Below are 115,343 nucleotides of genomic sequence, written 5' to 3' on the forward strand. Positions count from 1 at the left end.
GTATTGTCGGCGTAATTGGCCGTAGTATCATTGGTGCTGTAGGGTAAACTTGGAACCGCGATGGCCGAGTTACAGGTAAGACCTGGCGTAGCCGTCGTAAAGTTAAACGGACCTACCCAAGCACTATTGCTCTGTGCACAAACGGCGCGAACAAAGTAAACATAAGCGGTAGAAGGTGTTAAGCCTGTGGCTGTATAATTATTTCCGGTAACCAATACGCCAGAACCTGTGGGAGTACCTGTAGCAGGTACAACTTCCACTTCATATTGAGGAGCGGTACCGTTCCAACCTAAAAGCGCAGAAGTTTGCGTGATATTATTAATCGTTAAATTCGTAGGAACTACACAACGTTCAACCAAACTCACCGCATCAATCAACCAACGGTCTCCACCCAAAGCAGTAGAAGGCTGGGTAAAACGCATCATGAAAGCAATGTAGACTTGCTGTCCTGCAAACGCCGATAAATCAATTACCTTCTCTTCATACACGTTAAACGTAGCGGACAAGGTTGCTTCTGTATAGGAAGCCGCTGTTTGGGTATAGCCTGCGATATTGGTTTGCGCTCCGGGTGCATTCGGGGTTGGATTTACCAATACAAAATACTCGGTACCTTGGGCACCCAATAGTGTTGAGCGTGTCCAAAAACGTAATTCTCCATTGGCGGGAACCGTTATTCTTGGCGTTGCTAAATAGTCTTCAGAAGTGTTACCTTGACCAATGTTTTCATTATTCATGAAAGCCACATTGGTACCTGCATACACATTGGCCGCTGAGGTATTGATGGTCCAACGACGGGTAGTACCCACACCGTTATCAAAAACAGCCCACTGGTTACCCGTGGCTCCCGTTCCCAAAGTCCAAGGCGATGGATTTGTAGCTACGTCCGGACCGGTCGTATTCTCAAATCCCTCAACTCCTGGAGTCGGAAATTGGGCAAACCCAAAAAAAGTACACAGTAAAGCAAGAACGAAAGTAATTTTCTTCATTTACAATGGAGATTAAGTTAATTAAAGTATAGTGTTCGAATGATTTAATCTCCAAATTTAAAAAAAAATCTGAATCTCAGCGGAAAAACTCAATTTTAAGACGTATTCGATGGGTTTGATTGGGTATTTGAAAAAAAAAGTAAACATTATTGCCTATTTTTGTAGTCTGTTTTTGAAGTTATGCTGGAAAAGGAAAAAATAAATTTTGAAAGAACGGTACTCGTCGGTATTGTTACACAATTTCAAAATGAAGATAAATTAAAAGAATATTTAGACGAATTAGCATTTCTAACGTTTACAGCGGGTGGAGAAGTGGTTAAACGGTTTTGGCAAAAATTAGACCGGCCCAACCCCAAGACCTTTTTGGGTACAGGAAAAATGGATGAAATTCACTTGTTTGTCAAAGAGCATGGAATATCAACCGTTATTTTTGACGACGAACTTTCTCCTTCCCAACAAAAAAACATTTCCAAAATACTTGATTGCAAGGTTTTAGACCGAACCAACCTTATCCTCGATATTTTTGCACAACGGGCCGAAACATCGTATGCGCGAACCCAAGTTGAATTAGCCCAATGCCAGTATTTGTTACCGCGTCTTTCTGGGATGTGGACGCACTTGGAACGTCAAAAGGGAGGAATTGGTTTACGCGGTCCGGGGGAGACCGAAATTGAAACCGACCGCCGAATTGTAAGGGATCGAATCGCTTTATTGAAAGATAAAATTCGTACCATTGACAAACAAATGGCTGTGCAACGAAGCAACCGTGGCGCAATGGTTCGTGTTGCCTTGGTCGGGTACACCAATGTAGGGAAATCCACCTTAATGAATGCTGTTGGGAAAAGTGATGTTTTTGTTGAAAATAAACTTTTTGCGACGCTTGACACGACTGTTCGAAAAGTTGTCGTGAAAAATCTACCTTTCTTGCTTTCTGATACCGTAGGATTTATCCGAAAACTCCCTACACAGCTGATCGAATCTTTCAAAAGTACCTTGGATGAAGTTAGAGAAGCCGATTTGCTCCTTCATGTGGTCGATATTTCGCACCCTGATTTTGAAGAACATATTGAGTCGGTAAATCAAATTTTAACCGACATTAAAAGTAGTGACAAACCTACTTTGATGATTTTTAATAAAATTGATGCGTACCAACACGATAGCATTGCTGAAGATGATTTAACCACCGAACGAACCCGAAAACACTATACGTTGGAGGAATGGAAGCAAACCTGGATGAGTCATTTGGGAGAAGATCACACTATTTTTATCTCTGCCACGGAGAAAGCTAATTTTGAAGAGTTTAGAGAAAAAGTATATGAAGCGGTTCGGAAAATCCACATCACCCGTTTTCCTTATAATAAATTCTTATTTCCCGACTACAAAGACGCGGTTGAGAATGCGTAACTTCTCGAGAGCTTTTGAAAAATTAACTGAAGAATTAAAAATTGTAGTTCACCCCTAAACCGATGATTTGGCGCGTTTGAAAGCCTGCAAAAGCATTATCGTCATAAATGGTTTGAAAAGCAAAAGTGGTGGTTAAATACTTGTTTACCTTCATATTAACATTTAAAGTATAATCCACATCGACATTTTGAGCGTCTTCGTTGTAATTGGAGTAAAGGTTCAAAATATTCTCCATAGTTACATTTTCCATCAATAAACATTTGTAATACCCACTCACAGCGGCACCAAACTCATACCGCATGGTTTCGCCTTGCAAGACACCAAAAGAACCACTTGTACGTGTAAAATCGGCATCAACCAGCACTACTTTGGAAGTCGCAGGCGCCACGTTTATTTTAAAACTATCACTTCGTTTCCAAAGCACCCCGGGACCAAACTGTAGGAAAACGGGAGAAAGCAATTTGGAGGTTTTTATTCCTTTTTCAAATCCCGCATCAAATTGTGAGCGAAAATTGAAAAACATCGAATAATACCAAACCTCGGTAAATTTTTTCCCTAATAACGAATTGAATTGAACCCGGTCGTCGGTTTTTTGAAGTTCTTGTTTTTTAATCTTCGTGATACCATAGCCCGCGGTCAATTTGTTATCCCAGTTCCAGGTATCGCTTTTGTAATTAAAATCATAACTCAACGAAATGTTTCCCGAAAAACTGGTTTGTCCCCCTGCCAACCAGTTATTGAAAATTGCCTGGTTAGCAATAAATGTCGCCAAGCCCTTGCGCGACCATCCATTGGGTTTTTCTTGCGTGATATTTTTGACCACTTCTTCAGTTTTATTCAAAAGATCACGCTCGCTCAATTGGGCTTGAACAAGACTCACACTGCACAAGGCAAGGAAAATTATATGTTTTTTCACGGAATTTCGGGTTATAAATTCGGCGCAAAAATAGCGATACTTCTGTGATTTCCAAACTGAAAATGACGAGAGTCTTCTACAATTTTGTAGTGCTTTTTTTAAATAGGGGTACAGCTGAACAGGCTTCCCCGTACATGATACTTTTGGCTACTTTTTGCAATTTTTGAATTGCGGCCACATAAGCACTATCCGGTACGGGCTTTTTGGAACACCCTTTTAAAATCACCGGCTTATCGGTGTAGGATGAATAATCCAAATGCTCTAAAATATTTTGATAATACTGGGTATCCAAAGTTTCAGGTGAACCCAAAACAACCCAGTAGGCCTCGGAAGCGAGGTAGGAACTCACTAAAATAGGTGCCCATGCGGGTAAAATAGCGTCTGTACTACAATACACTGCGCAAAGGTGGTCGTGGTATTGTGTCCAATCGTGGTTCTTTAGCGCCTCTCGAAAGTCTTTTTCTTTCAATAAAAACCCTTCTTCAAGCCATTGCGCGATATCTACACCCGACTTGACTTGTTTTGGATAGTAATCCTCCAAATCAAAAACCATCAAAGCCGACTGGGCAACGCGATTTACAATTTCGTCCATAGCGTCGTTACAGCATTCCTAGTTCTAACTTGGCTTCTTCACTCATCAAATCCTTGCTCCAAGGCGGATCAAAAGTAATCTCGACCTCACAGGATTTCACATGCTCAATTTTTCTGATTTTTTCTTCCACTTCCGCGGGTAAAGTTTCCGCTACGGGACAATTGGGCGATGTCAAGGTCATCAACACTTTAACCTCATGATCTTCATTAATCATAACGTCATAAATTAATCCTAATTCATAAATATCCACAGGAATCTCGGGGTCGTAAATGCCTTTGAGCACTTTCACAACATTCTCTCCTAAATTGATGGTATCGTTAAATTCTTCCATAAAACTATCGTTAGTTTGTATTTTTTGATTCAAATGCCAACGCGTACATCTTAATTTGTTTGATCATCGACACCAAACCGTTGGCCCGTGTAGGGGACAGATGTTCTTTTAGTCCAATTTCATCTACAAAAGTGGTATCGGTTTCCAAAATCACCTTGGGTTCTTGCCCTGAAAACACCCGAATTAATAACGCGATAATTCCTTTGGTCAAAATGGCGTCACTGTCGGCTGTAAACCAAATTTTTCCGCCTTCTTCCTCCGCATGAACCCACACTTTCGATTGACAGCCTTTAATGATATTAGCATCGGTTTTATATTGGTCAGCGATAATCGGCAACGATTTCCCCAATTCTATAATGTATTCATAGCGCTGCATCCAGTCGTCAAACATTGAAAACTCATCTACAATCGCTTCTTGTATTGCTTGCGTTGTCATAGTCATTTATTCTTTGATTAAGGCCAACAAAGAGGTAATCAACGGTTGTATCTCTACAGGAGGTGTTCCGTGATCAAAATCTTTAGTACGGTAGGTGTTGCCTTTGTATTCTATAGTCAAATTGGCAATAGCTGCCCCATCGTAAAAGCGTGCTTGCGTTGGGTCGGCATAGGTATTCAATTGTTCCAAAGAAATGGTTTTGAACTGTCCTACCAAAGCCTCCCATTCCGAATCAGATAGCGTTGAAGCCGTTAAGGTTGCGTCTTTTCCGCGGCCATTTTCATAAGTCAACTCTTTATTTTCTAGCACAATCACTTTGTGTATGCCGCGACTGTGTGCCGTGTAGGTGAGTTTGGCCGAAGCTAAATCAGCATTGCTTTGGGAACAACCTTTTCCCATCAATAGGGTAAATAAAACGAGAACTAGTGCTTTCATAAACGAAACTTTTAAGATAACATCATCACGGCTTTGTGCAGTGCTTCTACAAAAGTATCAATTTCTTCTTTGGTATTGTAAAAAGCAAAACTAGCGCGAACCGTTCCGGGAATTCCGAAGAAATCCATGACGGGTTGAGCACAGTGGTGTCCCGTGCGCACTGCTATTCCTAACTTATCTACAATCGTGCCAATGTCGTAGGGGTGAATGGTTCCAATGTTAAAAGAGATAACGGAAGTCTTTTGGGCGGCAGTACCGTATATGCGCAACCCTTCTATTTGTAGCAACTTTTGGGTGGCGTACTCCAACAACTCGTGTTCATAGGCTGCGATAGCGTCAAAACCGATTTCGTTCAAATAATCAATCGCCGTTCCCAACACAATCCCGCCTGCAATATGGGGCGTACCGGCTTCAAATTTATGCGGTAAATCGGCATAGGTTGTTTTTTCAAAACTCACCGTGGCAATCATTTCGCCCCCGCCTTGATAGGGTGGCAACTTGTTCAACCACGCTTCTTTTCCATACAAGATTCCGGTTCCCGTTGGGCCACATACTTTATGTCCTGAAAACACATAAAAATCACAGTCCATGGCTTGCACATCGGGTTTTAAATGTGGCGTTGCTTGTGCTCCATCAATTAAAACTGCTGCGCCAACCTCGTGCGCTTTTTGAATAATATATTCTACCGGATTGATCGTACCCAACGCATTGGAAATATGATTCACCGTCACGATTTTTGTTTTCTCCGATACTAACACTTCGTATTCCGATAGAATTAATTCCCCTTTTTCATTCATAGGGATAACTTTCAACACGGCTCCTGTACGTTCGCACAACATTTGCCAAGGAACTATATTGCTGTGGTGCTCCATCGCCGAGACCAATATTTCGTCACCCGCTCGTAATAAAGAGGCAAAACCGTTAGCTACCGCATTAATCCCATGAGTGGTACCGGAGGTAAATATAATTTCATGCGCGTGTTTGGCATTCAAATGACGCTGAATCTTACCGCGGGATACTTCGTAAGCATCGGTGGCAAGCTGACTCAAGGTATGCACCCCGCGATGAATATTGGCGTTGATTTCGCTATAATACTTCGTGATGGCATCGAGCACTACTTGGGGTTTTTGGGCTGTAGCGCCGTTATCAAAATAGACCAGCGGCTTACCATTCACTTGCTGTGTTAAAATGGGAAAATCCGCGCGTATTTTATGTAGGTCTAGCATTTTATTTAGAATTTTTCTAAATACAAAGATATTAAAACTTTCGCCTTTCTACGGGCATTTTGGTCAATTAACTTTTCCTTATCACTTGTCCATTTTGCGCTGTTTTTTGAATCTAATTTTTCTGTACTTTAGAACATCCAAAACCAAACTTTTTCCATGAAAAAAATCCTGAAATACCTTGCGATATTCCTTGCACTGCTTATCGTTGTTTTTTACCTCACCGTGTACCCAAAACTGGATTTAATCTCAGGGTTTTCAGCCAAAAGTGTTGCCTCGGGAACATTCATCGACAACCGCTCGTTGGAGGTGATTGAATCGGGGGATAATGACATTCCGTTGGTTGATTTGGCCCGAAATTCGGTGCATAAAACGGAACAATTTGCCCTTTCCAGTGTCTATGGAATCAAAGAACGCAAAGCCATATACCGTCCCGGATTGGGTGCCACTTTAATTGATGATGAATTTGATATCTCGCAACCCTATCAAGTGCCGCGGCGAACCATAAAACCCAATACGTCGATTCCGTATCCTTTTGGAGCTGGAGCGCCCAAGGACAGCACGTTTGCCAACATCGATTATACCTTACTTCAAAAGACGGTAGCCCAAGCTTTTGATGCTAAGGGAGAAAAAAACAAACGTACTCGTGCGGTCGTGGTTTTGTATAAAGGCCATTTGGTGTATGAACAGTATGCAGACGGATTTACAAAAGATTCGCGGTTGTTGGGATGGTCGATGACGAAGAGTTTAACGGGGACTTACTTTGGCATTTTACAATACCAAGGCAAGCTTAATGTTCAACAACCTGCTCCTATCGCAGCATGGCAGAATGATGCGCGTAAAAAAATTACCCTTCACAATTTATTGCAAATGAATTCGGGGTTGGAATGGGAAGAGCAATACGATAAAATTTGTGATGCTACAAATATGCTCTTTAAAGCACGGGATATGCCAGTCGTACAACGCGATAAACCCTTGGTAGGAAAACCCAATGCACATTGGAACTACTCCTCGGGAACGACCAATTTACTGAGCGGAATTTTACGGCAACAGTTTGCATCGCACCAAGAATACCTTGATTTTTGGTACAATAGTTTGTTGGATAAAATTGGCATGCATTCGGCACTCGTAGAAATCGACATGGCGGGCAATTTCGTAGGTTCGTCCTACGGGTGGGCCACACCCAGAGATTGGGCCAGATTTGGGCAATTGTATTTACAAAAAGGGTGGTGGAATGGAACGCAAATCTTTGCCGAAGATTGGGCAAAATATGTGGCTACGCCTACCCCCACCTCAGCCAATCGGTACGGGGCTCAATTTTGGTTGAATGCAGGTGGGAAATTTCCCGATGTCCCGCGCGATATGTTTTATTGCAGTGGCTATCAAGGGCAAATGATTGCTATTTTTCCTAGCCACGATTTGGTAGTAGTACGCATGGGATTGAAAGAAGATCCTGGCTTTGACTTTAACGCGTTGTTGAGCGGGATTGTAAAGAGTATAAAAAAATAACGCAGGTTGTAAAAACCTGCGCCATCTATATCTTTTATAAAAATTACAAATCAAATCCCAGATTCACACCCAATTTATTGGCAATGATTTGAGTGATGCGCTGTTTCAATTCGGGGATTTTGATACTTTCGATTACCTCATTCGAAAAAGCATACATCAATAAGGCCTTGGCTTCTTTTTTGGGAATACCGCGTTGTTGCATATAAAACATGGCGCTTTCGTCCAATTGGCCAATCGTACAGCCGTGGGAACATTTGACATCATCGGCAAAAATTTCCAATTGAGGTTTGGCATTAATCACCGCTTTCTCACTCAATAAGATGTTGTTATTTTGCTGAAAAGCATCTGTTTTTTGCGCTTCTTTTTCTACAAAAATCTTCCCGTTGAAAACCCCAGTTGCGCTGTCATTGACAATGCATTTATAGTTTTGATGGCTTTCGCAGTTGGGTTGTGCATGGTGCACCAAAGTATAATGATCCACATGCTGTTTTCCCCCGATAATGGTAATTCCCTTTAAAGTGGAGTCAATGCGCTCGCCTTGGTGGTAGAAATTCAAATTATTACGCGTTACATTCCCTCCAAAAGAGAATGTATGCACCGAAACGTGGCTTTCTTGCTTTTGAGCGATGTAGGTGTTGTCAATCAAATTGGCAGATCCTAAATCGTTTTGAATTTTATAATAATCCACTATCGCACGTTTTTGGGCAAACACCTCCGTTACGGCATTGGTCAACACAGGATTTTCATTCAAACTTTGATGACGCTCAATGATTTGCACATGGGCATTTTCACCCACTACAATCAAATTACGCGGTTGAACCATTAAGGCATTTTCTTGACCCGTGGAAAAGTAAATGATTTCAATCGGTTTGTCTACAACTTTACTTTTGGGCACATTGATATACGCTCCTTCTGCTGCAAATGCCGTGTTTAAGGACGTTAAGGTTTCGTCTTTGTTGGCGATTTGATTGAAGTAGGTATCCATCACCATTTTGTACTTCGGCTTGGTAAATGCTGATGACATTAAACAGACATCCAACCCTTCGTGGGTGGTTTGCGATAAAAATGAACTGTATTTTCCATCGATGAATATGACTTTGTAGGTGTCAATTTCATGCAAAAAATACTTTTTGACATCTTTAAACTCAATCGCCGAATCATGCTTTGGAAACACGGTAAAATCATGTTTCAACACAGCATTCAGCGAGGTATATTTCCAGGCCTCTTCCTTTTTGGAGGGAAACCCTTTGAGCTCAAAATTCTTAATCGCCGAAGTGCGCACATCGTACAAATCGGAATTCACATCGATTTGCCCTTCAAAGGCCATGAATGAGGAAATAAGCTTTTCTTTCAATTCCATTGTATAAAGTTTCAAGTTTAAGGTTTCAAGTTTAACGTTAACGAAACTTGTTACCCTTGAATTCTTGTTTATTTAAATAGGTGATAAAACTATGAATCTTACCACTTAGACTTTCATATTGTATCTTCAGTTCAAAGAACTGTTTTTCTGAAATGTATCCATAATCCAACAACCGATAGAGTTGTGATCGTGTCTCTCCAGAAGACCCCTTTGCAATCGCTAAATATTGTTTAAATTCAGCATTGCCATCACGTTCAAAACCTTCTGCAATATTGTCCATTATGGAGCCTGAAGAAGCTTTTATTTGTTGTTGAAATCTAAAATCTGATTTCAGAGGAGTGTTAACCGTAATTTGGTGAATTTCTTTAGCTAGTTTTCTTGCTTCTTGCCAAATTTCGAGGTCTTCAAATCGTTTGATGGTTGCCATGGCTTATAAATTAAAGGGTTAAAACCACTAATTTATATCTTTTATCGGAAACCTGAAACCTGAAACCTGAAACCTGAAACCTGAAACCTGAAACTTGAAACTTGAAACTTGAAACCTAATTCAACTCACTCTTAATCCAATCATACCCTTTTTCTTCTAGAGCCAAGGCAAGATCTGCGCCACCGGTTTTTACGATTTTACCGTCCATCAAGACGTGCACATAATCGGGGATAATATAATCCAACAAACGTTGGTAGTGGGTAATCACCAACACCGCATTGTTTTCATTTTTCAACTTGTTCACACCGTTGGCTACGATTCGTAAAGCGTCGATATCCAAACCTGAATCGGTCTCATCGAGAATGGCCAATTTGGGTTCTAACATTGCCATTTGAAAAATCTCATTACGCTTTTTCTCCCCGCCTGAAAAACCTTCGTTTAACGAACGTGACAAAAACTTGCGGTCCATTTCCAACAATTCCGATTTCTCACGGATTTTCTTCAACATTTCATTGGCTGGCATTTCCTCTTCACCGTTGGCTTTACGCTTTTCGTTGATGGCAGTTTTGATGAAATTGGTCACCGAAACCCCTGGAATTTCTACCGGATATTGAAACGAAAGAAATACCCCTTTATGAGCGCGCTCTTCGGGAGCTAATTCTGAAATGTCTTCCCCATCCAAAATGATTTCTCCTTCGGAAACTTCATAATTTTCATTGCCCGCAATGATCGATGACAGAGTACTTTTTCCCGCTCCATTTGGACCCATAATTGCGTGTACTTCACCTGCTTTAATTTCTAAATTAATGCCTTTTAAGATATCTTTATCTTCAACGGAAGCGTGTAAATTTTTTATACTTAACATTTTATTTTTGTTTCAGGTTTAAAGTTTAAAGTTTCAGGTTGGCTTGTTGCGCACTTAAAACTTTTATTTAAATCGTGTAATTTTTCTATTTAGTTTACGTCAACCAGAATTCATTTAAAATTCAAAATTTAGAATTTTCAAATTACCCCACGCTGCCTTCCAATGAAATCTCCAATAATTTCTGGGCTTCAACGGCGAATTCCATCGGTAATTTGTTTAGGACTTCTTTGCTAAAACCATTTACAATTAAAGCAATTGCCTTTTCGGTGGGAATTCCGCGTTGGTTGCAATAAAATACTTGATCTTCACCAATCTTGGAGGTAGTGGCTTCGTGCTCAATACGAGCCGTGGCGTTCTTACTTTCGATATAAGGAAAGGTATGCGCCCCACATTGGTTCCCCATCAATAACGAATCGCATTGCGAGAAGTTACGCGCATTTTCGGCACGCGCTCCAATTTGAACCAACCCTCGGTAGCTGTTTTGCGATTTCCCCGCCGAGATTCCTTTGGAAATAATGGTTGAGCGGGTGTTTTTCCCTAAATGTATCATCTTCGTTCCCGTATCAGCTTGTTGGAAGTTGTTGGTAACCGCGATAGAATAAAATTCTCCAATAGAATTATCGCCTTTCAACACACAGCTTGGATACTTCCAGGTTACAGCCGAACCGGTTTCTACCTGCGTCCACGAGATTTTGGCATTGGTTTCACACAATCCGCGTTTGGTCACAAAGTTGTACACCCCGCCTTTCCCCTCTTTATTTCCAGGATACCAGTTTTGAACGGTAGAATACTTGATTTCAGCATTGTCCAACGCAATCAATTCGACCACCGCCGCATGCAATTGATTTTCATCGCGACTCGGTGCGGTACACCCTTCTAAATACGATACATAACTGCCTTCATCGGCGATGACGAGCGTACGCTCAAACTGTCCTGTTCCTCCCTGATTGATACGGAAGTAGGTTGACAATTCCATGGGGCAACGCACGCCTTTGGGAATGTAACAAAAACTACCGTCGGAGAATACGGCTGAATTCAACGCGGCATAAAAGTTATCTTTTTGGGGTACGACGGAACCGATATACTTTTGAACCAACTCGGGATGCTCTTGAATCGCTTCCGAAATCGAGCAGAAAATAATGCCTTTCTCTGCTAAAGTTTTTTTGAATGTGGTGGCCACTGAAACTGAATCCATCACAATATCAACGGCTACACCAGCCAATTTTTTTTGTTCGTCTAAAGAAATTCCCAACTTTTTGAAGGTGTCCAACAACTCGGGATCAACCTCATCAAGGGAAGCGTATTTATCTTTTTTCTTGGGTGCCGAATAATAGGAAATCGCCTGAAAATCGGGCTTTTCGTAATGCACATTGGCCCACTCGGGTTCTACCATTTCGCGCCAAGCTCGGAACGCTTCCAAACGCCACTCGGTCATCCATTCGGGCTCGTTTTTTTTCTTGGAAATGGCACGAACAATATCTTCATTTAAACCGGCTGGAAAGGTTTCGCTTTCGATATCGGTATAAAATCCATACTCGTACTCTTTATTTTCCAATTCGACTTTTAAGTCGTCTTCGGTATATTTTGCCATGGGTTTGTTGTAAAATTAAAAATTGGAATTAGAGTGAAAAACTCTCCCCACATCCACAGGTGCGACTTGCATTGGGATTATTAAATACAAAGCCTTTCCCATTCAACCCGCCTGAATATTCCAAAACAGTTCCCGCTAAATACAAAAAGGACTTTTTCTCAACAGCAATGCGAACGTTGTTGTCTTCAAAAACTTTATCGTTTTCCCCGATCGACTTATCAAATTTCAACTCATAAGACAAACCGGAACACCCACCGCTTTTCACCCCAACACGAACAAAGTCGTGAGCGGCATCAAAACCGTCGTCATGCATCATTTCGACAATTTTTTTACTGGCTGATTCGGACACTTTAATCATAGCTTATTTTAATTTTGTCTAAATTGTTGCAAAGATACACCTTAAAGCTTTTCACTCGTCGATTTAACATATTTTTTAGTCGAATTCTTATAAATAAAGTTTATCAAAAGTTCCCGTTTGGATTTTGTACCTTGTCCACCCGAAATAGTGAACGTTTACACGGATTTATATGAAGAAACTCTATGCAATTGAAGCCGGTAACTTTAAGTTGGACGGCGGCGCTATGTTTGGGGTCGTTCCCAAAACCATCTGGCACAAAACCAATCCGGCAGATGCCAACAACCTCATCGATATCGCAGCGCGTTGTCTATTGATCGAAGAGGGAAATCGCTTGATTTTAATTGACACGGGAATGGGTAATAAACAGTCGGAAAAATTCTTCAGTTATTACTCCCTCTGGGGCAATCATTCGCTCGATGCTTCGTTGGCTCAGCACGGCTTTCACCGCGATGATGTGACCGATGTGTTTATGACGCACTTGCATTTTGACCATTGTGGCGGAAGTGTGAACCGTAAAGCATCGGGGGAAGGCTATGAAGTGGCGTTTAAAAAGGCTTCGTTTTGGACCAACGAAAACCACTGGCAGTGGGCTACCCAACCGAATGCACGGGAAAAAGCGTCGTTTTTACACGAAAACATCATTCCAATGCAAGAGAGTGGTCAATTGCGTTTTATCAACCGCCCCGAAAGTGATTTTGGTTTTTCCAACGAAATGGGATTCAACATCTTTTACGCCGACGGTCATACCGAAAAGCAAATGTTACCTCACCTTTCCTACGGCGATAAAACCATTGTTTTTTGTGCCGATTTATTGGCAACCGCGGGGCATATCCCCATTCCTTATGTGATGGGTTATGATACGCGACCGCTGTTGACTTTGGATGAAAAAACAAAATTCCTGACTGCAGCTGCCGACCACGGATACTATTTATGGTTGGAACACGATGCGCACAACCCCATTGTGACCGTGAAGCACACCGAAAAAGGCATTCGACTCGATCAGGTATATCGTTTGGAAGATATCTTAATCTAATGTTAATCGCTAAGGCTTTTCATGTAAAAGCGAATATTTTTAAACCCAATTATGGCAAATTGCCTTGAAATGAAAATTATGTTGCACTTGAATTTTGAAAAATCAGTAGGGGTGGCGCTAGTTGCTGCGTCCTTACTCACCAGTTGTGGATCGTCTAATGCGCCGTTTGTAAGCACCGATCCTGCAAAAATTGACAAAACTGTTTTAAAAACTACCCCGATTAAGGAATCCGACTTAAAACGATGGAGCCATTTGGACTTGATCAAAGACACGGTTCCAGGCATGAGTGTCGATCGAGCGTATGCCGAATTGTTGAAAAAACGAAAAGGAACAAAAGTTATCGTTGGCGTTATCGATTCGGGAGTGGACATTGATCATCCGGATTTGAAAGGACGGATTTGGACCAATACGAAAGAAATTCCCAACAACAAGATCGATGACGACAAAAATGGATATGTCGATGATGTCAATGGGTGGAACTTTTTGGGAGAAGCTACGGCCATGAATTTGGAGCTTACCCGGATTGTAAAAAAAGGCGACGATGGTTCAGAAACGTACAAACGGGCTAAAGCGGAACTCGACCAAAAGTTGCAGGAAATGAAACAGCAAAAGCCACAGGTAGACATGATTGCCAAGGCCGATAAAGACATTCGGACCTTCCTGAAAAAAGAAACATACACGAAAGAAGATCTCAAAGGAATAAGCACTTCTGATGCCACGATCAACCGTAGTAAAATGATTATGATGAGTATTGCGGCACAAGCTGGAGACGAATTTCAAGAAGAAATCAAATCGTATGTGGATTATATCTATGACCAACTTAATTACAACCTCAACGTAGAATTTGACGGTCGAAAAGTAGTTGGGGATAATCCTGAAGATTTCAATGATCGCAACTACGGGAACGGAAATGTAAAAGGGCCCGATGTGGCCGATGCTTCACACGGAACACACGTAGCTGGAATCATTGCCCAGGTAAGAGGCAACGGTATCGGTGGCGATGGCGTAATGGCTAAAAATGTTGAAATCATGGCGATTCGTGCCGTGCCCAATGGCGATGAGTACGATAAAGACATTGCCTTGGCGATTCGTTATGCTGTAGATAATGGCGCCAAAGTCATCAACGGGAGCTTTGGGAAAGATTATTCTCCGCACAAAGAATGGGTGTGGGATGCCATCAAATATGCCGAAAGTAAAGATGTACTTATCGTGCACGCGGCAGGAAACGACAGCAAAGACATTGACGTTGAGCCGAATTTCCCCACCGATGAAGTCAACGGGAAGGAAATTGCCGACAATCTCATTACCATCGGAGCTTTAAATACCGCGACAGGCGCTAAAATGGTGGCTGATTTCTCCAACTATGGACAGAAAAATGTCGATGTTTTTGCTCCTGGAGTAAAAATTTACGCTACTTATCCCAACAACAAATACAAATACGAACAAGGTACTTCGATGGCCGCTCCCAATGCAGCAGGCGTTGCCGCATTAATCCGTTCGTATTACCCTTCCTTGACCGCTTCACAAGTGAAACACATTTTGATGGATTCAGGAATTGCTATTGCAACCAATGTGGGTGTTGGCGAAGAAAAAGTACAAATTCCATTTAGTGCCACCTGCGTATCGGGCAAAATTGTAAATGCTTACAATGCGTTGCTTATGGCCGATCAAATGGTACGTGCAGCAAAAAACTAAGCGCGTGTAACACTCAACCGATGCAAACACTCGGTTTTCTTTGCCCCGTTTAAAAATAAAAACACAAAACATGCCACAAGTTACCCCGTAGTTTGTGGCATTTTTGACTATAATTAACCCCTTGTTTCTTAAACTATGAAACCACTTTTGATTATTGTAACTGTATTTTGTTCCCTTTGGGGTCAAGCCCAAAACGGGTATTGGCAACAACATGTTGATTACAAAATGGACGTCACCATGGACGTCACCACCTATCGCTACACAGGAACGCAAGAACTCATCTACACCAACCATTCTCCCGATACCTTGCAAACGGTGTATTACCATTTGTACAACAACGCATTTCAACCGGGTAGTGAGATGGACATGCGCCTTCAACACGTCAAAGATCCTGACAGCCGCATGGTGAACAAAATCAAAGAAGGCGATAAAGAAATCAAACAGAGTCGCATAGCCCAACTCAAACCCGACGAAATTGGGTATTTGAACGTAAGCAATGTCCGTCAAGCGGGCGCGCTACTCGAAACCACCGTGAGTGGCACCTTACTCAAAGTGCCATTGGCCGTGTCTTTGCTTCCGGGTAAATCAACCGTACTTACCTTGAATTTTGAAGGTCAAGTTCCCATGCAAATTCGACGCTCTGGGCGAAACAATCGCGAAGGAGTTGCCCTTTCAATGAGTCAGTGGTATCCTAAAATGGCCGAATTTGATTTTGAAGGCTGGCATGTGGATCCTTACATCGCCCGTGAGTTTCAAGGTGTTTGGGGTAATTTTGATGTGAAAATTACTATTGATAAATCGTATATTCTTGGCGGTACTGGGTATTTGCAAAACGGAAATGAAATCGGCTACAACTACCAAGATCCGGGGGTAAAAGTGAGTATCCCTAAAAAGCAAAAAACACTGACTTGGCATTTTGTAGCGCCGCAGGTACACGATTTTACTTGGGCTGCCGACCCCAACTATGTACATGACGTAGTACAGGGTCCGAACGGAGTCGCGTTGCATTTTTTATACAAAAACAAACCTGAAATTGCGCTTACTTGGAAAGCGGTACAACCCAAAGTGGTCACAATCATGGATTTGTTTAATTATTGGGTGGGACCTTATCCGTACAAACAATATAGCGTGATTCAAGGCGGCGATGGCGGTATGGAATATGCAATGTGTACCTTGATTTTGGGCGAAGGCGAATTGAATGGCTTAACGGGATTGATCGCCCACGAAATGGGCCACTCTTGGTTTCAACACATTTTGGCCACCAACGAAAGTAAACACCCTTGGATGGATGAAGGATTTACCTCGTATATTGAAGACCGTGCGATGAACACGCTTTCTCCACAACCCGTGGCCAATCCGTATGCTGGAGCGTACAAAGCCTATATCAATTTGGCCAACAGCGGAAAAGAACAGCCTTTGTCGACACATGCCGACCGTTACGATGAAAACCGCAGTTATAGCATAGCTTCCTATAGCAAAGGGGAAGTATTTTTGGCGCAATTCGAATACCTTTTGGGTCGAGTGGCGGTAGACAAAATCTTACGCCGATATTACCAAGACTTCAAGTTCAAACATCCAACGCCCAACGACATTAAACGCACAGCCGAACGAGTTTCGGGCGCAGTTTTGGATTGGTATTTAATCGATTTTACCCAAACCACCAATACGATTGACTATAGCATTACCTCAGTAGAGGAAAAAGAGGGCGGCTCGGTGGTCAACTTGGAGCGCTTGGGTCGCATGCCGATGCCTATCGATTTGCAAGTAACCTACACCGACGGTTCAAAAGAGAATTTCTACATTCCACTGCGGATGATGCATTATATCAAACCCAATCCCGATCCTGAATTGCCACGTAAAGTCTTGACCGACTGGGCTTGGGGCAATCCCCGCTATCAATTCCGCATCGAGAAACCGTTGGCCAACATTAAAAGCATAGTGATTGATCCCGCTGGGTTGATGGCGGATGTGAAGGGGAATAATAATAAGTTTGAAAGGTAGGTCAATGTGCCAATGTGTCGATGTGTCAATATGCCGATGAGCCAATGTGTCGATGTGTTGATGTGTTGATGTGCCAATACATTTCGGCATATATCAGGCATTAGCTGTTTACAAAACATAGTGAAACTTCGTGAAAAACTTAGTGAGACTTTGTGCTCCAAAGGTTTTACCATTAAGGTATTTAAAGTTTCCCGAAGTGCAGAATATAGGTTAAGAATAATTAAGACGGCCTAAGGCCGTGAACTTAGTGGACTTAAACTCTTCGTAAATCTTGATGTAAAACTTCTTGGCCTTTTCGGAACCTTAGCGCCTTTGCGGTAAAATACATCGTGAAACTTCGTGAAAAACTTAGTGAGACTTTGTGCTCCAAAGGTTTTACCATTAAGGTATTTAAAGTTTCCCGAAGTGCAGAATATAGGTTAAGAATAATTAAGACGGCCTAAGGCCGTGAACTTAGTGGACTTAAACTCTTCGTAAATCTTGATGTAAAACTTCTTGGCCTTTTCGGAACCTTAGCGCCTTTGCGGTAAAATACATCGTGAGACTTCGTGAAAAACTTAGTGAGACTTTGTGCTCCAGAAGTTTTACCATTAAGGTATTTAAAGTTTCCCGAAGTGCCGAATATAGGTTAAGAAAAACAAAAACGGCCTTAGGCCGTGAACTTGTTGGACTTAAAATCTTCGTAATACTTGGTAAAACATCGCGGACTTTGCGTAACCTTTGCGCCTTTGCGGTAAAATACATCGTGAGACTTCGTGAAAAACTTAGTGAGACTTTGTGCTCCAGAAGTTTTACCATTAAGGTATTTAAAGTTTCCCGAAGTGCCGAATATAGGTTAAGAAAAACAAAAACGGCCTTAGGCCGTGAAATTGTTGGACTTAAAATCTTCGTAATACTTGGTAAAACATCGCGGACTTTGCGTAACCTTTGCGCCTTTGCGGTAAAATACATCGTGAGACTTCGTGAAAAACTTAGTGAGACTTTGTGCTCCAAAGGTTTTACCATTAAGGTATTTAAAGTTTCCCAAAGTGCCGAATATAGGTTAAGAAAAACTAAAACGGCCAAAGGCCGTGAACTTGGTGGACTTAAAATCTTTGTAATACTTGGTAAAACATCGCGGACTTTGCGTAACCTTTGCGCCTTTGCGGTAAAAAAAGCTTTTGAATTCCAGAGCCGCTAAAATGCTGAGCTACTTTGCAACAGAGTAATTCTTTATTAATCGTCACGAAACGATGTCTGTGATTGTGAATTCTTACACTTTTACACTTTTTAAACTTCTCCACATAAAAGCACTCTCTTCAACCTGAAACTTGAAACTTGAAACCTGAAACCTGAAACTTGAAACCTGAAACTTGACAAGAGGCTTCAGCCGACTGATGTAGCGTAGCGAAATAAACCTGAAACCTGAAACCTAAAACTTGAAACCTAAAACTCCGTCAAATATTTCCAAAAATTCCACGTTTGCAGGGAAGGTGTTTTTATGAATTAGAATTTGTAGTTTTACACCGTATAATTTTTTCAGGATGAAATATTTACGACTTCTCTTACTTTTAGGGGTTTTGGTGGTAGGTGCGCAACCCGTTTCAGCGCAGAAATACCGCTTTAAAGCCAGTAGTTTAAGTATTATGGATCGGGATAAAAAAGGGCAATGGTCGGATTGGTCGGAGTTTAAGCCCGCCGATGTGGTCATAACGCTCGATGGTGACAAAGACCGGATTGTAGTGCATTCGAAAGACTTGCAATTGTATCGCATCACCGCCTATTATGACAAAATTGCCAACGACAGAGAAGAAACCTTAGGATTTGAATGTTTGGATAATAACGGGGAAATGTGTGTAATTTTGTTGGTGACCCGCAAAGACGAAGGAGGTCGCATGCAATTTTACATCAATTACCGTGATTTGAAAATGGTGTATAACGTCTATAATTCGAAGTAGGTTTGGAAACCCCAAAAAAAGCTGGCTATCCCAAAACTGAAAAATTAAAGCGGCAAAAACTCATTGAACGGCTTTTTACAGAGGGACAAAGCGTGGGACAATATCCGTTGCGCTTGGTGTTTCTCTCTGTGCCCGAAAATAAAGTGCCGCTGCAAATAGCTGTTTCGGTTTCCAAAAAATATTTCAAAAAAGCCGTCGATCGCAACTATTTCAAACGGGTATTGCGCGAATGTTATCGTAAACACCAACACCAAATCAAAGAACAGCTCGCGGAACCCCAAGTGATGCTGTTTTTTTACCAAACCCGCGACCGCTTGTCGTTTGCCGAAATTGAAGCTAAAACACAACTTTTATTTGCTAAATGGGCGAAAGTCCAAAGCACCCAAAAAACTGAAGAAGATGTTTAGAAAATATAAAAAACGCTATGTACTACCCGTCCTTGCTGCCGGTATGTTGTTTGTAGGCAGCAGTTTTAAAGACGATTTTTTTGAAATTGCCAAACAGATTGAAATCTTTACCACTTTGTTTAAAACAGTCAACCAAAATTATGTGGATGAAGTCAATCCTGCCGAGTTAATGGACAAAGCGATCAAAAGCATGTTGGCCGATTTGGACCCGTATACCAATTACTTCAACGAACAAGATGTGGTGAAATTCAAAATCAACAATACCGGAGAATATACGGGTATTGGAGCAATGATTTCGCGCAAAGAAGACAAGTTAATCATCAAGGAGCCCTACAAAGGATATCCTGCCGATAAAGCGGGACTCAAAGCAGGGGATGCTATTATACAAATTGGCGATGTGCTTTTGGCCGACTTTAAAGACGATGCTTCCCAGTTGTTGAAAGGCGCCAAAAACACCAAAGTAGCTGTCAAATATTTGCGCCAGGGAAAAACCATGGAAACCACGATTGTGTTGGATGAAGTCGAAATCAACGCCGTGCCCTACTTTGGGATGGTCGATGCCAAAACGGGCTACATTGTGTTGTCGGCTTTTAACCGCAAAACCACAACAGAAACCAAAGAGGCCCTAGAGAAATTGAAATCCCAAGGCGCCGAGCGTATCATTCTAGACTTGCGTGGCAACCCTGGGGGCTTGTTAAATGAAGCGGTCAATATTTGCAGTTTGTTTGTCCCCAAAGGCGAAACCATTGTGACCACCAAATCGAAAAACGAGAAATACAACGCGACTTACAAAACCACGCGAGAACCCGTTGATCTCAACATTCCGTTGGCCATTATTGTCGATGGAAAAAGTGCCTCGGCTTCTGAAATTGTTTCGGGTGCGCTACAAGATTTAGACCGAGCAGTGGTTATTGGCAGTCGTAGTTTTGGAAAAGGATTGGTGCAACGTCCGTTGGATATGACCTATGGAACCCAAGTGAAAGTAACCATTTCGCGCTATTACACGCCTTCTGGACGCTGTATTCAAGCGTTGGATTACGGTCGTAAAGACAAAGACGGAAAAGCGCAAAAAGCGGAGAAATTCAATGCGTTTAAAACCAAAAAGGGACGCACCGTATATGATGGCGGGGGAATTCAACCCGATATTGAAATGGAGGAAACCAAAATGAGCACCATTGCCGAAGTTTTGCAAAAAAATGATGCTATTTTCAACTATGCCACGGCCTATTATTATCGTAATCCCAATGTGGGGAATGCGATTCCTACCCTCACAGATGCCGATTATGCCGACTTTAAAGCGTTTTTGAAAAAAGAGAAAATTAGCTTTGACACCGAAACCGAGTTGGCTTTAAAAGCTACTTTGGAGAAAGCTAAAAAAGAAAAAATCGACGAATCCATCAAAACACAATACGATGCCTTATTTGCTGCTTTGCAAAAAAGTGAAGAAGCCTTGCTTGATAAACACCAAAAAGAAATCAAACGGTTGATTTTAGACGAATTGATTCGCCGTTACCAATACAAAGAAGGGTTGTACCAATACTATGTGAAAAACAACAGTGAAATTGCACGCGCGACCCAATTGCTCGCAAACCCTTCGGAATACCAAAAAATTCTACAATGATGAATCGTTTTTTAGTCTTATTTCTCTTGTTTTCTTGGGGAAAAGGAATGGCTCAAGAAGAAATTGTGCATTCGGTTTATTTTGATTTTGACAAAGCCGACGTCAATGAAAAACAAGTAAAAGATATGGTCGCTTTTGTTAAAGGAACCGATTCGACACGCATTGAATCTATTCAAATCTTTGGATATACGGACGATGTGGGAAAAGAAGATTACAATTTTAAACTCTCCACCAAACGCGCGGGAACGATTCAAACCAAATTGATTGAAAACGGAATCACCAACAAGATCATTGTAACCATTGAAGGAAAAGGAAAAGTTTTAATCGATGATGATATTGTCGATAATTTACCCGAAAAACGTTCCAAAAACCGACGGGTCGACATCGTCATCAACCTGCGAGAGTTGCCCAAACTCGTATTGCCCGGATATTACAATATGTTGCAAAAAAACCATGTGGTAGGTGATCACATCATTTTGGATAATATTTTGTTTGAAAAGGGAAGCAGCCGATTGACTTCGAAAGCCAAACAAGAATTGGATAAAGTGGCTTTGTTGACGTTACGGTATAGCAATTTACAGTTTGAAATTCAAGGCCACGTATGCTGTACACCGCCCAATCAAAAAGAAGCTATTGACAAAGATACCCGCAAACGAAAACTCTCGGAAAATCGGGCCATGGCAGTATACAAATACTTGGTTTTTCGGCGCGTGCCCAAAAATCGAATGACCTTCAAAGGCTATGGAAATACCAAACCGTTGGGGAAAGACCCGCAGTATGATCGTCGGGTGGAACTCGTGATTACCAAAATTTAGTTTTTGCGCATACGCACATGGGGAATATCATCTTCGAGGTACGGCTCGCTGATGCTTTCAAATCCGTGTGATTCATAAAATTTTTCGAGATAACACTGGGCCGAAATCGTAATGGGTTGTGGCCCCATCAAATCGTATAGCCCCGCCATAGCTGCTTTCATCAAAGCATGTCCGGCTTGAATACCCCGAAAATCAGGATGCACTACAACACGACCAATTGAGATTTCGGTAAAATAGTCGCCTGCTGCAAACAACCGTGCATAAGCGACCAACGTGTCTCCTTCGTAGCCTAAAACGTGCCAAGCCTTTTGATCTTTGCTGTCAATGTCCAAATAGACGCAATTTTGCTCGACGACAAAGACAATGGAGCGGAGTTTTAGGGATTCATATAGTTCGTCTAAAGAAAGTTCGTTAAATCGCTTTATTTTAAATACTAATGCCATACTACTTTTTTACAAAACGGGTGGAACGAATGATGGCTTCGAGTTCAAACATTAAGTCGCGTTTTTTCTTGGAGGGTGCATAACAAAACCCTTCGATAAACACCACACGGTTGTTGGCTGTATCGATAAGCGCATAATTCAAAAACGGACCGCCCATAAATTCACGTGATAATTCCCAACTTCCTCGGGTTTCAATCGCTTTTACCCCAGCTACTTCGGTTTCAAATTGATAGGGGGTAAACGCTTTTTCAGTCATCATATACGTTCGCGGCACGGCACCGTGGATATAGATTCGCCCGATAGAATCGCGAATTTTAATGATACGACGGGTACTGATTTTGGACGATTTGAATTTGGATAAAGGCAATTGGTAAACAATCAAACTTAAATTGCCGCTAGTAATTTCTTTTTTTAACCAAAAAAAACGTTTGCCACTCATCACCATTTTGTAGCGCGCGGGCACATCCATGGTAAGCCCAAAGCGTTCTTGCAACGGCGTTAAATTTTGAAGTGTATCGTTTTTTAAGGCTTGTTGGTAGACGCGAACTTCGGAGGCTTTAATGCGTTGAATGATTAAGGAATCATTTTTTTGAATGGAATCCAGGAGCTCTTGCACCGTTCGGCCAGAAATATGGACCACCATTTGCGGGTTGACGTATTCATTTTCTTCAATTCGAAACTGACTTTTTGGCTCGCGTTTGATAATGATGATATTGCGGCTGTTGGAGGTAAATCCTTCCAATAGTTTGACAGGATACTGGTTCAAGGTGAGTACCGGCTCCTCTTGGGGCAATCCCAAAAATGGGGTCGCGAGTTTGTTGCGCAAGGTATCGCCCACTTCGCCATTCCAAAGTTGGTCGTCAATTAACACCGAAACTTGATTGGGCTTGGTGACCGTTGCAGCGACATTTTTGGATTGTTTTCCAGTACAGGACACGCCAAATAAGGAAATCAAAAAACCAAAAAAAAGGGCTTTATTCATAGTGTGAAATAAAGCCCCAAAGGTAGTAAGTTTTTAAATTATCCGTTGATTTTTAACTTCATTCCGGGACGTAAATTTTCGCCTTTGATGTTATTCCAACGTTTGATATCGGCAATCGTTACACCGGGGAATTTTTGAGAAATACTGAATAGTGAATCCCCTTTGCGAACGTGGTACAATTTCTCTTTTGATTTTGATTTTGAAGTCGCCACACGTGTTGAGGTTTCTTCGCCATTGATTTCTGTTTTCTGCACCACCAATTTCATTCCCGCTTGAATTCCGTTATCGGTAATTCCGTTCCAAGCTTTCAGTTGATCCACGGTCGTATGGTATTTTTTGGCGATAGCGCCCAAATTATCACCACGTGCAACAACGTATTCTTCTGTACGGTATTCTTTTTTGGGTGATTCTTCTGCAGGCACTTCGGCTACTTCTCCTGAAACAATCAATTGACTTCCCACTTTTACCGCGTTGTCTTTCAAATTATTCCAAGCCTTTAAGTTGTCGATAGAGACATTATTTTTCTTGGCAATGCTAAAAAGATTATCTCCTTTTGCTACTACATAATAGTTCACCAATTGGGTAGAATCCTTGATTCCTGTAGTGCGCATTTTCTCGATTTTGGCCGCTTTTTCTTGTGCTGCAATATCTTCTGTACGCTCTGTTACAGGCACTTTGACTTCTTTACGAACGGTAGTCACAACACGCTCGTTTTTAACAATTTTCAACTGATCGCCAATGCCAATGTTGGTCCCGCGTAGTTTATTCCACTTTTTAAGTTCGGCAACTGAAACATCGTATTTGGAAGCAATTTCTCCCAAAACATCACCACTTTTCACTTTGTGATACTTGACAACGTCTTTGTTGACGACCACTTTTTCGGTTTTGTAGGTCAGAGTGTACTTAGGCTCAGCGGTATTATTTTGAACGGCAACGGCTTTTTGGGTTGAATCTTTCACCGCCTCGTTTTTCACATTCTTCACGATAATTTCCTCTGGCATTTTGATTTTCAATCGACGTCCCAAAGGTGCACGATCACTTTTTAAATGGTTCCATCGTTTGATGTCGGTGACAGTCACGTCGTACTTGGCTGCAATTTCGGTAAGATTGTCCCCACGACGTACTTTATGGTAGCGTGTTCGGGCAATAAATTCGCGGTTCAAAGCGGCAATAGCACTGGTGTCTTTGGCACGCTGGGGTTGTACACGATCAAACGGTTTCTCGCGTCTGCTCTCTTCATATTTTACATAGGCATACACTTTTTCTTCATTGGAAGTAAAAAGCGCAATTTTATCTTTTGGCAAACGTAAGTAATGCGTTTCTCCCGTAATTGCGGGTACTTCTTTGCGTTTGTAAGAAGGATTGTAAAACGAAATTTCATTAACAGGAATATCCAACAAATCGGAGATTTGCTTAAACGTCATGTGGCGCTTAATCTGGATAGTGTCGGTAGCAAAGTGATTGGCAATGGCTTTATTGGGTGTGATGCCATGTTCTTTGTGGTATTCAAAAATATACATGGTCGCCAAAAATGCCGGAACATAGCCTTGCGTTTCTTTGGGTAAATGTTTGCGAATGTTCCAATAATTTTGCTGTCCTCCCGAGCGGCGGATGGCTTTGGCAACATTTCCAGGGCCCGAATTGTAGGACGCCAATACCAAATCCCAATCGCCAAAAATTTGATACATGTTTTTCATGTATTGCGAGGCGGCTTTACTGGCCTTCATTGAATCGCTACGTTCGTCTACATACGAGGTAATTGACAAACCGTATTGTTTTCCCGTTTGGTACATAAACTGCCACAATCCTGTAGCCCCAACACGAGAGACGGCCAAAGGATTTAACGCAGACTCAACAATGGCTAAGTACTTAATTTCAAGTGGAATATTGTTTTTGGCCAATTCTTCTTCAAAAATGGGGAAGTAAAATTGGGAAACGCCCATCAACCGTTCGAAGTGCTTTTTTCTATTTTTCAAAAAAGACTTGATGATGTTTTCAAGACCAGGATTATACTCAATGTTAAAGGGTGATTTTTCATCCAAAAGACGCAGACGCTCTTTGAGCAACTCCGTGGGCAATTCATAGTCCACCGGCTGGTCAATATCAACGTTTTTGATGTCTTCCAACATAGTGTTGTATAAATCCAATGACGTTAATTCTTTCATCCACATGCTATCGATGCAGGAAGCCATTTCGTCATGAACAAAGGTTGCTTTGATCGAATCGAGAAAGGAAACTTTAATTTCTTGTTTGACAACGCTATCTTGTTTGGCTTGAGGCGCCTGTGTTTCTTGCGCAAAAATGCTGGCAGAAGCACAAAAGAAAAGCGTTGCTATTCGGTTTTTTAAAGTCATGAAATCAATTTTAATAGTGTATTTATCAACCTCTTAAGGTTTTGCAAAACTAAACCCTATAACGTTAAAATTTACTTATTTATTGTTAAAATCAGGGAATTAGTCCAAAATCGCTTGAATTCCAGGAAGGGTTCTTCCCTCCAACATTTCCAACATAGCCCCGCCGCCAGTAGATACGTAACTCATTTTGGGCTCCAATCCAAACTGCTTCACAGCCGCTACTGAATCACCGCCTCCCACGAGTGAGAATGCGCCTTGAGCAGTCGATTCGGCAATAAATTCACCCAAAGTAATCGTTCCTTTGGCAAAACGTTCCATTTCAAAAACGCCCAAAGGTCCATTCCATAAAATCGTTTTGGATTGCATGATAATGGATTTAAAATTCTCCAACGATTGGGGTCCGGCGTCCAACCCTTGCCAGCCATCAGGAATGTGACGAACATCGACAATTTGAGTGGCCGCATCATTGGCAAAAGCATTGGCTGCTACCACATCTACAGGAAGGTGAATGTGTACATTTTTGAGTTTCGCTTGATGTAAAATTTCGAGCGCTAAATCGAGTTTATCCATTTCACAAATAGAATCCCCAACATTTCCACCAAGTGCTTTGATGAAGGTAAAGGTCATCCCGCCGCCAATGATCATGTGGTCGACTTTGTCTAAAATATTTTCAATAACGGTAATTTTTGAGGAAACTTTGGAACCTCCTAAAACAGCCGTTACGGGTTTGACCGATTGTTTTAACACGCGGTTTAAACTGTCAATTTCTTTAGCGAGCAAACTTCCGAAACATTTGGCTTCAGGAAAAAACTGTGCGATAAGGGTTGTAGACGCGTGGGCACGGTGAGCCGTTCCGAAGGCATCATTGACATAGATGTCGCCAAGGGAAGCCAATTCTTGTGCAAAAGCCACATCGCCTGCTTCTTCTTCAGGGTAAAAACGTAAATTTTCTAGGAGTAAAACTTGACCCGGTTGAAGTTGAGCGGCCGCCTCTTGTGCAACAGGTCCACGACAATCGGAAGCAAATTGAACAGGCACACCTAATACGTTTGCCGTTGTGGCTACAATGTGTTCGAGAGAATATTTTGCTTCTTTCCCTTTGGGTCGTCCCAAATGCGACATTAAAATTACACTGCCGCCATCGGCTAAAATTTTGGCAATGGTGGGCTGTGCCGCCTCGATACGATTGGTGTCGGTAACGTTGAATTGTTCGTCTAGAGGAACGTTAAAATCTACCCGAATTAAGGCTTTTTTTCCCTGAAAATTGAAGTCGTTAATTGTTTTCATTCGCTTATGCTACACTTAGAAATTTTGTGGCAAATATAACGAAATAAACGCGTTGGGGAAAGGACAAAAAGCATTGGTCGGTTTTTTAACGCTTTTCATCGGACAAAAAGAGTGGATAGGATGTACTTAAAATCGGACTTTTTCCCGCACTTTTTTGAACATTTCGGGAAACATATTGCGGCGATTTTTAATCGAAAGTACGGTGCCGAAAAGAATGAAGTTAATGATCATTGTCGGTAATGGTTTCGTTACTATTATTGACAGAAAGCACCCAGAGCTTGTCGTGGTATTGGCCATTCATTTGCGATTGTACCCAAACTTGAGCTTCTTCTTGGGTAGCTACTTTTTTGAGGTAAACGTATTGAAACTTGTTTTGAGCGTTGACCATTTTTTGCGGTTTAAATCCTTTCTTCTTCAGGACGTTCATGAAATTGTCGGTGTTCTCTGAAAGGGCAAATACATTGGCGATAATATAATAGCCTTGGTCTTCATTGGGAATCGTAGCCCACTGAATCTTTACCTTATCTTCTTCTTGCTGTGTTACTCTTGAGGTTTCCAAGCGTTTGATGTTCCAAGCGGCATCGGCATAAAGTTGGGTAATATTTTTATTCACTGCCACAATTTGGATACACTCTTTAAACGTTCCATCCATTTTGTTGAGCAACTTAATCACGGCTTGTTCTTGACTTGAGGTTTTTAAAATAGCGATATACCGGTATTGGTTGAGCGGATTAGTAAACTCGACCGGTTCAAATCCTTTGGATTTTAAAAAACGATAGTACTCGTTGGCAGCGCCTTCCGTTTTGAAAATTCCTGTAACCAAATAGTACGCAGCTTCGGCTCCCGTGATTTTCAGCATTTGAATATCCGTTGACTTCTGATTTTCTACCGCTTGATCACGGCAAAAACGATTGAACGAAGAGGTAGTTTTGGCGTTGTTTTCGGACAGCAAATCAATATTGGCGGGGATAAATTTTAAGGTTCTTTGGGTTCCCGTAAGTTTGTATTCGTTTTTATTTGGAATTTGGGTAAGTCCCTTTTTCTCCAGTACTTTGGGTTGATTGTCTGAATCGACGACCATGCCGGTGACATAGACAAAGCTTTGATCGCCCGTCGACATTAATCGCAGGGTGGCCTCACGCGCATCGTTGGACACCAATTGATTGTTGGAATTAAAAATTGAAAACAAGCACGTGTCGTATCCCAATGTATTTTTACTATCAGGAAATCGGTTCATCATGTATTGCCCGTCTTGAGTGATACTACTGTTGAAAAAATTGTTGGGTTTCCGACGGGAATCGGTAATTGGGAAAAAACTTCCTGTTTTGGCATTACCGAGCAGCACTTGGTCGCCAATTAAATTGTTATCACCTTCCAAATTGGCAAAAGCTAATTTCACCCGAACCTCCCCAGAAGTCGGGGTATGAAATCCCATGTAGGTAAAATCAACCGGTTGTTGACTCAACGAAAGAAATCCATCATTGAGAGAAATGAATTTTTCAGACATGGAAGCATCTTCATAGACGACAAACAGTGACCATCCAGCCGCTGAACCTCCCGAAAGTGTACCTAAAGTAGCCCTCACATTGGCTACGGTATACACCCCAAACGGATTGGCTAGCGATTGAACCAAACTTGTAACATCAGCAAAAACGGCATAGGGCGCCATGTCTTGGGTTGCTTTGGCGTTGATGCCGTCAAACAACAATTGCCCTTGAATGGAAGTATATTGCGATGATCCCGGAAGTTTCAACAACACAGCGGTAAAAGCCTTGCGCTGCGGATTCAAAGGGATATACTTTTCGGATCCTTTTTGCGCCCCTTCTTCATATTTGTAGGTAGCGGCCCAATACAAGCCTGCAAAAACAATTTTCTTCCCTGACGGATTTTCTACATACAATTCGGCACTACTGGACGAAAACGTTGCTTCGTCTTTGTCGATGTCAATGTAATCCATGTAAAACTCATCGTTCAACAACGCTTGATTGGTGTGGTTGTAGTACGCATCGTTGGCATGGTTATTAAAATCACTGCGGTTTACAGAGTTATTGGCAATGACTACCAAATCACCTTTCAAATGTTTTTCAAAGCGCGATTTAAACGGCACCATCAATTGTGCAAAGCCTATACTCCCGGAGCTCAAAATGCCCAGTAGGAATATTTTTTTTAAGGATGTTGACAATTGATTCATGACTACTTACTTTTGCATTGCTTTTTAAAACGTGAAAAACAACAAGACAAAATTATATACAAAAATCGATAAAGTGTACTTTTTTATCGTTAAAATTAACTTTTTGTTTTGTTTTTTAAGTTATTTCTTACGTTTTTAATGATTGTTTCTTACCATTTTCCGTATTTTTTAGACAACAAAAGGAGTAGAAAACGAGATTTGAGTTATATTTGCTTATGTTGTTTTCAGAAATTTTAGGGCACGAACACCTTAAAAATCATTTACTTAAAAGTGCCGACTCGGGTCGTATTCCCCATGCGCAACTTTTCATTGGACCCGAAGGTTGTGGCATATTACCTATGGCGATTGCGTATGCACGACACCTTATTTGTCATCCACAATCCACTTCGAATGAAACCAATCGCGCGGCTTGTCAACTAAAATTTGATCAATTAGGGCATCCTGATTTGCATTTTATCTATCCCACTGTAACCACCGATGATGTTAAATCAAAACCCAAAAGTTTAGATTTTTTACGTGAATGGCGGCAGTTTCTCACAGAAAACCCTTACGGAACTTTATTTGATTGGTATGCGGTTTTGGATGTAAAAAACAAGCAAGGAGTTATTCGTGTGGAAGACGCGCATGAAATTGTGCGTTTGTTGTCGTTAAAATCACATGAAGGAGGATACAAAGTAATGCTGATATGGTGTGCCGATAAAATGAATATTGAAGCGTCCAACAAGCTTTTAAAATTATTAGAAGAACCTACCGATAAAACCGTGTTTCTTTTGATTGCCGAACATGAAGAAGATGTATTACAAACCATTCGTTCGCGCTGTCAAGTTTTACATTTTAATGCCCTTCCCGATGCTGTGATCCAAGAAGCATTGATTTCTAAAGAATCCTGCGACGAATCAACCGCCAAAAAAATTGCCCATCAATCACAGGGAAACTATGCAAAGGCATTGAAATTAATGCGAAAAGAAGACGAAGAGCTGCCTTTTGAACAATGGTTTGTACAATGGGTTAGAGCTGCTTTTCGAGCCAAAGGAAATGCTACGGCCATACATGATTTGATTGCTTGGAGTGAGGAAATTGCAGGTTTAGGACGCGAAACCCAAAAACGGTTTTTACTGTTTTGCCTGGAAATGTTTCGTCAAGCCTTGGTACTCAATTACCAAGCCAAGGAGTTAGTATATATGGAACCCGACGTTCAAGGATTTGCTTTAGAAAAATTTGCACCCTTTGTTACGGGCAATAATATTGTTGAAATAGCACAAGAACTCGAACAAGCGACGTATTTGATCGAACGGAATGGAAATGCCAAAATCGTGCTTACCGATTTGTCGATAAAACTAACGCGTCTTATTCACAAACATTCGTAACTATGACCAATACTGCTTCATTTTTTGTTTTGTTGTTTTTGGCGATTACCTTTTTAATGTCGTCTCATGAAAAAGTTTTTCATTGGAAAACCACCCTTCAAGGGATGCAAAGTTACTTTGCCAACAGTCCTGTAAAAAATCAAGTCGCCTTGTTAACGGGGATTTTACTTCTTACAGAATTAATTGCGGGCATACTCGCTGCAATTGGTTGTTTGCAATTGTATATTAATGGCGAACGCACTTTTGGTTTTTGGGGCGCTGTATTTAGTTGCATTGCCTTATTAGAAATGCTTGTCGGACAGCGTTTGGCGAAAGATTATGACGGAGCCAGAAACATTACGCTGTATTTTATTCCCGCGGTTATAGGCGTGTACTGGCTTAGCTAATCCAAGCCGCTTTGGCCCACTTCAATTCTTCCCAGCCGATTGTTTCGCCCGCTATTTCTTTTAATTCAGATAACGTGCTATTGGGGTGTTGTCGAAATAAATCAATAATTCCTAGATAACGCTCTTTGGGTAAAACGTCCTCCACTTGAATTTCATTTTGCTCAATCAACTTCGCGATATGGCCTTGAATGGTATTGAGGGTAAGTTTTCGTTCGGCCGCTATTTGTTCCAATGACAGCGATTGTTTCCAAAGCTCAAAAGTGATCAGATAGGTTGATTTTTTTGCAACTTTAGATGATTTTTTTCGGGTGTAAATCGGTTCATCCTCTTCGAATTCGGCCGGTTGAATACCTATCGATTTGATATCCTCCAAGACACGTTTGCGCAAGGTACTTTTAAATTCTTTTTGCCGTTCGGTCACCAAGTTTTCCTTAGTTATGGGTTGGTTTTGAAGGGTTAAAGTAACGAACTGTTGCACTTTGAATGCTTTTAGTATGGTTTGAAGGGTAATCGTTTCTAAATGGAGTAATTCTTCGTAAAATTCTTTTACTTTTTTGAGGGTTTTAACTTCTTCTATTTTCATAAGAAGTCCATAAACCATGGATTCCCAGGTAGGATAAAAATAGTCAACCGCAGCATCGAGGCGCTCTTTGAGAAACGGATAATCTAATTGGCCATCGAAAATTCGCTGTAATTGGAGCTGAAACTTTTGAGCTTGCACGCTTATAGCCGACAAGGAACTTTCAAATTCGTGAGCCCACGATTTAAAAGCCGCCTTTGGGGATTTATCGGTCAACTCCAAATACGACAATTGGTGGGCTTTCACGGTACGGTGCCATTCGTCCCAATCAAAAGCGTGCAGCACATAATTTTTGAGATAGGTTTGCTTTTCTTGAGTAAATACCAATTGAAGTTGATCGGGCTCCGACTTTTGACTGGCGTAATCAATAACGTCGGGGTCATTTTGAATGCCTTGCAACTGGATGGGTGCTTTTAAAACCAAACCTTTTAAACTGCGTAATCGCGAAAAGGCTACGTAAGCTTGCCCGGGTAAAAATACATCGGAAACATCCAATACCGCTTTGTCAAAAGTTAATCCTTGGCTTTTGTGTACGGTTATGGCCCAAGCTAATTTTAGGGGATAATGGGTAAATGTTCCCAGTACTTCTTCTTCAATATCTTTGGTGCTTTCATTGAGCGTATAACGGATGTTTTGCCATTCGTATTTTTCAACTTCAATGGTTCTTTTTTCCTCAGGAAATTCAACGATAATTTCGTGCGTAGACAGGGCCTTAACCACACCCATTTTACCATTGAAAAACCGCTTTTCGAGCGACAAATCATTTTTTACAAACATCACTTGTGCGCCAACTTTTAGCGTCAAATTGGGGTCTAAAGGATAGGCTTTTTCAGGAAAATCTCCAATGATTTCAGCGGGATATACCTGCGGTTCGGTGGTTATTTTTGCCAAGGCTTGCGCATTCATACGATCAGCTTTGGCATTGTGTGTGGTTAAGGTAATGTAGCCTAAGTGGTTTTCAGGTTCAAAATTAGGTTGAATGTATGGGGCCAAAACCGAGAGATCGTTTTGGGTTATTGTGTTGTTCCTCAGTTGGTTAAGCAGGTTGATAAAAGTTGTATCCGATTGTCTGAAAATTTTAGGCAACTCTATATACAGGGGTGGAAAATGCTTTAAAACTTGGGCATGAAAAAAGTATTTTCCATTATAATACTTTTTCAAATACGTCCATTCTTCTTCTTTTACGATGGGGGGCAGCTGCATTAAATCGCCAATAAAGAGTACTTGTACACCTCCAAATGGGTTTTTATTTCGCCGAACCGATTGCAATACAAAATCAATAGCGTCTAAAATATCAGGGCGAAGCATACTAACTTCATCGATAATCAACAATTCGAGATTACGAAGGAGTGCTAATCGTGTGCCATTCCATTTAAAATGACGTTTTAAGCTTGATCGGGATTCTAATTTTAAAAAGGGCTGGGTTGATGGGGTGGAAAAGTCGGGAATAAAAGCCGAGAAAGGCAATTGAAAAAATGAATGAATAGTAACGCCTCCAGCGTTTAGCGCAGCAATTCCAGTTGGGGCAACAACGACAGTGTTTTTATAGGTTTTGGAAATGATTTCACGCAATAAAGTGGTCTTTCCGGTCCCTGCTTTGCCCGTTAAAAATACAGATCGATTGGTTTGGTTGATGAATTGGAGCACGTAGTGTGCTTCGGTAGATAATGATTCCATGGCTTATAAACTAAAAGACAAAGATAGAAATCTTCTGAGTACAAACAAAAAAAGCCCTGAAAAATAGGGCTTTATCTTTAAAGTATGCGTGCATTACTTTTTATCTGTTTTTTCGGTCGTCGTAGCTTTTTTATCTGTTTTCGCTCCCGACTTGTATTTATCATTAACAAGTTTTACGACTTCTTTGGTTATGTCATAGGCGTCTTTAGCGTATAGTACAGTAGCCGACTCGCCCGTTCCATAAATATAATCGTATCCTTTTTCTTTTCCGTAGTCTTTGATGGTTTTACGATAGTTATTGACCAAAGAATCCATTTCAATTCCCATTTCCCCTTGCAATTGACGCGTCAACATTTGCTCGGCATATTGGATTTCTTGCCCGCGTTGTTGAAGTTCGCCATATTTCTGTTGGGCCCAAGCTTGACCATTTTTTTGAGCATTCATAGAAAAGCTTTTTTGTTCGGCTTCAAGACGATCAACTTCGACTTTAATACGCGAACCTTTTTCTTTTGCTATTCCTTCATATTTAGCTTTGATATCATTGGCTTCTGTTGATTCGTCTAATAATTTACTGGTATCAATGTACGCCGTTTTAAATTCTTTCGCTTCGGTTGCTTTTTCACAAGAAATCATGGCTAACACCAAAACAACTCCTACTAACAATTTTTTCATAATCTTGGTTTTTTTATTTGGCCTCAAAAGTAAATATTTCGTTCGATATATTGTACATTATTGCCTTGAGATTAAAATATAAGTAAAACTTATAGCTAATAGCGCGCTTATAAAGTTATTTGATAAAAAACGGCTTTGTTTTAGCCGATTTAAGCGTGTTTTACAAACCACCCACCTTCTGCTATGACAACAATAATAATAGCCAAAGAGACGCTTTTATTTGGCGTTTTTACTGTTTTTAAGGACATAAATGTGCGAAGAATATTGTTTAGAACCTTTCGCTTTCCAATTTGAAAGCCAACCGACCCATAAAGCCTTCACATAATTCATTTTTCCGGTTTTGTACTTTTCAGAAAGTAAACTCACATAATAGGAATCAAATTTCATAGGAAGCACCTTCACAAGTTCCATGGCTTGCTTTGCAAATAACTTTTCGATAGCCGTTTTTGAAAAATGCCATAAATGGATCGGCACATCGAAGGCGGCCCAAAACGATTGGTAATGTTGGGCGTCATAGGATTTAAAATTAGGCACTGCAACAATCACCGTACCTTCGGGTTTGAGCAAACGCTTTAACGATTGGAGTTGTGTTTCCAAATCAGGAACGTGTTCCAACACATGCCACATTGTAATCACATCAAAGGAATGATCGGGCAAATCGTTTTGTGATGCCGACATGGTGATTCCTTTTGCTTTAGCAATCGATTGTGCTTTTGCACTGGGTTCGATTCCGGTGACCTGCCAACCGTCATTTTTACATGTCAATAAAAAATCTCCTGTGCCCGCACCAATATCCAAAATAGCTCCCTTTGAATGCAACGAATTAATCAATTGCAACTTATTCGCCAAAGCAATGCCCTTGACAAATTGATAGGCTTTTTCAAAAAGCGTTCGTTTTCCGTCGGTGTGAGAAATATAATCAGCACTTTCATAATAAGCAGGCAATTGTTCTGGTGTGGGTTGGGGATAGGTTACTAAGAGCTCCCATTGATTATCCATCCATAATTCAAATTCCTCTCCAGAAACAGAATGATCTTTAACTTTAAATATAAATTTATCTTTTGAAAAATTCATGTAAAACGAGTATTGATAGGGGTTGAGGACTTTTGTTTCACGTGAAACATTAGCGCCCCATATAAATTAATAAGATTGAAATATCGGCGGGTGATACCCCACTAATTCGCGAAGCTTGAGAAATTGTCACGGGACGAATGGCCGTTAATTTCTGTTTGGCTTCTATGGACAAGGAATGAACCTTATAAAAATCAAAATCGTCTGGGATTTTCATTTCTTCCAAACGGGTAAGTTTTTCGGCATTGTTTCGTTCTTTTTCAATATAGCCCGAATATTTCAATTGAATTTCGGCTTGTTCTACAATTTCAGGGTCCAACTGGTGGGTTTCAATATAGGTTTTCACTTTCTCAAAACGCACAATATCACTCAAATCGATTTGTGGTCGTGAGAAAACTTTAAACATTCGATCGGTTTGGGTCATCGGCGAGCTTCCTTTTTCAATCAAAATCGGATTGGCTTCCTCGGGGGTCACACTCGTTTCTTTGAAGTAATCTAACAACGCGTCGCTTTTCGAATACTTTTCTTGCATTCGCACATAACGGCTTTCATCTGCCAAACCGATGGCGTAGGCTTTGGGTGTTAGACGAAAATCGGCATTGTCTTGACGCAGCAATGTACGATACTCCGCTCTGGAGGTAAACATACGATAAGGCTCTTCCGTACCTTTGGTAATTAAATCATCAATTAGCACACCAATATACGCTTCATCGCGTTTCAAAATCATGGGGTCTTGATCATGAATTTTCAAATGCGCATTTATTCCCGCCATAATACCTTGGGAAGCCGCTTCTTCATACCCAGTTGTACCGTTGATTTGACCGGCAAAATATAAATTCTCAACCAACTTCGTTTCAAGGGTGTGTTTTAATTGAGTGGGGGGGAAATAATCGTATTCGATTGCATACCCCGGACGGAAGAATTTTACGTTTTCAAATCCCTCGACGGTTCGCAAGGCTTTAAATTGAACATCTTCGGGCAGCGATGTAGAGAAACCATTTACATACACTTCAACAGTATTCCATCCCTCGGGTTCCACAAACAATTGGTGCCGATCCTTATCGGCAAAACGGTTAATTTTATCTTCAATAGAGGGACAATAACGGGGTCCTATACTTTGAATACGCCCGTTGAACATGGGAGAACGATCAAATCCTTCACGCAAAATATTATGTACTTCAGGTGACGTGTAGGTTACATGACAGAGTTTTTGATGTGTTAAAGGACGCGTTACGGCAGCATACGAAAATTTGTCAGGATGATCGTCGCCGGGTTCTTCACGCATTTTAGAATAATCCAACGAACGGCCGTCAACTCGTGGAGGTGTTCCAGTTTTCATACGACCCGCTTCAAATCCTAGCTGAACTAACTCTTCTGTAATACCTGTAGCGGCACTCTCCCCTGCTCTGCCTCCACCGTATTGTTTTTCTCCAATATGAATTAATCCATTCAAAAAAGTTCCGTTGGTTAACACAACTGCTTTTGCATGGATTTCAATACCCAAAGCGGTTCGTACCCCTACAACTTTCCCATTCTTTACGATAAGTCCGCGAATCATTTCTTGGTAAAAGTCCAAATTGGGAGTGTTCTCCAACATTAAGCGCCACTCTTCCGAGAAACGCATTCGATCGGATTGCACACGGGGCGACCACATCGCTGGACCTTTTGACTTATTCAACATTTTGAATTGAATAGCTGTTTTATCAGAAACTATTCCTGAATACCCGCCTAGCGCGTCAATCTCACGCACAATCTGTCCTTTGGCAATACCTCCCATTGCGGGATTACAAGACATTTGTGCAATGTTTTGAAGGCTCATGGTCACAAGCAGTGTTTTTGACCCTAAGTTGGCGGCGGCAGCGGCGGCTTCACAACCGGCATGCCCTGCACCCACCACGATTACATCATACGTTGAAAACATAAGTCACAATGTTCCACGTGGAACGTTAATTGTTGTTTTATTATTTATGTGTTTCAATGTTCCACGTGGAACATTGAAATTTTTTCATCCTCTTTCTGTCGCATTAACTGCGTATCTGTATCGGATTTATCTTTATATCCGCAATAATGAAGAATGCCATGCGCCATAACACGAAGCAATTCATGCTGAAAAGAGACCTCGAAGGTTTGTGCATTTTCAGTCACTCGTTCTATAGAAATGAATATATCTCCATGTAGTTCGTTTGCTACAGAATAATCAAAGCTAATGATGTCCGTATAATAATCGTGATCAAGGTATTTTTGGTTGATCTCCAATAAATACGCGTCATCACAAAATATATAATTTATTTCCCCTTCTGATTTGTGTTCAGAACGAATAATTTGTTGAATCCAAGCCTCAAATTGTGACTCGTTCTCGAGGGTAAAGTCGGATTCATAATTAAAACTAATCATTGCTCTTTAAATATTCTTGCACCTTACGGTTATAATTAGCGCGCAAAGGTAAGGTTTGGCGATTTAAAATTTCAATACTATTCAAATATTCTTGTAAGCGCTTGGGTAGCGGCGTTGAAGGATTAGTATACTCTTTAGTATTGGTTTCAGATTGCCGTTTCTTTTCTTCGCCTTGTTGTTGAATAGCTTTTTGTAATTTAAGCATCTCGTACTTGACATTCAAAATGCGTTGCAACACCTCGTTATCAAAGCCTTTATTGAGCAACTGTTTTTCTATTGCTTTCATTTGGTTGAGGGTGTTTTGACCTTGTGAGCCGAACCCTTGTTTATTTAATTCTTTTTCTAAAGCATCTCGTAATTGCTGTTGCTCTTTGTATATTTCCATAATGGCACGCGCATTTCCTTCGCCATCTTCACCTTCCTCTCCTTCCCCTTGACCGTTCTGACCCGACCCATTTGGTTTGCCAGAAGAACCTTGTTTGCCTTGTCCCGGTTTATTGCCTTGTTGACCCGACTTGGGCTGTCCGTCTTTACCCCCTTCTTTCTCGCCTTGACCGCCTTCTTTTCCTTCGCCTGGTTTTTGCCCTTTCTTCATGCCCTGCTTCATTTTTTCACCTAAACCTTCTTGCTTTTGAATAATATCGGGCAGTTGCATTCCAGAGCCTTGCCCGGGTTTAGGTTTTCCTTTCCCAGCACCCGACATTGACATTGACATTTGCATACCGTTGAGTATACTGGCCAACATATCGGCTAATTTGTTGGAGGAAGAAACAGCAAATTGTTGGTGCGATGCCCCTTTCATCACATTGGCATCGGCGAGTGTTGCCAGTGCTTTTTCAATGTTGTATTGAACATTACCTACCTCTTTGGTGATGTCTTCTGCGATTTTCGGATTGCGCAAAGACAAGGCAAATAAACTATCATCCACGTGCTTGAATTGAAGTTTCAAATCTTGTTGCTGTTTGAGGTATTTATTATACGATGGAGAGCCACGTTTCATTCCTTTGAATTGTTTCATTACATCTTCTTGCGAAAAAGAATAGGCTACCAGATTGTCGATGATTTGACGAAGCATCGCAACATCCTCATCCATTTGCTCCATTTCACCCGATTCCATAGAAGCCCCCATATCCATGCTCATTTGCTTCATTTTTTGGGCCGCACTTTTTTGTTTGGGTTTAGCGCCCGCTTTGGAATTTTTTTCTAATTGTTCTTTGGCCTGTTGCAAATCTTTTTCAATATTTTTCTCACTGGCATCGGTATTGGGTAATTCTAAAGGAGATTTGAGCTCTTTGTTATCTTTTTGTAATTCATCTAATTCTTTTTGAAGTTCGTCAAATTCTTTGTTAATCTCCTCTTGTTTATCTGTAGTGTTTTCCTTCTCGTTTTCGGCTAACTTTTCTTGTTTTTCACTCAATTTGTCGAGTTTATCAGCAATCTGTTCCGCCTTTTTTTCCACATAATACTTCTTGGTTAATTCAACCAATTGTTGCAAATTTTTGGATTGGTTTTTGGACTGTTGTTTTAATTGGTCCATCTTTTCAAACAACTCCTCTTTTTGAATTTTTTCATTCAGGCGTTCCAATTCTTCCAATAATTTTTTATTCTTATCAAATTCCTTGTCGGCCTTTTCCAAGCGGTCTTTCAAGAGTTCTTTGGTTTCGTCTTTCTTATCGGTTTTGACTTTTTCCAAATTCTCTTTCATTTTTTCTGCAAAGGACTTCATCAACTCATCTTGCTTCTTCTGACGTTGAAGAAAATCATTTACTTTTTGCTGTTCTTTAAATTCTAGGCTTTCTTTTTCTTTACCCAGTTTTTGCAGCTTATCCATTTCGTTAAATTGCTTTTCTTGAGTTTTCAAAGACTTTTCTAACGAGTTGATGGTACTATTTTGTTCTTGCAACAACTGATCCACCTTCTCTGTTTCAGTGCTTTCACGATGACTGAAAACAGAAGATTTGGCCGATTTAAAATTATGTAACGCGTCGTTATCAAATACTTCAAAATAATACTCGTAGGGTACTCCTGCTTCAATATTTAAATTGCCGGGAAACGCGAAAATGAAACGGTCGTAAACATCCTTTTTCACAGGAAGAATTGCCTTTTTGGCCGCTTCAGGTTTGTTTTTGGGATAATACACCACCTGCAACTTAGTAAGTCCGTAATCATCACTAACTTGACCCAACAAGAAATTTTTTTCAACTTTTAAACTATCAGGAGCGTTACCTACTGAAATCGTAGGATATTGATCAGATACCACTGCAATACGATACGTTAGCTTTTCGTAATTGGGAATTTTTTCATTTGAAGTAAGTATCTGATAATCGGTATTTTGTGTTATTGATTTGGCCCAACTAAAGGAATTATTGTCCCGGGCAAAATTGGATTTTTGAGACCCATTGGTCCAAACCACTTGTTGCGTAGCCACGGTTTGCATTTGCCAAACGACAGTGGTTCCTTCGGGAACGATGGCGTTTCCTGTGCCTTTTATTATCGTTGATGGTTTTTTCAAATACGAAGGAAACTTCAAGACCATTTGGAAATTGGCAATCGTCGGAACGGTGACAACATCGAGGGTATACGTTTTAGAACGCACCGCATTGGCTTCTAGGTGAAATTCGATATTTTCTTTGGGTTTCGGAATAACAAATTGGAATTTCCCTGGAGCTGTGGCTTCCATGAAATAACTTTCATCGTCCCAAAAAATCATGACATTTTCAGGAACAACCTTTCCTTTGGTTTCAACCTGAAGGATAAAATCTTTGTTTTGTTCCGTTTGCAAGGAATTGTTGGTCACAAAAAAAGCAAAAGGAGCTGGTGGTGCGAATTGTTCTTGATAATGCACGACTCGGTTTAGGCTCTGTGTCAAAACCTCGCTTCTACCGCTTACCATGAAGAACAATACCAATAAAACAGGAATAAGCGCCAACGGAATGTACTTTTTATTGGCCGAAAAATCAATGGCTTTGGAAAAAGGAATCGGCTGAAGATTGGCTGCTTTTTGTTCGATAGAAGCCAATAGTAACTCAGAGGTTTTAGAATCGTTGGCCAATTGTAAAAAATTAGTCAACTTATCGCCTACTTCGTGAAAATGGTTTCCGATAATTTGGGAGGCTTGCGCATAATCAATTCCTTTCTGTAGTTTAAACAATTTAAACAACGGAAAAAGAATGTAGCGCGAAAGAAGAAAAATTTCAACCCCAACAAACACCCAAAATAAAACAGTTCGAGCACCGGGTTGCAACCATAAAAAGTACTCCACAAAAAGCGTGAATAAAAAATAAAGCAATCCAAGACCCGTAAATAGTAACATACCACGTACTAAAGCATTGGTGTAATACTTGCGAATAAAATCTTCCAGCTTCTGATAAATGAGTGCCGATGCGTCGGTCATAGTGAATCTAAGGTTAATAACCGCTAAAAATACAAAAAATGGGCTACATCAAAAGTTAAATAATTGCCAAGTCAAGAATTGAAAAACTGCGTTATCTTTGCCAAAAATTTTAACCATGGCTCGACCAGTACGTGTGCGCTTTGCCCCTAGTCCCACCGGACCGCTTCATATTGGCGGTGTTCGAACGGCTTTATTCAACTATTTATTTGCCAAAAAATACCAAGGTACATTCTACCTTCGTATTGAAGATACCGACCAAAATCGTTTTGTGCCTGGTGCGGAAGCCTATATTTTTGAGGCGTTGGAATGGTTGGGGATTGCCCCTGACGAAACCGTAGGAAAAAATGAAAAATTTGGACCCTACCGCCAAAGTGAGCGCAAAGCATTGTACAAACAATATGCCGACCAATTGATTCAATCGGGATGGGCTTACTATGCCTTTGACACTGCCGAATCCTTGGACCAACATCGTAAAAACCACGAAGCACAAGGGAAAACATTTATCTACAATTGGCATAATCGCGAAAAATTAGATACCTCCCTTGTCCTAACTCCAGAGGCTACTGAAAAACGGATTGCCGCGGGAGAAGCCTATGTGATTCGTTTTAAAACGCCTGTGGATCAAATTTTGGAATTGCATGACATTATTCGTGGGGATTTAAAGTTTGATACCAACCTCCTTGATGATAAAGTATTGTTTAAAAGTGATGGGATGCCTACCTATCATTTGGCCAATATTGTGGATGACCATTTGATGGAAACGTCGCATGTCATTCGCGGAGAGGAATGGCTGCCATCGCTTCCATTACATCATTTATTGTACAAAGCTTTTGGCTGGGAAGCGCCAGAATTTGCCCATTTGCCCTTGATTTTAAAACCTATTGGAAATGGTAAGTTATCAAAACGCGATGGGGATAAAATGGGCTTTCCTGTTTTTCCATTGGATTGGACTGATCCGTCAACAGGGGAAGTTTCTTCTGGCTACCGTGAAAAAGGCTTCTTTCCTGAAGCGGTTGTTAACTTTTTAGCTTTATTGGGTTGGAATGACGGCACAGAACAAGAATTGTTTTCTTTGGACGAATTATGCCAAAAATTTGATTTAAACCGCGTACATAAATCGGGAGCTAAATTTGATCCTGAAAAAAATAAATGGTTTAACCATCAGTATTTGCAGCACCAATCCAATTCGGATTTAGCAGATTTATTTGCTAAAGAGTTGGCCCACAGAAATGTTTCGTATACATTCGATTTAGAACGAATCGTCGCGCTAATCAAAGAACGCGCTCACTTTGTGTCGGAGTTTTGGGAATTGGCTGATTATTTCTTTGAAGCCCCCAAGACGTATGATGAAAAAGCATCCAAAAATTGGAAAGAAGATACACCTTCACTTTTAACTCAAGCGTTTGAAGTGATGTCACAAGTACAACCTTTTGAATCGGTTGCCATTGAAAACGAATTAAAAGCATGGATGACCGCCAATGAAATAGGTATGGGTAAAATTATGCAACCCTTGCGGTTATCTCTGGTGGGCGCCTTGAAAGGTCCTCATTTGTTTGATATTATCGAACTTTTGGGCAAAGAAGAAGTTGAAAAACGAATCCAAAAAGCGATAGCAAGTTTATAAAAAAAGCCCCGACATTTTATCGGGGCTTTCTTTTATAAATTAAATACAATTTGACCGTTGAGGGTGCCTAAATTTCCTTTGAAATTTTCATTGGAATTTAAAGCGGTTAGATCGGTATTTTTGTTGAGTTTGTTGAAAAGATTGGTAAATCCATACTGGTAAAATACTTGAGCACGCACCGTTTTACTCCCCGCCGAAAAACCCAAATAAAAAGCGCCACCTATATTGGATACATCCAGAATATCTTCGGCACGAATCGCTTGTTTGGAGGCTTCGTCGTATTTGATCACATTTGTTTTGGAGGAAGCGTTCACTGCCAATTTTCCATTGACTTGAAGAACGGGACCAAAATCGAGCGAAACATGATCTTGGACAATATTATAACTAAACAACAATCGAATTTGCACACCTTGCAAACTAAATTCGGTTTCACGTGTAGTGAGACTACTTTTCCCTAATGAAAATTGGCTGTTAAAAAACTGCATGCCATAAATCATACTCCAATCGTTGTAATAATTACCACGAACAGATAGTCCACCGGCAAAACCTATGCCTGGTTTGGCATCAAAACTTGAGGTAAAAAGCGAACAATGGGAAACACCTGCAGCAATACCAATGCGATTTCCATCGCGATACCCATACTGAGCAAAAGTGAAACAACTAAACAAAACGGCGCCTAACACTACTAATTTTTTCATGAAAAAGGGAATTATGTAACAAACATACACTATTCCCGTATAACAACTGTCTAATCCAAAAAATTTATTCATGGACCCTATTTTAATTATTGTCTTGGTCTTCGGACTATTTTTATTCTTGGCTTGTTTTTTTACGGTAAAACAACAAACCTCTGTCGTAATCGAACGTTTTGGAAAATTCCAAAGTATTCGTAATTCAGGACTTCAATTGAAGATTCCGGTGATTGATCGTATTGCAGGTCGAGTAAATCTGCGTATTCAACAATTGGATGTTATTATTGAAACACAAACCAAAGACAATGTGTTTGTGAAAATGAAAGTTTCTGTTCAATTTAAAGTGATTCAGGAAAATGTGTACGAAGCTTTTTACAAACTCGAATATCCGCACGACCAAATTACGGCCTATGTTTTTGACGTGGTTCGTGCCGAAGTACCGAAGCTTATTTTGGACGATGTATTTGTGCGAAAAGACGATATTGCCATTGCGGTAAAACGCGAATTAAACGAAGCGATGATGGCCTACGGATACGACATTATCAATACGTTGGTTACCGATATCGATCCTGATATCCAAGTGAAAAATGCGATGAACCGAATCAATGCCGCTGAACGCGAAAAAGTAGCTGCCGAATTTGAAAGTGAAGCACAACGTATTCGCATTGTTGCCAAAGCCAAAGCCGAAGCCGAAAGTAAGCGTTTACAAGGACAAGGTATTGCCGACCAACGACGTGAAATTGCCAAAGGTTTGGTAGAAAGTGTAGAAGTGTTGAACAGCGTGGGTATTAATTCGCAAGAAGCATCTTCTTTGATTGTGGTGACACAACATTACGATACTTTGCAAGCTATAGGGGCCGATTCAAATTCTAATTTAATTCTTTTACCCAATTCTCCACAAGCAGCAACCGATATGTTGAATAACATGGTAGCGAGTTTTGCTGCCAGCAACCAAATTGGAGAGCAAATGAAAAGACAAAACAAACGGTTGAAAAATAGTGATGATAAAACATCCTTGGATTACAATCCGAACGATACATCGCAACCGGAATAAAATTTTAAATGAAAAGAGGCTTTTACAGGCCTCTTTTTTTTTGACAGGGTTAATCGTAGTAAAAAAAGGGGTTTTTTGAGTGAAAACTTTAATTTAAACGTTTTACAAGACTTTCTCTTCTATCGTTAATCTATGTCATTCCCTTTTTAAAAAACAAGCGGAAATCAAATGTATTGCGCTGGTTTTTAATAACTATATTTGATTTGATTTTAAAAAAGAATAAGAATTACCAATAATAAGAAAACCCGATGTTATATCGGGTTTTGTATTGTTTTTACATATATAATTTATTCTTTGCTTTCAATTTTAGCCCAGGTGTCCCGAAGGCCGACCGTTTTGTTAAAAATTAACTTTTCAGGGGTTGAATCGGTATCGACACAAAAATACCCTAAGCGCTGAAATTGATACGACGTTCCGGGTTGCGCTTGATGAAGACTCGGTTCCAAATATCCGGTGATCACTTGCAACGAATTGGGATTGATATAGGTTTTAAAATCCACTTCCTTGTCGCCATCGGGGTTTTCATGCGTAAAAAGACGATCGTAAATGCGAACTTCTGCGGGTAAAGCGTGCTGAATAGACACCCAATGGATGGTTCCTTTTACTTTACGCATACTTGCTTCGGTTCCGCTTCCCGATTTACTATCGGCATCATACGTACAGTGAATTTCTGTTATTTCACCTTGGGCATCTTTAATCACTTTTTCACCTTTAATGATGTATGCATTTTTTAAACGTACTTCTGTTCCTAAGGTGAGTCGGAAAAACTTTTTATCGGCTTCTTCTTTAAAGTCCTCTCTTTCAATATATAACTCTTTGGTAAAAGGAACTTTTCGATAGGTCATTGGATCAGCTTCGGGATTGTTTTCGGCATCCAACCATTCTTCTTGACCTTCAGGATAGTTCGTAATTACCAACTTAACAGGATTAAGGACAGCCATTACGCGATCGGAAGTTTTATTCAATTCTTCACGCACACAAAACTCCAACAACGAAACATCAATCAAATTGGTACGTTTGGCAATTCCAATCGTTTTCGCAAAGTTTCGAATCGCCATGGGTGGATACCCGCGACGACGCATCCCAGAAATGGTACTCATACGGGGATCATCCCAGCCTGAAACATGTTTTTCTTCCACCAATTGAAGTAACTTCCGTTTAGAAACTACGGTATGCGACAAGTTTCTTCGCGCAAATTCACGTTGCTTCGGACGCACTTTGGTTTCATCATAAATTTGGTCCAAAAACCAATCGTATAATTCGCGATGCGGCAAAAATTCTAAGGTGCATAACGAATGAGAAATTTGTTCTAAATAATCGCTTTCCCCATGGGCCCAATCATACATTGGGTAAATACACCAATCGTTACCTGTACGGTGGTGATGTTCATGCATAATGCGGTAAATAATCGGATCGCGCATCAACATATTGGAGGAAGTCATATCGATTTTAGCACGAAGCACATGGGTTCCTTTTGGAAATTCACCTTGTTTCATGCGTGTAAACAAGTCCAAATTCTCTTCGATTGAACGGTTTCGAAAAGGAGAATCTGTACCGGGTTGTGTGGGAGTTCCTTTTTGTTTGGCCATTTCTTCCGAAGTTTGGCTATCAACATAGGCTTTCCCTTTTTGGATCAATGCTACCGCCCAATCATACAATTGTTGGAAATAATCAGAGGCATAACACTCGCGATCCCATTGGAATCCAAGCCATTGCACATCGCGTTTAATGGCATCAACATATTCTTGTTCCTCTTTGGAAGGATTGGTATCATCAAAACGCAAATTAACGGGCGCATTATAGTCCAAACCTAAGCCAAAATTCAAACAAATCGCACTGGCATGACCCACATGCAAATAGCCATTGGGTTCGGGTGGAAAACGAAAGCGAAGTTTATCTTTTGATAACCCGTTGTTTAAATCGTCTTCAATGATTTGCTCGATAAAATTGAGTGATTTTTCCTCGGTAGACATAGAAATTTCTTAATTTTAGCAAAGATATGTTTAATTCGTCAATTTGAAAATTGGCACCGAAATAAAATGGGAACAATTAAATTACAAAACATCCGCACATTTTCCTTTCACGGTTGTTTACCAGAAGAAGCAAAAATTGGTAGTGATTATCGGGTAGATTTGGAAGTAAAAACCGATTTACGAAAATCAGCTCAAACCGACGATTTAGCCGATACTGTTGATTATGTGTTACTTAATCGCATCGTTGTGGAAGAAATGGCGATTCGTTCAAAATTATTAGAACATGTAGCGCAACGGATTATTGAACGTATTTTTAGAGAAATTCCCTCGGTGTCTCGAATCCTTTTGGCGGTTTCCAAACTGAATCCTCCCATTGGTGGCGATGTTGAAGCGGTCACCATTATCATGGAAGAATACCGAAGTTAGGAGTAAATAAGTTTGATTTGCACTACAAATTGAAGGCGGGAATTTGGATATTGATTTTTTTTTACTTTATCTTTGCTACCCTTATTAAAAAGGCGTCGTGGCCGAGTGGCTAGGCATCGGTCTGCAAAACCGCGTACCCCGGTTCGAATCCGGGCGATGCCTCTACCTTAAAAACCTCTCAGTATTGGGAGGTTTTTTTTTATGAAAATAAATGACAAAAAAGTAGATTTAGTGTATTTAAAACGTAAGGCAAGCAATTTCTAAATAAAAAAGAATTGATTTTAGTAAACAAATTTTTACTATAAAATGGTTATTAAGACTGGAGTGAATTTACAAAAAAAACCATTTAAACTTATACCTAATCTTACTTTTAAATCAGTAATCAATAAGTCATCTCCTTTTCTAGCATATCTATTGATTTGTTCAAATGCAGCTTTTGTAATTGTATTTCCTTGAACGACAATGGCTTTTTGACCGGGTATTCTAATAGTAAATTCGAGAACAATAAACTTAAAATCAAGATTTTTATCTTCAAAAAATACACGAACTACTGCATCTTTCAAATTGTTCTTACTCATCCGTAAAATAGGGTCTTTATTAAAGTTTAATGAAGTCAGTTGGAGAGGAATATTTTTAATTTTATATACAAAAACTTCTACTTTTTTGGTTTTATTTTTTAAAACTATTTGAACAGAAACATTGAGTTCTGTACCGGCACCAGGGTTAATTTCAAATGTATTTTTTGAAGTTGATTTTAGGCCTAATCCTGAAACAGAAAATGACAACGAATTGGGTACTTCGATACTAAATTTATTAGACAATCCACGATAAACAACACGACAATCTTGGTTTACGATCCATTCCGAAGTGTGTTTAATGACCGACAAAGTATCCTTTTGTGCGAAACTAAAAAAGGATATAAAAAGAAAGAAACTATTTAGAATTCGTGGCATTTTCAAGCGTTTTACCAATTCCTAATTGTTGTTCGATCATCTTTTTTTCGTTGGGGAAAAACCCTTGAACGATTAAAAAACTACCGAATATCATTAGGATAACGCTAATTACCCGCTTAATCTTATAAATATTATTGGGAGTTAGTCTGGATTTCAATTGTTTGGCTACCATTATTTTTAAAATATCTACCGCAAAATAGGTCAGAATAATAACTGCGATAAATAAAACAATTCGATCGGTTTCCATATTCAATTTAGGGCCAAATACGATGATAATTCCCATCCAAAAAGCAAGAACCCCAATATTGATAAAATTCAAAAAGAACCCTTTAAAGAATAATCCTAAATAATTGTTTTTAGGAATATTATCTTCCTCTACTTGTTCTTCATCCCGTTTTTTTAAGAAATCTTTTTTCTCTTTGATAAAAGAAATTATACCGTACGTAAGCATGATAACTCCACCAAAAATAAACAAGGCAGGATCATCTTTTAGGCGTTCAAGAATTTGATTGGTACTAAAGTAAGCGATTAAAATAAAAACTAAATCACCAAAAACCACTCCAGCATCAAACACCATCGCCGCACGAAAACCCTTGGTAATACTCGTTTCTAGTAAAACAAAAAAAACTGGCCCAATGGTAAAGGCAAGTAAAAATCCCCAGGGTATGGCCGCTAAAATATCGTTGAGCATGGCTTAATTCACTTAAAAAGTAAAGGTATTCTTTTTCCCAGAAAAAGCAAATTCCCTTACCTATTTCGCTTGACGAATGGTCCCACCAGCGATGGTTTTCTCATTAATTTGCTTTGGATTGCCATAAACAACAATAGTCCCGCCAGCCCGAATTTTAGCATCTACCCATTCAGAAGCATAAATTTCAGCCTCTCCACCGGCATTACCTGTAATTGTGGTTTGCTCAGTACGTAAATCTTTTGCTTCATACTGTCCTCCTGAATTAACAATCACCTCCTGGGTTTTGGCAGATCCCTGTAGTTCTACGATCGATCCATTGGCGGTGCGGGCTGTTAATTTGGAAACTTCTAACTTTAATTTTACCTGTGAACCTTCTTTAGCAATGACTTCAAAAAACGTAGATTTTATAACTGTTTCACCACCAATATGCGAACCTTCATTGGCTTCTACGGCTTCTAATTGGGTATAATACACAGTCGCTGAAACCGATTCACCCGACAACATTTTGGTTAAAGGCATTCTAATTTTTAATTCCCCATTGCGATTGACAACTTCTACCGAAGAAGCTTCTTTACCGGTGAGTACCACTTTATCCTCTTTTCCGGGAATTAATAAAACATCAATTTGATCAAATGCGGTCACTTTGGTAAAATCACCGACTTTTTTTTCGATCTGTGCATTCGCAATCGATACACAAACGAAAACGAAAAGAATCCATTTTTTCATTACTGTAAACATTTATAATAAAACGAAGCTTTACAAGAATTATTCCTTTTTCCGTAAATAGGTAAAATCTAATTGTTTTTTAACTAAATCAGCGTTTTTAACTTTCACAAAAACTTCATCACCCAATTGCAGCATCCCTTTGTATTGCTCGCCGATATAAGCATATTGTTTTTCATCAAATACATAGTAATCCTCTTTGATATCGCGAATTCGAACCATACCTTCACATTTGTTTTCAATGATTTCAACGTAAATTCCCCATTCGGTTACCCCTGAAATAACACCCAAAAACTCTTGATCCATGTGGTCTTTCATGTATTTGACCTGCATATATTTCACCGAATCGCGTTCAGCATTGGCCGCTAAAATTTCCATATCGGTCGAATGCTCACATTTTTCTTCGAAAGCTTCTTCATCGGCACTTTTTCCGCCGTCTAAATAATGCTGCAATAAACGATGCGCCATCACATCAGGATAACGCCGAATGGGCGATGTAAAATGACTGTAATAATCAAACGCAAGTCCGTAATGCCCAATATTTTCGGTTGAATAACGGGCCTTACTCATCGCTCGAATGGCTAAGGTATCGACTAAATTTTGTTCTTTTCTTCCGTTGACTTCGGCCAATAAATCATTCAACGATTTAGAAATGGTTTGCTTGGTTTTGAAATTAATCGAATAGCCAAACTTTGAAATCACCGATTGAAGTCCGATTAATTTATCTTCATTAGGTTCGTCGTGAATCCTGTAAATAAAGGTTTTCTTTTGTTTGCCAATAAATTCAGCGACTTTTCGATTGGCCAATAACATGAACTCTTCAATCAAAAAGTTGGCTTCTTTGGAAACTTTGAAATACACCCCTGTCGGTTCATCATTTTCATCCAAATTAAACTTAACTTCTACTTTATCAAAGGAAATCGCCCCTGCTGCCATGCGTTTTTGACGTAAAATTTTTGCCAACTCATGCAAGGTTAAAACCGCATCAACTATAGGAGCCGGTACTTGATAATCCTTTCCTGTTAACGAAGTTTTCGCGGGAATAATATCCGATTTTGTCTCAATAATATGTTGGGCTTCTTCGTAGGCAAAGCGCTGATCAGAGTAAATCACCGTTCGACCAAACCATTGATTCACCAATTCGGCTTTGGTATTTAATTCAAACACTGCCGAAAACGTATATTTTTCCTCATGGGGACGCAACGAACAAGCAAAATTGGATAACACTTCGGGCAACATCGGAACCACACGATCGACTAAATAGACTGAAGTAGCTCGTTTATAGGCTTCTTCGTCCAAAATCGTTCCTTCTTTTACATAATGGGAAACATCGGCAATATGAATTCCAATTTCATAATTTCCATTGTCAAGTACTTGAAACGACAACGCGTCATCAAAGTCTTTAGCATCGCGCGGGTCAATGGTAAAGGTAAGTATACCGCGCATATCACGGCGTTTTGCAATTTCATCGGCGGTGATTGAAGTATCAATTTTATTCGCAAAAGCTTCTACTTCAATGGGAAAATCGTAGGGTAACCCGTATTCGGCTAAAATAGCATGAATCTCAGTATCGTGTTCCCCAGGTTTACCCAAAACTTTGATTACCGAACCAAAAGGGGAATCGGCTTTTTTGGGCCAATCTTCTAGACGAACTAACACTACGTCACCGTGTTGCGCTTCGTTTAATTTATTTTTTGGAATAAAAATATCGGTATACATTTTTGGATTGGCCGTGGTGACAAAACCAAAATTCTTTTGCACATCAACTACGCCCACAAATTCCATTTTAGCGCGTTCGAGTATTTCTACCACTTCTGCTTCAGGCTTTCGCGAAGCCCGTTTGTTGTAGACATACACTTTTACCCGATCGCCGTGCAATGCGTGATTTAAGTTGATAAACGGAATAAATACATCGTCTTCTAATTCATCGCAAATAAAATACGCTGTTTTTCGCGTGGTCATATCGATAGTCCCTTCGTAGTATTCCTGATGGTCGGAGGGAATCAGGTATTTTCCAGGTTCGACTTCAGTGATTACCTTTTGCGAAGCTAAAATTTTTAAGTCCTTTATAATTTCATTGCGACTTTTGGTGTCATCAAGCTCTAAAATAGCGGCAATTTGTTTGTAGTTAAAAGGTTTATTCGGACTTTTCGACAGGATTTTAAAGATTTTCTCGGAAAAAGTTTTATTCTTTTTCCCAAGATTTTTTCGGTTTCTTGGCATACTTCATTTTTCTTTTACGGTTGAAAATTACGAAATCCAATTCAGTTGCTGGGGAAAAAGCCAACATTTAATAGGAAAATAACATATTCAGATTGAAAAACAACTACCTTTGAGTACCCAAAATCAGTCACTTATGAAAGATTTTATTACCGTTGCCATCTTTCATTTACCGCAAGAAACCTATATTTTAAAAACCCTCTTGGACCGAGAAAACATTCCTCATTTTTTTGAAAACGAAACGATTGTTTCCGTTGATCCCTTTGCCAGTATAGCTTTAGGAGGCATTCGACTCAAAGTACATCCCAACGATACTGCACGCGTTCAAGCCCTTATCGACCATTTAAACAATCCGCTTCATATCGTTTAACGTTTTTTAAAAACAGTCAAGTTTTCAACACCTTTTAAAAACAACAAAAATCATTTTTTAAATTTTTTAAAATTTATGATGGTTATTATAGGGTGTTGATAAGGGGTAAAACTTTTTGCCTTTTTATTTTTTCAAAAAGTTATGGAAAATTATACCGCTTTATGAACAACTTTTCAAAAACCTAATCGGCTCAAAATGATGAAATTTTTAGATTTTATTAACAGCTGTCAACAATTCAATTCCTAGCTTTTTTTCGCATAACTTTTTATCCTAAAAACTGTTGAAAACCTATTTTTTGATGTCAATAATTTTCCAAAAAAAAGGCAAAACTTTCATTGGATTTCTCCTCGAAATTTTTGCTTATAAAAATTAAGTTTCCGTTTCAAAAAACTTCTGATTTTCTATTCAAAATTATCAACAACAAATGTTAATTTAAAGTTAACTGAAAATCAGGCTATTGTAAAATGATATCAACATTGTTAAAAAAATAATTTTTAAAACATTGATAATCAATGAAATACTAAAATTTCATTTTTTCATGAAAGGCTTTAATGTCTTGATTTAGAATTTGATAATCCAACTTTCCTTGTTGCTTTTTTAAATGCTCCAAAATCACAAAACTCCGCTCAATTTTTAGCTGCGAACTTTTTATTTTGTTTATTACATGAAGCAGCGAACGTTGTTTCCCAGGCGTTAACTGATGAAACCAATCACTTCCCTCCGGATCACTGGCTAAAACTTCTTGAAATTCCTCCGAAATCGGCATGCCATACGTCGAATCATCGGGCGCTAAATGGACAGTCAATACTTCCCCAATAGACCACTTTTGTTTTTTCACCAAAGGTTGGTTGAATAAGATAAAATACATACCCGATTTTTGTAACAAGGCCGAATGCAACCTTACCGTCTGATTTATAGTACAAATCACTCGTTTGTCTTTACTTATGTTGAGCATGTTTTGATATACTTCCTCTGGGATTTTAACGTGAGGGCCATAGCCAATGGCGTGATCCTTAAACGTTTCCAAAATTGTTTCGAATTCCATGTCGTAAAGTTTTTAACAAATATAACCCGTAGCGCGCATTTATTTCCTAACTTTGTTCAACGATTTATAAGACCTAAATACAACGATTCCCTCATGCGCATTTCAATAGGAAACGACCACGCCGGACCCGATTACAAAAAAGCGATTGTTCATTGGTTACAAAACCAAGGCCATGAAGTAATCAATCACGGTACCGATACCGAAGCCAGTGTAGATTATCCCGATTTTGGTCATCCCGTGGCACTCGATGTTGCTGAAGGCCGCGCCGATTTCGGAATCGTTATTTGTGGTTCGGGTAATGGGATCAACATGACGGTTAATAAGCACCAAGCCATTCGCTCAGCCTTGTGTTGGACCAAAGAAATTGCAGCCTTAGCCCGGCAACACAATGATGCCAATATCATCAGTATTCCCGCCCGATTCACCGCTGTTCCCCAAGCCGTTGAAATGGTGGCTACCTTTCTAGAAACCCCTTTTGAAGGCGGACGACATCAAAACCGCGTACAAAAAATAGCCTGTTCCTAAACCATGTTCAATTCCCTCAAAACCACTCCCGACATCATCCGAGCTACCCGATTTGTGGTGTTACTCACTTTATTGTTGGGCACGGGTTTGATGGTATGGTATTATTACAACCCTTGTGGACAGGTTATTTACCTCAGTTTGTTTTACATCATCAGCATGCTGTTTTTAAACAGTTACTTCGGCATTCGATTGTTGCAACTTTTGTTTACCGAACCTGATCACCGTCAGTCTGTAGCCGGCGCCATAGTGCTGCTACTCACTAATATTCCCGTCGGATATTTTTACATTCAATTGGGATTACAGATTTATCAAAGGTCTTCTCCTGTATAATTTTTAGGCGTTTCCCCTCAATGAATGTGGGCTTTTCGTATCCAGCTCCCTTCTTCGGGGCCGGGTGTTCGGGAGTCGCTTCCCGATATTTTTTTCGTTTTTCAAAAGCAGCGTATCTTCGGGAGAGCTCCAACAATCCCTCACCCCCTAACGCAGCCTGTCTACAATGAAACCTATTTTATCCTTTGGATTTTCGTTTTTCTCGCCCGCTTTTTTATGTACATTTAGCCCCTAAATTAGTATTCTTTTTTTCAAACGTAGAAAGGCGTTTGTTCGCATTTGTATGAACAATATTTCTTTTATTCAAACTCATTTACAGCTTCCTGAAGTCGCAGCCAAAAACATTGAAGCAGCGCTACAATTGCTCGCCGAAGATTGTACCATTCCGTTTATTGCCCGCTATCGAAAAGACAAAACCGGCAACCTGGATGAGGTCGTGCTCGAAAAAATTGCCAAATTCAAAAAGCAGTACGACGAACTTATGAAGCGCAAGGAGAGTATTTTGGCTAGTATCGCCGAACAAGGGCAGTTACATCCCGAACTGAAAGCCAAAATTGAAAACAGTTTTGACAGTAGTGAGCTTGAGGATTTGTATTTGCCCTACAAAAAAAAGAAGAAAACCAAAGCCGATATCGCTCGCGAAAACGGGTTGGAACCGCTCGCCAAAATTATCATGGCACAAAACACCGACGACATTGAGTATTTGGCTTCCAAATATTTGAATAAAAATGTGGTCAACGAAGACGAGGCCCTACAAGGTGCGCGCGACATTATTGCCGAATGGATCAACGAAAACCTGTTTGTTCGTAAACAACTGCGGCGTCAATTTCAACGGCAAGCGGTGATTACAACCAAGGTGGTAAAAGGCAAAGATACCGATGAAAACGCCCAAAAATTTACCCAGTATTTTGATTGGTCTGAACCCTTATCCAAAGCACCTTCCCATCGTTTATTGGCCATGTTACGCGCCGAAGCCGAAGGCTATATCAAGTTTTCCGTCACCCTCGACAAAGACGAAGCCCTCCAAAGGGTAGAGGAAGCCATCATCAAACGCGACAACGATACCACGCCCCATTTAAAATTAGCCATCAAAGACAGTTACAAACGGTTGTTAGAACCCGCGATTTCCAACGAAACCTTACAAGAGGCCAAACAAAAAGCCGATGCCAAAGCGATTGCCGTTTTTGCTGAAAATTTACGGCAGTTGTTACTCGCCTCGCCATTGGGTGAAAAGCGCGTTTTGGCGATCGATCCAGGCTTCCGAACCGGATGTAAAGTGGTTTGTTTGGATGAGAAAGGCGATTTGTTGTATAACGAAACGATTTATCCGCATGCGCCCCAACACGAAACAGCCATGGCGATGAAAAAAATAAAATCCATGGTCAATGCTTACAACATTGAAGCGATTTCTATTGGCAACGGAACAGCGAGTCGGGAAACGGAGTTTTTTATCAAAAAAATCGCTTTCGATAAACCCGTTCAGGTTTTTGTGGTCTCCGAAGCTGGGGCATCGGTCTACTCAGCAAGTAAAATCGCCCGAGAAGAGTTTCCCAATTACGATGTCACCGTGCGGGGTTCGGTCTCCATCGGACGCCGGTTGTGCGATCCCTTGGCCGAATTGGTCAAAATCGATCCTAAGTCGATTGGCGTGGGACAATACCAACACGATGTCGATCAAGTGAAGTTAAAGGAAGAGCTCGATAATACCGTAATTCGATGTGTGAATGCCGTGGGAATCAATATCAATACGGCGAGCAAATCGCTGCTGAGTTATGTGAGCGGTATCGGGGAAAAAATGGCCGAGAATATCGTGAAATTTCGCTCCGAAAACGGACCCTTTCAAGATCGTAATCAATTAAAAAAAGTCCCTCGTTTGGGCGATAAAGCCTTTCAACAAGCCGCGGCTTTTATTCGCATTAAAGACGGGAAAAATCCTTTGGATAATTCGGCGGTACATCCCGAGTCGTATAAAGTAGTCGAGAAAATGGCCAACGACTTAGGAATTCAAGTAGGCGAGTTGATTGCCAACAAAGCCAAGATTGCCCAAATTAAGCCCGAGCAATATGTCAACGACACGGTGGGAATTCTTGGGGTAAAAGATATTTTAAAAGAATTGGAAAAACCCGGATTGGATCCGCGAAAAGCCGCGAAGGTATTTGAATTTGACCCCAACGTAAAAACGCTGCACGATTTGCGTTCGGGAATGATTTTACCTGGGATTGTAAATAACATTACTGCCTTTGGTTGCTTTGTTGACCTGGGAATTAAAGAAAGTGGTTTGGTGCATATTTCCCAATTAAAAGACGGCTTTGTCTCCGATGTCAATGAAGTCGTCAAAATGCACCAACATGTTCAGGTAAAAGTCTTGGAGGTTGATGAGGTTCGAAAACGCATTCAACTGACCATGGTGTTATAAAAGCAATAATCCCAAATTCGAAACCGAACTTGGGATTATTTTTTTTGCAGTTCTATAGGATTAAAACTGCAATTGGGAACAAAATAGTATGTTCTTCTTCATAGCAAGCAATAATAAGATGCAAACCAAAGAAAAGGGTTGCGTGAAAAAATAAAAAAAGTGAAAAAAAAATCACTGCTGATGAAAACAGTGATTTTTTATAAAGAACAAGTCGTTGTGATGTAGCGTCAGGAGACTATTTATTTTCTTCTGTCTTGGTTTCAGCTTTTGTTTTATCTTCTCCTTTGGCAGCGTCTTTAAATTCTTTAACACCAGCGCCCAATCCTTTCATTAATTCCGGAATTTTTCGACCTCCGAATAATAACAAAACAATCACAAGGATGACAATAATTTCGGGCATTCCTAATCTTCCCATAACGTATTTAATTAGTGCTTTCGCAGTTATTCATATTTGTTTAGGTTACAAAGGTACGTAAAAAATAAAACGATGAAGGTTTTCTAACAAAGATTTCACGTTAAAGTATCCGCTTTTCACCGCTGAATTTGGTTATATTTGTTGCATCAAACGCTCCGTATGTCAGCCAAAAAATTAAAAAAAGAACGGCTCAAAAAGCACCTGTTTACCAAAAACAGGCTTGTGATCTTAAATGACGATACGTTTGAGGAGATTTTTTCACTTCGACTTACGTTGATGAATGTGTTTGTGGTCGCGGGTGTTGGTGCCATTTTGATCATTTTTGTGACTACGTTTATCATTGCCTTTACGCCGCTTCGCGAATATATTCCTGGGTATCCTTCTACCGAATTAAAACGTAACGCTACCGAATTAGCGTTAAAATCAGACTCGTTGGAATTTGCTATCAAAAAAAACGAAGCGTACTTGCAGTCAATTCAGAAAGTGCTGAACGGGAATTTAGAATATGCCAAAGTCAATAAGGATTCTATTTTAGCCATTGCAGTGGATACCCTCCCTGATTTAGAATTGACACCTTCCGAAAAAGAAATGGAACTGCGCCGTGAAGTGGAACAGGAGGAGCAAAAATCACCTGTCAAACCGTCTCAAAAAGGAAAAAAATAATGTCGTTAAAATCATTTGCCGCCCGACTTTTGGCCTACAAAGTGCATCGAGACACCCAAAAATGGGCGCAAAATCCGGTAGCAACCCAGCAAAACGTTTTCCGTCAATTGATTGCTCAAGCGCAACAGACCGCTTTTGGAAAAGACCACCATTTTGACACCATACATTCCCATGCCGACTTTGTCAAACAGGTTCCCATTCGCGACTATGAACAATTAAAACCCTATGTTGACCGCGTGGTGCAAGGGGAAGAGCACGTTCTTTGGAAAGGAAAGCCTCTTTATTTTGCTAAAACGTCGGGGACAACATCGGGGGCCAAGTACATTCCTCTAACCAAGGAATCCATGCCGTTTCATATCCAAGCGGCCCGAAATGCCATTTTGAGTTATATCCACGAAACAGGTAAAGCCGATTTTGTTGATGGAAAAATGATTTTTCTGCAAGGAAGTCCGGAGTTGGAGTCCAAAAACGGCATTCAACTGGGCCGACTTTCGGGTATAGTAGCGCATTATGTACCTAAGTATTTACAACGCAACCGCTTGCCTAGCTGGGAAACCAACTGCATTGACGATTGGGAAACCAAAGTAGATGCGATTGTTCAGGAAACGATGACCCAAAACATGACGGTAATTTCTGGGATTCCGAGTTGGGTTCAAATGTATTTTGAAAAACTCGTTCAAGTGTCAGGAAAACCTGTAGGCACGCTGTTTCCCCATTTTAATCTGTTTATTTATGGCGGTGTCAATTACGAACCGTACCGTGCGAAATTTGAACAATTGATGGGACGAGAAGTAGATTCCATTGAACTTTTTCCCGCTTCTGAAGGGTTTTTTGCCTACCAAGATTCACAAACCGAAAAAGGCATGTTGTTGCTGTTGAATTCGGGAATCTTTTATGAGTTTGTGAAGGCGGATGAATTTTTCACTCCAAATCCCATTCGCTACACCATTGGCGAGGTCGAATTGGGTGTAAATTATGTGCTTTTACTTTCTACCAATGCAGGGTTATGGGCCTACAATATTGGCGACACGGTTCAATTTACCAGTTTACAACCCTATCGTGTGATTGTCTCGGGTAGGTTGAAACATTTCATTTCGGCTTTTGGGGAACACGTTATTGGGAAAGAAGTAGAGGAGGCTTTGCGTCAAGCGGTGGAGGGAACTTCGGTTCGAATCAATGAATTTACTGTAGCCCCGCAAATTACGCCTCAGGAAGGATTGCCGTATCACGAGTGGTTGATAGAATTTGAACAACTTCCCGATAATTTGAATGAATTTGCGTTAAAAATCGACCACGCCATGCGCCAACAAAATGTGTACTATGACGATTTAATTGCTGGCAATGTATTGCGAACTGTGGTTATCACGCCAGTAGCGCCCAACGGTTTTCAAGCCTATATGAAGTCCATCGGGAAATTGGGAGGCCAAAACAAACTTCCGCGCTTAAGTAATGATCGCACGATTGCTGATCAATTGCCCTTGTTATGAAAAAAATACTATTCCTACTTGTAATTCCTGTAGTTGCCCTGGCCCAAGTTAAAGGTGTGGTCAAAGATAGCCTTTCGGGGCAGCCTATTCCGTATGTAACCCTTTGGGTAGAAGGCGAACAAATGGCTGCTACCACTGAATTTGACGGCACCTACGAATTACCTTCCCTTAGTTTGGGAAAAACCATTGTGTTTTCCTCGGTGGGTTATACCAAAAAACGAGTGACCGCCGAACACGCCCAAACGGTTCTTTTATCGCCCGAGGAATACCTTTTGGAGGAAGTAGTGATTGCGGGTCAAAAAAACACGAAGTTGCTCGAAATAGGCATTCGTAAAAAATCGATTTATCAAGCGTTTGATAATGGTCCCAAAATTGAGACCAAGTTTTTCCCGTATTTGCAAGCCTATACCAAAACAAAATACATTAAAAAAGTTCGCCTTCAAACCGATTGCCGTATCGAAGATGCGTTGGTTAAACTTCATTTTTTTGCCGTGGATGAAAAGGGAGCGCCCGGAGCGGAGCTGCTCAAGAAAGACCTTTTGGTTACGGTAAAAAAGGGAGTCATGTACACCACGGTCGATCTGTCGGATTGGAATATGGTGATGCCCAAAAACGGACTCTTTGTGGGATTTGAAAAGTTGTTAATCGAACGGAATAAAGAGGAAAAAACCATTGTCGACCCCAATTCAGGAACAACCCGTATCCAGCGAAAATATTACCCTTTTTTGTTGTATGCATACATTGAAGCCCCATTTCAATGGACATACCAAGAGGGCGAGTGGCAGAAAAAGGTTCCAAGCGATACGAACGATCCGTCGGCAACACTGATGATACTCGAACCTTCCATTTCCCTTATTCTGTCCAACTAAATCCAAAATCATTACCTTTGCGGGTTAGTAAAACCTATTGAATGAAAGAAATTAAAAACATTTCGCGCTCCAGAGCGCAAGAGTCCTCGGCAGCTATCGAGCGACTGTACATTACCATGCGTCACCTTTTCAACCGGGGTTTTTATAAACCGATGGGAGTATCGGGTGACACCTTACGAGAAGCATTGCTTCAACTTCGCCCCGAGATTTATGGCAGTATTGCCGAAGAAAAAGTAGAATTAAACGGATTATTGTATGTAATTGAGCGTTTGCCGATTGGCATTGAAGAGTGCCGGTACATCAATTTAACTTCCGATGAAGGGTATTCCAAATCGCATTTCAAAGCGATCATTCCTCCCAAACGTCGTCGCAATTGTTACCGCATTGACGCCGAACAGATGAATGTGGAAATCACCCGCGGACGTTCCGATATTTATGATATTTTAACCCATTTGACTTTTATTTTTATTGAATCGCATAAAATCAAAGATCGGGTATTGTTGGATGAGTTTGAAGTTGAGGTTACCCGCGATTGGAAGAAATTGGAACAAGCGGTACTTCAGGGAAAAAAGTTAACTCAGATTGAAAAAGAAGTTGCCATTTCTCATGCGGCGAATATATTAGGACGAAGTTTTTCAGAAGTATTGGCCATTTACGATGCCTTTGCCATTCCTGAAAAACCCGATCGTTTTTTACATGTGATTTATTGGCTGGGAAAATTGGCCATCGAAGAAGCAGTAGATAACAACAAGCGTACGATTACGTTTAGTCCCATTTTGCGGGAACGATTGGGACACCACATTCACGGAGAAATTTGGGCCAATACCATCAAACAAACCTTGGATGACAACGGTTTGATTCAGCGGCCTATCCATATTATCAGTGCCAACATGCACAGTGTCATGAATTCGATTTATGCGCAAACGGTTATCGGAAGTAAGTACAAAGAGCAATCGGAATATGCGATTTATGAAGATTTGAGTGCTTCCGAAAACAAGGAACTCCGTAAAAAAGTGGAAGAATATGCCTTGAAAAATGGTATGATTTCGCTACCCGATACCTCAGGAACCAATATTGATGTTCAAGTCTTTGATACTGCAAAAATAGATTGGAAAAAATCCAATTTCCCGAACGTAAAATTTAAAGGGGAGGCGCCTGTCATTATTGTTATGGATTATGCCTTTGGGGAGCAAGCTTTTGAAACTATTGACGAATTGTTGAAACCCTATAAATCGGGGAAAGAGAAGCTTTTCTTGAATGTAGAATCGGTTTCAATTATGGGTAAAGCTGGAATCTTGGAAGGCGGCAAAGGCGATATTATGATTCCGAATGCCCACATCAACGAGGGTACGGCAGACAACTATCCTTTTGACAATGAGTTGACCAAAGAACTGTTTGAGGGCCACGGAATACCTGTGTATGCGGGACCGATGATTACGGTTTTGGGAACTTCCTTACAGAATAAAGATTTATTGAAATTTTTCCACGAGTCGACTTGGGGCGCAATCGGTTTGGAGATGGAAGGCGCGTATTACCAAAAAGCCATTCAGTCGGCATCGCGTATACGCAAAAGCATTAATCCTAAGGTCAAAGTTCGATACGCTTACTACGCTTCCGATAATCCATTGGAGACAGGAAGCACGCTGGCTTCTGGAGGATTAGGAACCACAGGAGTGAAGCCTACGTATTTGATTACCATTAAAATTTTAGAACAACTTTTTAACCAATAACCGCATGAGTACTACGCCACAACCCGTAGAGAGTAATGAAATCGACTTAGGAATGATTTCCAAGAAAATCGGTTCCTTTTTTGAACAATTGGCCGTTTCACTGTTCAACATCCTCTTTTTTATCCGTCGAAACATTCTTGTTTTTATTGTTTTAGCGGTAGTAGGAGGGGGGTTAGGCTATTATTTGGACACCAAAATCAAGCTGTACAACCACCGCATTATTGTGAGTCCCAATTATTCTTCCACCGATTATTTGTATGCCAAAGTGGAATTATTGAACTCACGTATTTTGGAGGGCGACACGGTTTTTCTTAAAAACATTATCGGTATAAAAAAGCCGAAGTCGGTCACAAATATTGAAATTCAACCGATAACAGATGTCTATAAGTTTATTGAAAACAACACCCAGAATTTTGAATTGTTGCGCTTATTTGCCGAAGATGGTGATTTGAAAAAAATTGTGCAAGAGAACATGACAAGCAAAAACTACCCTTTTCACCAAATCATGCTTACTACTAAGGGTGCCACAACTCGTGAAGAAACGGTTGAACCTATATTAACTTTCCTTAATGATTCGGACTATTTTAAAAAGATTCAAAAAGAATACTTGCAAAATATTACGGTAAAAATGGTCGAAAACGACTCGTTAATTCATCAAATTAATGGGTTTTTAAATGGGGTTTCAAAGTCGATTAACGGGTCACAAAAAAGTGACAAATTGGTTTATTACAATGAAAACACCCAGTTGAATGATGTGATTAAAACCAAGGACGAATTGATTAATGAGCAAGGAAAACTTCGCATCGACTTGGTTACTTTAGACAAGATAGTTAAAGATAATTCCGTAGTTTTAAATATCCTTAACAAGGAAGGCATCAACGGTAAAATGAAACTTGTTTTACCCTTGTTGTTCTTTTTCCTTTTCGGATTTGGTGCATTGGTCATTCGCTCTTATAAAAAACGTAAAACCCTATTATCATGAAAGGTATCATCTTAGCTGGAGGTTCTGGAACCCGTTTACATCCTCTTACTTTAGCAGTATCAAAACAATTGATGCCCATTTACGATAAACCGATGATTTATTATCCGTTGTCGACCTTAATGTGGGCGGGAATACGCGAGATATTAATTATTTCTACCCCTCATGATTTGCCTTTATTTCAGCAACTTTTAGGCGATGGAAAACGTTTAGGTTGTCGTTTTGAATACGCGGTTCAAGAACACCCCAACGGGTTGGCTGAGGCTTTTATTATTGGAAAAGAGTTTGTGGGCAATGATAAAGTCGCTCTGATTTTGGGAGACAATATCTTCTATGGTACGGGTTTGGCCGAATTATTACAGTCCAACAACGACCCCGACGGCGGGATTATTTATGCCTATCACGTGCATGATCCTGAGCGATATGGTGTTGTTGATTTTGATAAAAACGGGAACGTGCTCTCGATAGAAGAGAAGCCTGAACACCCGAAATCCAATTATGCTGTGCCGGGGATTTATTTTTACGATAATTCAGTATTGGATATTGCGGCCAACATTCAACCGAGTCCACGAGGCGAACTTGAAATTACCGATGTAAATAAAGAATATCTTAAACGCGGCAAGCTGAAAGTAAGCATACTTGATCGTGGCACCGCTTGGTTGGATACCGGAACTTTTCCTTCCCTAATGCAAGCGGGACAATTTGTGCAGGTGATTGAAGAACGCCAAGGGTTAAAAATAGGCGCCATCGAGGAAGCTGCTTATAAAATGGGCTTTATCAATGCCGAGGAATTACGAACAATCGCACAACCGCTTTTGAAAAGCGGCTACGGAACCCATTTAATTTCTATTTTATCTCAATAATATGCAGTGTATCGAGACCGGCCTTTCCGGGTGCGTTATCCTGGAACCTAAGATTATTCGTGATGAGCGAGGGTATTTTATGGAGAGTTTTAATGAAAAAACCTTTGCTGCGGTATCGGGTCAAGAGGTTCATTTTGTACAAGATAATCAATCGCATTCTACTCAAGGCGTGTTGCGGGGTTTGCATTACCAATGTGGTGCACATGCGCAAGCCAAATTAGTACGTGTTATTCACGGGGAGGTGTTGGATGTAGCGGTTGATATTCGTCCCGAGTCGCCTACCTTCGGCAAACATGTAGCCGTGCATTTATCGGCTGAAAATCAGCGGCAATTATTTATTCCAAGAGGGTTCGCTCATGGATTTTTGGTGTTGAGTGCAACAGCCACCTTTTTTTATAAATGTGATAATTTTTACGATAAAGAAAGTGAAGGCGGGATTTTGTTTAATGATCCCGATTTAGGAATTGATTGGCAATTTCCATTAGATACGGTTTTGGTTTCTGAAAAAGACAAAAACCTTCCCACTTTTAAAAATGCGCGCAACGTATGGTAGTTTTGGTTACAGGAGCCAACGGTCAACTGGGTCAGTCTTTACGAAATATTGCTCCACACTATCCCGATATTGAGTTTGTTTTTTGTGATTCGTTGCAATTGAACATCACCCAACGCGCTCAAATCGAATCGGTATTTAACCAATATCAACCAGAGTTTTGCATCAATACAGCTGCGTATACTGCTGTTGATAAAGCAGAAAGTGAACCTGAAAAAGCGCATGCTATAAACGTCGTTGGAGCCCAAAATCTAGCCGAAGTTTGTCAAGAAAAAGGGACAGTTTTACTTCATGTTTCCACCGATTTTGTTTTTGACGGCACCCAAAAAACGCCCTACACCGAAGACGACTTACCGAATCCTACGGGGGTATATGGACAAACCAAATGGGAGGGAGAGCAGGCGATTGCTCGAGCCACCTCACGCTATTTTATTGTTAGAACCGCCTGGGTGTATTCGCAATTTGGCGCAAATTTTATGAAAACCATGTTGCGTTTGGCCGACGAACGGGATGCGCTGCGTGTGGTGAGCGATCAAGTGGGTTCGCCTACGAATGCCGTTGATTTGGCCGAAGTACTGGTAGCGATGGTTCGTTATGCCTCACAACATGATCACCCTGCCTTTGGGATCTATCATTTTAGCAACGAAGGACAGTGTAGTTGGTATGATTTTGCTACGGCTATTTTGAAATACAGTCAACGGACAACCCCCGTATTTCCTATTCCTACCACTGATTTTCCGACACCCGCAAAACGACCAGCATATAGCGTGTTACGTAAAGAAAAGATAAAGCGCCTTTTGGGTATCGAAATTCTGGATTGGGAGCAACGGCTAAGTCAATTATTATCCAGTCCATTGTAAATTACACGTTTTTTCACGAAAGAAAAATATACCCTTTTTCAACATGCAAGATCCAATTCAAATTCATTGTTTAACACCAGTCTACAACGATTGGGAGAGTTTTCATGTATTGGTGACGCATCTTGAAGAGTTACAACAATTGCATCAAGAGTACCAGTTTCATGTTGTCGTCGTGGATGATGGTTCACTAGAATCACCCGATTACACCTTTGCCTTTTCGATTCCAATTACTCGTATTCGATTGAAAATTAATGTTGGTCATCAGCGGGCGATTGCAATCGGACTTCAATATGTTTATAACGAAGTGCCTTCCAAAGATTTTGTTGTGGTTTTGGACAGCGATGGCGAAGACCGCCCTGAAGATATTATTCCTCTTTTGGCTCAAGCGCAAGCCCAACAAGGGCAAAAAATAGTTTTTGCCAAACGCAATAAAAGGCAAGAATCGTTTTGGTTTAAAACGGGTTATTTCTTTTACAAGCGACTCTTTAAATACCTAACAGGCAATGAAATCAGCTTTGGTAATTTCAGTGTAATTCCCACCGGTCTGTTGGGTCGTATTGTGAATTTAGGGGCGCTTTGGAATCATTATTCAGGAAGTATAATCCAGTCGCGATTGCCTATGACAACCGTGGCCTTAAACCGAGGAAAGCGCTACAAAGGTGTATCAAAAATGAATTTTAATAGCTTGGTTATTCACGGATTAAGTTCGATTTCCATCTATTTTGATCAAATATCAGTTAAAATTTTACGCTTATCGTTAAAAGGTATTGGTTGGTGTTCTTTGGCGGTACTCTATGTATTGGGTGAAAAATTGTTTACCAACTACGCTATTCCCGGCTGGGCAAGCAGTTTGATATTAATCATCTCAGGCATTATTTTACAATTATTTTCGATGACTTTAATTGTGTTACTCCTACAATTGAGTAGTCGTAAAAATGTTATTCCCCCAAGCGCAACGATCTATAAAGAATTTGTTGAAGAAGTGCAATTAACAAAACAATAGCCTATATGTTGAAGAAAAATTGGATTATAATTGTCATTTTACTTTTAGGGTTTATTCTTCGGATTTACAAACTCGATTTTCAAAGCGTTTGGTTGGATGAGATCCACAGTCTTAATGAGTCGAATCCGAAGTATACATGGTCACAAGTTTTCGATTCATTACTCGTCTCTGACCCTCACCCACCACTTTATTTTATTTTACTTCATCTATTGTTCAAAGTATTCGGCTACACAGTTTGGACATTACGGTTTGTATCGGTTTTGTTTGGGGTTGCAGGAATTGCGGGCACATATCTTTTAGCCAAAGAAATGTTCAACAAACGAATCGCATATTACGCGGCTCTATTAATTGCTGTAAATCATTTCCAAATTTATTATTCTCAAGAGGCCCGAATGTATGCCATGTTGTTTTTTACATCGGTAATGTCTTTTTATTTTTTGTTACGATTTATCAAAGGCCCCACCTATAGAACATCGCTACTCTATGCCGTTTTTGCCGCTTTAATGCTCTACACTCACTTTTTTGCACTATTTGCTTTAGCGGCTCAATTATTAATCCTTTTGCTCTGGACAATTAGCAATGAAACAATTAATGAGTTGAAATCTAAACTGAAATTTAGCTTGATTTCAACCGTGATGATATTTATTTTTTATTTACCGGTATTACCCTTTTTTAATGCTGCAAATAATAAAACATCGATGTGGATTCAATATCCTGAACAAGATGTATATACACAAATTATTAAAGAGTTTTTCGGAAAATCGGAGATGGTACTGTTTTTTGTGGTCCCTTTAATTCTGTTGTATTTTTTAAGGGTTTATAGCGTGAAAAATGAAAAAAGTACTCTTTTAAATGTTTTCAATGATAAAGGCACTTCGAGTTTTATTGTCCTTATGGTTTGGATATTTGTTACTTTACTGATTCCTTATGTTGCTTCATTTGTGAAGTTACCCATGATAGTTAGTAGGTATTTTATTATCATTTTACCTGCAATAATCTTAATGGTAGCGACTGGACTGTCTCTTATAAAAAATAAATCAATTCAAATCATAGTACTTGTTGCCATACTATTTTTATCGATTACAGACCTAGTTTTTGTCAAACAATATTATTCTGTTCCTAACAAAACACAGTTTCGAGAAGCAACGGAATTTGTAAAACAAAACAATCCCAAAAACGAAAAAGTTGTCTCTAGTTTAGGATGGTATTTACCTTATTTTTTTCAAAATCAAAAAGTAGAAATTGAAAACAAACCCCTCGATGATTATGTGTTAGCTATGATTAACAATCAGAGTTCAATAAAGTCATTTTGGTATTTTGACGGTCACATACGACCCTATTCGCCCAATGATCAGACCAAGCAGTTTCTTGAGCAAAACTTTATTGTAGACAAGTCAGTTGATTTGTACGATTGTTATGTAAAACATTTCACAGTTAAAAAAGACTTTAAAATTACTGTAGATTTAAAGGGTTTAAATGTTAATTCACCGTTCAGCGGTGATGCTTTGCGATTTAATATTGAATCATTTTCATCAGAGAATTTAAAAATTCAGCTAAAAGGATGGGCTGTTTTTGAAAATCAAGATATGGCCAATACTAAAATTCAAGTAGTTGCATTGAATAATGAAAATAAAGCTTTTGCCTTGCCAACCAACGCCATTCAAAGAGAAGATGTGACTAGTTATATAAACAATGGATTTAATTTGGATCAATCAGGTTTTGAGGTTAGTTATTCATTTGATGAATTGCCGCAAGGTCAATATAAATTAGCGCTGATCCTTGAAGATTTAAAAAACAAAAAGAAAGGGATGTCAATTACAGATAAAATCTTTATAAAACAATAAAAGAAATCATTGTAAATATTAATATTTTTGCCAAAAAATATACTGCATTATGAATATTATAAAACTTGTATCATCGACATTAATTGTTTTATCATTAGTTTCTTGTAAAGACGAAAAAAAAGAAACTGTAGCCCCTACTAACGAACCTAAAGAGGTAAAAGGGTTGCAAGTAACATTTGATTTAGTTGCCAAAAAAGATGATAATTTTCATTTGTATTATACTGAAGATGAATCAGTAAATTTTACGGAAGAAAAATCGATTTGGTTGCCCTATAAAGGGAAAGAAACGGTTCAAGAAGTTACCTTTGTTTTGCCTGAAGAAGCTGCGCCGACTAACTTGAGAGTTGATTTTGGACATGGTAAAAATCCTGAGCAATCGGATATTGTTTTAAAAAGTTTTCGTTTAAAATATTACGATAAAACTTTTGAAGCAAAAGATTCATTAATCTTCAATTATTTTTATCCAAATAAAGATAATACGCTTTTAGATAACAAAACAGCCACATTAAAGCGATTAAAGCAAGATCAAGAAACAGCACCTTGCTTGTATCCGCATACTCCATTGACAGATGAATTGAAAAAGTTAATACGTCAATAATTTTATTAACTTTATACACGTAAGCTACAAATGAATTATCTTTTGTAGCTTTTCTTTTTTATGCAGTTACGAATAAGTAAATTGATTTTTAGTCCAGCGGTACGAAATTTTTCCATCTACGGAGTCGGCCAAGTCTTTAATTTGGTCACCCCACTGATTGTTGTGCCTTATTTGGTTCTTGTTTGTGGGGTTGAAAATTATGGGAAAATCAGCATTGGCATGGCGGTTTCCTTTTTCTTGATGGTTTTTATCGACTATGGTACCGATATTTCTGCAGTCAAAGATATTTCGGTACAGCGCAACAATCCAAGCCAATTAAAGTCCATTATCGCCACGACCCTAGGAGCCAAAGCCATCCTTTTTTTGGTGACCACCGCTCTTTTTTCAGGCTTTATCGCTGCGGTTCCCTTTTTCCATCAAGAGTACCTCCTGTTTTATTTAGGAATTCCCATTCTTCTCGGACAGCTCGTCAATCCTACGGGGATATTGCAGGGTTTGGAGCATTTTACATCAATTACCGTGATGACAATCGTTTCCAAATTGCTTTACGTATTGCTAATTTTTACCTGTATTCAATCTACTTCCGACTATATTTATGTCAATTTGTTTTGGGGAATAGCCAATACGGTTGCCTACAGTATCCTTTTGGTATACTCCTTGAAAAAACACCAAATTGTGCGCAGCGATTTTCAAATGAGTGCAATTAAACATCTTTTGCATTCTAATTTTTCTCTTTTTTCCTCGCAGCTTTTTGTCTCCCTTCAAATGTATGCTCCAGTCGTATTTTTGGGCTATTTCGGTTCCAATTTTTGGGCGGGACAGTACCGTATCGTGGAGCAGATTTTGGTGATTTTTAAAACCTATCTCTTGCTTTTCTTCAACTTTGTATACCCGCGCATTTGCTATTTGGTAGAAACCAATCGACCAGAGGCATTTCGGTATTGGCGCAACTTTAACGGGTTAAATTTTGTATTTATCGCTGGGGCCATGGTCGTCTTGTTTACTTGTGCGTCATGGGTTGTCGGTTTTTTTACACCAACGCATCGCGATACCATAGCTGAGTTATTGCAAATCGGCATTGGAATCCCACTACTGATGGCGGTCTCGGTGCCCTTAAAACAATTGGTCTTGGGCTTTGGCCGTCAACGCGAGTACACCCGAATTACGTTGTTTGTTGTGCTCTTAACCTTGATCATTTTGGCGATTGTTATCCCGTTTTATCAAGTCAAAGGAGTGTTGTATGTTCTTTTACTAGCGGAGTTACTCACGGCAATTTTGTTTTACCTTTTCCTCAAAGAACGCCTGAAAAGGATATAGTCCAAACTATATGGTTAAAAAGTGTACCTTTGAATGTTGTAAAAAAGGTTAACACGACGAATGATTAAATCCATTTTTCAAAAATTACTCCACAAATCTGGAAAGGAATATCAAATCGATTCCCGCATCCCTTCGGGGTTGTTTTACCTTACTTTATACCAACGTTTTGTGATGTTGCTGCGTGGACTTTGGAAAACCCGACGAAAAGTTTTTATCGGGGCGGGCACTTCCTTGCACCATGTTAAAAATATTCATTTTGGACAAAGCGTAACCATCGACCGTCATTGTGTGATTGATGGCTATGCGAGTGAACCCATTCAATTGGGCGATTGTGTAAAAATCGGCGCCTTTTCCACGGTAAGTTCGACCAGTCACCTGTCTAAATTAGGCATCGGATTGAAAATGGGAAATCATTCTGCGGTGGGTATGTTTACCGAATTTGGAGCCGCCGGAGGGATAGTCATTGGCTCCAATGTAATTATGGGTTCCTACGTGAGCTTTCATTCGGAAAACCATAATTTCGCCGACCCCGATATTCCAATTCGTCTTCAAGGCGTTACTTCTAAAGGAATTACTATCGGAGACAATGTTTGGGTTGGCGCAAAAGTTACTTTTTTAGACGGTTGTCGTGTTGGAAATCATTGTGTTGTAGCTGCAGGAGCGGTAGTCAACGGCGAATACCCCGATCATTGCGTTATTGGAGGCGTACCGGCCAAAGTGCTTAAAATGTTGCAACCATGACGCTATCCCTTAAGTCCATTTCGTTGCATTCGTTTTTATTTACACTGTGTGTAATTGTACCGTATTTCAATAATTACGAATTGTCCTTTTTAATTTGGTTGGTCGTGGCTGTTATTTCGTTACGAAAACAGTATTCCCGAACCTTTCTTACCTATTGGGCGATTTTTGTTTTTCTGTTGCTTTTTGCCTTTTTGGTAGGCTGTTTTTTTGAGTATTCCCTTTACTTTATTGTCAGGGATGTCACCTATATGTTAAAACCCGTTTTAGGCTTAATGATTGGCTACCAGCTCTTTCATAAAGGAATCGAAAAACCGTTCCGTTTTCTGGTGTATTCTGGGGTGGCGATGGCGGCAATTCACTTGGTTATGGTGGCTTATGGTATTTTTTTACAAGGCGCAGCCAATGTGCGAGAGATCAGAGAATATGGGGGGTATTTCAATGATTATGAAGTATATGCGCTTTTGTTTTTGCTGTTCAACAAGCAATTTGATTTAGGACTTACCGCACGACAACGGCGTAATTTTTTAATTCTTTTAGGGGCTTCAAGTTTTTTCTATTTAGCACGCACCAACTTCTTGCAGTTTGCCATTTTGTATATGGGAATGAAAGGCTATTTGTTGTTGAACAAGCGCGCCTTAAAAATTATTTTTTCGTCTTTAGTAGCTATCGTTTTAGCCTACACCGCTATTTACTACTACAATCCCGTTCGCAACGGAGAGGGGTTGGACGAGTTTTTATATAAAATTAAAATGGCGCCTGGGGAAGCCTTTAGTACTAAAATTAACCGAGACGACTGGAAGGATTTTAACGACAACTATCGATCGTATGAAAATATCCGTACGATCCAACAACTCAACCATAATGAAACCTGGTGGTTTGGTGAGGGTATCGGCTCACAAGTTGATTTAAAACAAAAAGTGTATTTGGGGGATATGGAATTGCGCTTGATTTCGATTCTACACAACGGTTTTATGACGGTTTTACTCAAAACGGGGCTTCTCGGTTTAGGTGTTTATGTGTTGTCTATTTTATTTTTCTTTTTCAACGGACGACCTCAAAACCAGGAGTTAATGACCCTCAAACTTTTGTTTATAGGTACGGGCGTCTTTTTGGTGCTCTCCAATTGGGTGTTTATGGGGGTTTACAATTTATTGGATTCCAAATCCCTTTTGATCGGTTTTTTGTTTGCCTATAAAAATCAATTAGTACAACGCAAACCATGAAAACGCTACTGTTTATTCATCAATCGGCGGAGTTGTACGGTTCTGATAAAACCTTGCTTTGGTTGATTCAAAACTTGGATCGAAAACGCTTCAAAGCGGTAGTTTTACTTCCGTTTGAGGGCCCGCTTCAGGAAGCTTTGGAAATGGCTCACGCGGAGGTACATATTGCCCCTGTGTTGAAAGTGTATCGCAAAATGTTTACGCCTGCCAATCTTTTTCGTTTTTTTAAAGACATCCAATCGGGGTTGCAGACGGTCAAAGCATTGCATCGCAAACATCATTTTTCATTGATTTATTCCAATACGTTAGCCGTTTTATTGGGTGTTTTTGCCGCTCAAAAATTGCGTATTCCACACCTTTGGCATGTCCATGAAATCATTGAGTCGCCGGGTATTTTTAAAAAAGCCTACGGGAAATTACTGGCCTTACGGTCAACGTCATGGGTGGTCTATAATTCGGAGGCTACCGGTCATTTTTGGACTAAAACAGCTCCTGTAGGGCCAAAAAGTCAAGTCATTCCCAATGGATTGCCCTTACCTAAATCCGTTTCTGAATCCCAGCGCGATAGGGTGCGAGAAACTGCATTTAAAGCCACAGCGACTGATTTGGTTTTTGCATTGGTGGGTCGAATAAGCCGATGGAAAGGGCAGTTACTTGCCCTTGAAGCTTTTGCGGGTATTGCGCAACAGTATCCACACACGCGTTTGGTGTTTATCGGATCGGCTCCCCCAAATCAGGAGCATTTTGAAGAAAATTTACACGCTGAAATTAATCGTCTCGGGATACAACATCAAGTTGTTCATTTGCCTTTTCAAGAGGATATTCAATCGTATTGGGCTTCCATTGATGTGGCGTTGGTACCTTCTACCGAACCCGAGCCTTTTGGTTTGGTAGCTGTTGAAGCTATGCTGGCGGGCAAACCCGTTATTGGAGCCAATCATGGAGGATTGACCGAAATTGTTGACCACGAAGCAACAGGATTCTTGGTTAAACCTGGTGATGTGACCACTTTGCGCGAGGCGATGTCCTTTTTTATCACCCATCAAGAAGCCGCGGCACGTATGGGAGAAACTGGCAAAGAGCGTGCGCGTACCCATTTTTCAGTGCAAAGTTATACCCGCGCCTTTGAAACCCTCTTCGAACGTTTTTAAGGGGATAATTTTATTTTTTTCATTCCACAAAACGCCTATTTTTGCTCGGTAATTTTTTTTGCATGAAAATAGCTATACTTGGAACCCGAGGTATTCCAAACCATTACGGAGGATTTGAGCAGTTTGCCGAATTCTTTGCCGTTTATTTGGCCGAAAAAGGGCATGAGGTATACTGCTATAATTCGCACGATCATAAATTTCAAGAAAAAACATTTCACGGCGTACATATTATTCATCAATACGATCCCGAATATAAGTTGGGTACCTTCGGCCAATTTATTTACGACTACAATTGTATTCGCGATGCCCGAAAACGAAATTTTGACATCATTCTACAATTAGGGTATACCAGCAATTCTATTTGGTTTTTTCTACTTCCCAAAAAGCCCATCATCATTACCAATATGGATGGTATTGAGTGGAAAAGGTCAAAGTATAACAAAGCGGTACAGCAGTTTTTAAAATTTGCCGAACGTTTGGCAGCGATGAGTAGCGACTATTTGGTTTCAGATTCGTTAGGGATTCAAAAGTTTTTGGAGCGACGCTATGGAAAAAAATCAACCTACATTGCTTACGGGGCGTATCCTTTTTCCAATCCAGATCCTTCCATTTTAACGGAATACGGAGTAGAAGCAGGGGGCTATAATATGATTATGGCGCGTTTCGAACCCGAAAATAATTTCCAATTGGTTCTTGATGGAGTGGTAGAAAGCGGCGAAACGACACCTATTTTGGTGGTTGGCAACCATCAAACGAAGTATGGTGCGTATTTAAAAAATCGGTATGCTCAGTATCCATATATCCGATTTATGGGCGGAATTTACAATCTTTCGCACTTGAATAATTTGCGGTACCACTGCAATTTATATTTTCACGGACATTCTGTGGGAGGGACCAATCCTTCCTTGTTGGAGGCCATGGCATCGCAAGCCTTAATTGCAGCCCATGATAATGATTTCAATAAAGGAGTGCTTCAAGAGAACGCCTTTTTCTTTTCTACCCCTAAAGAAGTCGTGCACATCCTCAAAACTGCCAAAAAAAGTGATACCTTGCACTTCATAAAAAACAATTACGAGGCCATTGTAACACAGTTCAATTGGAGTAAAATTAATGGGGAATATTTACAATTATTTGAAGCTTGCATGGCAAAAGGAAAGCCATGATTTTCGTCAAAATCCACTACCGTATTTTGTTTTACTTGTCGTTTTAACGATTCCTTTACCCCATATTTTCAGTAGTATTGCTGCTATTCTTTGGGTTGTTTTGGCCTTATTTTTACGCAAAAAAGGAACACCAAAATGGAATCCCGCCTTGATATGGCCGTTGTTATTGTATGTGGGTTTGGCGCTTTCTTATTGTTGGTCCATAGCCCCGTCACTTACCCTTTCAGCACTTACAAAGCAAATCCCGTTGCTTTTGTTCCCTTTGGTGTTTTTTATCCATAGCCAATGGTCTCCCGAGGCTGAAACAAAGATTAAAAACGGTTTAGCCTACGGGTATTCAGTTTTCGCTCTTTTTTGGTTGCTCAAAGCGCTCATACGGTATTGTCTTACCGGAGATCAAAATGTGTTTTTTTATCATGATTTAGTGACCCATGATGTCAACGCAATTCATGTTTCATTGTACGTTGCCGTAGCTTTTTTTATAGTGCTTGAAAAGCAGGTTCGCACAATTTTGGAATGGATTTTTATGGGCGTTTTAGGGTTGGTTATGGTCTTGCTTTCCTCCAAAAACGTCATCATTATCTTTTTAGGATTATTTGTTATTCGATGGATACAGCAGTACCGCCATCGGGTACCCTTTCGTGTTAAAATGTTGCTTGGAGGAATTTCTATCGGTTTGTTACTTCTTTTTTCGGGTAAAATTATGGACCGATTTCGACTAGAGGTAGCTTCAAATACGGGTCATGAAACGGTTAATCGTACGATTGGAGATGCAACAAATAAGGTCTATAATGTTACAGTGCACCAAGCGTGGAATCAACCCACTTTTAAAGCCAATGATTTTTTTCCAGGGACAGCTTTACGCGTGTATCAAATTCGAATATTTCTTGAAATGATGGGCGAAGATGGACAATGGCTTACAGGCTATGGAGCGAATGCAACCGACGAAAAAATTCGGCAAAAACGTATAGAACACCAACTTTATCAAGGTTATGATGTATTCAACTTCCATAACCAGTATATTCAATTTTTTGCAGAAATTGGAATCATTGGTTTTATTATTTGCATCATAATGGTGTTTGTAAATTTGAAAATTGCCATAAATCGAAAAGATTTCGTTCATTTTTCTTTTGCAATTTTGATTATAAGTTTATTTTTGACAGAGTCATTTTTGGCACGCCAACGTGGAGTAATTTATTTTACCCTCATGTATTGTTTATTCATGTCCTTTTCACCCAAAGGGAATATTAAGAAGTTACTATGAAAAGAATTTTAATCACTGGTGCAGCAGGATTTTTGGGCTCACATTTATGCGATCGTTTCTTAGCTGAGGGATACCATGTTATTGGAATGGATAACCTAATCACTGGCGATTTAAAAAACATTGAACACTTATTCAAAGAAGAACATTTTGAGTTTTATCATCATGATGTCACCAAATTTGTTCATGTTCCAGGACATTTGGATTATATTTTACATTTTGCCTCACCGGCGAGCCCCATTGATTATTTGAAAATTCCAATTCAAACCTTAAAAGTAGGTTCATTGGGAACGCACAACTTATTGGGCTTGGCACGGGTAAAAAAAGCAAGAATTCTTATTGCTTCTACCTCAGAAGTTTATGGTGATCCTTTGGTGCATCCGCAAACTGAAGATTACTATGGCAATGTAAATACCATTGGTCCACGTGGTGTGTATGACGAAGCCAAGCGTTTTCAGGAATCGATTACGATGGCATATCATACCTTCCATGGAGTAGAAACACGTATTGTGCGTATTTTTAACACTTATGGACCCCGTATGCGACTGAATGATGGCCGCGTAATTCCTGCTTTTATCGGGCAAGCTTTACGAGGTGAAGATTTAACGGTGTTTGGAGATGGAAGTCAAACGCGATCCTTTTGTTATGTGACCGATCAAGTGGAAGGTATTTACCGTTTGTTATTATCCGATTACAATATGCCCGTAAATATTGGTAATCCTGACGAAATTACGATTCGCGATTTTGCTGAGGAAATCATTAAACTTACAGGTACCGAGCAGAAAATTATTTACCATCCTCTTCCGGTTAATGATCCGTTACAAAGACAACCAGACATCACCAAAGCAAAGGAAATTTTAGGCTGGGAACCCAAAGTAAGTCGTTCCGAAGGGATGAAGCTAACCTATGACTATTTCAAATCCTTGACCTCCGAGGAATTGTTGCGTGAGGAGCATAAAGATTTTAAAAATTATATTCACTAAACCCACCTTCAAGTGCATCATACAGGTCGGTATTCCAAATACATACGTCCCATAAGTATTCTACTAGATTTGCTAGTAGTCAATGCACTTAGTTTATATTTTTTTAGAGAGCTACGCGTTGATTTTTTGGTCTACATTCCGTACCAAATTTTAGCTTGGTCTCTGATTGCGTTATTGGTTCGGTTTTACGAAGTGTATCGGTTTACTACGCCTGTTGAAATTATTTCCAAATTATTCAAGCAATCCACTTTGTTTTTATTGTTGGTAATTGCTTTTTTCCCCTTTGTAAAAACCACAATTTTTAGTGGTAAAGCTATAGCTTGGCTGCTTTCGGTGAGTTTTGTTATTATCACAGGATTTAAATATTTTTTCTTTTATTACCTGAAGAAATACCGATTGTTAACACACAATAATTACCGTTCTGCAGTGATTATTGGGTATACTCCGGAAGCGTTGAATTTGAAAAAAGTTTTTGAAACGCGACAAGATTACGGGTATCGTTTTCATGGTTTTTTTTCCGATAAAAAGCAAGGACCTGAAATTGTTGGAAAAACCGATGAGCTAAAAGCTTTTGTTTTGGAAAAAAGAATCGATGAAATCTACTGTTCCTTGAACGAAATTTCTAATGAGAAAATCAAAGAATTGGTTCAATTTGCCGATGAATTCCGTAAGACTATCAAATTTATTCCTGATACAAAGGAGATTCTTTCCAAGAATTTGAAAATTGATTATTACGAACTCTTCCCAGTATTATCGCTTCAAAAAACACAGTTACACGATCCGCTTATAAAAGGTTTTAAGCGCGCTTTCGACATTCTCTTTTCATTAATTGTTATCGTATGTATACTCTCTTGGTTGACGCCAATTATTGGACTTTTGATTTTGCTTGAATCTCGCGGCCCTATTTTTTTCAAACAAGGGCGCCCCGGATTGGATGAGAAAGAATTCTTTTGCTACAAGTTTCGATCCATGCATCAAAATGTCAACACCGAGCAAGAAGCTTCTCGCAACGATCCACGAGTGACGCGTATGGGTCGGTTTATGCGAAAAACGAGTATTGATGAACTACCCCAATTTTTCAATGTATTCCTTGGCGATATGTCGGTAGTAGGGCCGCGACCACACCTTTGGTCTCAAAATAAAGCGTATGCCAACAAAATCAAGAAGTACATGGTTCGCCTTTATGTAAAACCAGGCATCACCGGATTGGCCCAAGTAAAAGGTTTCCGTGGAGAAATTGAAACGGATGAAGACATGATTAATCGCATCAAATACGATGTGTTTTATATAGAAAACTGGTCGTTTGTATTAGATATTAAAATTATCGTTCAAACCGTCATCAATATTTTTAAGGGCGAAGAAAAAGCATACTAGAATACTCCTTGTTCAATTAAATCTTTTACCTGTTTTTCGATATCAAAATCCGCTTGCGCCTGTTCAAAAACTTTTGTTTTTAAGGCCGCTAATTCGGATTTATCCAAGGCATTTATCTCCAGAAGTTGGTGTTGCATGGTGCTAAAATCGCCCACAGGAACCACCCAACCCAATCCGTGATTTGTCACTATATTTTCGCCCTCACCACCGCCAAAATACAAAATAGGAAACCCTAAACTTCCATACTCAAAAATTTTGGAAGGAACCGAACCGTAAATCCGTGTGGTTAAGGGCACAATGGCGATGTCAAAGGTTTTTAGCATTTCATGAAGTGCCTTGCGATCCATCATGCCATGGAAAAATATCGGTTGTTGTGGATGGTTTTGTAAATAGGCTTCGATTTCTTTCTTCTCAGCGCCATCCCCGAAAATGTGCAATTCAATTCGCGTTCCCACCAAGTCAAGTTGCCGACATAATTCATACACGCCTTGCGCAACCCCCAACAATCCTGCGTAGAATACTTTTATGGTAGGCTCCGCTGAGGTTTGCAGTTCACATTGTTTCTCTGCATGATCGGGATAATTTCGATACAAATACCCTTGCTTATTGGGGAAAATCGAATGAACATGATCCAAAATTTCTTTCGATTGTCCCAACAGTATAGAAGCCTTTTGATAGATAAAGCGTTCCATGAAAAGGGAAACGTTATGCGAAAATGACCCTTTTTTCAATGCATTAAGTTCCAAGGCTGCCAAAGGCCATAAATCGGAGACATTAAGGATAATTTTCTTTCGTTTTAGCGTTAAAATAGCCACCGAAAGAAAAGACAACAATAAAGGAGGCGATTGCACGATTACTTTTTTGGGTGTTTTTTTAAACAGTAAAAACAGTACCAAAACACTTGAAAACGAAAGGATGGACAGCAAACGTTTGGCAATATTCTTACTGTTACTCGGATAAATCCAAAGCCGTTTTATCCGAATTCCTTTTTGGAGTTCTGTCACCGAAAATTTTCCACGGTATTCTGGAAACAATTCACCTTTGGGATAATTTCCCAAGGGGCAAAGCAAAGTGACTTCATAGTTGTTTTTATGTAATTGTAGGGCCATTTGCTCAATTCGATTGGCAGCGGCCCCTTTTTCTGGCGGATAATAGTTAGAGATTATGAGTATGTCTTGCATTAGTTCCTTTTTTGCCACAAAATATCGACAATACGTTCAGAAGCTTTTCCGTCCCATAATTCAGGAATCCCCGCCTTTTTCATTCCGTTTTGAAGAAAAGAAGTATACGTTTCTACCAACTTTTCTACTTGTGTTCCTACCAAGTGATTGGTCCCTATAGTAATCGTTTCGGGACGTTCGGTATTGTTACGCAAGGTAAAACAAGGAATTCCAAGAACCGTAGTTTCTTCCGAAATTCCACCGCTATCGGTAATTACGGCAAAGCTATGTGCTACCAAATACATGAAATTTAAATACCCTTGCGGTTCGATAAAAACAATATTTTGGGTATCCAATTGCCGCTCGCCCAAAATTGCTTTAGTTCGGGGGTGAATGGGGAAGATGATTTTTTTTCCTTGTGCCAACGCATCAATACCTTGCAGTAAATGCAATAACGAATCCTCTTCATCAACGTTGGCCGGTCGGTGTAAGGTAAGTACGATATAGTTTCCTTTTTCAAGGGCGAAATCCTCCCAAAACAAAGGTCGCTGAAAGCGGTGTTGATTTTGATATAAGGTGTCAATCATTACGTTCCCCACAAAATGCACAGCATCGGGTTGCGCACCATATCGAATTAAATTTTCAGTAGCCAAGGGAGAGGTGGTAAAGAAATAATCGGTAATGCTATCGGTTACGATTCGGTTGATTTCTTCAGGCATAGTCATATCTCCCGAACGAATTCCCGCTTCGACATGCGTTACTTTTAGGTTCATTTTTTTGGCTACAAGTGCACAGGCCATGGTTGAATTGACATCGCCAACCACCAAAACCATATCGGTAGGATTTTCCAATAATTCTTGTTCAAAAGCCACCATAATATTGGCCGTTTGCACCGATTGGGAACCGCTTTTTACCTCAAGATTGGCATCGGGTTTGGGGATATTCAGCTCTTCAAAAAACGTATCACTGAGGTTTTTATCATAATGTTGACCCGTATGTACCAAACGATAGGAGAGTGGAATACCCTCCTGCTGTTTTTGTTCTATTGCTCGAATAATAGGAGCAATTTTAATAAAATTAGGTCGTGCACCCGCAACGATAGTTATTTTCATAATCTAATTTTTATACCCAATGGGTTTTCGATTTTCGGCCGGTTTGACTTCGTTTAATTCGTCTAAATACGAAAACACTAACTCAATATTTTTATCATGGTTCTCCACTTTTTGTTCCAACAAATGGATTTTTTCCTGTACTTCGGAATGCTCCATAATCCTTTGTCGCATTTGGGTGAATAGTCGCATGATTTGAATATTCACCGAAATAGCCAGTTCCGAATGAATCACACTCGAAAGCATGAGAATGCCATGTTCGGTAAAGGCCATAGGCGCGTGTCGTAATCCCATTTTTAACGATTTGGAAGACGCAAATTGCGACCTCCAATTATGTAATTCATCCTCAGTCAAAACAAACATAAAATCTTCAGGAAAACGAGATAAATTTCGTTTTACTGCTTCTTTTAACCGTTTTGTTTCAATTCCGTACAATTGGGCCAAATCGCGATCCAAGAGTACTTTTTGGCTTCGGATAACATAAATTTTATCCAATACCTTTTCATTAGGGCGCATAGAATTTTGCATAGGCGTTGTATTTAAAAATTATTTTGGTTTATATCAAGGAAACAAATTGCTTCAATTTCCCACTTTTGCTACGTACTAAGGTCTCTTTTCGGGAAAAATGAAAAGTCAATCCCGATTCCAAATAGGTTTCGATGGCCTGCTCAATCGCTTTTATTTGAGGTAAAGTCAAAGCAATTCGACTCACATATTCGATTTCAAAAGTATCTATTTTGGTTTGTTTTATCACAAATTCTTGCACATTTCCATCGTCTTCAATGATACTTTTGGTCACATAGTAAAAGGTGAGTCCCGGCGATTTTTTACCGCTTGGCAATACCGCAATATCATTGGTGCGTCCAATGAGTTTATGGAGAATGGGTTTTTGTAATGTGCTTTTTTCATCCAAAATGCCCAAATCACCGATGTCATACCGAATAAACGGATGGGCTTTGTTGTATAACGAAGTAATCACAATACGCCCTTCTTGACCGTTTGGCACTGGATTATCCTGTGCATCCAAAATCTCCACAAACAAGGTTTCCGCATTCACTTGCCATTCGCCTTTAGGATTTTGAAAGGCTATCAAATCCAATTCAGAGGCGCCGTATTCGTTGATAATCGGAATCCCAAATTGATTTTCTAAAAGGATTTTATCTTCAGGGAACAACATTTCTGAGGTTACGACACAACATTTTAGGGTTGGACAAACGTCTTTTAAAACGATGTTTTTTTGCTGCAAAAATTTAGCAAACAAGACAATCGAACTCGTGTATCCATTGATGTTGTCAAATTTTTTTCGGCGAAAGGTAGCCAACACTTCCTCCAGGACTTTATCCGATAAATCAAAAATAGGAAAGCGAAACCGACCGCTTAAAAAATCCTTAAGCCGTTCTTTGGCATACCCCATGGTGTCCAAGGGAATACCGTAAAATCGCGCTTGATAAGAGGTGTTAAAATCAATGCCAAATTGCCCAAATTGGGTAATGATGTTGGCCCAAGTGAGCGCGTGGGAAAATTTATCTTTGGCAAAAATAAACGGATCGCCACTCGACCCCGAGGTTTTGTTAACATATACATTCTTAACGGTGTAACCTTCCGAAAGGCGCTGGGCCAAAGGTTGCTGAAAATGTTTTTTGGTCATAATCGGCAGTGACAACCAATCGGCACTGTTTTTTTGGGACACCAATTGTTGGTACAACGGATTGTGTTGCACATGGTGCGCTACGATAGCTTCTCGCTGCGGCAGCAGGTAGTCGGCAAATTTTTCTGAGGAAAGATTTCGAATTTGTGCATACTGCTTTTTAGCCTTCTTCATGGGAAAGCCTTGCATTTGCAATGAAAAATCAAACAGTCGAAACACCCGATTCATTTTTTTTCAAAAGTAATAAATTCAAGGCAGGTCTGTGTGAAACTTTTTAAAAGATTGCCTTTTACAAACGTCAAAAACACCCTATTTTTGCACCACAACGACTTTCGATTTTTACATTCGAAATAACACAACACCACATGACAATTTTACTTCTTGGATCGGGCGGGAGAGAACATGCTCTAGCTTGGAAAATGCTTCAAAGTTTGCACTGTACTCAATTATTTGTGGCCCCTGGAAATGCAGGAACGGCTGCGATTGCTACCAATGTTGATATAAACCCGAATGATTTTCAAGCGGTGAAACAATTTTGCTTGGCGCACCAAGTAGGTATGGTAGTCGTTGGTCCCGAGGATCCTTTGGTGAATGGGATTTATGATTTTTTTAAAAATGATGTGGAACTAACGGCGATTCCAGTTATTGGTCCTTCAAAAGAAGGGGCACAATTGGAAGGCAGTAAAGAATACGCCAAACAGTTTTTGGTGCGTCACCACATTCCCACGGCGCGCTATGAAAGTTTTACCCCCGAAACAGTTGAACAAGGTTGTGCTTTTTTGGAAAGCTTAACCGCTCCGTATGTCTTGAAAGCTGATGGATTGGCCGCGGGGAAAGGCGTTTTAATTCTTACCGATTTGGAAGAAGCTAAAACGGAATTGCGGAATATGTTGGTACACGCCAAGTTTGGTTCGGCCAGTGCAAAAGTGGTTATTGAAGAGTTTTTAAGCGGGATTGAGCTGAGTTGTTTTGTATTGACGGATGGAAAAAGTTATAAAATACTTCCCACGGCCAAAGATTACAAACGTATCGGAGAAGGCGATACGGGTTTGAATACCGGCGGAATGGGTGCCGTTTCTCCAGTACCTTTTGCCGATGCCGCTTTTATGGAAAAAGTTGAAACGCGCATTGTAAAACCTACGATTGCAGGATTACAGCAAGAAAATATTGAATACAAAGGATTTGTGTTTATTGGATTAATTAAAGTGGGCGACGATCCTTTCGTAATCGAATATAATGTCCGCATGGGCGACCCCGAAACCGAAGTGGTGATGCCGCTCTTACAGTCGGATTTGGTAGCGATTTTTAAAGCGGTTGCCGAACAGCAGCTGGACACAATTACCCTTGAGATCGATCCGCGAAGCGCTACGACCATTATGGTGGTATCGGGCGGTTACCCTGAAGGGTATGAAAAAGGAAAAACGATTAGTGGTTTAGAAGCAGTCAAGGATTCAATCGTGTTTCATGCCGGAACAAAATTGCAAGAGGGTCAAGTTGTTTCCCATGGTGGACGTGTTTTGGCGGTTACCTCGTATGGTGAGACGTACCAAGAGGCCATAAAAAAATCTTACCAAAACATAGCGAAGCTACATTTTGATAAGATGTATTATCGAACCGATATCGGTTTTGATTTATTTTAAAAACGAGTGAGCCGTTGTATCTTGGTTGTCTTCGTTGTTTTCTTTGTGTAAATTCAATTGTTTACACCAGTAAACTACATAGTATCCACAGATGATGATACCAATCCAATTTAGGAAATTGGCACCCCACCAACCCCAATAGCCTTCCAATTCCAATTGACGCAAAGCATCAAGGGGTAAAAAAAGGAAATCGACAAATAGCGACTGTATAGCTTCAAAAAATGCTTTCATTTTTAAATCAAGTGTTATATTTACAAGCACAAAAGTATAAAATATCCGCATGATAACAACAATTTTTAAGAAATCTACACCCATAAATTATAGCTTGATTGTTTTGGCTACATTAGGGTTTTATTTTTTATATCAAATTCATGTTGGGTTTCAAGGGTTGGGTTGGATTGAATACCTGCAAAAAGGGCTAATTCTATTCTTACTTTTTGCCTCTTTATTTTTGGTCAATTTTATTGTTAAAAAGAATGTGCTGACCAAAGACAGTTCCTACACCTTGTACTTTTTTCTCCTTTTTCTCCTTTTTTTTCCTGAATTGTGGAACAATGTCCGATTGATGTTGGCCAACTTTTTTGTACTGTTGGCATTGCGGCGGTTGATTTCCTTGCAAACCCTAAAAGCGCCTAAGGAGAAAATATTTGATGCTTGTTTGTGGATTTTTATCGCGAGTTTATTCCAATTTTGGGCGTTACTTTTCGTTGTATTGGTTTATGTTTCCATTATTTTTCACGTTTCCCGCGATTACCGCAATTGGTTGATTCCGTTTGTTGCGTTTTTTATTTTTGGCATCATTGGTATTGCTTGCTCCTTATTTTTTGATTTAGATGCGTTAAGTCAGTATCTTGCTCAAGAGAAAGTGGGCTATTCGCTGGATTATTTTTCGGGACAAAACGCACACATTGCTTTTTCGATGTTTGTTGTGGCCATCATTTTCTTTTTTATTCCTGCGGCATTAACAGTGACCAATCGCCCGTTGAACTTGCAAGCTTCCTATAAAAAATTACTATTTGCTTTGGTCTTGGGAGGCGTTCTTTTTGCAATTTCTATTCCAAAAAGCAATGAGTTGTTGGTGTTTATGTTTTTTCCTTTGGCGGTTTCAGCTACTTTGATGATTGAAAATAGCACCAACAAAGTGCAGCAAGAGTTAATCCTTTGGATCACGTTAGCCTGCGGATTGTTTGCGTTTTTTAGTCAGTTATAATTTACTCCCGTAAGCCAAATCACCTGCGTCGCCCAATCCGGGGATGATGTAGTTTTTTTCATTCAATCGCTCGTCCAAGGCCGCTACCCACAAATGACATTCTTTTGGCAAATGTTCCTCTAAGTAGGCAATTCCCTCGGGCGCTGCAATCACTACAGCGATATGAATTTCTTTTGGTTTTTGTTCCAAATGCAGTTGGTTTAACACAGCCACAATGGATTGCCCTGTGGCCAACATGGGGTCGATTAAAATCAAATTCTTGTCTTGAAATGACGGGGCCGCTTGGTATTCGACCAAAATTTCAAAAGCATCATCTTGATTGTAATGATGACGATATGCCGACACAAATCCGTTTTCAGCCTCATCAAAAAAGTTCATAAACCCTTGATGAAGCGCCAGCCCCGCACGCAAAATCGAACATAAAACCACATGGTCGGCTAGTGTAGTCGTGGGTTTGAGACCCAGCGGTGTTTGTACTGTCACCGGTTTATACTCGAGCGTTTTGCTCAATTCATACGCCATAATTTCACCGATACGCTCGATATTTTTTCGAAAACGCATGCTGTCTTTTTGAATGGAAATATCTCGTATTTGAGCCAAAAAATGATTCAAAATACTGTTTTGTTCGGAGATGTAGTGGATGTGCATGTGCGCGGATTTTGTCTGTCAAAGTAACGGGATAAAAACTATCTTTGCAAAAAAACTACACCTATGTTTGCTGAATTTGCTTTTCCCATTTTTGAACGCTGTATTCGTGAGTATCATGTGATCAACGACGTATATCAACCGACTTTGAATCCATACGAAAAGGGTAGTATAGAGTATTTATTGTACGCCAAAAATTGGGTCGATACGGTGCAGTGGCATTATGAAGACATTATACGGGATCCGCAAATTGACCCGGTAGCTGCTTTGGATTTAAAGCGTAAAATTGATGCGTCCAACCAAGTACGCACTGACATGGTGGAGTATATTGATAGTTATTTTCTTCAAAAATATAGCGGTGTTCAAGTGAAGGCCAATGCTAAAATTAATACCGAGAGTCCTGCGTGGGCCATTGACCGCTTGTCTATTTTGGCGTTGAAAATTTATCACATGCATGAAGAAGCAACGCGTCCCGATGCCTCCGATGAGCACCGTGCCAAATGCCAAGAAAAACTAAATGTACTTTTGGACCAAAAGAACGATATGTTTACCTCTATCAGTGAGTTGTTGACCGATATTGAAAATGGTGACAAGTACATGAAAGTCTACAAACAGATGAAAATGTATAATGACGAGGATTTGAATCCGGTGTTGTACCAGCAGAAAAAATAATTGGCGCAAAAAACACGACATATTGCTTTTATTCGCCTTTCAGCCATGGGCGATGTTGCGATGACGGTGCCGGTTATTTTGGCCTTCATGCAACACCATCCTGAAGTAAAGGTGACGGTCGTTTCCCGTGCCTTTTTTAAACCTATTTTTTTACAGATTCCTCAAATTCAATTTGTTTCGGTTCATACCCATCATCAACACAAAGGGTTGTGGGGTATTTTTCGGTTGTACCGCGAATTGAAAGCGCTGGGTGTCACTGAAATCGCCGATTTTCACAATGTGTTGCGATCCAAAATACTACGCGTTCTTTTTGCATTAAGGGGTCAAAAAACCGCGTATACCGACAAAGGACGTTTGGAAAAAAAGCAGTTGACCCGACTGGAGGAAAAAACCATTGCCCCGCTTAAGCCGATGACGCTTAGACATATCGAAACCCTCCAAAAGTTGGGGTATACCGTTCCTTTTGACACGCTATATTACCTGCCCAAAGAGGCGCTTTCGCCCAATGTTCTGGAGCAAACCGGCCCCAAGCAGCAATTGTGGATTGGCATAGCTCCTTTTGCCCAGCATTCGGCCAAGGTGTATCCGATAGATTTATTGCAAAATGTCGTTGCTGAGTTGGCCCAAGGACCCTATCGCATTTTCTTATTGGGTGGCGGTCGTCGCGAATCGGAACTTTTGGATACGCTTACACCTTTGGGGGAGCGCATCAAGAATATGGCCAATAAAATTTCCTTTGAACACGAGTTGGAACTCATAGCCAACTTAGACTTGATGGTTTCGATGGACAGCGGAAATGCGCATTTGGCAGCATTATATGGTGTAAAAACGATTACACTTTGGGGCGCCACCCATCCGTATGCGGGATTTGCGCCGTATGGACAACCGTTGGACTATTGTCTTACAGCCGATCGTTCGCAATATCCGTTTTTGCCTACCTCTATTTATGGCAATAAAAAAGTTGCGGGTTATGAGCAAGCCATGCGTACCATAACACCGCAACAAATTCTTCAAAAGATTTACAGTATTCTATCGGAGGAGCGTTAGAACGCTTTATCTCCTTGTTTATACATCATCAAAGTCGACATAAATTTCGGGGGTTGTAGGATGCGCTTGGCAGGTAAGGATTAATCCCTCGGCGATTTCACTGTCGGTGAGAATAGCATTTTTCTTCATGGTTGCGGCACCGCTGGTCACTCGGGCGAGACAACTGCTGCAAATACCCCCTTGACAGGAATATGGGGCGTCGATTCCTTGTTTTAAAGCGGCTTCCAAAATGGTTTGTTTTTGGCTCATTTCAAAGGCTGTTTCCTCGCCATCGACTTGGAGTGTAATCGCTGTATGTCCTTCTCCTGTAGGCGCGGCACCACTTTGACTGGAAGATGTAAACAATTCAAATTTTATTGCTTTTTCAGGAATATTGTGCTCTTTCAGAGTGTTGGTAACAGTAGTAATCATTTCCTCGGGACCACACAAATAGAATTTATCAAATTCTTTTTCCTTGTGTTTGTTGTTTATTACAAAATTGACAATGGATTTATCAATACGGCCAAACAATTCGCTTTCTTGGGTTTGGCTAAAGACATAGTGTACGAAAAAACGGCCCACATACTGTTGTTGCAATTCGTGCAATTCGTGGTGAAAAATAGTTTCGGCTACCGATTTATTCCCATAGACCAACACGAAGGTACTTTGGGGTTCGCTTTCTAACACCGATTTAAGAATAGAGAGCACGGGAGTAATGCCGCTACCGGCCGCAAATCCAGCATAGTTGCGTTGTCGATCGATTTGGGGTTCGAAGGTAAATTTTCCCTCAGGAACGCTCACTTCAAGCACATCACCGGGTCTTAAATTTTTATTAGCAAAAGAAGAAAAAAGTCCAAATTTAACCGCCTTTACAGCAATGCGCAGTTCCCCGCTTTTGGGTGAAGCACAAATCGAATAGGCGCGACGAATTTCTTGTCCGTCTAAGGTGAGTTTTAAAGTAACATATTGTCCGGCTACAAACGTGTAAGCGGCTTGTAATTCGGCGGGAATTTGAAACGCCAAGGAGACCGACTGTTCGGTTTCGCGACGCACATCTTTTATCAAGAGTTTATAAAAAGTAGACATAGCTATAAATTTTTGGCAAAGGTACGAAGACTCTCTTAAATGTTTGGAGTAGAAATTGCCGATGTTTATGGGGTGGGGTTTCTGGCAGGAATTTGCGGTAGGGGGTGAAGTGGAAAGCCCGCAAGCGAAGTATGAGTGCGGACTTGTAGCGGAACACCCGACGGCAAGAGATGGGTGGATAGATGAAAAAAGTTCATTTGCCGGACCGCCCAAATTGTAACAAATTTGTTATCTTGTTCACTAATTGAAAAACCTAAAACCTATGATACGTCGTTTTCTTTCGTTGGAATGGAAATCGTTTGCCCGTTCGGCCTCGTTTCAAACCAACCTCGCCTTAAAGATTTTGATGGCTTTGGGAGCATTGTACTTTATTGTTTGTTTTTTGATCCTTGGATTGGCGGTCTATCCGATTTTGAAAGAGCAAGGGTACAATCCGGTGCAAACCATCAATCGCATCATGATTTATTATTTGACGGCCGATTTGATTATACGGTATTTTATGCAAAAAATGCCCGTTATGAATATTCGTCCGCTGTTGGTGACGCCGCTCAAAAAAAGTACGGTGATTCACTTTTTGTTGGGAAAAACATGGTTTTCCTTTTTCAACATCATCCATGCTTTTTTTCTGGTTCCTTTTACGGCAATGATGCTTTACAAAGGGGAGCCTGTGGGGTCGACCTTGGCCTGGTGGTTGGGCATAAGCGCATTGATTTACTGCTGTAATTTCACCAATATTTTACTCAACAACAAGGATGCTGTTTTTTATCCGATGGCGGGATTGGTGTTGCTTTTGGCCGCTTCGCAATACTATGGTTGGTTTGATATTACCGCGTATACGTATCCGTTGTTTCAAGCTGTATTTGACACCCCAGTTATGGCGCTAGTGCCTGTTGTGCTCTTGGGGCTTTTGTACTATGCAACCTACCGCTATTTTGTGGGTCATATGCATTTGGATGAGAAATTGGCTTCGAAAGCTGAAATCGCACAAACCGAGAATTTAACATGGTTGAATCAGTTTGGCACTTTGGGAACGTTTTTGAAAAATGACATTCGCTTGCTCAAGCGAAATAAGCGTTCCAAAACAACTTTGGTGATGAGTGTGTTGTTTATTGCTTATGGGTTGTTGTTTTATACCAATTCGATTGAAGCCTATCAATCGGCGCCGATGCAAATGTTTGCGGCGATTTTTTGTACGGGTGGATTTTTGTTTGTGTTTGGCCAATTTATTCCGAGTTGGGATAGCGCCTACTACCCATTGATGATGAGTCAAAACATTCAGTACCGCGATTATTTAATGTCGAAATGGTGGTTGATGGTGTTGGCTACGTTTGTCTCTACGTTGATTGCTTCTTTTTATTTGTATTTCGGCTGGGACGTCTACAAAATGATCATTGTGGGTGCGGTTTTTAATATGGGATTCAATTCGCATTTGGTCATGTTGGGTGGTGCGTATGTAAAAACCCCCATTGATTTGACAACGAGCAAACAAGCCTTTGGGAACAAACAGGCTTTTAATGCCAAGACGATGTTGATTTCTTTACCCAAAATGTTGCTTCCTATGGGATTGTATTCGTTGGGCTACTATACCCATTCTTCCGACTTAGGAGCGCTTTTGGTAGCGGGTGCTGGCGTATTGGGCTTTGCCTTCCGCGATCGCGTGTTTTCGCAAATTGAAAAAATTTATAAAGTAGAAAAGTATGCCACGTTGGCGGCTTACAAACAAAAAGCATAACGATAAACTTCCTTCCTCATGATACAAGTACAACAATTAAGTAAGATGTACGCTAATGGCGTCAAAGTTTTAGATATTAACGAATTGGAAATTCCTAAGGGACAGAGTTTTGGATTGGTAGGCAACAACGGTGCAGGGAAAACCACCTTGTTTAGTTTGCTGTTAGATTTGATTCAGCCCACTACAGGAAAAGTGATTAACAATGGGGTTGCGGTGAGTTCGAGCGAGGCTTGGAAACCGTTTACCGCGGCGTTTTTGGACGAGAGTTTTTTAATCGGTTACTTGACGGCGGAAGAGTACTTTTATTTTATCGGGGAACTTCGAGGCCAGAACAAAGCCGATGTAGACGCCTTGTTGGCCAAGCATGAAGATTTTTTCAACGGAGAGATTTTGACCAAGAAAAAGTATTTGCGCGATTTGTCGAAAGGGAATCAGAAAAAAGTGGGAATCATCGCAACGTTGATTGGCAATCCTGAAGTGATTATTTTGGACGAACCCTTTGCGAATTTAGATCCAACGACAGTGAATCGTTTAAAAAAGATTTTAAAAGAATTGGCCGAAGATCCCAACGTAACTTTGTTGGTATCGAGCCACGATTTGGTGCATACCGTTGAGGTTTGTAATCGTATTGTGGCACTGCATTTGGGTCAGGTAGTCAAAGACATTCAAACCAGCCCAGAGACGCTTCAAGAGTTGGAAGCCTTTTTTGCGGTATAAGGTTGCTATATCTTCTCAGGTACACCCCAATGGTTTCGGCTGTTGGGGTGTACTATTTTCAATTTTCCCCCTATTTTTTTTCACTTTACAAAAAGAAATGTATTTTTACCCGTTAGATATACTAAAAGCGCCAAATTGCAGTTAGTTAAATAAACGTTTTTGACTTGAAAAACTCAACCCCAAAATATTTCCTTTTTTTCGGATTTGCTGCCGTACTCGTGGCTTGTTCTACGAAAAAAGATGCCTTTGTCAATCGAAAATTTCACGCATTAAATACCAAATACAATATTTTATACAATGGTGAAGTAGCGATGGACCAAGGGGTCGTGGATTTACGCAACCAGTATAAAGACAATTTTTGGGAGGTACTGCCCGTGGAGCGTATGCAAGTTACAGAGGAAAAAGCATTGCCCGGCGACACAAAGAATCCCAATTTTGATCGGGCTGAAACCAAAGCGATCAAAGCGATTCAAAAGCATTCGATGAATATTGATGGAGTGGAACGCAATCCCCAAATGGACGAAGCCCACTTAATGCTCGGACAGGCGCGGTATTATGAGCAACGTTTTGTCCCTGCATTGGAAGCGTTCAACTATGTTTTGTATAAATACCCGCAAAGCGATAAAATTAATTTGGTTAAAATTTGGCGGGAAAAAACCAATATGCGATTGGAAAATGACGAATTAGCCGTCAATAATCTTCGTAAGTTGTTGAAAGAGATCAAGTTTAAAGACCAAGTGTATGCCGATGCCAACGCTACACTTGCTCAAGCGTTTATCAATTTAAAAGAGATCGACAGTGCGATTGCCAAGTTGCGTTTGGCTACCGAATTTACCAAACTCGACGAGGAAAAGTCACGGTACCGTTTTATTACGGCGCAATTGTATGAAGATCGCGGTCAAAAAGACAGTGCTTTTATCGAGTATCAACGGGTTATCGACATGAATCGCAAAGCGGCTCGTCAGTATGTGATCCAAGCCCATGCGCGACAAGCCCGTCAGTTTAATCCCAAAACAGGCGATACCGTAGCTTTTTTAAAAAAATACAAAGACTTGATGGAAGATCGCGAAAACCGTCCTTTTATGGATGTGTTACACCATCAAATGGCCTTGTATTATGAAAAAGTAAACCGACCCAAACAGGCCAAATTGTCTTACAATGCCTCGCTTAAAGCCAAGCCGCAAGATCAATATTTAGTTGCTTCCAATTACCGAAATTTGGCCGAGCTCCATTTCAACGAAGCGAAATATGTGGTGGCGGGAAAATATTTTGACAGTACGTTGACCGTATTGAATCCGCGGACACGAGAATTCCGATTGATCACCAAAAAACGAGAAAATCTTCAAGACGTTATCAAGTTTGAAGGCATTGCCCAACGCAATGATAGTATTCTCAACCTCACAGGCATGTCATTGGCCGATCGAGAAGCTTTTTTTCAAAAACATATTGAGCGTTTGAAAAAAGAAGAAGCGGCGTTAAAACTCATGGCTGAAAAATTGGCCCAAGAGAAAGCGGCTGCCGAGGCGAATGCCAACCAAGGGAAAGACGCTTTGGGCGCCGATAAGTTGGGAGGTGGAAAGAAAAACGTGATTACTCCCGTGGCGTCCAGCAATGAAGTCAGCAATTTCTACTTTTACAATCCCAATACCGTTGAAATAGGGAAAGTTGAATTTGGCAAAAAATGGGGGAAACGAACCTATGGTGAAAATTGGCGTTGGTCTTCAACAGTAAGCAAAGGGGCAAATCCCGACAAAGAAGATGAAAATGCAAATGCTGAAAAAGAAGAGGAGGTGAAAACGGTCAATCCGATGCACACCACCGAATTTTATCTTAAACAGTTGCCTACAAACGCAAAAGTATTGGATTCCCTCGCCAAAGAACGCAACTTCGCGTATTATCAGTTGGGGGTTATTTACAAAGAAAAATTCAAAGAGTACACCCGTTCTGCGAGCAAGTTTGAACAGTTGCTCAAAAACAAACCCGAAGAGCGATTGGTCTTGCCAAGTTTGTACAACTTATACAAAGTCTATCAAATCATCGACCCTACCAAAGCGGCGGCCATTAAAAGTCGAATTCTCAACGAATATCCCGATACGCGTTATGCGCAAATTGTTGGCGGAAACACTTCGGCAGCGGCTATAGCCACAACACCTGAGGCAACGTATGATGCGCTTTACCGCGCTTATGATTCGGGGAAGTACCGCGAAGTTTTACCGCAAACGGAACAGGCTATCGAGCAATTTACAGGCGAAGAATTGGTGCCCAAATACGAGTTGTTGAAAGCCCAATTGTTAGGGAAACTCAAAGGATTATCAGAATATAAAAAGGCCCTGAATTATGTGGCCTTGACCTACCCAAATTCGGAAGAGGGGAAGAAAACGGAGCTCTTTATTCAGAAAAAAATTCCCTATTTAGAATCGTTGTCTTTTAATTCAGAACCTGTCACTTCGTGGAATATTGTCTATCCAGTGGCATTTCCAACGACAGCAGCTACGCAAAAGTTGGTGGATAAATTGAAAAAATTTATACAGGAGCGTACCATCGAAACGATGACTTTATCGGAAGACATTTATATGTTGGATAAAAATTTTGTGGTGCTTCATGGAATTAAAAATTTAGACAACGCTAAGGGAATTGCTCAAGTGTTGAAAGAGTTCAAGGACTACAAAATTGCCGAACCCTATGCCATTATTTCCAACGAGAATTATAAGGTGGTACAGGTGATGAAAAATTTTGAGGATTATGTGTCGGGCGATTGGCTGAATAAACCCATCGTGCCGGTGCAACGTACCCTTGAAATTGAAAAAGAAATTCCAAAAGTTGTTCCTAAAGGGAAAAACTCAGGCACCGTAACCAAAGAAGAATTGTTTGGTGAAGATCCAGCAGCTCCCGCGGGCGATACCCCCAAAGGCACCCAAGGATCGAAACCCACTCCCACGGGCAATCCTTCCAACTCGGTTCCTGCTACCAAATCAAACGCGGCAGAAGACGCACCTATGAATGCGTTACCGCCAGCGCCAGGCTTTAATCCTAACAAGAAGTAATATGTTTGAGAAAAAAACCAAATCGTATACCGATTTATTAGGAAAGACCAACCGAATTGTGGAAGGTACCACTATACAAGGAAACATTGTTTCTCCGGCCGATTTTCGTTTGGACGGACAGTTGGTGGGAAATTTTGAAACCAAAGGAAAACTAGTCATTGGTCCGGCGGGTAGTGTTCAAGGTGATATAATTTGCAAAAATTGCGACATTGAAGGTCGTGTGGAGGGGAAACTTCAAATTTCAGACCTATTAAGTGTTAAATCGAAGGCCGTAATCAAAGGAGAAGTGGTCTGTGGAAAATTGGCGGTAGAACCCGGTGCAGAGTTTTCGGCTACCTGTGTGATGAAGCCTCAGGTGAAACCCATTTCGCAATCCCATGAGCCCGTCACCGAAAAAACAGCCTAACCGTTGGATTGCGTTGTTGAATATTCCCCTTCAAATGGGAATAATCATTTTTTTATTTTCGTTGTTGGGACAATGGTTAGACAGCAAATATCCCAATTCTAATCAATGGTATACCGAGGGAGTCACCGTGTTTGGTGTTTTTGTGGCGCTCTATAATGTATACCGACAAGTTCAAGAAATCGATAAACATGATTCGTGAGTGCCAAAACGTTTGCTTCAAAGCATTGCTTTGTGCGTGGCTGGGCTACGGCATAAATCGCTTGGTTTTTGCCTTACACGAACCTTTTTCCAGTTCGGCCCAACGTTATTACTGGTCGGTGGAATCTTTATTTTTCATTTTTGCAATTTTATCTTTAGCCATTCTAACTTTTTTAGTAGGCGTAAAACACAAAAACTTCGATCAAGTCGGCATGACTTTTTTGGTGGTGACTACGATAAAAATGGCCCTCGCTTTTGCGTTCGGAAAAGAAATAATCTACGGTTTTTCAAGCGCTCAGGAAAAAATTAATTTTTACAGCATTTTTGCATTTTTTCTTGTGGTGGAGACGGTTTTAACCATTCAACTATTGAATAATACGACTCAAAAGCCCACTTTTAACGAAAAATTCAAAAAAGAACGGTAATCCCATTGTTTTTTTTCTAAAAGATGTACCTTTGCACCAAATTTTGGAAACCTTAAAATTACGTGAATAAAAATGGTGATTTCTAGAAAACCAAGCCACTTCATTGTAGCTGCCCTACTGGCTTTTATGCCCTTACTTTCATTCGCGAATGACAATCACGGAGCACATACGCAAACGACGGCTTCACAAGAAGCAACGACTGCTATGGGGAAAGGACATGAGGGAGATCACTCCAGTGAAGGAGATCAAACTTTAACAGAAGAGGAGAAAAAAGTAAAAGAAAGAGAAGAATTTATTCAACACCATTTACTAGATTCTCACGATTTTACATTGTTTTCTTATGGTAACGGTCACCACGTAGGTTTTTCATTACCTGTAATACTTTGGGATAATGGATTACATATCTTTTCTTCTTCAAAATTTGAACATGAAACGGCCGTAGCCGAAAGCAATGGGAATTTTTATAAAATCGTACATGGTCAAATATTCAAAACGGATGCTAAAGGTACTATTGAATATGAAGGACATCACCCTACCAACAAGAAACCTTTAGATTTGTCAATAACTAAAAATGTTTTTATGATTTTAGTTGTTGCCTTTTTAATGTTTGTGTTGTTTAGAAGTCTAGCTAACTCGTATAAAAAGAATAATGGTATTGCATCAGGCGTTGGTCGTTTTTTTGAACCAATTATACTTTTCATTCGTGACGATATCGCTATTCCTAATATAGGTGAAAAACATTATAAAAAGTACATGAGTCATTTATTGACTGTTTTCTTTTTTATATGGTTTTTAAACATGTTTGGATTGACGCCGCTTGGAGTTAACGTGACGAATAATATTGCAATTACAGCTGCTTTGGCTATTTTAACGTATTTGATTACCACGTTTACTGCTAACAAAAACTACTGGGGTCATATTTTTTGGATGCCAGGTGTGCCTGTTCCAATGAAAATTATTTTGGCACCAATTGAGCTATTAGGTACTTTGATTAAGCCTTTTTCATTAACGGTTCGTCTTTATGCAAATATGCTCGCTGGACACGTTGTTTTGATGAGTATTATTGCTATGATGTATACTTTCAACAATATGATTGGAAGTAGTTTGTCCTTTGTGTTGGCTTTTGCTTTGTCAATTTTAGAGGTTTTAGTTGCGGGTCTACAGGCCTATATATTTACAATGTTGACCGCTCTTTATTTTGGTGCGGCAAAAGAGGAACATCATCACGATGACCATCATTAATTTTTTGAATGTTTAATTTAATATATACATTATGACAATTCCAAATTTAGTAGGAGCAGGTTTGATCGTTATCGGTGCTGGTTTAGGTATCGGTAAAATCGGTGGATCAGCTATGGAAGCTATTGCGCGTCAGCCTGAAGCTTCTGGAAAAATTCAAACAGCAATGTTGATCGCTGCTGCGTTGATTGAAGGTATTGGTTTCGCTGCGTTCTTCGTAGGGAAATAATAATTCTAAACAATTGTTGTAACGGTTGGTTGCAACAATTGTTTTCAAATTAACATTAATAAAAACATAATATAATGGAACAATTATTAGGTCAATTTTCTTTAGGCTTATTTATATTACAGGCAGTAATTTTCGTTGGACTTGTTTTGTTGTTGAAAAAATTTGCATGGAAACCTATCTTAGATGCGGTGAATGAGCGCGAAGAAGGGATTAAAAATGCGTTGCAATCAGCGGAACAAGCGCGTCAAGAAATGGCCAATTTAAAATCTGATAATGAGAAATTATTGGCAGATGCCCGTGCAGAACGCGATACACTATTGAAGGAGGCGCGTGAGATCAAAGAAAAAATGATCAACGATGCGAAGGCAGACGCTCAAGCGCAAGGCGAGAAAATGATTGCCCAAGCAAAAGCGGCTATCGAAGGTGAGAAAAATGCAGCTATGGCTGAATTGAAAAGCCAAGTTTCGGCGCTTTCCTTGGAAATTGCTGAAAAATTATTGCGTGATGAATTATCCAACAAAGAAGCGCAATCTAAATTGGTAGAAAAAATGTTGGGTGATTCCAAATTAAACTAATAACGTATGTCAAGAGCAGCGATTCGATACGCGAAAGCGATTTTAGATATTGCCACGGCTTCTGGAAAATCAGAAGCAGTAAATGCCGATATGAAGTCGATTACAGCCGCCTTAGCGGAAAGTCACGAATTACACGTGTTTTTATCGAGCCCTGTGGTTCGTTTGGAAGCCAAGAAAAATGCGTTACTTGAAATTTTCGCTGGCGTTCAACAAGAAACGCAAAGTTTGTTTCAATTGTTGTTTACCAACAAACGTTTTGAAATTTTAGGAGCAATTGCCAAACAATACGGTCATTTGTATGATGAAAGTATCGGGGTTGAAATTGCCAAAGTGACCACTGCAATTCCCATGACAGCCGAAATGGAAAAAACCATAAGCGCCAAAATTGCAGAAATGTCATCCAAGAAAATTACTATAGAAAATACGATAGATCCATCCATTATAGGTGGTTTTATCTTACGCATCGGCGATATGCAATACAATGCCTCTGTATCCGGTCGTTTAAATGAGTTAAAAAGAGAGTTTAGTAACTAATACATCATTAAAGATATATTACAATGGCAGAAATTAAAGCTGCTGAAATTTCAGCAATCCTTAAAAAACAACTAACCGGTTTTGAATCGGGAGCTTCTTTGGAAGAAGTAGGAACCGTACTTGAAGTAGGGGATGGTATCGCACGCGTTTACGGGTTATCCAATGCACAATACGGCGAGTTAGTGCAGTTTGATAACGGACTCGAGGCGATTGTATTAAACCTTGAGGAAGATAATGTTGGGGTGGTACTTTTAGGACCCTCAACCGGAATCAAAGAAGGTTCAACCGTAAAACGTACCCAACGTATCGCTTCTTTGAAAGTCGGTGAGGGAATCGTAGGACGTGTTGTGGATACGCTAGGAAATCCTATCGATGGAAAAGGACCGATCAGCGGTGAGTTGTATGAAATGCCATTGGAACGCAAAGCGCCGGGGGTAATTTTCCGTCAGCCTGTAAACGAACCTCTTCAAACGGGTATCAAAGCGGTTGATGCTATGATTCCAGTAGGTCGTGGTCAGCGTGAGTTGGTTATCGGTGACCGTCAAACCGGAAAAACTACCGTTTGTATCGATACCATTTTGAACCAAAAAGAATTTTTTGACGCAGGTCAACCTGTATATTGTATCTACGTGGCTGTAGGTCAAAAAGCTTCTACCGTGGCAGCTATCGCTAAAACTTTAGAAGAAAAAGGTGCTTTGGCGTATACTACAATTGTAGCCGCTAATGCCTCTGACCCAGCTCCAATGCAAGTATATGCTCCTATGGCTGGTGCAGCTATCGGGGAGTACTTCCGTGATACAGGACGTCCTGCTTTGATTGTATATGATGATTTGTCTAAACAAGCGGTAGCTTACCGTGAGGTGTCGTTGTTGTTACGTCGTCCACCAGGACGTGAAGCGTATCCCGGAGACGTTTTCTACTTGCACTCTCGTTTGTTAGAAAGAGCGGCCAAAGTAATCGCTGATGACGATATCGCTAAAAACATGAATGACTTACCCGAATCCTTGAAACCTATCGTTAAAGGAGGCGGCTCATTAACAGCGCTACCCATTATCGAAACCCAAGCCGGTGACGTTTCGGCGTATATTCCTACCAACGTAATTTCGATTACTGACGGACAGATTTTCTTGGAATCTGACTTGTTCAACTCTGGGGTTCGTCCAGCGATTAACGTAGGTATCTCCGTATCTCGTGTAGGAGGTAACGCGCAAATCAAATCCATGAAAAAAGTAGCGGGTACCTTAAAATTAGACCAAGCGCAATACCGTGAATTGGAAGCGTTTGCCAAATTCGGTTCCGATTTGGATGCGGCCACGTTGAATGTAATTGAAAAAGGAAAACGCAACGTTGAAATCTTGAAGCAATCGGTGAACGATCCGTTTACAGTGGAGGACCAAGTAGCGATTATCTATGCGGGGTCTAAAAACTTGTTGCGTAATGTTCCTGTGAATAAGGTAAAAGAATTCGAGAGAGATTTCTTAGACTATTTGAACAACAAACACCGCGATACCTTAAACGCTTTGAAAGCGGGTAAATTTGACGATACCATCACAGATGTATTGGAAAAAGCAGCCAAAGAAATCGCAGCAAAATATTAATAAAAAGTGAACAGTAACTAGTGATTAGTAATTAGCTAATCACTAGTCACTAATTACTAATTACTACATAATAATGGCAAACTTAAAGGAAATTCGCAGTAGAATCACCTCGGTACAATCAACGATGCAAATTACATCGGCGATGAAAATGGTTTCTGCTGCTAAGCTAAAAAAAGCGCAAGATGCTATTACAGCCATGCGTCCTTATGCCGAGAAGTTAACGGAATTACTTCAAAACCTTAGCGCTACCATTGAAGGTGATTTAGGCGGAAGCTTTACCGAACAACGGGAAGTAAAAAAGGTATTGATTGTAGCCATTACCTCCAATCGTGGATTGTGTGGTGCGTTTAACGCCAATGTAATCAAACAAGTTCGCGCGTTGGAAGAAAGCTACAAAGGAAAAGAAGTAACGATTTATACAATCGGTAAAAAATCAGGCGATGCTTTCCGTAAGACCAATACGCTTGCAGGTGAAAACACGGCTATTTTTGATCAACTTACCTTTGAGAATGCCGCAACCATTGCCCAAGATTTGATGGATAAATTTGCAGCTGGCGAATTTGATAAAATTGAATTGGTATACAATCAATTTAAAAATGCAGCCACCCAAATTATCAAAACCGAGCAATTCCTTCCTTTGGCTTCGGGTGAATCGGTACAATCTGCCAGTGCGGATTACATCTTCGAACCAACAAAAGAAGAAATTGTGTTGACATTGATTCCAAAATCATTGAAAACCCAGTTGTACAAAGCCATTCGTGATTCTTTTGCCGCAGAGCACGGGGCACGTATGACCGCGATGCATAAAGCGACCGACAACGCTACGGCCTTGCGCAATCAATTGAAGTTAACGTACAACAAAGCGCGTCAGGCTGCCATTACCAACGAAATCCTTGAGATTGTTGGAGGTGCCGAAGCATTAAAAGGCTAATTATCCTCAGCGATATAAATAAGAGTCGGCATTGTCGGCTCTTTTTTTTTGCATGTATATAATCGTTATTTTTGTTAAAAATTCCTACCCTTGAGTCTGTACAAGAACCTCTTTAAACAAACCCTCATCTACGGTGTAGCTACCGTCTTGCCGCGGATTATTAGCTTTTTACTCAATCCACTTTATATCTATTATCTTGAGGATAAAAGTCAGATGGGAATTGTTTCGGTACTTTTTTCCTACCTCGTTTTTTGCAATGTGTTTCTCTCGTATGGTATGGAAACGGCTTTTTTCCGGTTTTTCAACAAAGAAACCGATAAAAATAAGGTCATATCTACCAGTACAATTTCACTGTTTTGGTCCACACTAGGGTTTTTAGCACTTGCACTTTTGTTTCGAAATACGCTTGCCAATGCCACTGGTTTTGCCGTAGAATATATTACCTATGCGCTTTGGATCGTAGCATTTGATGCCTTGGCGATTATTCCCTTTTCAAAGCTCCGCGCCGAACGGAAACCCATGCAATATGCGGTGATCAAAATTGGAAATGTTAGCCTTCAAATCCTTTTAAGCGTTTTCTTTTTGGCCTTTCTTCCCCAATGGGCCAAGAGTGATCCAAGTGGTTTTTTAGCAACGCTTTACTACCCTAACTTTCAGATTGGCTATATTTTTATTGCCAATTTAATGGCTAGTTTGGCGACTTTTTTGGTGTTAATTCCCAATTACACGCAAATTCGTTGGCACTTTGATTTTGCCCTTTGGAAACAAATGATGCGCTATGGTTATCCTATCCTTTTTGCAGGGGTTGCCTTTGCCATTAACGAACATTTTGATAAAATTTTATTGGATTGGTTTCACGTTCCCTTAGCCGATATCGGGGCCTATTCGGCTTGTTACAAGATTGGGATGTTTATGGTGTTGTTTCGAACGGCCTATTCCTTGGGCATCGAACCCTTCTTTTTCTCCCATGCTGGGAATGAAAATGCGCCGCAAACCTATGCCACCATCACCAAGTATTTTGTCATTTTCGGGTCCTTTATTTCCTTGGCGGTCATTGCCTTTATTGATTTACTAAAACAACTATTGGTGCCCAATGCCGCTTATTGGGATGCGATTAAAGTGGTTCCCTTGATTGTATTTGCTAATTTCTTTTTGGGTATCTATACCAATTTATCCGTATGGTACAAACTGATTGACAAAACCTTATTTGGGGCTTATATTTCCTTGGTTGGAGCTTTGGTAACGCTGGCGCTGAATTATTTGTTGATTCCAAAATACAGCTATTACGGATCGGCCTTGGCGACCATCGCGGCTTATGGAAGCATGATGATTATTTCCTATCAATGGGGGAAAAAGAAGTATCCCATTCCCTATGATTTTAATCGGATTTTTAGTTACCTCGGACTTTCCATCGGGTTTTCTGTATTGGCATTTTATGTGGATTATATTCGTGATAATTATCCTCTTAAAGTACTTTTATTACTCGTATTTTTGTTCTTTATTTATAGAAGTGAAAAAGAGACGCTTTTGCGTATTCTTCGCCGTAAATAACAAGCTATGCAAATTAAAATTATCAATACCTCCGAGCACGACTTACCTGCGTATGAAACTTTGGCTTCTGCGGGAATGGATTTACGGGCGCAATTGTCTGAACCCGTTACGCTACAGCCGTTAGGGCGTGCCCTCATCAAAACTGGATTGTTTATAGAATTACCCATCGGTTACGAAGCCCAAGTGCGTCCCCGCAGCGGTTTGGCCGCCAAAAAAGGGATTACCGTATTGAATTCGCCAGGTACCGTCGATGCCGATTATCGGGGTGAAATAGGGGTCATTTTAGTAAATTTATCCCAAGAACCTTTTGTGGTTGAAAACGGGGAACGAATTGCCCAATTGGTGATTGCCAAACACGAACGCGCCGAATGGATTGAGGTCGACGCATTGTCGGAAACTTCCCGAGGGGCTGGCGGATTTGGAAGTACTGGAGTTAAATAATCAAAATTACATAATACCCTTCTAATCGAATTTTTTCAGATTGAAACCCTTTAAACAAAAACAACTATGAAGATTATCGTCCCTATGGCCGGACGCGGATCACGCCTTCGACCTCATACGCTTACGGTACCCAAACCTTTAATTCCTATCGCTGGAAAACCCATCGTTCATCGATTGGTAGAAGATATTGCGCAAGTCATCAACCAAAAAATTGAGGAAATTGCCTTTATCATTCATAAAGATTTTGGCAAAAAAGTGGAAGAAGACTTAATTGCTATTGCAGAAAAACTAGGCGCACGCGGTACTATTTGTTATCAAAATGAAGCGTTAGGGACGGCCCATGCGATTTTATGCGCCAAAGAAAGCATGACGGGACCGATTGTTGTAGCCTATGCCGATACTTTGTTTCGCGCGGACTTTTCCTTAGACACGTCGGCCGATGCCGTGATTTGGGTTAAACAAGTAGACGATCCAAGTGCTTTCGGCGTGGTACAATTAAACGACCAAAACCAAATTGTGGATTTTGTCGAAAAACCCAAAGAGTTTGTTTCTGATTTAGCCATTATTGGGATTTATTATTTCCAGTCGGGAGAAACTTTACGCTCGGAATTGCAATACCTACTCGATAACAACGTTGTAAAAGGCGGTGAATACCAATTGACCGATGCGTTGGAAAACATGAAGCAGAAAGGCATGAAATTTGTTCCCGGTAAAGTCGATGAGTGGATGGATTGCGGGAATAAAAATGTAACCGTAGAAACCAATTCTCGAATGCTGAACTTTTTGCATCAAGATGGGGTAGAAGCTTTGGTGGCTGCCAATGTAAAATTGGAAAACAGTACCCTTATTCCTCCTTGTCACATTGCAGAAGATGTGATTTTGGTAAATTCCACTGTGGGTCCCAATGTCTCTCTTGGGAAAGGAACTCACGTGGTGAACAGCACGATTAAAAACAGTTTGGTGCAAACTCATGCGCACATCAAAAACGCGCAATTGGATAATGCAATGATTGGCAATCATGCCGCCTTTGATGGGAATTTCACCAGCATAAGTATTGGCGATTATTCCGTTTTAGAATAACCTATGAGACAACGATTTCTTTATAGTGGTTTATGGACACTTTTGGTTTCCAGCGCGCTTTGGGCACAAGAGCCTGAGGATACCGCATTGGTCCCCGATGCGTTTCAAAACCATTATTATGAAGCGTTGAAACAAAAAGGAATTGAGAATTACGACAAGGCTATCGAAGCGTTGAATCAATGTGAAAAAATTCAACCCGACAATGCCGTCGTGTATTTTGAAAAAGGCAAGAACCTCTATTTTATGAAACGCTATCCGGAGGCTTTTGATATGTTTAAAAAAGTCACCGAAATGGATCCCAATAACCGTTGGGCTTGGGCGGGAATGTATGATGTGTGTTACGATACCAAAGACTATAACCGCGCCATTGGCATCGTAGAGAAACTGATTGAATTCAAAGCCGATTACCGTGAGGACTTGTGTTCGCTGTATATGTTGACACAGCAATACGACAAAGCCTTGGACTTAATCAACCGCTTAAATGCAACAGTAGGGAAATCAGAAAAACGCGAGTTGTATAAAGCGCAAATTCTTCAAGACGCCAAATTCCAAGGGCCGGAGAAGAACGATTTGGTTGAAAAAATCAAAAAGTTCCCCAAAGATGAAGCCAACTATATCGCTTTGATTTACCTCTATTCACAAAGTAACCAAGAAGAAAAAGCGCTTGAGGTGGCTCGTCAATTGGAGAAGGAGATTCCTACCTCGGAGTGGGCCCAAGTGAGTTTGTTTAAATACCATTTGAACGCTAACGAAGGCGATAAAGCGGTAAAATCGATGCATATCGTTTTGGCTTCGGATAAAATTGATAAAAAAATCAAGCATCGTATCCTTAACGAGTTTTTGATTTTTACCAAAAATAATCCCCACTACGAAAACGAGCTGGATCGAGCCATTGCTTATTTTGATAACGACAAAACCGTCCTTGTCGCCAAAGAAATTGGAAAGTTTTACCAAGCGAAGAAAAACGCGCCCAAAGCCATAAAGTATTACGAAATGCACCACCGCGCGCATCCAGATGATATGGAAGGTATTTTGCTTTTGCTTCAAGCCTACACCGATCATTTACAGTTTGATCAAGTAGGGCGGTTGTCGGAAGAACAATTAGAGCTTTTTCCAACGCAGCCACAGCTGTACTATTTCCGGGGGTTGGCCTTTAACCAACAACAGCAGTTTAAAAAAGCAAAAGAAATACTCGAAGCAGGTCTTGATTTTATTGTCGATGATGTGGTTTTGGAAATCAATTTTACGCTACAATTGGGAGAGGCTTGTGCCGGTTTGGGTGATACAAAAAAGAAAAATGAATACTTTGAAAAAGCCAATCAGCTTTTAGAAAAAACCAAAAGACGCTAATGCAACGTTCGATTTTATATCCTTTTTATTTTCTCAGCGCGAGTTTGTTGCTCGGATTGACCTCGTGTAAATCCAAAGCTGTGGCTATCGCCGAAAGTGCTGCAGTGACCAATGAGATTCCAGCGATACAAATCATTGATAAGTACAATGTCAACGCCCTTGATTTTACGACCCTAAACATCAAAGCGTCTGCCAAGTTTGAAGACGCCAACCAGTCGCAAAATGTGATGGCCGAAATTCGAATGAAAAAGAATGAAAAAATCATGGTTATCATTCGTGTGCTTGGAATTACTATGGCCAAAGCCTTGATTACTCCCGAGTCGGTGCGGTATTACGATAAAATTGGGAACAAGTATTTTGAAGGGGATTACTCTTCACTCAGCCGTTGGTTGGGCACTGATTTGGATTTTTTCAAAATACAAAGTCTGTTTTTGGGCAAATCCATCGATGATTTTTCCAAAGGCAAATACAAGGTGTCTATTGCGGATAAATGGTACCGATTGCAAGCGCTTGAAACCGATGGTATCGATAAATCGTTCTATTTGGAAGGCGATAATTATTTGATCAAAAAGCAAGAAATTAACCAGCCTCAATTGGATCGCGCCTTACAAGTCACGTATCCCGATTACAGCAAAACCAATGAAAAGTTTTTACCCTTGCAAATGCTGTTGGAAGCTCGTTTGCAAGAGCAAAAAACCCTCATTGATGTGGAATATAAAAACGTTAACTTCAACGAGGAGCTCACGTTTCCGTATCAAGTACCTGAAGGATTTGAACGTATAGAAATTGAAAAGAAGTAAGCCCATGTCGCACAAGTTTAGTACTCTTATCGCGTTGTTATGCACGGTTTTGGCAACGGCTCAGCTCACTCAAGAAGAGCTTGAACAGCGCAAAGCCAAATTGCAACAAGAGATCATCGAAAAAGAACGCCAATTGCAAGAAGTGCGTTCTAAAGAAAAATCGGTGACCAAGTTATTGGACATCCAAAAGGAAAAGATAGGGCTGAAAGAAAAGTTGATTAACACGACGACCAAGCAGACCAAGATTCTCAACGACAATATTTACCTGAATCAGCTTGAAATTAATCGCTTGAAAAAAGAGTTGGACGTTTTGAAAAAGGATTATGCCGAAATGATTCTCAAATCCTATAAAAGCCGCTCCCAGCACAGCCGAGCCATGTTTTTATTGTCTTCAGAAAATTTTACTCAGGCTTACAAACGCTTGCAATATATGAAGCAATATGCGGGGTATCGGAAAATGCAAGGACAAGAAATCAAAGACAAAACCGATAAATTGGCCAACCATTATACGGAACTCAACAAACAAAAAGAGGAAAAAGAAGTTCTTTTGGCTGAGCAACAAAAACAACGCGAAGATTTAGAAAAAGAACGCCAAGAGCAAGAGAAATTAGCCAACAGTCTCAAGAAGAACAAAAAACAATTGGCTGCTGAAATTCGCAAAAAAGAGCAAGAGTCGCGCAAGATTGACGCTCAAATTCAAAAATTAATTCGGGAAGCCATTGCCGAAGCCAACCGGAAAGCGGCGGCGGCCAAAGCCAAAGCCAATCCGAAAACCACCACCGCTGCGGAAACCAAAAAAATTGAGTCGTCAACCAAAATCGTGTTGACGCCCGAAGGAAAAATTATTTCCGACAATTTCAAGGCCAACCGCGGAAGTCTGCCCTGGCCTGTGGAGCGCGGGGTAATTAGTCTCGGGTTTGGCGACCAACCGCATCCCGTGTACAAATCGCTTGTGGTGCATAACAGTGGTATTGATATTACAACGGATGCCAACGCTAATGTTCGCGCTGTTTTCAAGGGTGAGGTAGCTCAAATTCAGAAGATTGGAAATAAATTTGCCGTTTTGATCAAGCACGGGGATTATTTTACCATCTACCACAACTTGAGTTCGGTATCGGTTACCGAAGGTGAAAATGTAAGTGCCAAGCAATCGTTGGGTCGTGTAAAAACCGACGCTGACGGCAAGGCGGTATTGCGGTTTATGATTTCACAGAACGCGAGTTATGTCAATCCTTCGCCGTGGTTAAAACGATAGGTTGCGGCGGTAAAGAAAGCTTTCTTTTATTCTTCTATTGAAAGTAGAAACGGCGATACAGCCCCGGTAGCAGTGGAAATCCTGTGGAGCGTAGCGGAGCAGATTGAAACGGATGACGGGACCGCGTGTGTATCGGGGCAAAACGTTCTTGCTGCCGTATAAAAAAAGCGCCCCGAAGAGCGCTTTGCTTTAACCCAGATTACGCAGTAAAAAATCTATTCCGAGCTATATCTTTTCAAATCAGCTATTTATTTCTTTTTTCAACCCTAGCTAAGGCTATGCTTTTTTAAAATTAATAAGCTGATTTAAAGATGTTTAACCCTCATAACGAAATTTTACTACGCAATCTGGGTTTAATTCTTTTTCAACAAGACCTTTTCTTGAGTGAACTGGTACGCGGCGTCGAGAAACTGAATCATTTTGTTCCAGTTGCTGTTGGGTTCGTAGTAATTTTTATAGTATTTCAAGGTTTTAATCACCAATTGATTGCCTTGTACTTCGGCGGTGGACGTAAATCCTCCGGTTTCGTTTTCAACCTTTTTATTCAATTTATCTAAGCCCGAAACGCTGTACCCTTCGGGAATGGTGAAAATAATTTCGTTTTCAAACGAGCGGGGGAATCCCATATAAATATTGTTTTTGCGCTCGATTTCTTTTTTGTCAATTTCAATCTGAGAGGTGAGGAAACGCCCTAATTCTAGGAGGTATTTGTCTCCTGCTTTTTTGACGTAGTTGGCATTGATGGTAAAGGTTTCGTTTACTTCCAAAGGGTTGTCTTTACCAAAACGCCCCGTATTTTTGAGGGAGAAAGCATAGTCGTCAACCTTAACATCGTATTCGCCTTCGACATTGGCTTCAAAATTTTCCTTTTGTTTTTCCTTCATTTTCAAAATCAGCGATTCCAATTCTTTTGTGTATTGGGTTCGTTGGCGATTGTTGCGCACCAATTCCATGAGTTTGGGCGTTCCGTATTTTTCGTAATCTTCGTATACAAAATCGTAAAAGCGCAATTTGTCTTCTTGTTCCGACTCTTTCAAATGGCCATAATAAGCGGCATCGCGTGTAACCTTATAGCCGTTGAAATCGACCAAAGATACTTGCGTTTTGATTTTGGAAAGGTTGTCTTTGTAGGTACTTGACGGTAAGGTAACGGTAGAAGCATCGGTCACTCGTTTGCCTTTTACAATTTCCAACACATACGCTTTTGAGTTTTCGATGGTGTAACTAATTTGATCGGCTCCGGTGTAGGGATTAAAATATTCTAAATACACCGGAGTTTTGGTGTTTACGCGAATCAGTTTGCGCACGTTTTCTTGAATTAGTAAATCGTCGATAGATCCGTTGTAGCGCGGGGTGGCAATGATAATGTCGAAACTGATTTCTTGGCGCTTCAAAAACTGCATAAAGTAATTTACGAAAGGCACTTCATTGCGAAAGAAAATGACATTACTATAGAGGCCCCAAGGATACATGATATTGGCATCGTTGACGGCGAATCCTTCAAAGTATCGGGTAAAAAATTCATGACGACAGAAGTAATATACGGCTCGTATTTTTTCTTCATCGGAGGCAAAAGTTTTGTCTTTCAGGAATTTATTGATGGGTCCCATATCGCCTTCGGGATAGAATTTTTCATTGTAGTAGTTAAAAATATCCTCTTTGGCGACCGTTTTTTTAATGATACTTTCTTTTTCCGACAAAAAGCCATCCGACAACCGTTCGAATTTTCCAGAGCGGGCGAAAATCACTTGAAATTTGTAACAAGGGAGTTCGTTTAGCGGGTAAAACCAGCGGGGGAATTCGTTTTTGGCGAGATCACTAGCCGTTAATTCATACAACCGATCATTGCTTTTTCCGGTGGGAATTTCCTTTAAATCGGGTGCGCCGTTATAGGTGTTGAAGTTGACAAAAAAGTCGTTTTCGGTGCGTAATGTTATTTTTAAATCAACGGTTGGATACACATCGCCCAACGGGGTTTCTACCGCCTCAAAGGTATAATCGTATACCGATTTAAAAGGTTCTACAGAGTAAAAATAAAAATCGATAATGTCGCCGATTTCCAAGTTAGGAATAGCAAGTTTTTTCTCATTATTGACCTCTTTAGCTTCTTTATCGGCATCGATGTCCAGCGTTTTTCCGTCGGGTTTGATGATGCGAACACCAATAAAATTAGACCCTCTGCGCCAAAAAGACCCCATGGCTTTGTTGGAGTAAAATTTGGTGCTATACGAGAATTCCGAAAATTCCTTTACCGCAGCAGCATCCAAGAGCTTAATGCGTTTGCGAATCGAACGGGTGTAAGTAACATTCGTTCCAAATTTATGGTAATCGTACACTTCGTTTTTGTACAAAATCACGGCCGATTCATTGTTCCATTTTTCGGGAAAAGTAGTTGCTTTTTGGTGTTTGTCTCCAGGACCCCACATCATTTGACGAACTTCGTCGGCGGTTTGTCCCCAACTTAAGGCGGTGCAGCATAACAGCAACCAGCCAATGCATTTTAATTTCATGGAATTGTTATTGGGTTAATATTACTTGGGTATTATAGGCTTCGACGATACGTTTTTGAAGGGCACGCCAGGGCTCAAAATCACTTGTTTTTAGTACGGCATTTTTAAATGAAAATTTCTTTTTATAGACCAAAACATTGCCTTCCAAGGTATAGGTAAGACTAACCTCATAGTTGGGGGTGTTTTCTATGATGTTTTCGGGCATCTTTGTCACTTTGTACCCGGCAGGGAGGGTGAGGTGAATATGCGATTCATAATGGGTTTTATAATCAAATTCATAATCGGTTTTTCGGTCGGTTAACTGAAACCCTTTGTATTCATTCAAAAAATCCAAGTCAATGTAAATCTCATTGTCAAATGAAGAAACTTTATTGGCAATATCCAGCGTGTAATCGATGGTGAGTTTTTCTTCACGCGCTTCTAAATTAGATGTTTTCACGCCATCCACTTTGATGTTTTTGTTTTGGCGCGCCAGATAATTGTCGAGTAATTCCTTCTTTTTATTGCTTTCAAAATGATTATATACGTTTTGAAAGTACACCCTACTTTCTCCCAAATACGAACGATTTGCGGCCCCTTTCATGCGGTCACCGTCCAAGGTGAGATGCGCTGTAAAAAGTTCTTTATTGGCTGCGGCCGAACCCAAAGGAACCTTATCGATAATGCACTTGGCGCCGTCTTCAATCATTACTTCTTTGTTTTGAATGCGTTCGGCATACTCTCCCAAGGCATTGTATTTTTCGGTGCCATCCAAAAAGAGTCGTTTCCCTTTGTAAAAAACCGTACAAATCATGTGGTTGTCCACGGCCAAGGAGGGCGTATTATAATCATAGGCGATATGTTTGGTGCCAATCCATGTAAGTCGGGCATCAAATCCAGCCAGCACCAACATTTCTTTGATCAAATTGGCCATTCCTTTACAATCGCCATACCTTTTTTCAAATACATTTTGGGCTTCATCGGGTTTAAAACCCGCTATACCGTCTTCAAAAGCAATGTATCGAATGTTGTCTTGAACCCAATAGTAAATGGCTTTGATTTTGGCTTCATCGGTGGTGGCTTTTTGGGTCAATTCGGTCACCTTAGCTTTTAAAGCCGCGGGGTCATTTTTCATCAGTCCCACCAGCGAGGCATACCAGCGGTAAAGGTCTTCATGCGATTGAAACAACGTTGTTTTTTTATTGTTTTTTTGGTAGCCTTTGGCAATGACCATGATATGAGGATACAAGTAGGTTCGTCCCGGACTGTCTTCTTCTTTGAATAAAGCGGGGGCATTTTCTAACCGGTACGTATAGATGGTTTCGTCGTCTTGTTTGACCACACTTTTTTGGATGGCAAATCCGTTGAAATTAAATTCTTTCAATTCAACGTCAAGCCAATTGGGAACCGTAAATATGATTTTTTTGTAAACTACAGGAAATTCATCTTGAAAATAAAACGTGGTGCAGTATTTGACATCGCGGTAATTTTTGGTCAATTCATAAAAATAGGTGTAGCCTTGAACGGGGAAATCTAACGTGCTGTATTTTACTCGGGCATCATTGTAAAATAAATCGGAATCTTTATAGAGTTCATCATTGACATAGAAAAGCGCTTTTTTATCATTTCTAAATTTAAATGAAAAATCATTGATAGACGATTCGCTGTCGTAAAACTCGTATTTCTGAATTACCGCGCGATGGTTGATATTCATGAGCTGTTCCTTGGTGTCAATTTGTACCGTCACTTTTTCCTCCCGATTATTGAAATCAAAACGCACTTCATCAACACTGCTCAACACGGCAATATCGTCTTTGTTGTATTTTTCACGTAAAACTTTGGCTTTGCTAACTTCTTCCGGAGTAGGGTCAAGATTTTTTTGCGCAAAGGAAGTAAGGGTGCATAGGGCGAATAGGAGTGCAATACGATTTTTCACAAAGTTACTTTTTGCGAAAAATAGTAAATTCTAAGCAAACACAAAAAATTAATTTTCAGTGAATAACGCTTTTAATTCGGTTGCATCATTGGCTTTCATTTTTCCGGCCAAGACTAAGCTCAATTGTTTTCGGCGTAATGCGGCAGCAAAGCGGGCTTGTTCTTCCTCAGTTTGAGGTTCCAAAGGCGGTACGGGTACGGGATTTCCCATTTCGTCTACGGCCACAAAGGTATAAATCGCTTCGTTGGCTTTGGTGCGAATTCCAGACTCTCGATCTTCAATCCACACATCAAGGTAAATCTCCATCGATGAAGTAAAGGCACGCGATACCTTGGCTTCGATGGTGACCACACTGCCCAAAGGAATCGAGCGATTAAAGGCCACATGGTTAACCGAGGCCGTCACCACGATACGACGGGAGTGTCGCCGGGCAGCAATACTTGCCGCTCGATCCATACGCGCCAAGAGTTCGCCTCCAAATAAGTTATTCAACGGATTGGTTTCACTGGGAAGCACTAAATCGGTTAAAACGGTTAACGAATCGGCAGGATATTTTGGTGTCATAGGATGAATTTTGCCGCAAAGGTACTAAAACCACCAAGGTCTGAGGTAGGGTAAAAAGCAAAAAAAATCCCAAAAAATGGGATTTATTACAATTCTTCAATCAGTACCCAAGCTTCTGGGTTATGGGATTTTTGTACCGTTTCCATTTGATTTCGGGCGTCACTGTATCGGGCATAACTGCCATACAAAACAGGATAAAGTCCGTGTTTATTAGGCCCTATTTTTCGTGCGGGGAAACCTAATTTCTTTAATTCATACAACACCCGATCGGCATTGGCTTCCAAACGAAAAGCGCCAGCCACAACATGGTAGGGAAGTTTTTCTTGCTGCACCGTCAAGGATACAGCGGGAAGCGTTTCTATAGGGTTGTCTAATAAAAATGTAGCGTTTGCAATTTTTTGCTGCACTTGGCTTTGTACTTTTTGTTGTACGGCCAAAGTAGCTTCTTGCACTTGTTTTTCGTAGTATTGGTTACCAAAATAACCTCCCGAGCCTAAAAGTCCCGCGCCGAAAACAAAGATGGCGGCATATTTTAACCACGGCGCGCTTGTTTTTTCAGTGCCCAATGGAATCACGGGTATTTCCTCTGCAGCGGTTTCTGGCGCTACAGCATCCAAATGCACAAGGACTTCCCGTTGTACAGCGGGTGAAATTACCGGACTGAGTCCGAAAGCTTCGGTTAAATAATTGACTTGTTCTTGGGGCGTGAAGACCACATTTTTATCGGATGTGTAGCGAAGTTCACCAATATTACGTAACGCAATAGTTCCCACGTCTTGAAGGCGCATTTTCCACTCGTGTACGGCGTGTTCAATTCCGTTTACAGCCACTTCGTAGGGAATTTTCTCGGTTTGCGCAATATGATTTGCCAACAGGCCATCGTTATTTTTTAAATACGCATTAAAAGAAATTACTTTTTTGGGCGGAAAAAAGGTTTGAGCGGCCCCATGCCATTGAGCGGACTGGGTTTCCGTAAGAAAGGCACCCAATCCCGGCACCGTAACACATTGGTAACGGTACAGCAACTGCGCGATATATGGTTCAATCTTCATAAAGGCAAATTTAAAGAATTCGGAACGCTAACAAAATTTTATCAACAAACTTTGTTAACATTTTTCAAATCCTTTTTATACTTTTGTCGTTCAAATTTAATTTATGCGCCATACAGATTTAATTGCCACCTTGGCCTTGCTTCAGGTCGACGGAATCGGTTCCGTTTTAGCCAAAAAACTCATTCAACGTTTCGGTTCGGCTGCCGAAGTTTTTCATGCAAAACCACGTCACATTGCTGCCATAGAGGGACTTAGTTCTCAAGTAGCGCGCCAGTTTAAGCATCCCGATTTGTTTGTAAAAGCCGAAAATGAGTTTCTTTTTTTGGAACAAAAAGGCTATACGGCGCATTATTTTATGGATACGGATTATCCCGAACGACTTAAGCATTGTTACGATGGTCCTGTCTTATTGTTTGGATCCGGTCAAATGGATTTGAATCCCCAACGGATGATTAGCATCGTGGGAACCCGAGAAATTACACCGTATGGTATTGATTTTACCCGAAAATTATTGGAGGATTTGGCGCCTCTTAACCCCGTTATTGTTAGTGGTTTTGCTTATGGTGTGGATATTGTGGCGCATCGAACGGCTATGGAGTTGGGGCTTCAAACGATTGGTGTACTGGCGCATGGACTCAATCAAATGTATCCCAAGCCCCACAAGAAGTATCGTTCACGAATGGAAGCGTGCGGCGGATTCTTGACAGAGTTTCGCAGTGATGCCAATCCCGATCGGGAAAATTTTGTACGCCGAAATCGTATCGTTGCAGGGATGTCGGAGGCCACTATTGTTATCGAAAGCGCCGAAAAAGGAGGTTCGCTAATAACCGCGCATTGGGCCAACGAATACAATCGGGAGGTGTTTGCGGTTCCGGGGCGTTGTACCGATCGATTTAGTCAAGGCTGTAACACCTTGATCAAAACTCAGCGTGCCCATTTGCTCAATAGTGCTGCCGATTTAATGTACCATTTGAACTGGGAGTTGGAACCAAAATCCAACTCGCGTGGGGTTCAAAAACAATTGTTTGTTGAATTAACAACCGAAGAACAGCAGCTGTACACGATGTTACAACAGCAGGGCAAAATGCTTTTGGATGAATTGGCCTTACACGGTCAATTTCCTGTTTCCAAAGTGTCGATGCTTTTGTTGAACATGGAACTCAAAGGCGTAGTGCGTCCTTTACCGGGCAAATGGTTTGAAGCGGTGTAATTATTTTAATCCCAAATCGCCATCGAAGTTTTCCCATTCGTCCCGCGATTTCGGTTTTACGCGTAACAAATCCCACAATTGATAACAAATAGCTTTCAGTTCTGGAATATTCTCGCGTTCAATCGCCGTTTCGCCCAAAGCGACCAGTTTCATGAATTTATGGGTATCCGTGTACTCGTTTTCATCCAAGAAGCGGTAGTAATAAAAAGCATTGTAGAAACGCTGGTCTTGCTTCATATAAATACTGTCGTACAAATCATCCAAAGCTTTTGTTTTTTGACGAATCATGTATTTATTGTTCGATTGTAAAACCTCCTTTTCATTACGGATAATTTTTTCAAATTCTTCCTTTTGTTTGGGTGTGGCCACTTCCAAATAGCTTTCTAACGCTTCTCGCGTCCTATGGTATTCTTCGATTTCTAGCAAAACATGTTTGTGACGTACCAAATCATCATAGGCTTGAATGGTCAACCGTTTCATTTCATCGAGTTGGTATTTCCGATCGGTCGATTGGTCAAAGGCTCCCTCTAGCGCTTCTTGGTGTAGCACGATGAGATGGTCTTTGATACGCTTGAGTTGCGCCAAATAGGTAAAGTTTTCCTCATCTTCGGAGTCGTTCATTTCAGCTTCAATTTCTTGTATTACCGCATTGATTTCAAGGGCCACTTTATCCAATGCGACGTGTCGTTGATGTGGGTTGAAGACTTCATTGATTTCTAAATCCAAAGCGCCAATGTAAACACTAACGCTTAAATCACGGGATTCAGAGATTTTGAAATGAAGTTCGATATCCATTCCTTTAATCAAATCCATGGGAAGGTTTTTACCTGTAATTTCAATGTATCCAATACTGAGGTTGCTTCCAATCATCCCTCCGGCATTGCCTTCGACGATATTGATGATTAACTTTTCGTCGGAGTTTTTTAGAATATTTTTGGACGTGGTTTTGTACACGGTTTTTTTTAAGGGCAGGATGTCATTTTTTTTAAAAATCCGTTCCATAAATGTTTTTCCAGCTTCTTCATCCACTTCCAAACAAATGTCATTGGGTAACGGTTGCCCCATGATGTTATAGAGTCCGTTGGTGATAGCAATGGATGTATTTTGATACACTATATTTTGGTGTTCATCCAACAGATAGAGCGTAAATTGGTTGGTGGCTTTTTCCAACAACGGTACAAATTCGGTAATTTTTGAACTCGCTCGAAGTACGCCCGTGTCAAATCCGCCGTCGGCCCTTGTAAGACGATAAAAGCCCTGAAAAGGCGATTGAATCAAAACAGCAATCAGCTCCTCGGCGTCTTTGGAGTGGGGTTCAAAAACGATTTCAACAGCGGGTTCATTTTGCGGAGTTGTGCTAGGAGCTGCGGTAACTTCTTTACGCTCCATCGGTTTGGCACCAGCATAATAAGCTGCTCCAATGACCACGGCTGTTGTTGGGTCGACATGGGTATCAACAGGAATACCGCTGCGCAAACCCAATTGCTCTCGGATATACGGAATATAGGTAGTACCGCCCACCAAGATAATTCGGTTGATCGCCGAAAAAGGCATCGCATTATCTGCCAGCAAGCCTTCGGTGAGTTGATAGGATTCTTCAAATTTATCCCGAAGCACTGACTCCAATTCTACGCGACTCAGGTCAATATCGAGAAAAGCATCCCAAAAAGGAATGTCCAATTCTATCGCGGTTTGCGTTTTTATCGAAAGTTCTTTTTTGGCTTCTTCTGCTTTAAACAACAACTCGAAATAGAGTTTTTTGCAATCGGCCTCTTCACCCGAGAGCATTCTTCTCCACAGTTGGGTTTGTCCTGTTGCCTGTTCTATTTTGGGGCAAATAATTTTTTCAACCAAAAGATTATCCAAATCAACACCTCCCAAAAAATTATTGCCTTTGTGGTCCAATACTTTCAATTCCCGATGGTCGATACGTACCAAGGCGACATCAAAAGTACCGCCTCCAAAATCGTACACCAACCAATGTTGCACCTCGGTCAAATCCAACGATTGACTGTTGGAATAGGCCAAACAAGCAGCGATAGGTTCTTGCAATAAAACCACTTCGTCAAAGCCCGCCAAGTACCCCGCTTTTTTGGTAGCGTTGGTTTGAATGGTATCAAAGGAAGCAGGAATGGTAATTACGGCTGCCTTGGGTTGTTCGGGTTGGGTAAAATTGACCAACTCTTTCAACACCATAGAAGATAGATCGACAGGTGTCAACGGGTTTTCCCAATCGGGTACTGTGAATGTACTGTCGGAGCCCATTTTTCTTTTGAAGGAGGCAAAGACATTGTCCGATTGGGTGAGCATCAATTCGCGGGCTTTGTCGCCAATTTGAATGCGGCCTTTTCGAAAGGATACCACCGAGGGCAGGGTATCTTTGAACCCTACTGGATTTTTATACAAGGTTATTTTCCCGTTTTCATACCGGGCTATGGCCGAGTTGGTTGTGCCCAAGTCGATTCCAAAATTGATATTACTCATGTTGATTTATTCTACGATTACCACCCCTTTTTGAATCAATACATACCCGTTGGCCTCTTCGCGATAGATGATGGGTTTGAGGACTTTGGTAATTTTTTTGGCTCCGGGATGCATTAAATTGGCTTCCAGCGCCGTGTCGCGTTCATCATACGGTTGCCCCAAGGGATTTACGATTTTGTAACCCATTTCGGTGAATTCATGATGGATACGATTAAAGTTGCGCTCAAAGTGGGGGAGTTGATGCTCTAAAGATTTTTTTTCGATTTCAAAAAATTGATTGATTAAGGCTTCCATAGCGTACTATTTTCAGTCAGCAAGATACAATTTATTGTTTTTTTGTCGACTATCAATTCTGATAAATCCACGATTATCCTATTTTTGCTTTTCGCATTTAATTCCAGCCGCAATGAATATTATTCGTTTGTATGAAACTCTCGCTCTCGATTCCGCG

General features: G+C 40.5%; 106 protein-coding genes and 1 tRNA gene (1 of these 107 running past the window's edge). 63 read left to right on the top strand and 44 right to left on the bottom strand.

Going from position 1 to position 115,343, the window contains the following annotated elements:
• On the bottom strand, nucleotides 1-986 hold a 986-nt coding region (locus BUC17_RS00005), incomplete at its 3' end, for a choice-of-anchor J domain-containing protein (RefSeq protein ID WP_143161672.1).
• 180 nt (nucleotides 987-1,166) lie between these two features.
• On the opposite strand from BUC17_RS00005, the gene hflX reads away from it, so the two are divergent.
• Nucleotides 1,167-2,390 (top strand): GTPase HflX, encoded by a 1,224-nt coding sequence (gene hflX / locus BUC17_RS00010; protein ID WP_073360158.1) that lies wholly within the window; start codon nucleotides 1,167-1,169, stop codon nucleotides 2,388-2,390.
• A 34-nt stretch (nucleotides 2,391-2,424) separates the two neighbouring features.
• Here hflX and BUC17_RS00015 read toward each other — a convergent pair whose 3' ends face one another.
• The 6 genes from BUC17_RS00015 to BUC17_RS00040 all read right to left on the bottom strand — a co-directional run bounded on the left by BUC17_RS00015 (nucleotide 2,425) and on the right by BUC17_RS00040 (nucleotide 6,326).
• Entirely contained in the window at nucleotides 2,425-3,306 is an 882-nt protein-coding gene (locus BUC17_RS00015) for a DUF3078 domain-containing protein (protein WP_073360160.1), read from the bottom strand.
• A gap of 76 nt (nucleotides 3,307-3,382) precedes the next feature.
• Nucleotides 3,383-3,898 carry a DUF2480 family protein gene (locus tag BUC17_RS00020; protein WP_073360162.1) on the bottom strand — a complete coding sequence of 172 codons (516 nt, stop codon included), beginning with the start codon at nucleotides 3,896-3,898 and terminating at the stop codon, nucleotides 3,383-3,385.
• Between the two features lie 7 nt (nucleotides 3,899-3,905).
• A complete protein-coding gene (locus BUC17_RS00025) occupies nucleotides 3,906-4,229 on the bottom strand; it encodes an SUF system Fe-S cluster assembly protein (RefSeq protein WP_073360164.1) in 324 nt (107 codons plus the stop codon).
• 10 nt (nucleotides 4,230-4,239) lie between these two features.
• The gene (locus BUC17_RS00030; protein WP_073361157.1) at nucleotides 4,240-4,665 is read right to left on the bottom strand and encodes a SufE family protein; all 426 of its coding nucleotides are present in this window, start codon (nucleotides 4,663-4,665) and stop codon (nucleotides 4,240-4,242) included.
• A gap of 6 nt (nucleotides 4,666-4,671) precedes the next feature.
• Entirely contained in the window at nucleotides 4,672-5,100 is a 429-nt protein-coding gene (locus BUC17_RS00035) for a hypothetical protein (protein WP_073360166.1), read from the bottom strand.
• An 11-nt stretch (nucleotides 5,101-5,111) separates the two neighbouring features.
• A complete protein-coding gene (locus tag BUC17_RS00040; RefSeq protein WP_073360168.1) occupies nucleotides 5,112-6,326 on the bottom strand; it encodes an aminotransferase class V-fold PLP-dependent enzyme in 1,215 nt (404 codons plus the stop codon).
• Between the two features lie 156 nt (nucleotides 6,327-6,482).
• Between BUC17_RS00040 and BUC17_RS00045 the strand changes: the two genes are divergently transcribed.
• Nucleotides 6,483-7,832: a serine hydrolase domain-containing protein gene (locus BUC17_RS00045; RefSeq protein ID WP_073360170.1), complete on the top strand. Its 1,350-nt coding sequence runs from the start codon at nucleotides 6,483-6,485 to the stop codon at nucleotides 7,830-7,832.
• A gap of 43 nt (nucleotides 7,833-7,875) precedes the next feature.
• Here the strand turns inward: BUC17_RS00045 and sufD are convergent, their stop codons facing one another.
• The 5 genes from sufD to BUC17_RS00070 form a co-directional block, all read right to left on the bottom strand.
• Complete coding sequence (gene sufD / locus BUC17_RS00050) at nucleotides 7,876-9,192, bottom strand: Fe-S cluster assembly protein SufD (protein WP_073360172.1); 1,317 nt, start codon at nucleotides 9,190-9,192, stop codon at nucleotides 7,876-7,878.
• Nucleotides 9,193-9,229: 37 nt separating this feature from the next.
• Nucleotides 9,230-9,619, bottom strand: a complete 390-nt coding sequence (locus BUC17_RS00055) for a four helix bundle protein (RefSeq protein ID WP_073360174.1) — start codon at nucleotides 9,617-9,619, stop codon at nucleotides 9,230-9,232.
• Nucleotides 9,620-9,734: 115 nt separating this feature from the next.
• Nucleotides 9,735-10,484, bottom strand: a complete 750-nt coding sequence (sufC, locus tag BUC17_RS00060; RefSeq protein WP_073360176.1) for a Fe-S cluster assembly ATPase SufC — start codon at nucleotides 10,482-10,484, stop codon at nucleotides 9,735-9,737.
• A gap of 142 nt (nucleotides 10,485-10,626) precedes the next feature.
• Entirely contained in the window at nucleotides 10,627-12,075 is a 1,449-nt protein-coding gene (gene sufB / locus BUC17_RS00065) for a Fe-S cluster assembly protein SufB (RefSeq protein ID WP_073360178.1), read from the bottom strand.
• A gap of 28 nt (nucleotides 12,076-12,103) precedes the next feature.
• The gene (locus BUC17_RS00070) at nucleotides 12,104-12,433 is read right to left on the bottom strand and encodes a HesB/IscA family protein (RefSeq protein ID WP_073360181.1); all 330 of its coding nucleotides are present in this window, start codon (nucleotides 12,431-12,433) and stop codon (nucleotides 12,104-12,106) included.
• 169 nt (nucleotides 12,434-12,602) lie between these two features.
• Here BUC17_RS00070 and BUC17_RS00075 point away from each other — a divergent pair, with 169 nt between their 5' ends.
• From BUC17_RS00075 to BUC17_RS00110, 8 genes are all read left to right on the top strand, one after another.
• Nucleotides 12,603-13,466: an MBL fold metallo-hydrolase gene (locus tag BUC17_RS00075; protein WP_073360183.1), complete on the top strand. Its 864-nt coding sequence runs from the start codon at nucleotides 12,603-12,605 to the stop codon at nucleotides 13,464-13,466.
• A 69-nt stretch (nucleotides 13,467-13,535) separates the two neighbouring features.
• Nucleotides 13,536-15,161, top strand: coding sequence for a S8 family peptidase (locus tag BUC17_RS00080; RefSeq protein ID WP_143161673.1), 1,626 nt, complete (start codon nucleotides 13,536-13,538; stop codon nucleotides 15,159-15,161).
• A gap of 135 nt (nucleotides 15,162-15,296) precedes the next feature.
• On the top strand, nucleotides 15,297-17,162 hold the full coding sequence (locus tag BUC17_RS00085) for a M1 family metallopeptidase (protein ID WP_073360185.1): 1,866 nt from the start codon (nucleotides 15,297-15,299) through the stop codon (nucleotides 17,160-17,162).
• 538 nt (nucleotides 17,163-17,700) lie between these two features.
• On the top strand, nucleotides 17,701-18,342 hold the full coding sequence (locus tag BUC17_RS00090; protein WP_073360187.1) for a hypothetical protein: 642 nt from the start codon (nucleotides 17,701-17,703) through the stop codon (nucleotides 18,340-18,342).
• Between the two features lie 343 nt (nucleotides 18,343-18,685).
• Nucleotides 18,686-19,099 (top strand): hypothetical protein, encoded by a 414-nt coding sequence (locus BUC17_RS00095; protein WP_073360189.1) that lies wholly within the window; start codon nucleotides 18,686-18,688, stop codon nucleotides 19,097-19,099.
• Between the two features lie 2 nt (nucleotides 19,100-19,101).
• Nucleotides 19,102-19,506, top strand: a complete 405-nt coding sequence (rnpA, locus tag BUC17_RS00100; protein ID WP_073360191.1) for a ribonuclease P protein component — start codon at nucleotides 19,102-19,104, stop codon at nucleotides 19,504-19,506.
• A complete protein-coding gene (locus BUC17_RS00105) occupies nucleotides 19,499-21,127 on the top strand; it encodes a S41 family peptidase (RefSeq protein WP_073360193.1) in 1,629 nt (542 codons plus the stop codon). The genes rnpA and BUC17_RS00105 overlap by 8 nt, the downstream gene beginning before the upstream one ends.
• Nucleotides 21,124-21,942, top strand: a complete 819-nt coding sequence (locus BUC17_RS00110) for an OmpA family protein (protein WP_234977664.1) — start codon at nucleotides 21,124-21,126, stop codon at nucleotides 21,940-21,942. The genes BUC17_RS00105 and BUC17_RS00110 overlap by 4 nt, the downstream gene beginning before the upstream one ends.
• Here the strand turns inward: BUC17_RS00110 and BUC17_RS00115 are convergent.
• From BUC17_RS00115 to BUC17_RS00135, 5 genes are all read right to left on the bottom strand, one after another.
• Entirely contained in the window at nucleotides 21,939-22,385 is a 447-nt protein-coding gene (locus BUC17_RS00115) for a GNAT family N-acetyltransferase (RefSeq protein WP_073360195.1), read from the bottom strand. The two genes, BUC17_RS00110 and BUC17_RS00115, sit on opposite strands and share 4 nt — an antisense overlap.
• Before the next feature lies 1 nt (nucleotide 22,386).
• Nucleotides 22,387-23,367, bottom strand: a complete 981-nt coding sequence (locus BUC17_RS00120; protein WP_073360196.1) for a DUF4837 family protein — start codon at nucleotides 23,365-23,367, stop codon at nucleotides 22,387-22,389.
• A 38-nt stretch (nucleotides 23,368-23,405) separates the two neighbouring features.
• Nucleotides 23,406-25,721, bottom strand: coding sequence for a LysM peptidoglycan-binding domain-containing protein (locus BUC17_RS00125; protein ID WP_073360198.1), 2,316 nt, complete (start codon nucleotides 25,719-25,721; stop codon nucleotides 23,406-23,408).
• A 99-nt stretch (nucleotides 25,722-25,820) separates the two neighbouring features.
• The gene (locus BUC17_RS00130; RefSeq protein WP_073360200.1) at nucleotides 25,821-27,008 is read right to left on the bottom strand and encodes a phosphoglycerate kinase; all 1,188 of its coding nucleotides are present in this window, start codon (nucleotides 27,006-27,008) and stop codon (nucleotides 25,821-25,823) included.
• Nucleotides 27,009-27,228: 220 nt separating this feature from the next.
• Nucleotides 27,229-29,199 carry a hypothetical protein gene (locus BUC17_RS00135; RefSeq protein WP_073360202.1) on the bottom strand — a complete coding sequence of 657 codons (1,971 nt, stop codon included), beginning with the start codon at nucleotides 29,197-29,199 and terminating at the stop codon, nucleotides 27,229-27,231.
• 215 nt (nucleotides 29,200-29,414) lie between these two features.
• Here BUC17_RS00135 and BUC17_RS00140 point away from each other — a divergent pair, with 215 nt between their 5' ends.
• Together BUC17_RS00140 and BUC17_RS00145 are read left to right on the top strand one after the other, a co-directional pair.
• Nucleotides 29,415-30,566 carry a DNA polymerase III subunit gene (locus tag BUC17_RS00140; RefSeq protein ID WP_073360203.1) on the top strand — a complete coding sequence of 384 codons (1,152 nt, stop codon included), beginning with the start codon at nucleotides 29,415-29,417 and terminating at the stop codon, nucleotides 30,564-30,566.
• Nucleotides 30,567-30,568: 2 nt separating this feature from the next.
• Nucleotides 30,569-30,952, top strand: a complete 384-nt coding sequence (locus tag BUC17_RS00145) for a DoxX family membrane protein (RefSeq protein ID WP_073360205.1) — start codon at nucleotides 30,569-30,571, stop codon at nucleotides 30,950-30,952.
• On the opposite strand, the gene BUC17_RS00150 is transcribed toward BUC17_RS00145, so the two are convergent.
• The 6 genes from BUC17_RS00150 to BUC17_RS00175 all read right to left on the bottom strand — a co-directional run bounded on the left by BUC17_RS00150 (nucleotide 30,945) and on the right by BUC17_RS00175 (nucleotide 40,740).
• On the bottom strand, nucleotides 30,945-33,209 hold the full coding sequence (locus BUC17_RS00150; protein WP_073360207.1) for a helix-turn-helix domain-containing protein: 2,265 nt from the start codon (nucleotides 33,207-33,209) through the stop codon (nucleotides 30,945-30,947). The two genes, BUC17_RS00145 and BUC17_RS00150, sit on opposite strands and share 8 nt — an antisense overlap.
• A 93-nt stretch (nucleotides 33,210-33,302) precedes the next feature.
• The gene (locus BUC17_RS00155) at nucleotides 33,303-33,881 is read right to left on the bottom strand and encodes an OmpH/Skp family outer membrane protein (RefSeq protein ID WP_073360208.1); all 579 of its coding nucleotides are present in this window, start codon (nucleotides 33,879-33,881) and stop codon (nucleotides 33,303-33,305) included.
• Nucleotides 33,882-34,097: 216 nt separating this feature from the next.
• Nucleotides 34,098-34,955: a class I SAM-dependent methyltransferase gene (locus BUC17_RS00160; RefSeq protein WP_073360211.1), complete on the bottom strand. Its 858-nt coding sequence runs from the start codon at nucleotides 34,953-34,955 to the stop codon at nucleotides 34,098-34,100.
• Nucleotides 34,956-35,004: 49 nt separating this feature from the next.
• Nucleotides 35,005-36,873 (bottom strand): tRNA uridine-5-carboxymethylaminomethyl(34) synthesis enzyme MnmG, encoded by a 1,869-nt coding sequence (mnmG, locus tag BUC17_RS00165; protein WP_073360213.1) that lies wholly within the window; start codon nucleotides 36,871-36,873, stop codon nucleotides 35,005-35,007.
• 53 nt (nucleotides 36,874-36,926) lie between these two features.
• Nucleotides 36,927-37,346, bottom strand: a complete 420-nt coding sequence (ybeY, locus tag BUC17_RS00170) for an rRNA maturation RNase YbeY (RefSeq protein WP_073360215.1) — start codon at nucleotides 37,344-37,346, stop codon at nucleotides 36,927-36,929.
• Entirely contained in the window at nucleotides 37,339-40,740 is a 3,402-nt protein-coding gene (locus BUC17_RS00175) for a DUF4175 family protein (protein ID WP_073360217.1), read from the bottom strand. The genes ybeY and BUC17_RS00175 overlap by 8 nt, the downstream gene beginning before the upstream one ends.
• Before the next feature lie 115 nt (nucleotides 40,741-40,855).
• Here BUC17_RS00175 and gltX point away from each other — a divergent pair, with 115 nt between their 5' ends.
• Entirely contained in the window at nucleotides 40,856-42,364 is a 1,509-nt protein-coding gene (gltX, locus tag BUC17_RS00180) for a glutamate--tRNA ligase (RefSeq protein WP_073360219.1), read from the top strand.
• Nucleotides 42,365-42,396: 32 nt separating this feature from the next.
• Here gltX and BUC17_RS00185 read toward each other — a convergent pair whose 3' ends face one another.
• Complete coding sequence (locus tag BUC17_RS00185; protein WP_073360221.1) at nucleotides 42,397-43,062, bottom strand: hypothetical protein; 666 nt, start codon at nucleotides 43,060-43,062, stop codon at nucleotides 42,397-42,399.
• A 70-nt stretch (nucleotides 43,063-43,132) separates the two neighbouring features.
• On the opposite strand from BUC17_RS00185, the gene BUC17_RS00190 reads away from it, so the two are divergent.
• The gene (locus BUC17_RS00190) at nucleotides 43,133-44,110 is read left to right on the top strand and encodes an SPFH domain-containing protein (RefSeq protein WP_073360223.1); all 978 of its coding nucleotides are present in this window, start codon (nucleotides 43,133-43,135) and stop codon (nucleotides 44,108-44,110) included.
• Between the two features lie 287 nt (nucleotides 44,111-44,397).
• Here the strand turns inward: BUC17_RS00190 and BUC17_RS00195 are convergent, their stop codons facing one another.
• Nucleotides 44,398-46,083: a glutamine--tRNA ligase/YqeY domain fusion protein gene (locus BUC17_RS00195; RefSeq protein ID WP_073360225.1), complete on the bottom strand. Its 1,686-nt coding sequence runs from the start codon at nucleotides 46,081-46,083 to the stop codon at nucleotides 44,398-44,400.
• 66 nt (nucleotides 46,084-46,149) lie between these two features.
• On the opposite strand from BUC17_RS00195, the gene folB reads away from it, so the two are divergent.
• The gene (gene folB, locus BUC17_RS00200; protein WP_073360227.1) at nucleotides 46,150-46,509 is read left to right on the top strand and encodes a dihydroneopterin aldolase; all 360 of its coding nucleotides are present in this window, start codon (nucleotides 46,150-46,152) and stop codon (nucleotides 46,507-46,509) included.
• Between the two features lie 91 nt (nucleotides 46,510-46,600).
• Nucleotides 46,601-46,671 (top strand) — tRNA-Cys (locus BUC17_RS00205).
• 137 nt (nucleotides 46,672-46,808) lie between these two features.
• On the opposite strand, the gene BUC17_RS00210 is transcribed toward BUC17_RS00205, so the two are convergent.
• From BUC17_RS00210 to rnr, 4 genes are read right to left on the bottom strand one after another with little or no spacing between them, the layout of a single operon-like run.
• On the bottom strand, nucleotides 46,809-47,462 hold the full coding sequence (locus tag BUC17_RS00210) for a GldM family protein (protein ID WP_083544692.1): 654 nt from the start codon (nucleotides 47,460-47,462) through the stop codon (nucleotides 46,809-46,811).
• Nucleotides 47,443-48,153 (bottom strand): LysE family translocator, encoded by a 711-nt coding sequence (locus BUC17_RS00215; RefSeq protein ID WP_073360231.1) that lies wholly within the window; start codon nucleotides 48,151-48,153, stop codon nucleotides 47,443-47,445. The genes BUC17_RS00210 and BUC17_RS00215 overlap by 20 nt, the downstream gene beginning before the upstream one ends.
• Before the next feature lie 60 nt (nucleotides 48,154-48,213).
• The gene (locus tag BUC17_RS00220) at nucleotides 48,214-48,879 is read right to left on the bottom strand and encodes a head GIN domain-containing protein (protein ID WP_073361163.1); all 666 of its coding nucleotides are present in this window, start codon (nucleotides 48,877-48,879) and stop codon (nucleotides 48,214-48,216) included.
• A gap of 39 nt (nucleotides 48,880-48,918) precedes the next feature.
• Entirely contained in the window at nucleotides 48,919-51,099 is a 2,181-nt protein-coding gene (rnr, locus tag BUC17_RS00225) for a ribonuclease R (RefSeq protein ID WP_073360233.1), read from the bottom strand.
• Between the two features lie 133 nt (nucleotides 51,100-51,232).
• On the opposite strand from rnr, the gene BUC17_RS00230 reads away from it, so the two are divergent.
• Entirely contained in the window at nucleotides 51,233-51,466 is a 234-nt protein-coding gene (locus tag BUC17_RS00230) for a hypothetical protein (RefSeq protein ID WP_073360235.1), read from the top strand.
• A 520-nt stretch (nucleotides 51,467-51,986) separates the two neighbouring features.
• Here the strand turns inward: BUC17_RS00230 and BUC17_RS00235 are convergent.
• Nucleotides 51,987-52,511, bottom strand: coding sequence for a YdeI/OmpD-associated family protein (locus BUC17_RS00235; protein ID WP_073360237.1), 525 nt, complete (start codon nucleotides 52,509-52,511; stop codon nucleotides 51,987-51,989).
• Between the two features lie 93 nt (nucleotides 52,512-52,604).
• On the opposite strand from BUC17_RS00235, the gene rpiB reads away from it, so the two are divergent.
• The 3 genes from rpiB (at nucleotide 52,605) to BUC17_RS00255 (ending at nucleotide 55,782) form a co-directional block, all read left to right on the top strand.
• A complete protein-coding gene (gene rpiB / locus BUC17_RS00240; RefSeq protein ID WP_073360239.1) occupies nucleotides 52,605-53,036 on the top strand; it encodes a ribose 5-phosphate isomerase B in 432 nt (143 codons plus the stop codon).
• 3 nt (nucleotides 53,037-53,039) lie between these two features.
• Nucleotides 53,040-53,366, top strand: coding sequence for a hypothetical protein (locus BUC17_RS00245; RefSeq protein WP_073360241.1), 327 nt, complete (start codon nucleotides 53,040-53,042; stop codon nucleotides 53,364-53,366).
• A gap of 283 nt (nucleotides 53,367-53,649) precedes the next feature.
• Complete coding sequence (locus BUC17_RS00255; protein WP_073360245.1) at nucleotides 53,650-55,782, top strand: Tex family protein; 2,133 nt, start codon at nucleotides 53,650-53,652, stop codon at nucleotides 55,780-55,782.
• A 235-nt stretch (nucleotides 55,783-56,017) separates the two neighbouring features.
• Here the strand turns inward: BUC17_RS00255 and tatA are convergent, their stop codons facing one another.
• A complete protein-coding gene (tatA, locus tag BUC17_RS00260; RefSeq protein WP_073360247.1) occupies nucleotides 56,018-56,197 on the bottom strand; it encodes a twin-arginine translocase TatA/TatE family subunit in 180 nt (59 codons plus the stop codon).
• A 159-nt stretch (nucleotides 56,198-56,356) separates the two neighbouring features.
• Between tatA and BUC17_RS00265 the strand changes: the two genes are divergently transcribed.
• The 19 genes from BUC17_RS00265 (at nucleotide 56,357) to BUC17_RS00355 (ending at nucleotide 76,856) form a co-directional block, all read left to right on the top strand.
• Nucleotides 56,357-56,860, top strand: a complete 504-nt coding sequence (locus BUC17_RS00265) for a peptidase (RefSeq protein ID WP_073360249.1) — start codon at nucleotides 56,357-56,359, stop codon at nucleotides 56,858-56,860.
• Entirely contained in the window at nucleotides 56,860-58,347 is a 1,488-nt protein-coding gene (locus BUC17_RS00270; protein WP_073360251.1) for a GH3 auxin-responsive promoter family protein, read from the top strand. The genes BUC17_RS00265 and BUC17_RS00270 overlap by 1 nt, the downstream gene beginning before the upstream one ends.
• Complete coding sequence (locus BUC17_RS00275; protein WP_073360253.1) at nucleotides 58,344-59,216, top strand: carboxypeptidase-like regulatory domain-containing protein; 873 nt, start codon at nucleotides 58,344-58,346, stop codon at nucleotides 59,214-59,216. Before BUC17_RS00270 ends, BUC17_RS00275 begins: the two co-directional genes overlap by 4 nt.
• 41 nt (nucleotides 59,217-59,257) lie before the next feature.
• Nucleotides 59,258-60,946, top strand: coding sequence for a DUF6909 family protein (locus tag BUC17_RS00280; RefSeq protein ID WP_073360255.1), 1,689 nt, complete (start codon nucleotides 59,258-59,260; stop codon nucleotides 60,944-60,946).
• Between the two features lie 4 nt (nucleotides 60,947-60,950).
• On the top strand, nucleotides 60,951-61,928 hold the full coding sequence (locus tag BUC17_RS00285; protein WP_073360257.1) for a hypothetical protein: 978 nt from the start codon (nucleotides 60,951-60,953) through the stop codon (nucleotides 61,926-61,928).
• Complete coding sequence (gene rfbA, locus BUC17_RS00290) at nucleotides 61,925-62,788, top strand: glucose-1-phosphate thymidylyltransferase RfbA (RefSeq protein ID WP_073360259.1); 864 nt, start codon at nucleotides 61,925-61,927, stop codon at nucleotides 62,786-62,788. Before BUC17_RS00285 ends, rfbA begins: the two co-directional genes overlap by 4 nt.
• A 1-nt stretch (nucleotide 62,789) precedes the next feature.
• On the top strand, nucleotides 62,790-63,341 hold the full coding sequence (gene rfbC, locus BUC17_RS00295) for a dTDP-4-dehydrorhamnose 3,5-epimerase (protein ID WP_073360261.1): 552 nt from the start codon (nucleotides 62,790-62,792) through the stop codon (nucleotides 63,339-63,341).
• On the top strand, nucleotides 63,335-64,198 hold the full coding sequence (gene rfbD, locus BUC17_RS00300) for a dTDP-4-dehydrorhamnose reductase (protein WP_073360263.1): 864 nt from the start codon (nucleotides 63,335-63,337) through the stop codon (nucleotides 64,196-64,198). Before rfbC ends, rfbD begins: the two co-directional genes overlap by 7 nt.
• A gap of 43 nt (nucleotides 64,199-64,241) precedes the next feature.
• Complete coding sequence (locus BUC17_RS00305) at nucleotides 64,242-65,201, top strand: glycosyltransferase (protein WP_073360265.1); 960 nt, start codon at nucleotides 64,242-64,244, stop codon at nucleotides 65,199-65,201.
• Between the two features lie 5 nt (nucleotides 65,202-65,206).
• Complete coding sequence (locus tag BUC17_RS00310) at nucleotides 65,207-67,045, top strand: glycosyltransferase family 39 protein (RefSeq protein WP_073360267.1); 1,839 nt, start codon at nucleotides 65,207-65,209, stop codon at nucleotides 67,043-67,045.
• A gap of 49 nt (nucleotides 67,046-67,094) precedes the next feature.
• Nucleotides 67,095-67,643, top strand: coding sequence for a hypothetical protein (locus BUC17_RS00315; protein ID WP_073360269.1), 549 nt, complete (start codon nucleotides 67,095-67,097; stop codon nucleotides 67,641-67,643).
• Between the two features lie 60 nt (nucleotides 67,644-67,703).
• A complete protein-coding gene (locus BUC17_RS00320) occupies nucleotides 67,704-68,960 on the top strand; it encodes an oligosaccharide flippase family protein (RefSeq protein ID WP_073360271.1) in 1,257 nt (418 codons plus the stop codon).
• Nucleotides 68,961-69,020: 60 nt separating this feature from the next.
• Nucleotides 69,021-69,701: an acyltransferase gene (locus BUC17_RS00325; protein ID WP_073360273.1), complete on the top strand. Its 681-nt coding sequence runs from the start codon at nucleotides 69,021-69,023 to the stop codon at nucleotides 69,699-69,701.
• Nucleotides 69,698-70,924 (top strand): O-antigen ligase family protein, encoded by a 1,227-nt coding sequence (locus BUC17_RS00330; protein ID WP_073360275.1) that lies wholly within the window; start codon nucleotides 69,698-69,700, stop codon nucleotides 70,922-70,924. The genes BUC17_RS00325 and BUC17_RS00330 overlap by 4 nt, the downstream gene beginning before the upstream one ends.
• Nucleotides 70,921-72,075, top strand: a complete 1,155-nt coding sequence (locus tag BUC17_RS00335; RefSeq protein WP_073360277.1) for a glycosyltransferase family 4 protein — start codon at nucleotides 70,921-70,923, stop codon at nucleotides 72,073-72,075. The genes BUC17_RS00330 and BUC17_RS00335 overlap by 4 nt, the downstream gene beginning before the upstream one ends.
• 62 nt (nucleotides 72,076-72,137) lie before the next feature.
• The gene (locus BUC17_RS00340; protein WP_073360279.1) at nucleotides 72,138-73,238 is read left to right on the top strand and encodes a DUF1972 domain-containing protein; all 1,101 of its coding nucleotides are present in this window, start codon (nucleotides 72,138-72,140) and stop codon (nucleotides 73,236-73,238) included.
• The gene (locus BUC17_RS00345; protein ID WP_073360281.1) at nucleotides 73,186-74,502 is read left to right on the top strand and encodes an O-antigen ligase family protein; all 1,317 of its coding nucleotides are present in this window, start codon (nucleotides 73,186-73,188) and stop codon (nucleotides 74,500-74,502) included. Before BUC17_RS00340 ends, BUC17_RS00345 begins: the two co-directional genes overlap by 53 nt.
• Nucleotides 74,499-75,482 (top strand): UDP-glucuronic acid decarboxylase family protein, encoded by a 984-nt coding sequence (locus tag BUC17_RS00350; protein WP_073360283.1) that lies wholly within the window; start codon nucleotides 74,499-74,501, stop codon nucleotides 75,480-75,482. Before BUC17_RS00345 ends, BUC17_RS00350 begins: the two co-directional genes overlap by 4 nt.
• Nucleotides 75,483-75,494: 12 nt before the next feature.
• The gene (locus BUC17_RS00355; RefSeq protein ID WP_073360285.1) at nucleotides 75,495-76,856 is read left to right on the top strand and encodes an undecaprenyl-phosphate glucose phosphotransferase; all 1,362 of its coding nucleotides are present in this window, start codon (nucleotides 75,495-75,497) and stop codon (nucleotides 76,854-76,856) included.
• Here BUC17_RS00355 and BUC17_RS00360 read toward each other — a convergent pair.
• Genes BUC17_RS00360 through BUC17_RS00375 form a run of 4 tightly spaced genes read right to left on the bottom strand, consistent with a single transcriptional unit; the run spans nucleotide 76,853 to nucleotide 80,992 of the window.
• The gene (locus BUC17_RS00360) at nucleotides 76,853-78,037 is read right to left on the bottom strand and encodes a glycosyltransferase family 4 protein (RefSeq protein ID WP_073360287.1); all 1,185 of its coding nucleotides are present in this window, start codon (nucleotides 78,035-78,037) and stop codon (nucleotides 76,853-76,855) included. The genes BUC17_RS00355 and BUC17_RS00360 overlap by 4 nt on opposite strands.
• Nucleotides 78,037-79,128, bottom strand: coding sequence for a non-hydrolyzing UDP-N-acetylglucosamine 2-epimerase (gene wecB / locus BUC17_RS00365; RefSeq protein WP_073360289.1), 1,092 nt, complete (start codon nucleotides 79,126-79,128; stop codon nucleotides 78,037-78,039). Before wecB ends, BUC17_RS00360 begins: the two co-directional genes overlap by 1 nt.
• A 3-nt stretch (nucleotides 79,129-79,131) precedes the next feature.
• Nucleotides 79,132-79,653: an ORF6N domain-containing protein gene (locus BUC17_RS00370; RefSeq protein WP_073360291.1), complete on the bottom strand. Its 522-nt coding sequence runs from the start codon at nucleotides 79,651-79,653 to the stop codon at nucleotides 79,132-79,134.
• A gap of 28 nt (nucleotides 79,654-79,681) precedes the next feature.
• A complete protein-coding gene (locus BUC17_RS00375; RefSeq protein WP_143161688.1) occupies nucleotides 79,682-80,992 on the bottom strand; it encodes a phenylacetate--CoA ligase family protein in 1,311 nt (436 codons plus the stop codon).
• Between the two features lie 146 nt (nucleotides 80,993-81,138).
• Here BUC17_RS00375 and purD point away from each other — a divergent pair, with 146 nt between their 5' ends.
• On the top strand, nucleotides 81,139-82,413 hold the full coding sequence (gene purD, locus BUC17_RS00380; RefSeq protein ID WP_073360295.1) for a phosphoribosylamine--glycine ligase: 1,275 nt from the start codon (nucleotides 81,139-81,141) through the stop codon (nucleotides 82,411-82,413).
• On the opposite strand, the gene BUC17_RS00385 is transcribed toward purD, so the two are convergent.
• Entirely contained in the window at nucleotides 82,405-82,644 is a 240-nt protein-coding gene (locus BUC17_RS00385; RefSeq protein WP_073361165.1) for a DUF6341 family protein, read from the bottom strand. The two genes, purD and BUC17_RS00385, sit on opposite strands and share 9 nt — an antisense overlap.
• Nucleotides 82,645-82,693: 49 nt before the next feature.
• Between BUC17_RS00385 and BUC17_RS00390 the strand changes: the two genes are divergently transcribed.
• Nucleotides 82,694-83,623 carry a DUF6427 family protein gene (locus BUC17_RS00390; protein ID WP_073360297.1) on the top strand — a complete coding sequence of 310 codons (930 nt, stop codon included), beginning with the start codon at nucleotides 82,694-82,696 and terminating at the stop codon, nucleotides 83,621-83,623.
• Here the strand turns inward: BUC17_RS00390 and upp are convergent.
• On the bottom strand, nucleotides 83,618-84,271 hold the full coding sequence (upp, locus tag BUC17_RS00395; RefSeq protein WP_073360299.1) for a uracil phosphoribosyltransferase: 654 nt from the start codon (nucleotides 84,269-84,271) through the stop codon (nucleotides 83,618-83,620). The two genes, BUC17_RS00390 and upp, sit on opposite strands and share 6 nt — an antisense overlap.
• A gap of 63 nt (nucleotides 84,272-84,334) precedes the next feature.
• Here upp and BUC17_RS00400 point away from each other — a divergent pair, with 63 nt between their 5' ends.
• Both BUC17_RS00400 and BUC17_RS00405 read left to right on the top strand, forming a co-directional pair.
• On the top strand, nucleotides 84,335-84,940 hold the full coding sequence (locus tag BUC17_RS00400) for a DUF4254 domain-containing protein (protein WP_073360301.1): 606 nt from the start codon (nucleotides 84,335-84,337) through the stop codon (nucleotides 84,938-84,940).
• A complete protein-coding gene (locus BUC17_RS00405; RefSeq protein ID WP_073360303.1) occupies nucleotides 84,941-85,987 on the top strand; it encodes a glycosyltransferase family 9 protein in 1,047 nt (348 codons plus the stop codon).
• Between the two features lie 18 nt (nucleotides 85,988-86,005).
• Here BUC17_RS00405 and BUC17_RS00410 read toward each other — a convergent pair whose 3' ends face one another.
• Nucleotides 86,006-87,052: a ferredoxin--NADP reductase gene (locus BUC17_RS00410; RefSeq protein WP_073360305.1), complete on the bottom strand. Its 1,047-nt coding sequence runs from the start codon at nucleotides 87,050-87,052 to the stop codon at nucleotides 86,006-86,008.
• Between the two features lie 262 nt (nucleotides 87,053-87,314).
• Between BUC17_RS00410 and BUC17_RS00415 the strand changes: the two genes are divergently transcribed.
• From BUC17_RS00415 to BUC17_RS00500, 18 genes are all read left to right on the top strand, one after another.
• Nucleotides 87,315-88,784 carry a DUF5687 family protein gene (locus BUC17_RS00415; RefSeq protein ID WP_073360307.1) on the top strand — a complete coding sequence of 490 codons (1,470 nt, stop codon included), beginning with the start codon at nucleotides 87,315-87,317 and terminating at the stop codon, nucleotides 88,782-88,784.
• 18 nt (nucleotides 88,785-88,802) lie between these two features.
• Nucleotides 88,803-89,501 (top strand): ABC transporter ATP-binding protein, encoded by a 699-nt coding sequence (locus BUC17_RS00420; protein ID WP_073360309.1) that lies wholly within the window; start codon nucleotides 88,803-88,805, stop codon nucleotides 89,499-89,501.
• Between the two features lie 164 nt (nucleotides 89,502-89,665).
• The gene (porW, locus tag BUC17_RS00425; RefSeq protein ID WP_073360311.1) at nucleotides 89,666-92,545 is read left to right on the top strand and encodes a type IX secretion system periplasmic lipoprotein PorW/SprE; all 2,880 of its coding nucleotides are present in this window, start codon (nucleotides 89,666-89,668) and stop codon (nucleotides 92,543-92,545) included.
• A 1-nt stretch (nucleotide 92,546) separates the two neighbouring features.
• Complete coding sequence (locus BUC17_RS00430) at nucleotides 92,547-92,951, top strand: bactofilin family protein (RefSeq protein WP_073360313.1); 405 nt, start codon at nucleotides 92,547-92,549, stop codon at nucleotides 92,949-92,951.
• Nucleotides 92,923-93,150, top strand: coding sequence for an AtpZ/AtpI family protein (locus tag BUC17_RS00435; RefSeq protein WP_073360315.1), 228 nt, complete (start codon nucleotides 92,923-92,925; stop codon nucleotides 93,148-93,150). Before BUC17_RS00430 ends, BUC17_RS00435 begins: the two co-directional genes overlap by 29 nt.
• Nucleotides 93,140-93,574: a hypothetical protein gene (locus BUC17_RS00440; RefSeq protein WP_143161674.1), complete on the top strand. Its 435-nt coding sequence runs from the start codon at nucleotides 93,140-93,142 to the stop codon at nucleotides 93,572-93,574. The genes BUC17_RS00435 and BUC17_RS00440 overlap by 11 nt, the downstream gene beginning before the upstream one ends.
• Nucleotides 93,575-93,646: 72 nt before the next feature.
• On the top strand, nucleotides 93,647-94,816 hold the full coding sequence (gene atpB, locus BUC17_RS00445; protein ID WP_073360319.1) for a F0F1 ATP synthase subunit A: 1,170 nt from the start codon (nucleotides 93,647-93,649) through the stop codon (nucleotides 94,814-94,816).
• Between the two features lie 31 nt (nucleotides 94,817-94,847).
• Entirely contained in the window at nucleotides 94,848-95,042 is a 195-nt protein-coding gene (gene atpE, locus BUC17_RS00450) for an ATP synthase F0 subunit C (RefSeq protein WP_073360321.1), read from the top strand.
• 74 nt (nucleotides 95,043-95,116) lie between these two features.
• Nucleotides 95,117-95,617 carry a F0F1 ATP synthase subunit B gene (locus tag BUC17_RS00455; RefSeq protein ID WP_073360323.1) on the top strand — a complete coding sequence of 167 codons (501 nt, stop codon included), beginning with the start codon at nucleotides 95,117-95,119 and terminating at the stop codon, nucleotides 95,615-95,617.
• Between the two features lie 6 nt (nucleotides 95,618-95,623).
• Nucleotides 95,624-96,151 carry an ATP synthase F1 subunit delta gene (atpH, locus tag BUC17_RS00460; RefSeq protein WP_073360325.1) on the top strand — a complete coding sequence of 176 codons (528 nt, stop codon included), beginning with the start codon at nucleotides 95,624-95,626 and terminating at the stop codon, nucleotides 96,149-96,151.
• 23 nt (nucleotides 96,152-96,174) lie between these two features.
• On the top strand, nucleotides 96,175-97,749 hold the full coding sequence (gene atpA / locus BUC17_RS00465) for a F0F1 ATP synthase subunit alpha (RefSeq protein WP_073360327.1): 1,575 nt from the start codon (nucleotides 96,175-96,177) through the stop codon (nucleotides 97,747-97,749).
• Between the two features lie 73 nt (nucleotides 97,750-97,822).
• On the top strand, nucleotides 97,823-98,680 hold the full coding sequence (gene atpG, locus BUC17_RS00470) for an ATP synthase F1 subunit gamma (RefSeq protein WP_073360329.1): 858 nt from the start codon (nucleotides 97,823-97,825) through the stop codon (nucleotides 98,678-98,680).
• Nucleotides 98,681-98,770: 90 nt separating this feature from the next.
• Nucleotides 98,771-100,231 carry a lipopolysaccharide biosynthesis protein gene (locus tag BUC17_RS00475; protein ID WP_073360331.1) on the top strand — a complete coding sequence of 487 codons (1,461 nt, stop codon included), beginning with the start codon at nucleotides 98,771-98,773 and terminating at the stop codon, nucleotides 100,229-100,231.
• A 6-nt stretch (nucleotides 100,232-100,237) separates the two neighbouring features.
• Nucleotides 100,238-100,672 carry a dUTP diphosphatase gene (dut, locus tag BUC17_RS00480; protein WP_073360333.1) on the top strand — a complete coding sequence of 145 codons (435 nt, stop codon included), beginning with the start codon at nucleotides 100,238-100,240 and terminating at the stop codon, nucleotides 100,670-100,672.
• Between the two features lie 66 nt (nucleotides 100,673-100,738).
• Complete coding sequence (locus BUC17_RS00485) at nucleotides 100,739-101,752, top strand: sugar nucleotidyltransferase (protein WP_073360335.1); 1,014 nt, start codon at nucleotides 100,739-100,741, stop codon at nucleotides 101,750-101,752.
• A gap of 3 nt (nucleotides 101,753-101,755) precedes the next feature.
• Nucleotides 101,756-103,102 (top strand): tetratricopeptide repeat protein, encoded by a 1,347-nt coding sequence (locus tag BUC17_RS00490; RefSeq protein WP_073360337.1) that lies wholly within the window; start codon nucleotides 101,756-101,758, stop codon nucleotides 103,100-103,102.
• On the top strand, nucleotides 103,102-103,902 hold the full coding sequence (locus BUC17_RS00495; protein ID WP_073360339.1) for a lipoprotein insertase outer membrane protein LolB1: 801 nt from the start codon (nucleotides 103,102-103,104) through the stop codon (nucleotides 103,900-103,902). Before BUC17_RS00490 ends, BUC17_RS00495 begins: the two co-directional genes overlap by 1 nt.
• Nucleotides 103,903-103,906: 4 nt before the next feature.
• A complete protein-coding gene (locus BUC17_RS00500; RefSeq protein ID WP_073360341.1) occupies nucleotides 103,907-105,157 on the top strand; it encodes a murein hydrolase activator EnvC family protein in 1,251 nt (416 codons plus the stop codon).
• A gap of 353 nt (nucleotides 105,158-105,510) precedes the next feature.
• Here BUC17_RS00500 and BUC17_RS00505 read toward each other — a convergent pair whose 3' ends face one another.
• The 4 genes from BUC17_RS00505 to BUC17_RS00520 form a co-directional block, all read right to left on the bottom strand.
• Nucleotides 105,511-107,667 (bottom strand): DUF3857 domain-containing protein, encoded by a 2,157-nt coding sequence (locus tag BUC17_RS00505; RefSeq protein WP_073360342.1) that lies wholly within the window; start codon nucleotides 107,665-107,667, stop codon nucleotides 105,511-105,513.
• A gap of 7 nt (nucleotides 107,668-107,674) precedes the next feature.
• Complete coding sequence (locus BUC17_RS00510) at nucleotides 107,675-109,582, bottom strand: transglutaminase-like domain-containing protein (RefSeq protein ID WP_073360344.1); 1,908 nt, start codon at nucleotides 109,580-109,582, stop codon at nucleotides 107,675-107,677.
• Between the two features lie 48 nt (nucleotides 109,583-109,630).
• On the bottom strand, nucleotides 109,631-110,146 hold the full coding sequence (locus BUC17_RS00515; RefSeq protein ID WP_073360346.1) for an acyl-CoA thioesterase: 516 nt from the start codon (nucleotides 110,144-110,146) through the stop codon (nucleotides 109,631-109,633).
• An 86-nt stretch (nucleotides 110,147-110,232) separates the two neighbouring features.
• Complete coding sequence (locus BUC17_RS00520; protein WP_073360348.1) at nucleotides 110,233-111,198, bottom strand: HU domain-containing protein; 966 nt, start codon at nucleotides 111,196-111,198, stop codon at nucleotides 110,233-110,235.
• Between the two features lie 103 nt (nucleotides 111,199-111,301).
• On the opposite strand from BUC17_RS00520, the gene dprA reads away from it, so the two are divergent.
• Nucleotides 111,302-112,408, top strand: coding sequence for a DNA-processing protein DprA (dprA, locus tag BUC17_RS00525; protein WP_073360350.1), 1,107 nt, complete (start codon nucleotides 111,302-111,304; stop codon nucleotides 112,406-112,408).
• Here dprA and BUC17_RS00530 read toward each other — a convergent pair whose 3' ends face one another.
• Together BUC17_RS00530 and BUC17_RS00535 are read right to left on the bottom strand one after the other, a co-directional pair.
• Nucleotides 112,409-114,892 carry an Hsp70 family protein gene (locus BUC17_RS00530; protein WP_073360352.1) on the bottom strand — a complete coding sequence of 828 codons (2,484 nt, stop codon included), beginning with the start codon at nucleotides 114,890-114,892 and terminating at the stop codon, nucleotides 112,409-112,411.
• 6 nt (nucleotides 114,893-114,898) lie between these two features.
• Nucleotides 114,899-115,186 carry a hypothetical protein gene (locus tag BUC17_RS00535; protein ID WP_073360354.1) on the bottom strand — a complete coding sequence of 96 codons (288 nt, stop codon included), beginning with the start codon at nucleotides 115,184-115,186 and terminating at the stop codon, nucleotides 114,899-114,901.
• Nucleotides 115,187-115,298: 112 nt separating this feature from the next.
• Here BUC17_RS00535 and BUC17_RS00540 point away from each other — a divergent pair, with 112 nt between their 5' ends.
• Nucleotides 115,299-115,343, top strand: partial view of a hypothetical protein gene (locus BUC17_RS00540; protein WP_073360356.1) — the beginning only. It continues 1,416 nt past the right edge of the window; the window shows 45 of its 1,461 coding nt (coding positions 1-45); its start codon is at nucleotides 115,299-115,301; the stop codon falls past the right edge of the window.

Origin of the sequence: Flavobacterium fontis, from assembly GCF_900129405.1 — a bacterium.
Lineage (GTDB): Bacteria > Bacteroidota > Bacteroidia > Flavobacteriales > Flavobacteriaceae > Flavobacterium > Flavobacterium fontis.

What these genes read in the sequence shown, in the direction of transcription:
- hflX (WP_073360158.1), top strand. Translation starts at nt 1,167, where the DNA reads ATGCTGGAAAAGGAAAAAATAAATTTTGAAAGAACGGTACTCGTCGGT.
- BUC17_RS00020 (WP_073360162.1), bottom strand. Translation starts at nt 3,898, where the DNA reads ATGGACGAAATTGTAAATCGCGTTGCCCAGTCGGCTTTGATGGTTTTT.
- BUC17_RS00025 (WP_073360164.1), bottom strand. Translation starts at nt 4,229, where the DNA reads ATGGAAGAATTTAACGATACCATCAATTTAGGAGAGAATGTTGTGAAA.
- BUC17_RS00030 (WP_073361157.1), bottom strand. Translation starts at nt 4,665, where the DNA reads ATGACAACGCAAGCAATACAAGAAGCGATTGTAGATGAGTTTTCAATG.
- BUC17_RS00035 (WP_073360166.1), bottom strand. Translation starts at nt 5,100, where the DNA reads ATGAAAGCACTAGTTCTCGTTTTATTTACCCTATTGATGGGAAAAGGT.
- BUC17_RS00040 (WP_073360168.1), bottom strand. Translation starts at nt 6,326, where the DNA reads ATGCTAGACCTACATAAAATACGCGCGGATTTTCCCATTTTAACACAG.
- BUC17_RS00045 (WP_073360170.1), top strand. Translation starts at nt 6,483, where the DNA reads ATGAAAAAAATCCTGAAATACCTTGCGATATTCCTTGCACTGCTTATC.
- sufD (WP_073360172.1), bottom strand. Translation starts at nt 9,192, where the DNA reads ATGGAATTGAAAGAAAAGCTTATTTCCTCATTCATGGCCTTTGAAGGG.
- BUC17_RS00055 (WP_073360174.1), bottom strand. Translation starts at nt 9,619, where the DNA reads ATGGCAACCATCAAACGATTTGAAGACCTCGAAATTTGGCAAGAAGCA.
- sufC (WP_073360176.1), bottom strand. Translation starts at nt 10,484, where the DNA reads ATGTTAAGTATAAAAAATTTACACGCTTCCGTTGAAGATAAAGATATC.
- sufB (WP_073360178.1), bottom strand. Translation starts at nt 12,075, where the DNA reads ATGGCAAAATATACCGAAGACGACTTAAAAGTCGAATTGGAAAATAAA.
- BUC17_RS00070 (WP_073360181.1), bottom strand. Translation starts at nt 12,433, where the DNA reads ATGATTAAAGTGTCCGAATCAGCCAGTAAAAAAATTGTCGAAATGATG.
- BUC17_RS00075 (WP_073360183.1), top strand. Translation starts at nt 12,603, where the DNA reads ATGAAGAAACTCTATGCAATTGAAGCCGGTAACTTTAAGTTGGACGGC.
- BUC17_RS00080 (WP_143161673.1), top strand. Translation starts at nt 13,536, where the DNA reads ATGAAAATTATGTTGCACTTGAATTTTGAAAAATCAGTAGGGGTGGCG.
- BUC17_RS00085 (WP_073360185.1), top strand. Translation starts at nt 15,297, where the DNA reads ATGAAACCACTTTTGATTATTGTAACTGTATTTTGTTCCCTTTGGGGT.
- BUC17_RS00095 (WP_073360189.1), top strand. Translation starts at nt 18,686, where the DNA reads ATGAAATATTTACGACTTCTCTTACTTTTAGGGGTTTTGGTGGTAGGT.
- BUC17_RS00105 (WP_073360193.1), top strand. Translation starts at nt 19,499, where the DNA reads ATGTTTAGAAAATATAAAAAACGCTATGTACTACCCGTCCTTGCTGCC.
- BUC17_RS00110 (WP_234977664.1), top strand. Translation starts at nt 21,124, where the DNA reads ATGATGAATCGTTTTTTAGTCTTATTTCTCTTGTTTTCTTGGGGAAAA.
- BUC17_RS00115 (WP_073360195.1), bottom strand. Translation starts at nt 22,385, where the DNA reads ATGGCATTAGTATTTAAAATAAAGCGATTTAACGAACTTTCTTTAGAC.
- BUC17_RS00120 (WP_073360196.1), bottom strand. Translation starts at nt 23,367, where the DNA reads ATGAATAAAGCCCTTTTTTTTGGTTTTTTGATTTCCTTATTTGGCGTG.
- BUC17_RS00125 (WP_073360198.1), bottom strand. Translation starts at nt 25,721, where the DNA reads ATGACTTTAAAAAACCGAATAGCAACGCTTTTCTTTTGTGCTTCTGCC.
- BUC17_RS00130 (WP_073360200.1), bottom strand. Translation starts at nt 27,008, where the DNA reads ATGAAAACAATTAACGACTTCAATTTTCAGGGAAAAAAAGCCTTAATT.
- BUC17_RS00135 (WP_073360202.1), bottom strand. Translation starts at nt 29,199, where the DNA reads ATGAATCAATTGTCAACATCCTTAAAAAAAATATTCCTACTGGGCATT.
- BUC17_RS00140 (WP_073360203.1), top strand. Translation starts at nt 29,415, where the DNA reads ATGTTGTTTTCAGAAATTTTAGGGCACGAACACCTTAAAAATCATTTA.
- BUC17_RS00145 (WP_073360205.1), top strand. Translation starts at nt 30,569, where the DNA reads ATGACCAATACTGCTTCATTTTTTGTTTTGTTGTTTTTGGCGATTACC.
- BUC17_RS00150 (WP_073360207.1), bottom strand. Translation starts at nt 33,209, where the DNA reads ATGGAATCATTATCTACCGAAGCACACTACGTGCTCCAATTCATCAAC.
- BUC17_RS00155 (WP_073360208.1), bottom strand. Translation starts at nt 33,881, where the DNA reads ATGAAAAAATTGTTAGTAGGAGTTGTTTTGGTGTTAGCCATGATTTCT.
- BUC17_RS00160 (WP_073360211.1), bottom strand. Translation starts at nt 34,955, where the DNA reads ATGAATTTTTCAAAAGATAAATTTATATTTAAAGTTAAAGATCATTCT.
- mnmG (WP_073360213.1), bottom strand. Translation starts at nt 36,873, where the DNA reads ATGTTTTCAACGTATGATGTAATCGTGGTGGGTGCAGGGCATGCCGGT.
- ybeY (WP_073360215.1), bottom strand. Translation starts at nt 37,346, where the DNA reads ATGATTAGTTTTAATTATGAATCCGACTTTACCCTCGAGAACGAGTCA.
- BUC17_RS00175 (WP_073360217.1), bottom strand. Translation starts at nt 40,740, where the DNA reads ATGACCGACGCATCGGCACTCATTTATCAGAAGCTGGAAGATTTTATT.
- gltX (WP_073360219.1), top strand. Translation starts at nt 40,856, where the DNA reads ATGGCTCGACCAGTACGTGTGCGCTTTGCCCCTAGTCCCACCGGACCG.
- BUC17_RS00185 (WP_073360221.1), bottom strand. Translation starts at nt 43,062, where the DNA reads ATGAAAAAATTAGTAGTGTTAGGCGCCGTTTTGTTTAGTTGTTTCACT.
- BUC17_RS00190 (WP_073360223.1), top strand. Translation starts at nt 43,133, where the DNA reads ATGGACCCTATTTTAATTATTGTCTTGGTCTTCGGACTATTTTTATTC.
- BUC17_RS00195 (WP_073360225.1), bottom strand. Translation starts at nt 46,083, where the DNA reads ATGTCTACCGAGGAAAAATCACTCAATTTTATCGAGCAAATCATTGAA.
- folB (WP_073360227.1), top strand. Translation starts at nt 46,150, where the DNA reads ATGGGAACAATTAAATTACAAAACATCCGCACATTTTCCTTTCACGGT.
- BUC17_RS00210 (WP_083544692.1), bottom strand. Translation starts at nt 47,462, where the DNA reads ATGCCACGAATTCTAAATAGTTTCTTTCTTTTTATATCCTTTTTTAGT.
- BUC17_RS00215 (WP_073360231.1), bottom strand. Translation starts at nt 48,153, where the DNA reads ATGCTCAACGATATTTTAGCGGCCATACCCTGGGGATTTTTACTTGCC.
- BUC17_RS00220 (WP_073361163.1), bottom strand. Translation starts at nt 48,879, where the DNA reads ATGAAAAAATGGATTCTTTTCGTTTTCGTTTGTGTATCGATTGCGAAT.
- rnr (WP_073360233.1), bottom strand. Translation starts at nt 51,099, where the DNA reads ATGCCAAGAAACCGAAAAAATCTTGGGAAAAAGAATAAAACTTTTTCC.
- BUC17_RS00230 (WP_073360235.1), top strand. Translation starts at nt 51,233, where the DNA reads ATGAAAGATTTTATTACCGTTGCCATCTTTCATTTACCGCAAGAAACC.
- BUC17_RS00235 (WP_073360237.1), bottom strand. Translation starts at nt 52,511, where the DNA reads ATGGAATTCGAAACAATTTTGGAAACGTTTAAGGATCACGCCATTGGC.
- rpiB (WP_073360239.1), top strand. Translation starts at nt 52,605, where the DNA reads ATGCGCATTTCAATAGGAAACGACCACGCCGGACCCGATTACAAAAAA.
- BUC17_RS00245 (WP_073360241.1), top strand. Translation starts at nt 53,040, where the DNA reads ATGTTCAATTCCCTCAAAACCACTCCCGACATCATCCGAGCTACCCGA.
- BUC17_RS00255 (WP_073360245.1), top strand. Translation starts at nt 53,650, where the DNA reads ATGAACAATATTTCTTTTATTCAAACTCATTTACAGCTTCCTGAAGTC.
- tatA (WP_073360247.1), bottom strand. Translation starts at nt 56,197, where the DNA reads ATGGGAAGATTAGGAATGCCCGAAATTATTGTCATCCTTGTGATTGTT.
- BUC17_RS00265 (WP_073360249.1), top strand. Translation starts at nt 56,357, where the DNA reads ATGTCAGCCAAAAAATTAAAAAAAGAACGGCTCAAAAAGCACCTGTTT.
- BUC17_RS00270 (WP_073360251.1), top strand. Translation starts at nt 56,860, where the DNA reads ATGTCGTTAAAATCATTTGCCGCCCGACTTTTGGCCTACAAAGTGCAT.
- BUC17_RS00275 (WP_073360253.1), top strand. Translation starts at nt 58,344, where the DNA reads ATGAAAAAAATACTATTCCTACTTGTAATTCCTGTAGTTGCCCTGGCC.
- BUC17_RS00280 (WP_073360255.1), top strand. Translation starts at nt 59,258, where the DNA reads ATGAAAGAAATTAAAAACATTTCGCGCTCCAGAGCGCAAGAGTCCTCG.
- BUC17_RS00285 (WP_073360257.1), top strand. Translation starts at nt 60,951, where the DNA reads ATGAGTACTACGCCACAACCCGTAGAGAGTAATGAAATCGACTTAGGA.
- rfbA (WP_073360259.1), top strand. Translation starts at nt 61,925, where the DNA reads ATGAAAGGTATCATCTTAGCTGGAGGTTCTGGAACCCGTTTACATCCT.
- rfbC (WP_073360261.1), top strand. Translation starts at nt 62,790, where the DNA reads ATGCAGTGTATCGAGACCGGCCTTTCCGGGTGCGTTATCCTGGAACCT.
- rfbD (WP_073360263.1), top strand. Translation starts at nt 63,335, where the DNA reads ATGGTAGTTTTGGTTACAGGAGCCAACGGTCAACTGGGTCAGTCTTTA.
- BUC17_RS00305 (WP_073360265.1), top strand. Translation starts at nt 64,242, where the DNA reads ATGCAAGATCCAATTCAAATTCATTGTTTAACACCAGTCTACAACGAT.
- BUC17_RS00310 (WP_073360267.1), top strand. Translation starts at nt 65,207, where the DNA reads ATGTTGAAGAAAAATTGGATTATAATTGTCATTTTACTTTTAGGGTTT.
- BUC17_RS00315 (WP_073360269.1), top strand. Translation starts at nt 67,095, where the DNA reads ATGAATATTATAAAACTTGTATCATCGACATTAATTGTTTTATCATTA.
- BUC17_RS00320 (WP_073360271.1), top strand. Translation starts at nt 67,704, where the DNA reads ATGCAGTTACGAATAAGTAAATTGATTTTTAGTCCAGCGGTACGAAAT.
- BUC17_RS00325 (WP_073360273.1), top strand. Translation starts at nt 69,021, where the DNA reads ATGATTAAATCCATTTTTCAAAAATTACTCCACAAATCTGGAAAGGAA.
- BUC17_RS00330 (WP_073360275.1), top strand. Translation starts at nt 69,698, where the DNA reads ATGACGCTATCCCTTAAGTCCATTTCGTTGCATTCGTTTTTATTTACA.
- BUC17_RS00335 (WP_073360277.1), top strand. Translation starts at nt 70,921, where the DNA reads ATGAAAACGCTACTGTTTATTCATCAATCGGCGGAGTTGTACGGTTCT.
- BUC17_RS00340 (WP_073360279.1), top strand. Translation starts at nt 72,138, where the DNA reads ATGAAAATAGCTATACTTGGAACCCGAGGTATTCCAAACCATTACGGA.
- BUC17_RS00345 (WP_073360281.1), top strand. Translation starts at nt 73,186, where the DNA reads ATGGGGAATATTTACAATTATTTGAAGCTTGCATGGCAAAAGGAAAGC.
- BUC17_RS00350 (WP_073360283.1), top strand. Translation starts at nt 74,499, where the DNA reads ATGAAAAGAATTTTAATCACTGGTGCAGCAGGATTTTTGGGCTCACAT.
- BUC17_RS00360 (WP_073360287.1), bottom strand. Translation starts at nt 78,037, where the DNA reads ATGCAAGACATACTCATAATCTCTAACTATTATCCGCCAGAAAAAGGG.
- wecB (WP_073360289.1), bottom strand. Translation starts at nt 79,128, where the DNA reads ATGAAAATAACTATCGTTGCGGGTGCACGACCTAATTTTATTAAAATT.
- BUC17_RS00370 (WP_073360291.1), bottom strand. Translation starts at nt 79,653, where the DNA reads ATGCAAAATTCTATGCGCCCTAATGAAAAGGTATTGGATAAAATTTAT.
- purD (WP_073360295.1), top strand. Translation starts at nt 81,139, where the DNA reads ATGACAATTTTACTTCTTGGATCGGGCGGGAGAGAACATGCTCTAGCT.
- BUC17_RS00385 (WP_073361165.1), bottom strand. Translation starts at nt 82,644, where the DNA reads ATGAAAGCATTTTTTGAAGCTATACAGTCGCTATTTGTCGATTTCCTT.
- BUC17_RS00390 (WP_073360297.1), top strand. Translation starts at nt 82,694, where the DNA reads ATGATAACAACAATTTTTAAGAAATCTACACCCATAAATTATAGCTTG.
- upp (WP_073360299.1), bottom strand. Translation starts at nt 84,271, where the DNA reads ATGCACATCCACTACATCTCCGAACAAAACAGTATTTTGAATCATTTT.
- BUC17_RS00400 (WP_073360301.1), top strand. Translation starts at nt 84,335, where the DNA reads ATGTTTGCTGAATTTGCTTTTCCCATTTTTGAACGCTGTATTCGTGAG.
- BUC17_RS00410 (WP_073360305.1), bottom strand. Translation starts at nt 87,052, where the DNA reads ATGTCTACTTTTTATAAACTCTTGATAAAAGATGTGCGTCGCGAAACC.
- BUC17_RS00415 (WP_073360307.1), top strand. Translation starts at nt 87,315, where the DNA reads ATGATACGTCGTTTTCTTTCGTTGGAATGGAAATCGTTTGCCCGTTCG.
- BUC17_RS00420 (WP_073360309.1), top strand. Translation starts at nt 88,803, where the DNA reads ATGATACAAGTACAACAATTAAGTAAGATGTACGCTAATGGCGTCAAA.
- BUC17_RS00430 (WP_073360313.1), top strand. Translation starts at nt 92,547, where the DNA reads ATGTTTGAGAAAAAAACCAAATCGTATACCGATTTATTAGGAAAGACC.
- BUC17_RS00435 (WP_073360315.1), top strand. Translation starts at nt 92,923, where the DNA reads ATGAGCCCGTCACCGAAAAAACAGCCTAACCGTTGGATTGCGTTGTTG.
- BUC17_RS00440 (WP_143161674.1), top strand. Translation starts at nt 93,140, where the DNA reads ATGATTCGTGAGTGCCAAAACGTTTGCTTCAAAGCATTGCTTTGTGCG.
- atpB (WP_073360319.1), top strand. Translation starts at nt 93,647, where the DNA reads ATGGTGATTTCTAGAAAACCAAGCCACTTCATTGTAGCTGCCCTACTG.
- atpE (WP_073360321.1), top strand. Translation starts at nt 94,848, where the DNA reads ATGACAATTCCAAATTTAGTAGGAGCAGGTTTGATCGTTATCGGTGCT.
- BUC17_RS00455 (WP_073360323.1), top strand. Translation starts at nt 95,117, where the DNA reads ATGGAACAATTATTAGGTCAATTTTCTTTAGGCTTATTTATATTACAG.
- atpH (WP_073360325.1), top strand. Translation starts at nt 95,624, where the DNA reads ATGTCAAGAGCAGCGATTCGATACGCGAAAGCGATTTTAGATATTGCC.
- atpA (WP_073360327.1), top strand. Translation starts at nt 96,175, where the DNA reads ATGGCAGAAATTAAAGCTGCTGAAATTTCAGCAATCCTTAAAAAACAA.
- atpG (WP_073360329.1), top strand. Translation starts at nt 97,823, where the DNA reads ATGGCAAACTTAAAGGAAATTCGCAGTAGAATCACCTCGGTACAATCA.
- dut (WP_073360333.1), top strand. Translation starts at nt 100,238, where the DNA reads ATGCAAATTAAAATTATCAATACCTCCGAGCACGACTTACCTGCGTAT.
- BUC17_RS00485 (WP_073360335.1), top strand. Translation starts at nt 100,739, where the DNA reads ATGAAGATTATCGTCCCTATGGCCGGACGCGGATCACGCCTTCGACCT.
- BUC17_RS00490 (WP_073360337.1), top strand. Translation starts at nt 101,756, where the DNA reads ATGAGACAACGATTTCTTTATAGTGGTTTATGGACACTTTTGGTTTCC.
- BUC17_RS00495 (WP_073360339.1), top strand. Translation starts at nt 103,102, where the DNA reads ATGCAACGTTCGATTTTATATCCTTTTTATTTTCTCAGCGCGAGTTTG.
- BUC17_RS00500 (WP_073360341.1), top strand. Translation starts at nt 103,907, where the DNA reads ATGTCGCACAAGTTTAGTACTCTTATCGCGTTGTTATGCACGGTTTTG.
- BUC17_RS00505 (WP_073360342.1), bottom strand. Translation starts at nt 107,667, where the DNA reads ATGAAATTAAAATGCATTGGCTGGTTGCTGTTATGCTGCACCGCCTTA.
- BUC17_RS00515 (WP_073360346.1), bottom strand. Translation starts at nt 110,146, where the DNA reads ATGACACCAAAATATCCTGCCGATTCGTTAACCGTTTTAACCGATTTA.
- BUC17_RS00520 (WP_073360348.1), bottom strand. Translation starts at nt 111,198, where the DNA reads ATGAAGATTGAACCATATATCGCGCAGTTGCTGTACCGTTACCAATGT.
- dprA (WP_073360350.1), top strand. Translation starts at nt 111,302, where the DNA reads ATGCGCCATACAGATTTAATTGCCACCTTGGCCTTGCTTCAGGTCGAC.
- BUC17_RS00530 (WP_073360352.1), bottom strand. Translation starts at nt 114,892, where the DNA reads ATGAGTAATATCAATTTTGGAATCGACTTGGGCACAACCAACTCGGCC.
- BUC17_RS00535 (WP_073360354.1), bottom strand. Translation starts at nt 115,186, where the DNA reads ATGGAAGCCTTAATCAATCAATTTTTTGAAATCGAAAAAAAATCTTTA.